At 41.9% G+C, this 115,343-nt stretch carries 116 protein-coding genes and 3 riboswitches (1 of these 119 running past the window's edge); of the genes, 34 read left to right on the plus strand and 82 right to left on the minus strand.

Annotated elements, in window-relative coordinates; all coding sequences use genetic code 11:
• Positions 1-207 precede the first annotated feature (207 nt).
• Positions 208-1,077, minus strand: a complete 870-nt coding sequence (locus tag A8F95_RS16905; protein ID WP_065411606.1) for a nucleotidyltransferase-like protein — start codon at positions 1,075-1,077, stop codon at positions 208-210.
• A gap of 156 nt (positions 1,078-1,233) precedes the next feature.
• Here A8F95_RS16905 and A8F95_RS16910 point away from each other — a divergent pair, with 156 nt between their 5' ends.
• Positions 1,234-1,584 (plus strand): YgzB family protein, encoded by a 351-nt coding sequence (locus A8F95_RS16910; protein WP_065411607.1) that lies wholly within the window; start codon positions 1,234-1,236, stop codon positions 1,582-1,584.
• Between the two features lie 33 nt (positions 1,585-1,617).
• Here A8F95_RS16910 and perR read toward each other — a convergent pair whose 3' ends face one another.
• The 4 genes from perR to A8F95_RS16930 all read right to left on the minus strand — a co-directional run bounded on the left by perR (position 1,618) and on the right by A8F95_RS16930 (position 4,297).
• The gene (gene perR / locus A8F95_RS16915; RefSeq protein WP_077247416.1) at positions 1,618-2,070 is read right to left on the minus strand and encodes a peroxide-responsive transcriptional repressor PerR; all 453 of its coding nucleotides are present in this window, start codon (positions 2,068-2,070) and stop codon (positions 1,618-1,620) included.
• A gap of 284 nt (positions 2,071-2,354) precedes the next feature.
• Entirely contained in the window at positions 2,355-3,302 is a 948-nt protein-coding gene (locus tag A8F95_RS16920) for a D-2-hydroxyacid dehydrogenase (RefSeq protein ID WP_065411608.1), read from the minus strand.
• A gap of 19 nt (positions 3,303-3,321) precedes the next feature.
• Positions 3,322-3,792, minus strand: a complete 471-nt coding sequence (gene bcp, locus A8F95_RS16925; protein ID WP_065411609.1) for a thioredoxin-dependent thiol peroxidase — start codon at positions 3,790-3,792, stop codon at positions 3,322-3,324.
• Positions 3,793-3,895: 103 nt separating this feature from the next.
• On the minus strand, positions 3,896-4,297 hold the full coding sequence (locus A8F95_RS16930; RefSeq protein ID WP_065411610.1) for a potassium channel family protein: 402 nt from the start codon (positions 4,295-4,297) through the stop codon (positions 3,896-3,898).
• Positions 4,298-4,434: 137 nt separating this feature from the next.
• On the opposite strand from A8F95_RS16930, the gene A8F95_RS16935 reads away from it, so the two are divergent.
• Together A8F95_RS16935 and A8F95_RS16940 are read left to right on the plus strand one after the other, a co-directional pair.
• A complete protein-coding gene (locus tag A8F95_RS16935; protein WP_065411611.1) occupies positions 4,435-5,724 on the plus strand; it encodes a glutamate-1-semialdehyde 2,1-aminomutase in 1,290 nt (429 codons plus the stop codon).
• 52 nt (positions 5,725-5,776) lie between these two features.
• Positions 5,777-6,856 (plus strand): FUSC family protein, encoded by a 1,080-nt coding sequence (locus tag A8F95_RS16940; RefSeq protein WP_065411612.1) that lies wholly within the window; start codon positions 5,777-5,779, stop codon positions 6,854-6,856.
• Positions 6,857-6,889: 33 nt separating this feature from the next.
• Here A8F95_RS16940 and A8F95_RS16945 read toward each other — a convergent pair whose 3' ends face one another.
• The 10 genes from A8F95_RS16945 to mutY all read right to left on the minus strand — a co-directional run bounded on the left by A8F95_RS16945 (position 6,890) and on the right by mutY (position 17,487).
• On the minus strand, positions 6,890-7,804 hold the full coding sequence (locus tag A8F95_RS16945) for an ABC transporter permease (protein ID WP_065411613.1): 915 nt from the start codon (positions 7,802-7,804) through the stop codon (positions 6,890-6,892).
• A 14-nt stretch (positions 7,805-7,818) separates the two neighbouring features.
• Positions 7,819-8,823: an ABC transporter permease gene (locus A8F95_RS16950; RefSeq protein ID WP_065411820.1), complete on the minus strand. Its 1,005-nt coding sequence runs from the start codon at positions 8,821-8,823 to the stop codon at positions 7,819-7,821.
• Between the two features lie 86 nt (positions 8,824-8,909).
• Positions 8,910-10,523: an ABC transporter substrate-binding protein gene (locus A8F95_RS16955; RefSeq protein WP_065411614.1), complete on the minus strand. Its 1,614-nt coding sequence runs from the start codon at positions 10,521-10,523 to the stop codon at positions 8,910-8,912.
• Between the two features lie 32 nt (positions 10,524-10,555).
• A complete protein-coding gene (locus A8F95_RS16960; protein WP_065411615.1) occupies positions 10,556-11,533 on the minus strand; it encodes an ABC transporter ATP-binding protein in 978 nt (325 codons plus the stop codon).
• Entirely contained in the window at positions 11,530-12,519 is a 990-nt protein-coding gene (locus A8F95_RS16965; RefSeq protein WP_049660478.1) for an ABC transporter ATP-binding protein, read from the minus strand. Before A8F95_RS16965 ends, A8F95_RS16960 begins: the two co-directional genes overlap by 4 nt.
• Before the next feature lie 157 nt (positions 12,520-12,676).
• Positions 12,677-14,425 (minus strand): ABC transporter ATP-binding protein, encoded by a 1,749-nt coding sequence (locus tag A8F95_RS16970; RefSeq protein ID WP_065411616.1) that lies wholly within the window; start codon positions 14,423-14,425, stop codon positions 12,677-12,679.
• Between the two features lie 75 nt (positions 14,426-14,500).
• Positions 14,501-15,031 carry a nucleoside tri-diphosphate phosphatase gene (ntdP, locus tag A8F95_RS16975; RefSeq protein ID WP_049660473.1) on the minus strand — a complete coding sequence of 177 codons (531 nt, stop codon included), beginning with the start codon at positions 15,029-15,031 and terminating at the stop codon, positions 14,501-14,503.
• A 269-nt stretch (positions 15,032-15,300) separates the two neighbouring features.
• A complete protein-coding gene (locus tag A8F95_RS16980; protein ID WP_049660472.1) occupies positions 15,301-15,504 on the minus strand; it encodes a gamma-type small acid-soluble spore protein in 204 nt (67 codons plus the stop codon).
• A gap of 68 nt (positions 15,505-15,572) precedes the next feature.
• Positions 15,573-16,322 carry an enoyl-[acyl-carrier-protein] reductase FabL gene (gene fabL / locus A8F95_RS16985; protein WP_065411617.1) on the minus strand — a complete coding sequence of 250 codons (750 nt, stop codon included), beginning with the start codon at positions 16,320-16,322 and terminating at the stop codon, positions 15,573-15,575.
• 70 nt (positions 16,323-16,392) lie between these two features.
• Positions 16,393-17,487 (minus strand): A/G-specific adenine glycosylase, encoded by a 1,095-nt coding sequence (gene mutY / locus A8F95_RS16990; protein ID WP_065411618.1) that lies wholly within the window; start codon positions 17,485-17,487, stop codon positions 16,393-16,395.
• Positions 17,488-17,585: 98 nt separating this feature from the next.
• Here mutY and A8F95_RS16995 point away from each other — a divergent pair, with 98 nt between their 5' ends.
• Positions 17,586-18,572, plus strand: a complete 987-nt coding sequence (locus A8F95_RS16995) for a metal-dependent hydrolase (RefSeq protein ID WP_065411619.1) — start codon at positions 17,586-17,588, stop codon at positions 18,570-18,572.
• A gap of 190 nt (positions 18,573-18,762) precedes the next feature.
• Here A8F95_RS16995 and A8F95_RS17000 read toward each other — a convergent pair whose 3' ends face one another.
• Positions 18,763-19,032: a YfhJ family protein gene (locus A8F95_RS17000; RefSeq protein WP_065411620.1), complete on the minus strand. Its 270-nt coding sequence runs from the start codon at positions 19,030-19,032 to the stop codon at positions 18,763-18,765.
• A 32-nt stretch (positions 19,033-19,064) separates the two neighbouring features.
• Positions 19,065-19,382 (minus strand): YfhH family protein, encoded by a 318-nt coding sequence (locus tag A8F95_RS17005; RefSeq protein WP_231603351.1) that lies wholly within the window; start codon positions 19,380-19,382, stop codon positions 19,065-19,067.
• A 71-nt stretch (positions 19,383-19,453) separates the two neighbouring features.
• On the opposite strand from A8F95_RS17005, the gene A8F95_RS17010 reads away from it, so the two are divergent.
• Positions 19,454-20,122 (plus strand): SDR family NAD(P)-dependent oxidoreductase, encoded by a 669-nt coding sequence (locus tag A8F95_RS17010; protein ID WP_065411821.1) that lies wholly within the window; start codon positions 19,454-19,456, stop codon positions 20,120-20,122.
• Positions 20,123-20,125: 3 nt separating this feature from the next.
• Here the strand turns inward: A8F95_RS17010 and recX are convergent, their stop codons facing one another.
• A complete protein-coding gene (gene recX / locus A8F95_RS17015; RefSeq protein WP_065411621.1) occupies positions 20,126-20,923 on the minus strand; it encodes a recombination regulator RecX in 798 nt (265 codons plus the stop codon).
• A 111-nt stretch (positions 20,924-21,034) separates the two neighbouring features.
• Between recX and A8F95_RS17020 the strand changes: the two genes are divergently transcribed.
• Positions 21,035-21,940, plus strand: coding sequence for a TIGR01777 family oxidoreductase (locus A8F95_RS17020; protein WP_065411622.1), 906 nt, complete (start codon positions 21,035-21,037; stop codon positions 21,938-21,940).
• Between the two features lie 129 nt (positions 21,941-22,069).
• Here A8F95_RS17020 and A8F95_RS17025 read toward each other — a convergent pair whose 3' ends face one another.
• The 7 genes from A8F95_RS17025 to A8F95_RS17055 form a co-directional block, all read right to left on the minus strand.
• Complete coding sequence (locus tag A8F95_RS17025; RefSeq protein ID WP_065411822.1) at positions 22,070-23,371, minus strand: uracil/xanthine transporter; 1,302 nt, start codon at positions 23,369-23,371, stop codon at positions 22,070-22,072.
• A gap of 186 nt (positions 23,372-23,557) precedes the next feature.
• The gene (locus tag A8F95_RS17030) at positions 23,558-24,049 is read right to left on the minus strand and encodes an STAS domain-containing protein (RefSeq protein WP_065411623.1); all 492 of its coding nucleotides are present in this window, start codon (positions 24,047-24,049) and stop codon (positions 23,558-23,560) included.
• Positions 24,050-24,186: 137 nt separating this feature from the next.
• Positions 24,187-26,061, minus strand: coding sequence for a PTS fructose transporter subunit IIABC (locus tag A8F95_RS17035; protein WP_065411624.1), 1,875 nt, complete (start codon positions 26,059-26,061; stop codon positions 24,187-24,189).
• Positions 26,062-26,073: 12 nt separating this feature from the next.
• Positions 26,074-26,988, minus strand: a complete 915-nt coding sequence (gene pfkB / locus A8F95_RS17040; protein ID WP_065411625.1) for a 1-phosphofructokinase — start codon at positions 26,986-26,988, stop codon at positions 26,074-26,076.
• The gene (locus A8F95_RS17045) at positions 26,985-27,737 is read right to left on the minus strand and encodes a DeoR/GlpR family DNA-binding transcription regulator (RefSeq protein ID WP_065411626.1); all 753 of its coding nucleotides are present in this window, start codon (positions 27,735-27,737) and stop codon (positions 26,985-26,987) included. The genes pfkB and A8F95_RS17045 overlap by 4 nt, the downstream gene beginning before the upstream one ends.
• Before the next feature lie 167 nt (positions 27,738-27,904).
• Positions 27,905-28,312 (minus strand): DUF5367 family protein, encoded by a 408-nt coding sequence (locus A8F95_RS17050; RefSeq protein ID WP_065411627.1) that lies wholly within the window; start codon positions 28,310-28,312, stop codon positions 27,905-27,907.
• Positions 28,309-28,896 carry a TetR/AcrR family transcriptional regulator gene (locus tag A8F95_RS17055; protein WP_065411628.1) on the minus strand — a complete coding sequence of 196 codons (588 nt, stop codon included), beginning with the start codon at positions 28,894-28,896 and terminating at the stop codon, positions 28,309-28,311. Before A8F95_RS17055 ends, A8F95_RS17050 begins: the two co-directional genes overlap by 4 nt.
• A gap of 190 nt (positions 28,897-29,086) precedes the next feature.
• On the opposite strand from A8F95_RS17055, the gene A8F95_RS17060 reads away from it, so the two are divergent.
• From A8F95_RS17060 to A8F95_RS17070, 3 genes are all read left to right on the plus strand, one after another.
• Positions 29,087-30,370, plus strand: a complete 1,284-nt coding sequence (locus tag A8F95_RS17060) for an ATP-binding protein (RefSeq protein WP_065411629.1) — start codon at positions 29,087-29,089, stop codon at positions 30,368-30,370.
• Positions 30,371-30,372: 2 nt separating this feature from the next.
• On the plus strand, positions 30,373-31,263 hold the full coding sequence (locus A8F95_RS17065) for a response regulator (RefSeq protein ID WP_065411823.1): 891 nt from the start codon (positions 30,373-30,375) through the stop codon (positions 31,261-31,263).
• Between the two features lie 239 nt (positions 31,264-31,502).
• Positions 31,503-32,774, plus strand: coding sequence for a cation:dicarboxylate symporter family transporter (locus tag A8F95_RS17070; protein ID WP_065411630.1), 1,272 nt, complete (start codon positions 31,503-31,505; stop codon positions 32,772-32,774).
• 119 nt (positions 32,775-32,893) lie between these two features.
• Here the strand turns inward: A8F95_RS17070 and A8F95_RS17075 are convergent, their stop codons facing one another.
• From A8F95_RS17075 to A8F95_RS17135, 14 genes are all read right to left on the minus strand, one after another.
• Positions 32,894-33,538 (minus strand): TVP38/TMEM64 family protein, encoded by a 645-nt coding sequence (locus A8F95_RS17075; RefSeq protein ID WP_065411631.1) that lies wholly within the window; start codon positions 33,536-33,538, stop codon positions 32,894-32,896.
• Between the two features lie 129 nt (positions 33,539-33,667).
• Positions 33,668-34,750, minus strand: coding sequence for a sensor histidine kinase (locus tag A8F95_RS17080; protein WP_065411632.1), 1,083 nt, complete (start codon positions 34,748-34,750; stop codon positions 33,668-33,670).
• The gene (locus tag A8F95_RS17085; RefSeq protein WP_065411633.1) at positions 34,747-35,433 is read right to left on the minus strand and encodes a response regulator transcription factor; all 687 of its coding nucleotides are present in this window, start codon (positions 35,431-35,433) and stop codon (positions 34,747-34,749) included. Before A8F95_RS17085 ends, A8F95_RS17080 begins: the two co-directional genes overlap by 4 nt.
• A gap of 7 nt (positions 35,434-35,440) precedes the next feature.
• Positions 35,441-36,031 carry a class I SAM-dependent methyltransferase gene (locus A8F95_RS17090; RefSeq protein ID WP_065411634.1) on the minus strand — a complete coding sequence of 197 codons (591 nt, stop codon included), beginning with the start codon at positions 36,029-36,031 and terminating at the stop codon, positions 35,441-35,443.
• Between the two features lie 201 nt (positions 36,032-36,232).
• On the minus strand, positions 36,233-37,063 hold the full coding sequence (locus tag A8F95_RS17095; protein ID WP_065411635.1) for a helix-turn-helix domain-containing protein: 831 nt from the start codon (positions 37,061-37,063) through the stop codon (positions 36,233-36,235).
• 603 nt (positions 37,064-37,666) lie between these two features.
• Entirely contained in the window at positions 37,667-38,650 is a 984-nt protein-coding gene (locus A8F95_RS17100; RefSeq protein ID WP_065411636.1) for a tRNA dihydrouridine synthase, read from the minus strand.
• Between the two features lie 398 nt (positions 38,651-39,048).
• Positions 39,049-40,431 (minus strand): 23S rRNA (uracil(1939)-C(5))-methyltransferase RlmD, encoded by a 1,383-nt coding sequence (gene rlmD, locus A8F95_RS17105; protein WP_065411637.1) that lies wholly within the window; start codon positions 40,429-40,431, stop codon positions 39,049-39,051.
• Positions 40,432-40,506: 75 nt separating this feature from the next.
• Positions 40,507-41,292, minus strand: coding sequence for a delta-lactam-biosynthetic de-N-acetylase (gene pdaA, locus A8F95_RS17110; protein ID WP_231603348.1), 786 nt, complete (start codon positions 41,290-41,292; stop codon positions 40,507-40,509).
• A gap of 75 nt (positions 41,293-41,367) precedes the next feature.
• On the minus strand, positions 41,368-42,303 hold the full coding sequence (locus tag A8F95_RS17115) for a 1,4-dihydroxy-2-naphthoate polyprenyltransferase (RefSeq protein ID WP_065411638.1): 936 nt from the start codon (positions 42,301-42,303) through the stop codon (positions 41,368-41,370).
• Between the two features lie 188 nt (positions 42,304-42,491).
• Positions 42,492-44,027 (minus strand): fumarate hydratase, encoded by a 1,536-nt coding sequence (locus A8F95_RS17120; RefSeq protein WP_065411639.1) that lies wholly within the window; start codon positions 44,025-44,027, stop codon positions 42,492-42,494.
• A gap of 155 nt (positions 44,028-44,182) precedes the next feature.
• Positions 44,183-44,359 (minus strand): SE1561 family protein, encoded by a 177-nt coding sequence (locus A8F95_RS22640; protein WP_095407486.1) that lies wholly within the window; start codon positions 44,357-44,359, stop codon positions 44,183-44,185.
• A gap of 123 nt (positions 44,360-44,482) precedes the next feature.
• On the minus strand, positions 44,483-45,286 hold the full coding sequence (locus A8F95_RS17125) for a YfkD family protein (RefSeq protein ID WP_065411640.1): 804 nt from the start codon (positions 45,284-45,286) through the stop codon (positions 44,483-44,485).
• Positions 45,287-45,395: 109 nt separating this feature from the next.
• Positions 45,396-46,448, minus strand: a complete 1,053-nt coding sequence (cax, locus tag A8F95_RS17130; protein ID WP_065411641.1) for a calcium/proton exchanger — start codon at positions 46,446-46,448, stop codon at positions 45,396-45,398.
• A gap of 90 nt (positions 46,449-46,538) precedes the next feature.
• Complete coding sequence (locus A8F95_RS17135) at positions 46,539-46,925, minus strand: OsmC family protein (protein WP_065411642.1); 387 nt, start codon at positions 46,923-46,925, stop codon at positions 46,539-46,541.
• Between the two features lie 296 nt (positions 46,926-47,221).
• Here A8F95_RS17135 and A8F95_RS17140 point away from each other — a divergent pair, with 296 nt between their 5' ends.
• Positions 47,222-49,135 (plus strand): heavy metal translocating P-type ATPase, encoded by a 1,914-nt coding sequence (locus A8F95_RS17140; protein ID WP_065411643.1) that lies wholly within the window; start codon positions 47,222-47,224, stop codon positions 49,133-49,135.
• Between the two features lie 149 nt (positions 49,136-49,284).
• Here the strand turns inward: A8F95_RS17140 and A8F95_RS17145 are convergent, their stop codons facing one another.
• A complete protein-coding gene (locus A8F95_RS17145) occupies positions 49,285-50,103 on the minus strand; it encodes a YihY/virulence factor BrkB family protein (RefSeq protein ID WP_065411824.1) in 819 nt (272 codons plus the stop codon).
• 26 nt (positions 50,104-50,129) lie between these two features.
• Positions 50,130-50,471 carry a hypothetical protein gene (locus A8F95_RS17150; RefSeq protein ID WP_049660412.1) on the minus strand — a complete coding sequence of 114 codons (342 nt, stop codon included), beginning with the start codon at positions 50,469-50,471 and terminating at the stop codon, positions 50,130-50,132.
• 591 nt (positions 50,472-51,062) lie between these two features.
• Here A8F95_RS17150 and A8F95_RS17155 point away from each other — a divergent pair.
• Positions 51,063-51,293 carry a DUF1128 domain-containing protein gene (locus tag A8F95_RS17155; RefSeq protein WP_425415018.1) on the plus strand — a complete coding sequence of 77 codons (231 nt, stop codon included), beginning with the start codon at positions 51,063-51,065 and terminating at the stop codon, positions 51,291-51,293.
• A 32-nt stretch (positions 51,294-51,325) separates the two neighbouring features.
• Here A8F95_RS17155 and A8F95_RS17160 read toward each other — a convergent pair whose 3' ends face one another.
• The 4 genes from A8F95_RS17160 to motA all read right to left on the minus strand — a co-directional run bounded on the left by A8F95_RS17160 (position 51,326) and on the right by motA (position 54,999).
• Positions 51,326-51,844, minus strand: coding sequence for a type 1 glutamine amidotransferase domain-containing protein (locus A8F95_RS17160; protein WP_065411645.1), 519 nt, complete (start codon positions 51,842-51,844; stop codon positions 51,326-51,328).
• A gap of 107 nt (positions 51,845-51,951) precedes the next feature.
• Positions 51,952-53,337: an alanine/glycine:cation symporter family protein gene (locus A8F95_RS17165; RefSeq protein ID WP_065411646.1), complete on the minus strand. Its 1,386-nt coding sequence runs from the start codon at positions 53,335-53,337 to the stop codon at positions 51,952-51,954.
• Positions 53,338-53,441: 104 nt separating this feature from the next.
• On the minus strand, positions 53,442-54,215 hold the full coding sequence (gene motB / locus A8F95_RS17170; RefSeq protein ID WP_049660400.1) for a flagellar motor protein MotB: 774 nt from the start codon (positions 54,213-54,215) through the stop codon (positions 53,442-53,444).
• Complete coding sequence (gene motA, locus A8F95_RS17175; protein ID WP_065411647.1) at positions 54,208-54,999, minus strand: flagellar motor stator protein MotA; 792 nt, start codon at positions 54,997-54,999, stop codon at positions 54,208-54,210. The genes motB and motA overlap by 8 nt, the downstream gene beginning before the upstream one ends.
• A gap of 237 nt (positions 55,000-55,236) precedes the next feature.
• On the opposite strand from motA, the gene A8F95_RS17180 reads away from it, so the two are divergent.
• Positions 55,237-57,252 (plus strand): bifunctional diguanylate cyclase/phosphodiesterase, encoded by a 2,016-nt coding sequence (locus A8F95_RS17180; protein WP_065411648.1) that lies wholly within the window; start codon positions 55,237-55,239, stop codon positions 57,250-57,252.
• 140 nt (positions 57,253-57,392) lie between these two features.
• On the opposite strand, the gene hmpA is transcribed toward A8F95_RS17180, so the two are convergent.
• Complete coding sequence (gene hmpA, locus A8F95_RS17185) at positions 57,393-58,592, minus strand: NO-inducible flavohemoprotein (RefSeq protein ID WP_065411649.1); 1,200 nt, start codon at positions 58,590-58,592, stop codon at positions 57,393-57,395.
• Between the two features lie 176 nt (positions 58,593-58,768).
• Here hmpA and A8F95_RS17190 point away from each other — a divergent pair, with 176 nt between their 5' ends.
• Positions 58,769-59,215 carry an RrF2 family transcriptional regulator gene (locus tag A8F95_RS17190; RefSeq protein WP_065411650.1) on the plus strand — a complete coding sequence of 149 codons (447 nt, stop codon included), beginning with the start codon at positions 58,769-58,771 and terminating at the stop codon, positions 59,213-59,215.
• 189 nt (positions 59,216-59,404) lie between these two features.
• On the plus strand, positions 59,405-60,643 hold the full coding sequence (locus tag A8F95_RS17195; protein ID WP_065411651.1) for an aminopeptidase: 1,239 nt from the start codon (positions 59,405-59,407) through the stop codon (positions 60,641-60,643).
• Between the two features lie 145 nt (positions 60,644-60,788).
• On the opposite strand, the gene gltC is transcribed toward A8F95_RS17195, so the two are convergent.
• Both gltC and argF read right to left on the minus strand, forming a co-directional pair.
• A complete protein-coding gene (gene gltC, locus A8F95_RS17200) occupies positions 60,789-61,694 on the minus strand; it encodes a glutamate biosynthesis transcriptional regulator GltC (protein ID WP_065411652.1) in 906 nt (301 codons plus the stop codon).
• 275 nt (positions 61,695-61,969) lie between these two features.
• Positions 61,970-62,923, minus strand: coding sequence for an ornithine carbamoyltransferase (gene argF, locus A8F95_RS17205; RefSeq protein WP_245671417.1), 954 nt, complete (start codon positions 62,921-62,923; stop codon positions 61,970-61,972).
• Between the two features lie 186 nt (positions 62,924-63,109).
• On the opposite strand from argF, the gene A8F95_RS17210 reads away from it, so the two are divergent.
• Together A8F95_RS17210 and mreBH are read left to right on the plus strand one after the other, a co-directional pair.
• Positions 63,110-63,619 carry an acyl-CoA thioesterase gene (locus A8F95_RS17210; RefSeq protein ID WP_065411653.1) on the plus strand — a complete coding sequence of 170 codons (510 nt, stop codon included), beginning with the start codon at positions 63,110-63,112 and terminating at the stop codon, positions 63,617-63,619.
• 264 nt (positions 63,620-63,883) lie between these two features.
• On the plus strand, positions 63,884-64,891 hold the full coding sequence (gene mreBH / locus A8F95_RS17215) for a rod-share determining protein MreBH (RefSeq protein ID WP_065411654.1): 1,008 nt from the start codon (positions 63,884-63,886) through the stop codon (positions 64,889-64,891).
• A 51-nt stretch (positions 64,892-64,942) separates the two neighbouring features.
• Here the strand turns inward: mreBH and A8F95_RS17220 are convergent, their stop codons facing one another.
• Positions 64,943-66,025: a nitric oxide synthase oxygenase gene (locus A8F95_RS17220; protein WP_065411655.1), complete on the minus strand. Its 1,083-nt coding sequence runs from the start codon at positions 66,023-66,025 to the stop codon at positions 64,943-64,945.
• Positions 66,026-66,103: 78 nt separating this feature from the next.
• Positions 66,104-67,006 carry an EamA family transporter gene (locus A8F95_RS17225; protein WP_065411656.1) on the minus strand — a complete coding sequence of 301 codons (903 nt, stop codon included), beginning with the start codon at positions 67,004-67,006 and terminating at the stop codon, positions 66,104-66,106.
• A 145-nt stretch (positions 67,007-67,151) separates the two neighbouring features.
• A riboswitch (SAM riboswitch) is annotated at positions 67,152-67,263 on the plus strand.
• Between the two features lie 88 nt (positions 67,264-67,351).
• On the opposite strand from A8F95_RS17225, the gene A8F95_RS17230 reads away from it, so the two are divergent.
• Positions 67,352-69,217 carry a bifunctional homocysteine S-methyltransferase/methylenetetrahydrofolate reductase gene (locus A8F95_RS17230; RefSeq protein WP_065411657.1) on the plus strand — a complete coding sequence of 622 codons (1,866 nt, stop codon included), beginning with the start codon at positions 67,352-67,354 and terminating at the stop codon, positions 69,215-69,217.
• Complete coding sequence (gene metH, locus A8F95_RS17235) at positions 69,195-72,644, plus strand: methionine synthase (RefSeq protein WP_065411658.1); 3,450 nt, start codon at positions 69,195-69,197, stop codon at positions 72,642-72,644. Before A8F95_RS17230 ends, metH begins: the two co-directional genes overlap by 23 nt.
• Here the strand turns inward: metH and A8F95_RS22645 are convergent.
• On the minus strand, positions 72,641-72,814 hold the full coding sequence (locus A8F95_RS22645; protein WP_176713737.1) for a hypothetical protein: 174 nt from the start codon (positions 72,812-72,814) through the stop codon (positions 72,641-72,643). The genes metH and A8F95_RS22645 overlap by 4 nt on opposite strands.
• A 39-nt stretch (positions 72,815-72,853) precedes the next feature.
• Between A8F95_RS22645 and A8F95_RS22650 the strand changes: the two genes are divergently transcribed.
• On the plus strand, positions 72,854-73,030 hold the full coding sequence (locus tag A8F95_RS22650; RefSeq protein ID WP_176713738.1) for a hypothetical protein: 177 nt from the start codon (positions 72,854-72,856) through the stop codon (positions 73,028-73,030).
• Positions 73,031-73,414: 384 nt separating this feature from the next.
• Positions 73,415-73,615 carry a cold-shock protein gene (locus tag A8F95_RS17240; RefSeq protein ID WP_049660375.1) on the plus strand — a complete coding sequence of 67 codons (201 nt, stop codon included), beginning with the start codon at positions 73,415-73,417 and terminating at the stop codon, positions 73,613-73,615.
• Positions 73,616-73,864: 249 nt separating this feature from the next.
• On the opposite strand, the gene queF is transcribed toward A8F95_RS17240, so the two are convergent.
• Positions 73,865-74,365 carry a preQ(1) synthase gene (gene queF, locus A8F95_RS17245; protein ID WP_065411659.1) on the minus strand — a complete coding sequence of 167 codons (501 nt, stop codon included), beginning with the start codon at positions 74,363-74,365 and terminating at the stop codon, positions 73,865-73,867.
• A 95-nt stretch (positions 74,366-74,460) separates the two neighbouring features.
• Here queF and A8F95_RS17250 point away from each other — a divergent pair, with 95 nt between their 5' ends.
• Positions 74,461-74,781: a thioredoxin family protein gene (locus A8F95_RS17250; RefSeq protein ID WP_065411660.1), complete on the plus strand. Its 321-nt coding sequence runs from the start codon at positions 74,461-74,463 to the stop codon at positions 74,779-74,781.
• Between the two features lie 146 nt (positions 74,782-74,927).
• Here the strand turns inward: A8F95_RS17250 and A8F95_RS17255 are convergent, their stop codons facing one another.
• The 5 genes from A8F95_RS17255 to A8F95_RS17275 all read right to left on the minus strand — a co-directional run bounded on the left by A8F95_RS17255 (position 74,928) and on the right by A8F95_RS17275 (position 79,664).
• The gene (locus A8F95_RS17255) at positions 74,928-75,662 is read right to left on the minus strand and encodes an ABC transporter ATP-binding protein (RefSeq protein ID WP_065411661.1); all 735 of its coding nucleotides are present in this window, start codon (positions 75,660-75,662) and stop codon (positions 74,928-74,930) included.
• Positions 75,662-76,444: an ABC transporter ATP-binding protein gene (locus tag A8F95_RS17260; RefSeq protein ID WP_065411662.1), complete on the minus strand. Its 783-nt coding sequence runs from the start codon at positions 76,442-76,444 to the stop codon at positions 75,662-75,664. The genes A8F95_RS17255 and A8F95_RS17260 overlap by 1 nt, the downstream gene beginning before the upstream one ends.
• The gene (locus tag A8F95_RS17265; protein WP_077247418.1) at positions 76,444-77,496 is read right to left on the minus strand and encodes a branched-chain amino acid ABC transporter permease; all 1,053 of its coding nucleotides are present in this window, start codon (positions 77,494-77,496) and stop codon (positions 76,444-76,446) included. The genes A8F95_RS17260 and A8F95_RS17265 overlap by 1 nt, the downstream gene beginning before the upstream one ends.
• Before the next feature lie 5 nt (positions 77,497-77,501).
• Positions 77,502-78,383, minus strand: coding sequence for a branched-chain amino acid ABC transporter permease (locus tag A8F95_RS17270; RefSeq protein ID WP_049660366.1), 882 nt, complete (start codon positions 78,381-78,383; stop codon positions 77,502-77,504).
• 84 nt (positions 78,384-78,467) lie between these two features.
• On the minus strand, positions 78,468-79,664 hold the full coding sequence (locus A8F95_RS17275) for an ABC transporter substrate-binding protein (protein ID WP_065411827.1): 1,197 nt from the start codon (positions 79,662-79,664) through the stop codon (positions 78,468-78,470).
• 667 nt (positions 79,665-80,331) lie between these two features.
• On the opposite strand from A8F95_RS17275, the gene A8F95_RS17280 reads away from it, so the two are divergent.
• The 3 genes from A8F95_RS17280 to A8F95_RS17290 all read left to right on the plus strand — a co-directional run bounded on the left by A8F95_RS17280 (position 80,332) and on the right by A8F95_RS17290 (position 82,331).
• Positions 80,332-80,907, plus strand: coding sequence for a beta-class carbonic anhydrase (locus A8F95_RS17280; RefSeq protein ID WP_065411663.1), 576 nt, complete (start codon positions 80,332-80,334; stop codon positions 80,905-80,907).
• Between the two features lie 93 nt (positions 80,908-81,000).
• The gene (locus tag A8F95_RS17285) at positions 81,001-81,717 is read left to right on the plus strand and encodes an MBL fold metallo-hydrolase (protein ID WP_065411664.1); all 717 of its coding nucleotides are present in this window, start codon (positions 81,001-81,003) and stop codon (positions 81,715-81,717) included.
• 14 nt (positions 81,718-81,731) lie between these two features.
• Positions 81,732-82,331 carry a TetR/AcrR family transcriptional regulator gene (locus A8F95_RS17290; RefSeq protein ID WP_065411665.1) on the plus strand — a complete coding sequence of 200 codons (600 nt, stop codon included), beginning with the start codon at positions 81,732-81,734 and terminating at the stop codon, positions 82,329-82,331.
• A 126-nt stretch (positions 82,332-82,457) separates the two neighbouring features.
• Here the strand turns inward: A8F95_RS17290 and A8F95_RS17295 are convergent, their stop codons facing one another.
• The 13 genes from A8F95_RS17295 to A8F95_RS17355 are packed head-to-tail and all read right to left on the minus strand — an operon-like array spanning position 82,458 to position 92,906.
• Positions 82,458-83,159 carry a hypothetical protein gene (locus A8F95_RS17295; RefSeq protein WP_065411666.1) on the minus strand — a complete coding sequence of 234 codons (702 nt, stop codon included), beginning with the start codon at positions 83,157-83,159 and terminating at the stop codon, positions 82,458-82,460.
• Entirely contained in the window at positions 83,156-83,644 is a 489-nt protein-coding gene (locus A8F95_RS17300) for an ECF transporter S component (protein ID WP_065411667.1), read from the minus strand. Before A8F95_RS17300 ends, A8F95_RS17295 begins: the two co-directional genes overlap by 4 nt.
• Positions 83,634-84,233, minus strand: a complete 600-nt coding sequence (locus tag A8F95_RS17305; RefSeq protein WP_065411668.1) for a cob(I)yrinic acid a,c-diamide adenosyltransferase — start codon at positions 84,231-84,233, stop codon at positions 83,634-83,636. The genes A8F95_RS17300 and A8F95_RS17305 overlap by 11 nt, the downstream gene beginning before the upstream one ends.
• A complete protein-coding gene (locus tag A8F95_RS17310) occupies positions 84,230-84,676 on the minus strand; it encodes a bifunctional adenosylcobinamide kinase/adenosylcobinamide-phosphate guanylyltransferase (protein ID WP_065411669.1) in 447 nt (148 codons plus the stop codon). The genes A8F95_RS17305 and A8F95_RS17310 overlap by 4 nt, the downstream gene beginning before the upstream one ends.
• A complete protein-coding gene (locus tag A8F95_RS17315; RefSeq protein WP_065411670.1) occupies positions 84,628-85,254 on the minus strand; it encodes a histidine phosphatase family protein in 627 nt (208 codons plus the stop codon). The genes A8F95_RS17310 and A8F95_RS17315 overlap by 49 nt, the downstream gene beginning before the upstream one ends.
• A complete protein-coding gene (cobS, locus tag A8F95_RS17320) occupies positions 85,212-86,009 on the minus strand; it encodes an adenosylcobinamide-GDP ribazoletransferase (protein WP_065411671.1) in 798 nt (265 codons plus the stop codon). The genes A8F95_RS17315 and cobS overlap by 43 nt, the downstream gene beginning before the upstream one ends.
• Positions 86,000-86,872, minus strand: a complete 873-nt coding sequence (locus A8F95_RS17325; RefSeq protein WP_065411672.1) for a cobyric acid synthase — start codon at positions 86,870-86,872, stop codon at positions 86,000-86,002. The genes cobS and A8F95_RS17325 overlap by 10 nt, the downstream gene beginning before the upstream one ends.
• Positions 86,869-87,453, minus strand: a complete 585-nt coding sequence (locus tag A8F95_RS17330) for a bifunctional adenosylcobinamide kinase/adenosylcobinamide-phosphate guanylyltransferase (RefSeq protein ID WP_065411673.1) — start codon at positions 87,451-87,453, stop codon at positions 86,869-86,871. Before A8F95_RS17330 ends, A8F95_RS17325 begins: the two co-directional genes overlap by 4 nt.
• Positions 87,435-88,505: a threonine-phosphate decarboxylase CobD gene (gene cobD, locus A8F95_RS17335; protein WP_065411674.1), complete on the minus strand. Its 1,071-nt coding sequence runs from the start codon at positions 88,503-88,505 to the stop codon at positions 87,435-87,437. Before cobD ends, A8F95_RS17330 begins: the two co-directional genes overlap by 19 nt.
• On the minus strand, positions 88,480-89,445 hold the full coding sequence (gene cbiB, locus A8F95_RS17340; RefSeq protein WP_065411675.1) for an adenosylcobinamide-phosphate synthase CbiB: 966 nt from the start codon (positions 89,443-89,445) through the stop codon (positions 88,480-88,482). The genes cobD and cbiB overlap by 26 nt, the downstream gene beginning before the upstream one ends.
• The gene (locus tag A8F95_RS17345) at positions 89,442-90,911 is read right to left on the minus strand and encodes an adenosylcobinamide amidohydrolase (RefSeq protein ID WP_065411676.1); all 1,470 of its coding nucleotides are present in this window, start codon (positions 90,909-90,911) and stop codon (positions 89,442-89,444) included. The genes cbiB and A8F95_RS17345 overlap by 4 nt, the downstream gene beginning before the upstream one ends.
• The gene (locus A8F95_RS17350; protein WP_065411677.1) at positions 90,908-91,969 is read right to left on the minus strand and encodes a FecCD family ABC transporter permease; all 1,062 of its coding nucleotides are present in this window, start codon (positions 91,967-91,969) and stop codon (positions 90,908-90,910) included. The genes A8F95_RS17345 and A8F95_RS17350 overlap by 4 nt, the downstream gene beginning before the upstream one ends.
• Complete coding sequence (locus tag A8F95_RS17355) at positions 91,932-92,906, minus strand: ABC transporter substrate-binding protein (RefSeq protein ID WP_065411678.1); 975 nt, start codon at positions 92,904-92,906, stop codon at positions 91,932-91,934. The genes A8F95_RS17350 and A8F95_RS17355 overlap by 38 nt, the downstream gene beginning before the upstream one ends.
• 135 nt (positions 92,907-93,041) lie before the next feature.
• Positions 93,042-93,183, minus strand: a riboswitch (cobalamin riboswitch).
• 191 nt (positions 93,184-93,374) lie between these two features.
• On the opposite strand from A8F95_RS17355, the gene A8F95_RS22655 reads away from it, so the two are divergent.
• Positions 93,375-93,548 (plus strand): hypothetical protein, encoded by a 174-nt coding sequence (locus tag A8F95_RS22655; RefSeq protein WP_156186988.1) that lies wholly within the window; start codon positions 93,375-93,377, stop codon positions 93,546-93,548.
• A 102-nt stretch (positions 93,549-93,650) separates the two neighbouring features.
• Here the strand turns inward: A8F95_RS22655 and bioA are convergent, their stop codons facing one another.
• Complete coding sequence (bioA, locus tag A8F95_RS17360) at positions 93,651-95,012, minus strand: adenosylmethionine--8-amino-7-oxononanoate transaminase (protein WP_065411679.1); 1,362 nt, start codon at positions 95,010-95,012, stop codon at positions 93,651-93,653.
• A complete protein-coding gene (gene bioD, locus A8F95_RS17365) occupies positions 94,990-95,721 on the minus strand; it encodes a dethiobiotin synthase (protein ID WP_065411680.1) in 732 nt (243 codons plus the stop codon). Before bioD ends, bioA begins: the two co-directional genes overlap by 23 nt.
• Before the next feature lie 100 nt (positions 95,722-95,821).
• On the opposite strand from bioD, the gene A8F95_RS17370 reads away from it, so the two are divergent.
• Together A8F95_RS17370 and A8F95_RS17375 are read left to right on the plus strand one after the other, a co-directional pair.
• Entirely contained in the window at positions 95,822-96,388 is a 567-nt protein-coding gene (locus A8F95_RS17370) for a biotin transporter BioY (protein ID WP_065411681.1), read from the plus strand.
• A gap of 94 nt (positions 96,389-96,482) precedes the next feature.
• Positions 96,483-97,757 (plus strand): MDR family MFS transporter, encoded by a 1,275-nt coding sequence (locus tag A8F95_RS17375; RefSeq protein ID WP_065411682.1) that lies wholly within the window; start codon positions 96,483-96,485, stop codon positions 97,755-97,757.
• Between the two features lie 202 nt (positions 97,758-97,959).
• On the opposite strand, the gene rraA is transcribed toward A8F95_RS17375, so the two are convergent.
• Complete coding sequence (gene rraA / locus A8F95_RS17380; protein WP_065411683.1) at positions 97,960-98,454, minus strand: ribonuclease E activity regulator RraA; 495 nt, start codon at positions 98,452-98,454, stop codon at positions 97,960-97,962.
• Between the two features lie 150 nt (positions 98,455-98,604).
• Here rraA and A8F95_RS17385 point away from each other — a divergent pair, with 150 nt between their 5' ends.
• Positions 98,605-99,123 carry a general stress protein gene (locus tag A8F95_RS17385; RefSeq protein WP_065411684.1) on the plus strand — a complete coding sequence of 173 codons (519 nt, stop codon included), beginning with the start codon at positions 98,605-98,607 and terminating at the stop codon, positions 99,121-99,123.
• Positions 99,124-99,207: 84 nt separating this feature from the next.
• Entirely contained in the window at positions 99,208-100,179 is a 972-nt protein-coding gene (locus A8F95_RS17390; RefSeq protein ID WP_065411685.1) for a YsnF/AvaK domain-containing protein, read from the plus strand.
• Between the two features lie 114 nt (positions 100,180-100,293).
• Here the strand turns inward: A8F95_RS17390 and pabC are convergent, their stop codons facing one another.
• From pabC to pabB, 3 genes are read right to left on the minus strand one after another with little or no spacing between them, the layout of a single operon-like run.
• Entirely contained in the window at positions 100,294-101,151 is an 858-nt protein-coding gene (gene pabC, locus A8F95_RS17395) for an aminodeoxychorismate lyase (RefSeq protein WP_065411686.1), read from the minus strand.
• Between the two features lies 1 nt (position 101,152).
• A complete protein-coding gene (gene pabA / locus A8F95_RS17400) occupies positions 101,153-101,740 on the minus strand; it encodes an aminodeoxychorismate/anthranilate synthase component II (protein WP_065411687.1) in 588 nt (195 codons plus the stop codon).
• Positions 101,737-103,161, minus strand: coding sequence for an aminodeoxychorismate synthase, component I (gene pabB / locus A8F95_RS17405; RefSeq protein WP_065411688.1), 1,425 nt, complete (start codon positions 103,159-103,161; stop codon positions 101,737-101,739). The genes pabA and pabB overlap by 4 nt, the downstream gene beginning before the upstream one ends.
• 156 nt (positions 103,162-103,317) lie before the next feature.
• Between pabB and A8F95_RS17410 the strand changes: the two genes are divergently transcribed.
• A complete protein-coding gene (locus tag A8F95_RS17410) occupies positions 103,318-104,130 on the plus strand; it encodes an AAC(3) family N-acetyltransferase (protein WP_065411689.1) in 813 nt (270 codons plus the stop codon).
• On the opposite strand, the gene A8F95_RS17415 is transcribed toward A8F95_RS17410, so the two are convergent.
• On the minus strand, positions 104,111-104,653 hold the full coding sequence (locus tag A8F95_RS17415) for a class I SAM-dependent methyltransferase (RefSeq protein ID WP_065411690.1): 543 nt from the start codon (positions 104,651-104,653) through the stop codon (positions 104,111-104,113). The genes A8F95_RS17410 and A8F95_RS17415 overlap by 20 nt on opposite strands.
• A gap of 80 nt (positions 104,654-104,733) precedes the next feature.
• A riboswitch (SAM riboswitch) is annotated at positions 104,734-104,843 on the minus strand.
• A 103-nt stretch (positions 104,844-104,946) separates the two neighbouring features.
• Entirely contained in the window at positions 104,947-106,143 is a 1,197-nt protein-coding gene (locus tag A8F95_RS17420) for a pyridoxal phosphate-dependent aminotransferase (protein ID WP_065411691.1), read from the minus strand.
• A gap of 97 nt (positions 106,144-106,240) precedes the next feature.
• On the opposite strand from A8F95_RS17420, the gene A8F95_RS17425 reads away from it, so the two are divergent.
• Complete coding sequence (locus A8F95_RS17425; RefSeq protein WP_065411692.1) at positions 106,241-107,026, plus strand: carbon-nitrogen family hydrolase; 786 nt, start codon at positions 106,241-106,243, stop codon at positions 107,024-107,026.
• Between the two features lie 98 nt (positions 107,027-107,124).
• On the opposite strand, the gene metA is transcribed toward A8F95_RS17425, so the two are convergent.
• Together metA and A8F95_RS17435 are read right to left on the minus strand one after the other, a co-directional pair.
• Positions 107,125-108,033, minus strand: coding sequence for a homoserine O-acetyltransferase MetA (gene metA, locus A8F95_RS17430; protein WP_065411693.1), 909 nt, complete (start codon positions 108,031-108,033; stop codon positions 107,125-107,127).
• A 140-nt stretch (positions 108,034-108,173) separates the two neighbouring features.
• Positions 108,174-110,336: a DNA topoisomerase III gene (locus tag A8F95_RS17435; RefSeq protein ID WP_065411694.1), complete on the minus strand. Its 2,163-nt coding sequence runs from the start codon at positions 110,334-110,336 to the stop codon at positions 108,174-108,176.
• Between the two features lie 182 nt (positions 110,337-110,518).
• Here A8F95_RS17435 and A8F95_RS17440 point away from each other — a divergent pair, with 182 nt between their 5' ends.
• Positions 110,519-112,729, plus strand: coding sequence for a GDYXXLXY domain-containing protein (locus A8F95_RS17440; RefSeq protein ID WP_065411695.1), 2,211 nt, complete (start codon positions 110,519-110,521; stop codon positions 112,727-112,729).
• 258 nt (positions 112,730-112,987) lie between these two features.
• Positions 112,988-113,437: a C40 family peptidase gene (locus A8F95_RS17445; RefSeq protein ID WP_065411696.1), complete on the plus strand. Its 450-nt coding sequence runs from the start codon at positions 112,988-112,990 to the stop codon at positions 113,435-113,437.
• 65 nt (positions 113,438-113,502) lie between these two features.
• On the opposite strand, the gene A8F95_RS17450 is transcribed toward A8F95_RS17445, so the two are convergent.
• Together A8F95_RS17450 and A8F95_RS22660 are read right to left on the minus strand one after the other, a co-directional pair.
• Positions 113,503-114,816, minus strand: coding sequence for a hemolysin family protein (locus A8F95_RS17450; protein WP_065411828.1), 1,314 nt, complete (start codon positions 114,814-114,816; stop codon positions 113,503-113,505).
• On the minus strand, positions 114,813-114,977 hold the full coding sequence (locus A8F95_RS22660) for a hypothetical protein (protein ID WP_176713739.1): 165 nt from the start codon (positions 114,975-114,977) through the stop codon (positions 114,813-114,815). Before A8F95_RS22660 ends, A8F95_RS17450 begins: the two co-directional genes overlap by 4 nt.
• A 147-nt stretch (positions 114,978-115,124) precedes the next feature.
• Here A8F95_RS22660 and A8F95_RS17455 point away from each other — a divergent pair, with 147 nt between their 5' ends.
• Positions 115,125-115,343, plus strand: partial view of an ABC-F family ATP-binding cassette domain-containing protein gene (locus A8F95_RS17455; RefSeq protein WP_065411697.1) — the start only. It continues 1,338 nt past the right edge of the window; only the first 219 of its 1,557 coding nucleotides appear in the window; it begins with the start codon at positions 115,125-115,127; the stop codon falls past the right edge of the window.

The raw sequence follows: 115,343 nt of genomic DNA on the forward strand, positions 1-115,343 counted from the left end.
GTATTTTGTTCAGTTTTCAAAGATCAATTTCATCAACCGCCGTTTCAACAGCGACCTTTTTAATATATCATCTTTTCTCTTTCTTGTCAAAGCTTTTTTAAAAACTTTTTCAAGTGATTGTGCGCCGCTGTTGTTTTGTTTTCATCAGCGACGCTTACTAATATACCAAGATTATTAAAAGCCGTCAATACTTTTTAAAAAAAACTTTTATTCTTTTATTAAACGATAGTGTCTATGGTAAATTCCATATCCCTTCGTCTCTATCTTTTGTTCTTCAACAAATGACTTACCAACCAAATATTCCAATAAGCCACTCAAATCTACTGCATAGTAGTTAACCTCCGGATGATTTAAGAGATCTTGGAATGCCCATGATTCTTTTTCTTTTAGTATGGAAAGTAAATGAGCTGCTCCATTTTCTGTTTTTGAATGAATTAAAAAATCAATAGCAATGAAAAGAAGCTCCAGACGCTTTTCTAACTCTTCATCGCTCGTTAATAACTCTTCATATAATTTATAAATCTCTGGCTCCATCTGCTTCACCTGCAGCCAAACGGTTACCTCAGGATAAAACCCATTTTCAATAACAGCAAGGCGGGCAAGATGATGCAGCGAATGCATGACATGATTATAGGCATCTAAATACTGGCCATTCCTAAAAAAGTCTCTTCCGTATGTCCATCTTCTAATTAACTTCGAAAACTCTATGGCCATTTTAATTTTCCGGCCAAAAAAAGGAAACTCCCTCATTTCTTGCTTCACTTTATACACATATTCATTTCGATCAAACAAGACCTTGCCGTGATAAAGCCATTCAATAAACTTTCTATTGTTACCAAGCAGCATCCATTCTTCTAATTGCGACTCTGTTACTATATAGAGCGCCGCTTTCTTATTATCATATATATAATGTTTTATGAAAACGGGCGTTTCAGCTTCTTTTACCATAATCAGCAAAATCACATCAAAGTTCTCTGTAAAGGATGGTTCGTTTTCTTTTTTTTCTACTACAATAACGCCGATTGTATTCTGTTGGCTTGTCCGTTCTTGGTAAAGCGGACGAAGGATGTCCTCCATAGTAATTCCTCCAAACGCAGGTTTGTTCTATCTCTGTACTATCCCCATTATTTCGACAAATAAGGATGAATCCCTTTAAAACTTTTAAATTTACGATATTCTACTGCTTCCTTATTTGTAAATATGATATAGTTTATTTTTAGGAGGTTAAAGAAAATGGCTAAAAATTACTCAAGTAAAATTAATCGGATACGTACATTCGCTCTTAGTTTAATTTTTATTGGCTTTATTATTATGTATGCAGGGATCTTCTTTAGACAATCTCCTTTTTGGATGACGCTATTTATGCTGCTTGGTTTATTGTCTATTATCGCTAGTACAGTCGTTTATTTTTGGATTGGCATGTTATCAACGAAAGCGGTTCAAGTTGTTTGTCCTAGTTGTGGCAAGCCGACAAAAATGCTTGGCCGAGTAGATATGTGTATGCATTGCAAAGAACCTCTTACACTAGACCAAAGTTTAGAAGGCAAGGAATTTGACGAAGGTTACAATCGAAAGAATAAATAAAAAAGAATTGTTCGTTTGACGAACAATTCTTTTTTAATGAACTTCCTTGCTTGTCGTACAATCCGGACACGTGCCGTATACCTCCATCCGATGATGGCTAACTTTAAACCCTGTCACATGCGATGCAAGTTGTTCTACTTCATCCAGGCCCGGGTAGTGAAAATCAACAATCTTCCCGCACTCTTCACAAATCACATGATAATGATCCGTCGTCACGAAGTCGAAGCGGCTTGACGCATCTCCGTACGTAAGCTCTTTTACTAAACCGACTTCACGGAATACGCGTAGATTATTGTAGACTGTTGCTACGCTCATATTAGGAAATTTCCCTTCAAGCGCTTTGTATATATCGTCTGCTGTTGGGTGGGTCATAGATTGAATTAAAAATTCAAGTATCGCATGACGCTGAGGGGTAATACGGACTCCGGTCGCTTTCAATGTATCCAATGCTTCCTGTAGATGATTATGCTCATGAGACACCGTCATGCACCTCTTTTCTTTCTAAAAGGTATTATTATATTATAATCTTTATAAATAGTGTACTAACTCTTTCTATGCTTTGTCAATAAAAAAGAGGACTTTATAGGACATTTGACTCTAAACGTTCCAGGCTGCTGTCAAGCGCCCGCTTTCTTTACTGCTCTCCTGTTTTCGGTACTCGCTCTTTAAGGTGACTCCTACTTTTCATCAGGTCTCGCATACTAAAAGACAAACGTTCCAATCAGCCTGGAAGCATGAAAATAAACATAGGAAAACAAAGTTTTATCTTATTAATATCCCTTTTGTGGATCGACTTTATTCTCATAATCCGTGCCGTTTTCTTTATATATTTCCAGATTGTTCATAAATATTCTCAGAGCACGCGGCACGTATTCACTCGTCACACTTGAAATATGAGGCGTAATCGTTACGTTCTCTTGACTCCACAGCGGATGATTGTCAGGAAGCGGCTCTTCCACAAAAACGTCTAGGTAAGCATGAGCGATTTCGTTGTTTTTCAACGCCTCCATCAAGACCTCTTCCTCGAGCAAGTCCCCTCGGCCAATATTAATAAAGGCAGCGGTTTCTTTCATTGCTTCAAAATCCTCTTTCTTTAGCAAATGTCTAGTTTCTTCTGTACTCGGCAGAATAGACACGATAAAATCTGCCTGCGGGAGAAGCGTAGACAACTTGTCCATCGTGTAGATGCGATCAAAATAGGCATTTTCATGGCCGCTGCGATTGACACCGGTCGTCTTCATTCGGAAAGCTTTAGCAAGCCGGGCAATCTCTGTACCGATTGCTCCTGTTCCCAGCATGAGCAAATGCTTGCCCGCTAACTCTCCGATCGACAGACGCTTGTTCCATGTTCTTTGCTCTTGAAGATCAAGAAATTCAGGGAACCGTTTTACATGATTTAACATGTATCCTACCGTAAACTCAGCCATCGGGATTTTATGTATGCCTCTTGCGTTTGTGACTAAGATGCCTCTTTGTTGAATGGATTGAAAAGGCATTTTCTCCATACCTGCAGAGGCAACCATAATCCATTTCAATTTTGGGCAGTGATCAATATGCTCTTTCGTCAAATCCTCTCCGAACGTCACAATGACTTCCGCTTCCGCTAAATCTTCCGCTTCCTCGATAGACTTGTAATAACTAAACGTTTCTTCAGGAAAAGCTGTACTCAATTGATCTTGCCATGTCCGCGGAGGACGAAAAGTAAATAAAATCTTCAACTTTCTCCCTCCCTGCTTCTTAGGATAAATTTTCTTTAATAAATTGGAGTGCTTCTTCCACATGGCCTGCTACTTTTACTTTTCTCCACTCTTGAGCAAGCTTCCCTTCTGTATCAATCACAAAAGTGGAGCGTTCAATCCCCATATATTCCTTGCCAAAGTTCTTTTTCAGCTTCCAAACGTCATATAGCTCACACACTTCATGATCTTCATCAGCAAGTAACAAAAACGGCAAATCATATTTATCGATAAACTTTTCATGACGGGCAACTGGATCAGTGCTCACACCTAAAATTACTGTGTTCAAATCGCTAAATTGATCGTGCTTGTCACGAAAATCGCACGCTTGTGTCGTACAGCCTGGCGTCATATCTTTCGGATAAAAATAAAGCACCACATTTTTGCCTTTGTAATCAGACAATCCTACTTTTTCTCCCTTGTTTGCTGTTAGTTGAAAATCTGGAGCTGCTTCTCCTATCTTTACAGTCATTTTCCTCTCTCCTTTACTTTAAATAAGATAATAACGAGATGCATTCGTCTGAATTATCTTATTACTAGCGTAGCGGATGAGAAAAAATATGGCAAATAAATAATTACGTTGACTCTTTCTCTAACATCGTCCGCACAACGAAAGCAGTCGGAATGGTGTAGCCAATCCATGCTTCTACGAGAGCTACCCACCTTCCTGCTCCCTCGGGCACGATATCACCGTAGCCAACAGAAAAAAGCGTAATGCCGCTAAAATATAAGGAAGTAAAGAACCTGTCCAAAAAAGAAAACGGACTATGCACTTCCTCGGCCCAAACGGCATGTCCTTTGATCTCCAGCAAAGTATAAATCAGCGCAAAGCCTATCATAACAGTTAAATACAGGCATCCAAAATACAAAAAATAGTGCAAGGACAAGTAGCGGTGACGAGGTTGTCCAGGAATAAACATGCCTTTTATGCTCATCGTTAAGCAAATAACAACTGCACTAAACACAACACCAGTCATTTTCCCGCCTCCCCCTGTCCGCGCTTTTCTTCATATATACGTGGGAAATAATCTATTTATGATTAGCGGACTTTCATTGCCTAAATACCAGGGCAGGTCTAAAATGGATATGTATCTATCATCAAGGAGGGCTATTCATGCAACACACGAATTCTGAACAACTTCACGAGGAAGCACTGAAACATATTGTCGGAGGGGTTAACAGTCCCTCGCGCTCTTATAAAGCAGTTGGCGGCGGTTCTCCTGTCGCTATGGAAAGAGGTAAAGGAGCTTATTTCTGGGATGTTGATGGTAATCAATATATCGATTACTTGGCGGCTTACGGTCCAATTATTACCGGTCACGCTCATCCTCACATTACGGAAGCCATCAAGAAAGCAGCCGAAAATGGAGTGTTGTATGGCACCCCAACACCTTATGAAGTCACATTTGCCAAAATGCTAAAAGAAGCCATTCCAAGCATGGATAAGGTTCGCTTTGTCAACAGCGGAACAGAAGCCGTCATGACAACTATTCGTGTGGCTCGTGCTTATACTGGACGCGACAAAATTATTAAATTCGCTGGCTGCTATCACGGGCATTCTGATTTAGTATTAGTAGCTGCAGGTTCTGGTCCTTCCACATTGGGTACTCCTGATTCTGCCGGTGTACCAAAAAGTATTGCTCAAGAAGTCATTACTGTACCGTTTAACGAAACAGAACCATTAAAAGAAGCATTGGAAAAATGGGGAGAAGAAATTGCGGCCGTCTTAATCGAACCGATTGTCGGCAACTTTGGTATCGTTGAACCGCAGCCAGGCTTCTTAGAGGAAGTAAAACAGCTCACACACGAAGCTGGTGCTTTGCTTATCTTTGACGAGGTCATCACTGGATTCCGCTTTATGTACGGAGGCGCTCAAAATTTATTGAACATCACGCCTGATTTAACAGCTATGGGAAAAATTATCGGCGGCGGCTTACCGATCGGCGCTTATGGCGGCCGTAAAGAAATCATGGAAGAAGTAGCTCCGCTCGGACCTGCCTACCAAGCAGGCACAATGGCTGGTAATCCTGCCTCCATGCTTGCAGGGATTGCTTGCCTGGAAGTACTACAAAAAGAAGGAGTATACGAGGAATTAGACCGTCTTGGCGCTATCCTTGAGGAAGGAATTTTAGCATCGGCTAAAAAGTATGGTACTCCGATTACGATCAACCGTTTAAAAGGCGCTTTAACCATTTATTTTACGACTGAAAAGGTCGTTAATTATGAGCAAGCAGAAGCAACAGATGGAGAAATGTTTGGCCGTTTCTTTAAATTAATGCTTTCTCAAGGCATTCATCTCGCCCCTTCTAAATATGAAGCATGGTTTTTAACAACGGAGCATACAGATGAAGATGTCGAGAAAACGTTACAAGCAGTAGATTTTGCTTTTTCTCAATTGCGTTAAGTGATATAATCTTCACCTAATACACTTATCTGAGAAAGGAATCATTTTATTTATGAAGCTGGGTGCACGAATTTTTAAAACGGGCATTGCGATTGTTCTAGCGCTATTTGTATCGACGCTATTAGGCCTGCCTTCCCCGGTTTTCGCAGGCATTTCGGCAGTGTTTGCCATTCAGCCTACTATTTATCGCTCTTATTTAACTTTAATTCAACAAGTACAGGCAAATATTATAGGAGCTGCGATCGGCATTTCGTTTGTTCTTTTATTCGGCAATCACATTGTATTTGTGGGGCTGGCGGCTATTGTTGCCTTAATCATAATGGTAAAGCTGCATCTAGAAAAATCCATTGGCCTGGCACTCGTTACGTTAATGGTGATTATGGAGCTGCAGAATGAGCACTTTGTTCAATTTTCTTTGATCCGCTTTGTAACAATTATGATTGGGGTATTAGCGGCTTCTGCTGTTAACTTAATTTTTCTTCCACCCCAATACGAAACGAAGCTCTTTAGCCAGATTAACCATGTAACCGAGGATACGTTAAAATGGATTCGTCTAAGCTTGCGGACCGGAACAGATTACCACGTTCTGAAAAAAGATATTAGTAAAATCCGCGAACGGCTCATCACCATTGATAATTTCTATTTAATGTATAAAGAGGATCGCGGAACGCTAAAACGCAATCTCACTTCTAAAAAACGAAAAATGGTTCTATATCGCAAAATGATTTTAGCTACTCGCAGAAGCTACGATATCCTGAGAAGAATGAATCAGTTTGAAAATGACATCTCTCTTTTAACGCCGGATTTACAAAAGACGCTCGTCGATTATCTTGATTCGTTAATGAGCTACCATGAGCATTTGCTTTTGCGGTTCGTTGGCAAAGTAAAGACAACGGTCGAGATGGAGGACGTCTTTGAATTAGGAGTAGACCGGGAACAATTCATGTCTTTGTTTACCGCTGAAATAAAATCAAGCACCTCCGAGGAAGATAATTTTTCTGTCCATCTGCTCCATCTCCTTTCCTCTGTTTTAGAATATGGAGAAAATCTGGAGCACTTGGACCAGCTTATTACAAGCTTTTCAAAGTTTCATCCAGATGATAAGCTTCCTGAATTCGAAGAAGACGAATAAAACCCAGCTGTTTTTGGCAGCTGGGTTTTTCATTTAATTTCTCATACGTGGATCAAGCGCATCACGAAGCCCGTCGCCCATTAAGTTAAAGCCTAAGACTGTTAGCATAATTGCAATACCCGGGAAAAACACGGTCCATGGTGCCTGCATAATAAAGTCTTTTGAATCCGCCAACATTTTTCCCCACTCCGGTGTCGGCGGCTGGGCTCCCATACCGAGAAACCCGAGAGCCGCTGCTTCAATAATCGCTGTTGCAATAGCCAGCGTTCCTTGAACAATGATAGGAGCAAGGCTGTTCGGTAAAACATGATGAAGCAAAATCCGGCTGTCTTTCATTCCAATCGCTTTCGCTGCTGTAATATATTCCTCTTCTTTAACGGTCAGCACTTTAGAGCGGACAAGCCGGCCGAATGTCGGCACGTTAATGATAGCAATCGCAATTAAAGCGTTTTGTAAAGATGGGCCAAGCATCGCCACAACCGCGATAGCAAGCAAAATACTTGGAAAAGCAAGCAAAATATCAAACAGCCGAGAAATAATGGTGTCTACCCATCTGCCATAATAACCAGCAATAATCCCAAGGCTTGATCCAACAATAACAGAACCAGCCACGGAAATAAATCCTACCCATAAAGAGATACGGGCCCCGTACACGACACGGCTAAAAATATCCCGGCCGAATTCATCTGTCCCAAACCAGTGGTCTGAAGAAGGCGGCAAATGCTTGTTCTCCAGTGCTGTTTCTTTAAACCCATAAGGAGCAATTAAATCAGCTAGAATCGCCAACAAAATGAAAAAGGAAACAAGGACTGCACCGAATAAAGCTGCCTTATTTTTTCGAAATCTCCGCCAGACATCAACCCACGGTGAAACCGTTTTTTCTTCCTGGTTTACGTTCACTTCAGGTCCGGACGGAGGCAGCTGAGTCTGTTCTACAATTTCTGACATATACACGTCCTCCTTTAACGGTATTTAATCCGCGGATCAATTGCGGCATATAACAAATCAACAATAAGGTTAATGCAAACAAAGATAGCAGCAACGACTAAGATCCCTGACTGAATAACGGGGTAATCACGAAACTGAATCGCGGAATAAATGTAGTTGCCAATTCCCGGCCACCCAAAAATCGTTTCCGTTAATATGGCACCGCCTAATAGCAGTCCTGTCTGTAAACCAATAATCGTTAAGATAGGAATAAATGCATTTCGCAAAGAGTGCTTGTATACGACCTTCAACATACTCATTCCTTTTGCTCTTGCTGTCCGAATGTAGTCGGAACGCATAACCTCCAGCATACTAGAACGAGTAATCCTCGCAATAATCGCCATTGGAATGGTGGCTAAGGCGACACCAGGTAAAATTAAATGCCTAATTACCTCGAAGAACTGATCAACACGCCCCTGCAAAAGTGTATCCAGCAAATATAAGTGAGTAATGGCTGTAACGGGATCACGAATATTATCTCGCCCTGTCGTTGGCAATAAATCAAGCTTTATGGAAAAGACGTACTGCTCCATTAACCCAAGCCAAAAGATTGGCATGGATACACCAACCAAAGCCAACACCATTAATAAATAGTCAAACCATGAGTTTTGAAACCACGCAGAGATAATACCAGCATTAACTCCGACGATAACCGCAATGATCATAGCGAACAAAGCGAGCTCGATCGTAGCAGCTAGATAAGGCCAAATTTCTTCACTGATGGGGCTTCTCGTTCTAAACGATTCTCCGAGATCACCCGTAATAAGATTTTTTAAATAATCGACAAACTGAATATATAATGGCCGATCCAGCCCCATTTCTTTCGTTAGAGCGGCTACCGCTTCCGGTGATGCTTGCTGCCCTAGCAGAATTTGCGCCGGGCTGCCGGGAATAGCGTGTATAAGAGAAAAAACAATCAACGTCATTCCTAATAAAACCGGAACCAGCATGGACAAACGCCGGATTGTATAAGCAAACATGATGCACTCACCTGCTTTCAATAATAAATTCTCGTTTCCTTGCGTCGAAAAATAGAGGAGGAGCTTGATCGCTCCCCCTCCTTTTCTCATTTAATCGATACATCCCCCATTGGTTGCGAACCTGTCGGATGTGGGAAAAAGCCTTCAATTGTACTTTTTCCTGCCAACAATGGAGTGGAGTGAGCTAGTGGCACCCAAGGAGCATCTTCATGGATGATTTCTTGTGCTTTTTTATACAATTCTGCACGCTTTGCTTCATCTGTTTCCGCTTGTGCATCTAATAGAAGCTTATGAACTTCTTCATTGGCATAGCGGGAATAGTTATTAGAACCAATCGCATCTTTATCAAGGAGTGTGTAAAGGAAGTTGTCTGCATCCCCGTTATCCCCTGTCCAGCCAAGCATGAACAGTGAAGATTCACCAGCCTGTACTTTTTCAAGATAAGTTGCCCATTCCATTGTGACGATGTTTGCTTTCACACCAATTTTCTCAAAGTCAGCTTGCAGAGCTTCCGCCACTTTTTGTCCATTCGGCATGTACGGACGCGGCACTGGCATTGCCCATAGATCTACTTTGAAGCCATCTTTATAACCAGCTTCTGCTAGCAATTTCTTTGCTTTTTCTAGATCAAATTCATAGTCTTTCACTTCATCGTTATAGCCGTTAAGAGTTGGCGGCATTGGGTTTTTAGCTGGTTCAGCTGTGCCTTCATAGAAGTTTTTGATTAAAGCTTCTTTATTGACAGCATGGCTGATAGCTTGACGTACTTTCGGATTGTTGAAAGGTTCTTTCTCTACATTAAAGCCCAGATAACCTACGTTTAGAGATGGTCTTTCGAATAACTGCAGGTTTTTATCACTCTTTACTTTTTCGGCATCACTTGGATTTAAACCGTCAATTAGATCTACTTCACCCTTGATAAGAGCATTCAAGCGGGAAGAGTTATCTTCAATAACTTTGAAAATCATCTTATCGACTTTTGGCTCGCCGTCTTTGCGGTAATCTTCATTTTTCACGAGAGTAATAGTATCGTTGCGCTTCCAGCTTTCGAATTTAAACGGACCTGTACCAACTGGGTTTTCTCCGTATTTGTCGCCATATTTCTCAATAGCAGCTGGGCTGGAGATAGCAAATGGTGACATCGCTAAGTTTTTCAAGAATGGTGCTTGCGGCTTGTTAAGTGTAAAGATGACTTTGTTGTCACCATCAGCTTTTACTTCTTTAATAATCGCTGTTTCACTGCCTTTGAAACCACCGAATTGAGAAGCAAAATAAGCAAACTTCGCTTCGTCATTGCTCGTTAGCCATCTTTCTACGTTTTTCACAACCGCTTCTGCGTTAAAGTCTGTGCCATCATGAAACTTGATGCCTTCTTCAAGCTCAAACGTATACGTTAAGCCGTCCTCAGATATATCCCATTTCTTCGCAAGTCCCGGAACAATATCCGTCGTTTCTTTATCGAAGTTTACTAGTGTTTCATAGACTTGCTCAGCAATAATTAAAGACTCTCCATCTGTTACAACGGCAGGATCAAGAGAAACAGAATCTCCTCCGCGGCCATAAATTAATGTTCCGCCTCCGTCTGCACTTTCTCCTCCTCCTTTGCTTCCGCCGCCATCAGATGAGTTTGATGAACAGCCAATTAGTGCCATAGAGAGCACTAACAGGAATGATAGCATCCCCAAAAGCCTCTTTTTCATTTTCCTTCCCCCTCATATCTCTAGATTTATAATTACATCTGTTCGTCATATAAATGACAAGCAGCGTAATGACCTGGTTCTACTTCTTTAAAGACAGGCCGGACCGAGGCACAATTTCCCATCACTTTTGGACAGCGCAAGTGAAATGGACAGCCAGTTGGCGGATTCGCCGGACTCGGTACATCCCCTTTAAGAACAATTCTCTCCTTTTTAACATGAACATCCGGGATGGGTACCGCTGATAATAGCGCTTCTGTATAGGGATGCTTCGGTGAATCGTATAAAGCCTCACTGTCTGCAAGCTCCATCATTTGCCCTAAATACATGACACCGACACGGTCGCTTATATGACGGACAACGCCTAAATCATGTGCGATAAATAAATATGTAAGCCCAAACTCCTTCTGTAAATCCTGCAATAGATTTAATACTTGTGCTTGAATAGAAACATCAAGAGCAGACACTGGTTCATCTGCCACGATGAGTTTAGGATGAACAGCAAGAGCTCTCGCGATGCCGATACGCTGGCGCTGCCCACCAGAAAATTGGTGAGGATAGCGCTTGGCATGCCAGTTGCTTAGCCCAACTGTTTCCAGCAGCTCCCGAACCCGCTTCTTTCGTTCCTCTTTGCTCTTTACGCCGTGAACGATCAGCGGCTCTTCCAGAATTTTCTCTACTGTATGACGCGGATTCAGCGACGCAAACGGGTCCTGAAACACCATTTGGATTTCTTTGCGCATCTTTCTCATTTCTTCTTTTGACAGCTTCGTCAAATCCTGTCCGTCAAATTCAATGGTTCCTTGCGTCGGTTCAAGCAGACGAAGAAGCATCCGGCCAGTCGTGGACTTACCGCAACCGCTTTCACCGACAAGTCCAAGCGTCTCGCCCTTTTTAATATAAAAAGAAATGTCATCCACAGCTTTCACTTCTCCGACTTGACGTCCAAACAAGCCTCCGTGGATGGGAAAAAACTTTTTCAAGTTTTCCACTTTTAATAGCGTTTCCGTCATACGATATACTCCTTTTCCTCTTCATACAGCCAGCAGCGGACTTTTTGTCCGTTTGGTAACGCTTTCAATTCTGGTTTTTCTTTCAAGCATTTTTCATGAGCTTGGCTGCAGCGCGGAGCAAATTGACAGCCGATCTTTAAACTGCCCGGCTTAGGCACGTTTCCTGGTATAGAGAACAATCGATCTTTTTTTCTGCGCATGTCAGGAACTGATCGAAGCAGGCCTATGGTGTATGGATGGGACGGATGATTAAAAATAGACTCAACTGTGCCTTCCTCTACAATTTTTCCGGCGTACATAACGATCACCCGCTGACAAAGTTCAGCGACAACTCCTAAGTCGTGCGTAATCATCATAATCGCTGTATTCGTTTCTTCATTTAGCTTTTTCATTAGTTCTAAGATTTGGGCTTGAATCGTCACATCAAGCGCTGTCGTAGGTTCATCTGCGATTAGTATTTGCGGGTTGCAGATCATTGCCATCGCGATCATGACACGTTGTCTCATTCCTCCAGACAATTGATGAGGATATTCATTGATCAACTCATCTGCTCGAGCCAGTCCTACTTTTTTGAGGGCAGCAATCGCTTGCTGTGCAGCCTCTTTCTTAGATAGTTTCTTATTATGCAGCCTTAGCGCTTCAGTCAATTGGCTGCCGATTGTAAATAATGGATTCAAACTCGTCATCGGTTCTTGAAAGATCATAGCGATATCATTGCCGCGTATTTGGCGCATTCGCTTGTCAGAAGCTTGTGTTAGATTTTCCCCTTTGTATAAAATCTCTCCTTCTACTTTGCTTGTCAAAGCCGGAACGAGACCCATAATAGATAAAGAAGTGACGCTTTTTCCACATCCTGATTCCCCTACTATGCCAAGCACTTCCCCTGCATGTACATGGAAATCCACTTCGTTTACTACAGTTACTGGACCATCATCTGTTAAAAAAGAAGTTTTCAATCTTTTTACATCTAGTACAGGAGTAGCCATAACTTCTCCCCCCTTTTTATCTATGAAGCTAATTTACAAAATTATTACTCTTTTACTAAATTTAAAAATATTGTAACAATTTTCTTTTTGAATGTCTATTCAATTTTTAAAACAGCAATTTAAAAAAGCCTGGAGAATAGCTCTCCAGGCTTTCCATTTAAGCATCTAGCTGCTGTACTTGGAAAAGACGATAATATCCGCCTTTTTTCTTCATTAACTCATCATGAGTACCGCTTTCGACAATCCGGCCATGCTCAATTAATACAATTCGGTCGGCATGGGTAATCGTGGAAAGACGGTGAGCGACGATAAAGGTAGTCCGGTCTTTGGCCAACTTCTCCATCGCTCCTTGAATTAAGTGCTCGCTTTCTAAATCTAAAGCGGAAGTCGCTTCGTCCAATATGAGGATCGGCGGATTTTTCAAAAACACCCTGGCAATGGCAACCCGCTGCTTTTGGCCACCCGATAGCTTCACGCCTCTTTCCCCTACTTTTGTATCGTATCCTTGCGGAAGACCCATAATGAAATCATGAGCATTTGCCGCTTTAGCAGCTGCTATGACTTCTTCTTCTGTAGCATGAGGCTTACCCAATAAAATATTGCTTTTCACCGATTCACTAAAGAGGATATTATCTTGCAAAACCATACCGATATGATCTCTTAAACTACGGACTTTAACGTCACGTACATCGGTGCCATCCAATAAAATTCGGCCTGACGTTACATCATAAAAACGTGGAATTAAACTAACAAGCGAAGATTTCCCACCGCCGCTCATCCCAACTAAGGCAACGGTTTCCCCTGCTTTGACGTCTAACTGAATGCCGTGCAGAACCTCTTCCTCGTTTTCATCATAAGCAAAATCAACGTGATCGAACACAATATGCCCTTTTACCTTGCTTACCTCTTTAGCCCCTTCTCTATCGGTTATATCATACTTTTCATCAAGTAATTCAAACACACGATCCATTGAAGCAATCGACTGTGTCATCGTAGTTGAGGAGTTAACAAGCCTACGCAGCGGATTGTATAAGCGATCCACATAAGCGATAAATGCAGCCATCGTTCCAACTGTTAATTCTCCATGAATCACCTGATACCCCGCATAACCAACGACAAGCAGCGGCGCAATATCCGTTATCGTGTTGACGACGGCAAAGGCCTTTGCATTCCACCTTGTATGATCAAGCGCCCTTCTTAAGAAGTTCTTATTCTGTGCTTCAAATTGGGTCTGTTCGTAGTCTTCAATCGCAAAGCTTTTAATGACAGACATCCCTTGCACCCGCTCATGAAGATAGCTCTGAACCTCTGCAAGGGCTTGAGAGCGAACCCTAGTTAATTTTCGTAAGTTACCAAAGAAATACCGGACCGACAGACCGTAAAATGGGAAGACGATCAAGGAGACGATCGTTAATTTTACATCCATTGTGAGCATAATAATAATAGCTATTAAAATAGTGGCTCCATCCAGCCAGACATTCATCAGACCAGTAATAACAAAATTCTTTGTTTGCTCTACGTCGTTAATCACCCGAGAAATAATTTCTCCAGCGCGCGTATTAGCATAGTATTTAAAGCTCAGCTTTTGAATATGTGAAAATAAGCCGTCACGAATATCGTAAAGAATTTTACTGCCTGTCCACTGGGCAAAATACTGCCGGTAATACTCAATAGGCGGACGCAATACGATAAATAAAACAAACATGCCGCCGAGAATCATCAGCAATTGATGCTGTTTTTCTGCGGTGGTCATACTGCCATTGCCGACAATGTCATCAATCACATATTTAATTAATATTGGAATTAATAATGGAATTCCAAACTTGATAATACCAATCAGCAGCGTACCAATAATTTGCCATCCATATGGCTTTACAAACTGCATATAGCGTTTGATTACATCCACTCTTTTCCCCCCTCTATACAAAATAAGAAAAAACCTGTTGAAAACTCAACAGGCGCCGTTTCTTCTATCGAGATATCAGCCTCGGTGCGTCAAATATTTTCCGTACCATTTATCGATAAAATTCGGTGAAAACGGACCTTGACGCTGGCGGATTAACTGAATTAAGTGATCCACATTACGCCTTAAAATTTTATCAATAACTTCCGGATAGTTCATCTTTTTGCTGTGCTGTTCATACTCATCTTCATCTAACAAAATGTATGACATATCCGGAAATACTTTCACATCGAGATCATAGTCAATATATTTAAGCGCTTCCTGATCATATACGAATGGAGAGCTAATATTGCAATAATAATAGATACCATCCGTTCTTAACATGCCAATAACGTTAAACCATTGCCTGGCATGGAAATAACAGATAGCCGGTTCCCTCGTAATCCACGTTCGTCCGTCTGACTCCGTAACAACCGTATGGTCGTTGCCGCCAATCACAAGATTATTCGTTGCTTTTAAGACTATGGTCTCTTCCCAAATACGATGAATGTGCCCGTCATGTTTATAACTATGGATTTGGATGGATTCACCCGCTGTGGGAATCGCCATGATTTTCCCCTACCTTCATTCCAAGCTATTTGCCTTTACTTTTTCCTTTATGTGAATAAATAAACGTTTATATTCCACTATTATAACGATTTAAAAAGGAAATTGAAACAAAAGAGGCAGAAGAATAAGAAAAGGGTAAAGAAATTTCCTCTATTTTAAGACTCTGTTATATTTAGAAATTAATTTTCACTGCCACCCTATTTCGAAAAGAGAAAAGGACTGTTAGCCGCTATAGCGGTAGACAGTCCTTTTCTTTGTGTTGGTGACTCTTATTGGTTTCTAGGAGCTTGTTGGTTTTTACGAGCTTGAGATTGAGCGTTTTGTTGTCTCACTTGCTGAGCATCTGTTTCAGCTCCAAACTCAGTACCAAAGTTTGCAGGTTGACCTGCAGCAGAAGCCGCGTTGCGTTGTCTTACTTCGTTTACATCTGTACCAGCTTGTGTACGTTGTCTGTTGTTTGGTTGGTTTGCCATCATTATCACCTCCACAAGAACTAATTTGCCCTGAGAGGTGATAATTTATCCTTTATTTATTAAAAATTTTAAACCAAAAGTGAGCGTCCTCCGTCCACAATAATTGTTTGTCCTCGGATCATATAAGCGCCCTCTGAAATCAAGAACATGACGGTATGTACAATATCTTCGATGTGGACAATCCGGCCTGCCGGTGTGTTCACTCTTGCATCTTCTAGTATCTCTTCACGATTTGGGAAGTGCTTCAACGCCTCTGTGTCGATTGCTCCGCCCGATACAGCATTGACTACAATGTTCTTTTCAGCAAGCTCGACAGATAAATATCTCGTCAATGCTTCTACTGCCGCTTTCGATACGCCAACCGCCGTATAGTTTTTCAAGTAACGAATGGCCCCGAGCGAGCTAATGCTGACAATGCTGCCGCCTCCTGTTTCTTCCATTAAGTGGGCCGCTTCCTGCGAACAAAATAGCAGAGCCTTGCTATTAATATCCATTGTCCAATCCCAGTGCTTTTCTTCTAGCTCCATAATGGGCCGCTGGACACCTGAAGCCGCGTTGTTAATTAATACATCAAGCCGGCCAAACTCTTTCTTGATCTCGGCAAACATCGCTCTTACTTTGTCCACATCACCTACATTAGCTTTAATCACGAGCGCTTTTTGCCCTAATTCTTCAATTTCTTGTGCTGTTTCAAGAGCTGCTGTTTTGCTGCGTGCATAATTGACGACGATATCATAACCGTTTCTAGCAAGCTCCAGGGCAATCTGCTTCCCTACCCCACGGCTGCTGCCGGTTACTAGCGCTACTTTTTGTTCCATTATTCTTTCTCCCTTCTGTCTGCTCCATTAAATTGTACGTTCTTAACGGAAAATAGACAATGGCGGCTTCTCACCGGCCCTTTGCCTTTTTCCAAATCTTTTGATGAGAAACTGAAAAAGCATATTCCTCTACTTCTTCTGTTTTTACGACCCGGCTGTTTTCTTTTTTAGGAATAGCAGAGGAAACCGTCCCTTCATACACATCAATATCCCATGTTAAATGAGAAAATACGTGTTGAATTTTAGCAAAAGGTTCTGCTTCTAGCTGAACATCGAGACCGTACTCTCGTTTTAAAAAGAGTTCCAGCTCTACTCTTGGGTTTCCCATTCCGCTAAGCTCTGTATTTGGAAACTCCCACAAGTTAGCAAGCAATCCTTCTGGCGGGCGCTTTTGGATGATGACTTCTTCCTTCTCTGTTTTGACAACCGCTGCCGCTAGGTGAACATGGCGCATCGTTTTCTTTTTTGTTTTAACAGGCAGTTCATTGATGGTCCCCTCGTGGAAGGCACTACAATGCTCCCGCACCGGGCACAATAAGCATGACGGTGAAGAAGGCGTACAAATTAAAGCCCCTAATTCCATTAATGCCTGATTAAAAGAGGAGGGGTCTTCTGTTGAAATCAATTGTCGAACCGCTTCCTCAAATACTTTTCGCGAAGACGGTTTTGCGATATCCTCCCAGATAGATAAAATTCTGGATAGCACCCGCATCACATTGCCATCAACAGCGGGCTCTGGCACACCATAAGCGATACTTAAAATGGCACCGCTCGTATAAGGGCCTACTCCTTTTAAAGAGGAGATTTCTTTTAATGTATTAGGCACTTTTCCTCCGTACCGTTCATGCACTTCTCGAGCCGCGGCCTGCAAATTACGGACGCGCGAATAGTAGCCGAGTCCCTCCCACGCTTTTAATACTTTATCTTCTTCTGCAGCTGCGAGTGCTTCAATCGTTGGGAACTGATCAATAAAGCGCTCAAAATACGGAATCACCGTATCTACTCTTGTTTGTTGCAGCATAATTTCCGATACCCAAATTTTATAGGGATCACGTTCTTTTCTCCATGGCAGGTCTCGCTTCTCTGCTTTATACCACTGAAGCAAATCTTGCTGAAATTGCTGGACGTTTACTTTTTCTACACTATTAAGAGATGGAAAATTCACAACTGACCTCCATAGATGTTAAAATTAGATCAATAAAGGGAATAGTAGAATTTAGAACCAAACGGGCACCATCCGTATTTCGTAAAGGAGGGACGCATTTGGATACTGGAACTCACCTTGTAATGGGGTTTGCACTAGGCGGTCTGGCAACACTGGATCCTGCCGTAGCTTCTGAACCGATGACAAAATATGCTGTCATGACGGCTGTAGTAATCGGTTCGCAAGCACCTGATATAGATACAATTTTAAAGCTTCGAAACAACGCTGTCTATATACGCAATCATCGGGGAGCCACTCATTCCATACCTGCGGTTATTTTGTGGCCTTTGTTGATTACCGCAGTCATTTACTTTTTGTTCCCAGGAAGCAGCCTGCTTCATTTATGGCTATGGACACAGTTTGCAGTGTTTCTGCACATTTTTGTAGATATATTTAACGCTTACGGAACACAGGCGCTTCGTCCCTTTTCTTGCAAATGGCTGGCCCTTGGCGTCATTAACACCTTTGACCCGTTTATTTTCGCTATCCATGTAGCCGGGCTTATTCTCTGGGTCATGGGCGCTCATCCTGGTTATACGTTTTTGGTCATTTACTTAATTTTAATTGGGTATTACATTCTGCGCTTTCAAATGCAAGGGGCGATCCGCAACTCTGTTAAAAAGTTAATTCCAGATGCCGAAGAAATTATTATCGCGCCAACCATTCGCTTTAATCAATGGCGCATTGCCGTAAAAGCCCCGGCCCATTTCTACGTTGCCCGCGGGTACCGGCGTTCCGTCACCATTCTTGATAAATATAAACGCGTGAAAATTCCTGACTCGGAGCTGTTCCGGGCGGCCAAGAAAAATGAAAATCTTTCAGCCTTTCTTCACTTTTCACCTGTCTACCGGTGGGAAGTAGCCGAATACAACGATTGCTTTGAAGTAAAATTTATCGACCTTCGTTACCGCAACAATGGCTATTATCCATTTGTTGCCGTCGTTCAGCTCGACCTTGATTATAATGTGATCGGCTCTTACACCGGCTGGATTTTCAGCGAGGAAAAGCTGCGGAAAAAGCTGACGTTTATACCCGAATCTCATTAAAATAAGAAAAACGGATGCTTTTAGGCGTCCGTTTTCCTTGTTTTTCAGGAGATATTATAACATATCATGAGCTAGGTTGATTTTATTATGAATCGGGCTAGGTTTATTCCAAACCAAACTAGCTTTATCACAATTCACACTGTTTTCATCAAAATTAAGACATTAATAAACCCGCCTGATGGCGGGTTTATTAATGAGTCAGATCACTTTCATCTTCAAGCAAATGACTGTATTTAGGATTGCGGCCAGCGAACTCGTGAAGGCGGCTTCCGTAGTTCTCCAACCATTGCCGGACGACTTTTTCGGTCATTTCTTTCCCTTGATAATCATGGCCGGCCTTTGCATAAGTCGTTTCAAAATCCTCCCACAAAAGCTCGATCCATGTACGGGCGCGAGCATGGGATAAACTCTCGTTTTTACTCAGTAAAAGATTCGTTAAACGTTCGAAAATATCTTCCATCTTATCCGCCCTTTCTTTTATATATTATATACTTAAAGCTTTAACGTAGAAATCGGCAAGCCTTCTTCTTTGCCGTCACCGCCAACGCGGTATCCCCAAGCAAACACGCCGTTCATATAGTCAATTTTAAAATAAGTACCAGGAGCTCCTTTGATCTCATACATCTTTCCGGGAGTAAAATCATCCGGATTCATTAAATAGGCTTCTGCCATTAAAGCTTTTCTCTCTAGAACGGCAAATTCATTGACGATCCCGAGCTGCTCAGCTTTACGAGCTTTCTCCTTCAGCCGGGCAATTTCTTGCTTCAGTTCAAATTCTTCCATTTCGCTATAACGTTTCTGCGGTTCCAATAGTTGCACACCCTTTTTTCCTTCAGTATAGTGAAATAACAGCAAATAAGAAAGCAGAAAGGATGGTTTCCTTGAAAAATTGTTTTATTACTGGCGGCGGTTCCGGTCTTGGAAAAGAACTAGCCCTTTTATATAGTCAAAAAGGATTTCATATTCACTTAGCGAGCCGTAACATGGACAAGCTGACCTCCGCCAAAAAAGAAATTGAAGCATCTGGAGGCCAAGCAACGATTTATTCGATTGATGTACAGAAGCCTCAAGCAATTGAAGAACTGGCAGCCGCCTTTCAAAAAGACAATCAACAAATAGACCTTTTCATTAATAATGCCGGTGTCGGGATTTTCGGTCCTTTTTCTTCTATCACTATGGAAGATATCGAAACAACGTTTGCCGTTAATGTGTATGCCCCTATTTTGCTAACGAAAGCTTTTCTACCGCTCTTAAGCAGCAATAGCACAGTTATCAATATTATCTCTACAGCGGGACTGCGCGGCAAAAAACACGAATCGCTTTATTGCGCAAGTAAGTTTGCCCTGCGAGGATTTACGGAAAGCCTGCAAAAGGAATATGAAAACGACGGCCCACGCTTCGTAGCAGCCTATATGGGTGGCATGAATACGCCATTTTGGGACCATTCCGATCATGTGAAAAATCCGGCTGCCCTCCCACACCCAAAACAAATCGCTGAACGAATCGCTCAAGAAGCGGAGGAACAGTTGGAAATCATTATTGAAAGGTAGCCCCTATTCTTCCTGCAGCTTTTCGATCGCCTTATCAATTTCACTAATAGGGAAGCCTTTCCGATAAAGTGTTTGCTTCATCTTTTGTCTATATTCACCGCCGGAGAATTTGCTATAACGGCGGTGAGCTTTTTCTGCCTGATACATAAGCGCTTGCCATTGTTCTTCTTCCTGTTCTTCCGTCTCTGATCCTGCTATTGCTTCTTGAATGATCCCCCAATCGTAGCCCTTCCTCATCAAAGATTGTTCCATTTTTTGCTTCTGGATAACAGGCGATTCTTTGCGATATTTTTGTCTGTATTTCTCAGCGAGCTTACCGGCCTTTTCAATCTGAAGATCTGCTTCAAATGTAGTTAAAGCTTCCTCTATTAAAAAATCATTAATTCCTTTTTCTTTTAACTCCCGCTCAATCAACTTAGGCCCTTTATCCGATGTGTTCACTTGCGTATTAGTATAGGCCTTAGCAAACTCCCTATCATCCAAGTAACTCATCCTGTATAGCTGATGGACAATTTCTTCGATAGCTTCCTGTTCTATCTCTTTTTTGGCAAGAAACTCCCGTACTTCTTTCTCAGACCTCATTCTTACCGATAAAAAGTGAATCGCCATATTCAATCCTTTACGCATGGCATCCTGACGAGTGATGGCAGCTATCTGCTCATCGGTTAGCTCCATTCCCTTTTTCAAACCAAATTGAATAAGTACAGACTCATCCACACTGAAGGCATATTGTTCATTTATAAATATGTTGTAACGATCTGTAAGCTTTTGTTGAAGAGAAATTTTCGTAATAACCTTCATATTCAACACCTCTCTCTTCTAATGTACCACGAAAATGTTTCCATACTGATTGAATATGATTACTATAATAAATAAAAAGGATGTTTCAAAGGGCAACCGGGAGGGGTAAAGATGAAAGTAGCCATTGCTGGCGGCACAGGTTTTGTTGGAAGGGCATTTATAAACGAATTATTAAAAAATGATCATCAAGTCATTATTTTGACAAGAAGCTTGGAGAATAAAAAAGAAACGAAGAATATCCGATACGTCAAATGGCTCAGCTCTCACTCTGAACCTGAAAAGGAACTTCAAGACGTTGATGCTTTCGTTAACCTGGCAGGTGAATCGCTTAATAGCGGCCGCTGGACAGACGAACGCAAACGACAAATCATTGAGAGCCGGGTTTCCTCTACTAGAGAAACCATTAGGATTATGGGTGAACTTTTAAGAAAGCCCTCTGTCTTTATGAATGCGAGTGCGATTGGCTGCTATCCTGTTTCATACGAGGAAACTTTTACAGAATCATCCAATACGACAAGCGAAAGCTTCCTTTCCAAAACAGTAGATGTTTGGGAAGCTGAAGCCCATCAGGCTGAACGTCTAGGTATCCGTACAGTCATGACACGTTTTGGCGTAATTCTCGGAAAAGAAGAAGGGGCACTTCCGCGGATGGCTTTACCATACAAGCTATTTGCAGGTGGAAGAATCGGTTCGGGAAAGCAGTGGATGTCTTGGATACATGTTCACGATGTAGCACGAGCTCTCCTGTTTATTATGGAGTACCCTCAGATGAAAGGACCCGTTAATTTGACGTCTCCTTCTCCAGAACGGCTAGACACACTAGGAAAAACTTTAGCTGACGTTCTTCATCGCCCTCATTGGCTGCCTGTTCCAGCCTTTGCGATTAAACTTACTCTAGGAGAAATGAGTACCCTAGTCTTAGATGGCCAGCGTGTACTTCCTGAAAAATTAACAGCGCATTCCTTTACTTTTCAATTCCCTCGCCTAAAAGAAGCGCTGGAAGACATTTATAAATAGTTGTGCACAAAAATATCCACACCTTGTGAATAGTGTGGATATTTTTTGTGATCTTTTATTTTATCAATCTATTTTTTTATAAGTATGTGGAAAAAGTTATCCACAATATGTGGGTAACATGTGGAAAGATTACTTTTCATATGCACTGGAAGCCGCGTATCGCTCCCAGTTAACTGATAGCTCTAAAGCAACCGATAAAAGAACTCCCATAATTAATCCGTTAGAAAAAAGCGGCTGTACATAAACCGGTAATTGGCTAAAAATAACGGGGTCCACCGCCATCAAACTAATCCCAGTCAAAACAGGCATCGCAATCCGGAAAATAGTGTTCGAATTAAAAATCGTTCCTTGAAGCGACTGCAGTGCTGTACCAAACAGCTGCAAATAGGCAACGAATAATACAGCATTTCCAATAGTAATGGGCATTGTAGCAAAGAAAGAGCCGACAACCGGTATAAGACCGAGTAAACTAAACAAACCGCCTCCAATCAAGAAAGGAACCCTATCAAGAATACGGGTACTCTCCAAAAAACCGATCGTTGAGGTAAAGGGGGCGTAAGGTACTAGCCCTAAAAAAGAGCCAGCTGCTGTATATAGGCCGGTTAATGTAAATGAACGATTGTAACGAGTTTCCTCCGGCTTGTCATTATATAACCGAGCGGCTGCCTGAATGGAGGCGATGGTATTACTGAGATTGAGCACTCCAGCTATGAATGTCGTCAAAATAATGCCCCACTCTAAATTAGGGGTACCTAGCGGAAACATAGAAAAGGACTGACCGCTCGCCGATAAGGCGGTATCGTCAGGAAATAGTAAATCATATACGATCCAGCCAACTATAATGCCGATCAAAATGGAAAAGTTACTGACAGACCCCTTTCCTTTCACTTTTAATATCGTCACAAGGAGAACAATGCCGACAGACAATAAACTGACCGGTACATCTAATGTTCCGTCGGGCGTCAGTTTCAGCATGCCTGTGAAAAAGATAAAAATAAGTTGGGCAGAAAGCAAAAATAAATACACGCTCATCACCATGGGGGTAAAAACCTTTTGGATGAGCGATGACAGGCCCAATAATCCAGCAGCCACCATAAAAACAGCTGACGCCATCATCCCAGTGGCAATGCCTCCTCCAATCGTTTGTAGATCCATGCCAAGTGCAGCAGCAGAAGCACTCAGATTCAGTAACAGTCCCCACATAAGTCCCGAATGTCCTTCCATCAGCGGATAACGATGGCCCCATAACCCTTGTAACACACAAGCGGCCCCTGTAAAGATAAGCGAACTACGGAGCGTCATGGCTACTTCTTCCGCTGATAAATCAAATGCGGCTCCTATGGAAACAGGAACAACAATGGTATTCGCAAAAATGAAAAATACCCATTGAATCGCTGCCATGCCAGTTGGAAATGCTCTTAATGCTTTCATTCTATCCTTCCCTTCCTTATTTGTTGTCAGTTGGCTTAACTTCATTACGATAAAAAAGAAACCACCCCACAGCCCACTCCCCGATGTCGTATATTCACTGTTACTATACGATCGGGAAAGCCCGGTGCTTATGGGATGGTTTTATGTAATAAATTTGCGGTCTTTCCCCGCGAACGGACTGCTGTTTCATTTAATTTTTTGAAGGGCAAAACCCCTTTTCTTCATTAAATAACTAAGAGCTGCTCGGAAAGATAAAAATGTATTTAAATCATCTACGATCGATAAACCCGATTGAATAAGGTCTTGAGTAACCGAAGGCGTAAACCCGACAAAAACAGTTTCAACCCCCATTAAATTCAAAGCTTTCCGAAAGTTTTCAATGTACATTCCGAATGCACTTATCTCTCCTATCTCCTTTTTAGAGATAGCGGTAAAGTCAAGAATGACAGTATGTAATCCTTCTGTATAAGATAAACGGTAAGCGACTTCATTAATTTTTGTAAAAATTAATTCTAATCGATCTGGGGATAATTTCCCTGTCACAGGCACTAAAATAGTTTCTGGAACGATGGATGGAATAACAGGCACAGAGATTTCATTAATTAACTCTTCACGCTCTTTTAATTGTTGCTCTAAGTCTTTTACTTCTTGTCGCAGTCGATCTATTTCTTTTTCCATAATTCGCATAAACCCCCGTTGTTATTTTGAAAGGCCTGAAACTATCCTTCATTATAACAAAAAGCATACATAAAAAGAATCCTCTCACCTGGATTTTTGTGGAAGGATTCTTTCTCAGTATACCTTTATTCTTTTCGCTATCGAATTTCTTTCTTTAACAAACCGACTGCAAAGGTTGTAACGAGCGAGCCAATGGCAACAGCCAGCAAATATAGAAACGGATTACCTTGAACGATCGGGAACACGAAGATTCCTCCGTGCGGAGCCGGCAAGCCGATGCCAAACATCATCGTGAGCGCCCCTGCAACCGCTGAACCGGCAACGGCAGCTGGAATAACCCGTGCCGGATCGGCCGCCGCGAATGGGATCGCTCCTTCAGTGATGAAGGAAAGTCCCATTACATAGCACGTCTTTCCTGCTTCCTGTTCTTGTTTCGTGAATTTTTTTCTAAAGATGGTTGTTGCAAGAGCTAAGCCAAGCGGCGGAACCATCCCACCAGCCATAATCGCTGCGTGTGGCGCAAAGTTACCAGCATCTATCATCGCAATACCGAAAGTAAACGCTGCTTTGTTAATCGGCCCACCCATATCAATCGCCATCATACCACCAAGCAGCAAGCCAAGAAGAACGAGATTTCCGGTTCCAAGACCGGATAGAAAACTAGTAATCCCTGTGTTTAACGCTTTCACCGGCCCGATAATCACAAACATCATGATCAATCCTGTAATAAGAATACCTAGTAACGGATAAAGGAGAACTGGCTTTAATCCTTCTAGTGACGTCGGAAGCCCGCTAAGAGCTTTTTTCACTCCAAGCACAACATATCCGGCCAAAAATCCAGCAATCAAGCCGCCGAGAAAACCAGCCTCTCCGCTAGCTGCCATTAAGCCGCCAACCATCCCTGGAGCAAATCCCGGACGATCCGCAATGCTCATCGCAATAAAACCAGCCAATACTGGAATCATTAGTTTAAATGCATTGCCGCCGCCAATATCCATCAAGGCTTTAGCAATGGGGTTATACGTCGGATCATTAGGATCAGAAGCGTGAATGCCAAAAATAAAGGAAATAGCGATCAGAATTCCTCCGCCAACAACGAATGGCAGCATATTCGAAACGCCGTTCATCAAGTGTTTATAAAAACCGCCTGTCCGCTCTTTCTTTTCTGTGCTGACCGGTTCGCTTCCAACAGAATGATCCCCTTTAAATATAGGAGCATCCTGCTGAACAGCTTTTGTAATCAACTGTTCTGGATTACGTATTCCTTGAGCAACAGGCACTTGAATGACATGCTTCCCTTTAAAGCGATTCATTTCCACCTGTTTGTCTGCCGCAACGATAATAGCGGCTGCTTCCTCGATATCCTGAGCAGTTAGCCCATTTTTAATGCCGCTTGATCCGTTTGTTTCTACTTTAATATCCACACCCATTTCTTTTGCCTTTGCTTTTAAAGCATCGGCTGCCATGTACGTATGGGCAATTCCTGTTGGACAAGCTGTGACCGCCAGTATTTTTCCTTTAGAAGAAGCGGTTTCCGGTTCTTCCTCCTCTTCTCCTCCCCGCTCCATTTCATTAATGGCTGCTAACACGTCCTCTTCTGTCTGGGCCACATCAAGCTTTTGCCGGAAACCGGGGTCCATTAGAAAAGAGGATAAACGCGACAGCGTTTCTAAATGAGTGTCATTCGCTCCCTCTGGTGCTGCAATCATAAAGAAGAGATGACTTGGCTGCCCATCCAGTGCTTCATAATCAATTCCTTCTGTTGAGCGGCCAAAGGCAATGGCTGGTGTTTTTACGGCACTCGTTTTTGCATGAGGAATCGCAATCCCTTCCCCAATTCCCGTTGTACTTTGAGCTTCACGCGCCAAAATGGCCTCTTTATATTGCTGTCGATCATTTAATCGGCCCGCTTGAGCAAGTTTTTCAACGAGTTCATCAATAACGGAGGCTTTATCGGTAGATTGAAGATGAAGGATCATCGTCTCTTTTGTCAATAAGTCAGTAATGTTCATATTCATACCCTCCTACTCTATTTCCGAAATCTGTACTTCGGAATATAATTGCTCTGCCTTTTCTTTTGTACATAAGTCTTCTGAGAAAGCAGTCGCACTTCCAGCGGCAACACTAAAACGAAAGGCTTCTTGCATCGGTTTTCCCTTAACGTATCCAGCTAAGAACCCAGCAACCATTGAATCTCCCGCTCCTACCGAGTTCTTCACTTGACCTTGCGGCGGCTTTGCAGAAAGAACAATATCTTTATTGACAAATAAGGCTCCTTCTCCAGCCATGGAGATAATGACATTTTCAATCCCTTTTTCCATCAGCTTTTTCGCAAGATGAATCGCTTGTTCTTTCGACTGGATACTCGTTTGAAATAACTCTCCCAGCTCATGATGATTAGGTTTGATGAAAAAAGGCTTGTGCTGAAGCAGCTCCTTTAGTACAGGTCCGCTCGTATCCACAGCTACCTTGATCCCACGTTCCTTCGCTAGTTCCATCAGCTGTGTATAATAATTTTTCGGCAAACAAGAGAGAACACTTCCTGCTAAAAGCAAAATATCTCCTTCATTGAGTCGTTCAACGAGTGCCTTGAACTGTTCACTCTCCTTAAGAGTAACAGTTGGCCCCTGGCCGTTTATTTCTGTTTCTTTTCCTGCCTTTACCTTTACATTAATACGGGTATCTTCTGCCACCCGGATAAACCGATGGCGAATCCCCTCTTTGTCTAGTTCATTGATAATAAAATCTCCTGTAAAACCGCCTAAAAAACCGAGTGCTGTATTTTCTGCTCCAAAGCGGGTAAGAACTCGAGAAACATTAATTCCTTTCCCGCCCGCAAACTTCGACGTGGAGAGAGCCCGATTTAACTCGCCCGGTTCAAAACGATCAAGATGGACAACATAATCAATTGCCGGATTTAACGTACATGTATAAATCATGCTTCCACTTCCTTTATGCTCGTTTTTTCCTTATATGAATGAAGGAGCTCTTGTTCTAGTTTGTCTGTAATGATCACTGCCTGATTTAAATGAGCAATATGAGCAAATGCTGTTTCATTAAACTTTGATCGATCGGCCAGCACATAGGTCTCTAGCGACTGTTTCATGGCTGTCCGCTTAATGAGTGCTTCTTCCGGATCAGGAGTAGTGAAGCCAACATTTAGCTGTATGCCGTTTACCCCAATAAAGCACTTATCAAAACTGTATTGGTTTAATCCATGAAGAGCTCCTTGTCCAATAAGTGCTCTTGTATTCGCTTTCAAAAAGCCGCCTGTCACAAATGTTTGAATTCCCTTTTCAGTAAGTGCTGCTGCATGAGTGATGCTATTCGTGACAACTGTGATATCTTTTTCTTCGATGTGAGGGATCATAGCAAGCGTCGTTGTGCCAGCATCTAAATAAATACAGTCGCCTTTTCTAAGAAACTTTGCTGCATACATAGCGATTCGCTTTTTCTCTTCCGCATGCTGATTCGATTTCTCCATCATGCTCGGCTCTGAACGTTTTTGCTTAATAAGTGCTGCTCCACCATGGACCCTAATCAACTTTTTTTCTTCTTCCAACTGACTTAAGTCCCTCCGAATGGTAGACTCAGACGAACCGGTTGCTTCTACAAACTCCTGTAGCTTGCGCACTTCTTTCTCTTTCAGCAGCTGTAAAATAAGATGATGCCTTTCTTCCGTTAACAATCCACTCACCTCTCTAAACAACAATTCTGTTTGTACCTTTATATTAAAACAAAAAAACACCAAATTCAATCAAAATCATTCAAAAACATTCAATTTCATTCAAACAAAAAAACACCGCTATGCTGGCGGTGTAAAGGTAAACAGTATAGTTTAATAACATTGCAACCTTATATGAGAGCGGCTTTCTTCTTCCACTCATTTAGAACAGCCGGAATAATGAGATACAAAGCATAAGCAAATGACATCCAAACAGTAAAAGCAATGATTTTTGAGTCACTAAGATGGGGGAAAACATAGTGATGATTGGCTAAAGAGAACGCATCGAATGTCAGGCCCACAATGGTCCCAATTAACCCAAAGGTTAGAGCTGCATTTTTTGATTGATCGAACAGTGAATACAAAAAGGTTATCATCCATAGTAATAGCGCTGTTCCGCTTATTAATAGCGATAGGCTTATGAAGAAGGAGGCAGAGCCTGGGCTGAAAAGAACCCGCTCTCCGAAAAAGACAAAAAACAACGTAGCAAAGAGCCAAACCAACGCACCTAGGCATGAAATCAATACGTATCTTTTCATACGCTATCCTTCTCCATTGTCAGGTTACTTAACGAAGTCAGCACTTGTTCAAGTGCTTCATACACTTGCTCAACAGGAAAGTCCTTATTCATAAGCGCCTGTACCGCTAACCCATCTACTATGGCATTCAATAATATAGCCCAAGTTTCCAAAGAAATTCCCTTTATAGGTGATTGAGTCCATACTTTTGCTAGACTTTGAAATAAAGCTTTGTTTTCCCTTTCCAATAGATCTCCAAGCTGCTCTCTCATTTTTTCATTTGTCATGCTTGCAGCCATCAAGATAAAAAATAGTTTATGATAAAATGAGTCGTGGCTACAACGGCTTTTGGCAGATGCTAGCGCCTGTTTTATCATATTTCCATCGCTTTCTGACAACTCATCCCAAGAACGATCACAAACATCCTTTACAGTATCTATTAATAACTGCTCCTTCGTTCTAAAATGATAGTATACCGTTCCTTGTGTAACGCCTGCTCTCTCTGCAACTGCCCTCAAGGTAAACTTTTCAATCCCTCGATCCACCAAACACTCTTTCGCAAAGTTGAGTAAATCTGACTTTTCAATGACATTTGGCTTTGCCATTTTCCCACCTCACTCAAGTTAGTCGTTTGACTAACAATATTTATGAAAAGGTTATCATTTATTATGATTTACCGCAAGACTTTCTCACATCCGCTAAAACAAATTTCTTTTATCGTGCCGTTCCATTATAATAAAAGTGTTTTTTACATGAAGTCACTTCATGCCTCTATGTCTAGAACAGGAGAAGGAGATGCTCGCTATACTACACGAATTTATTCAGAGAAAGCTTACGAGTACAAACGGTTTACCCTTGATCCTAACCGCCACACTAACAGCGATTGCTAGTGAAGTTAAAGTGGTGCCCTTTTATGGAGAGGATTTTCGCTTCGGATTAGGCAGTATTGTTTTTTTTCTATTTATTCTTATTTTTCCTCCCGCTTCTTTTTGGAGAACGGGAATCACTACCGGAATAACGGTCGTTTGCTTCCGTCTGTTTGGAGATCTGGTCATGACCGATCTTTCTCCTTGGACAAGCTTACTAAAGCATCTGCCGGCCTTTTTATTTTATTTATTATTTTCTCTAGGATTTGGCCTGGTCAAAATTGAAAGATATAAATCCTCGCCCCTTTTACTCGGCGTTTTAGCTGCCGGCTTAGAATTCACAGCGAATTCTTTGGAACATTTTTGGCGCTATTACCTGCCGGAGCATGCTGATTTAGGGTTTAAAGACTGGGCATTGCTAGTCGGGATTGCTCTATTTCGCAGCTATTTCGTTGTAGGGCTGTATAGCTCCATTACCGTGTCCGAACAGAGAAGACAAATGCAGGAAATGCTCGGAGTCGGATCAGAATTGTATGTTGAAACTCTTTATTTGCAAAAATCAATGAATAACATTGAGCAAATTACGGCATCAAGCCATGAATTATACCGAAAACTAAAAAAAGAAAACCTTCAGGAACTCAGTGTACAAGCCTTGCACATTTCTCAGGAGATTCATGAAGTAAAAAAAGATGCCCAACGAATTCTTTCCGGTCTATCTAAAATCTATGTCCACCAACGGAGTGACGGGATTTTCCTTTCTGATGTACTCGGCTTCGTGATGACAGCTAACCAAAACTACAGTGAATTATTAAAGAAAAAAGTTATTTTTGATGTATCGGTAACTGTTGATTTTGAAACAGGTGAACAAATTCCTCTTCTAGCCCTTTTAAATAACCTCGTAGCGAATGCCGTTGAAGCAATCGAGAAAGAGGGACAGATTCATTTGCGCGCATTCGAGGATTCGGAATACACCTGCTTTGTTGTTCAAGATTCCGGTAAAGGAATTCTAACCGAAGATGTACCGTTCATATTTGAACTGGGCTATACAACAAAATATAGCGATCAAGGAGTCGCTGCAACAGGAATTGGGCTTTCTCACGTCCAACAGATTGTCTATAATTTCCACGGCCAAATCCAAGTAGAATCGTCAGCCGAAGGAACTGTTTTCACCATTCAAATTCCTACTCGAGAGATTAGAAAGAGAGTTGAATGACATTGCGTTATTTTATCGTAGACGATGATACAGCCAGCCGAAGAATGTTAGCAAAAATCATAGAGGAGGACCATCTTGGTTTAGTAATAGGCGAGGCAAAGAACGGCAAAGAATCGCTCCCGCTTATTCTGGCTATTCATCCCGACATTGTGTTAATTGATTTACTCATGCCCGAGCTAGACGGCATTGAAACAATGGAACAATTAAAAACACAAGGATTTAACGGACAGTTTATTATGATTTCTCAAATCGTTAACAAAGAAATGGTCGGTGAAGCCTATGAAAAAGGAGTCGAGTTCTTTATTCATAAACCGATTAACCGCTTTGAAGTGCGGAGTATTTTAAAGAAAACAGCCGAGCAGTTCCAATTAAAGCATTCGTTAATCGCCATTCGAGAATCTTTAGCTCATATTGAATCCTCTACACCGCTAAAAAAACAGCGCAGCATAAAAGAAATTGTATTATCTCTTTTAAATGATATGGGAATTGCTGGAGAATCAGGCAGTAAAGATATTGTAGCGATGATGGAATTTTTAATTCATCAAAATAACACCTCCACTATGCTTCCTCCTTTGAAGGAACTGTATGAGGCAGCTGCCAATGCCAATACATCCGGCCCTGTTAATATCAAAAAAGAAAGCAAGTCTATTGAACAGCGTATCCGCAGAGCGATTATAGCGGCGCTTAACAATTTAGCTTCATTAGGGACGATCGATTATACAAATCCTAAATTCGAATATTACGCTCCCCGCTTCTTTGAGTTTCAGGAAGTAAGGCTGCGGATGAGGGAATTAGAAGCAGATGTCGACGAGCCCATGAAAGTGAAAATTAATATTAAAAAGTTTTTGCAAGCCTTATATCTTGAAACGACAGAAAAATTTTTTCATGGTTAAAAAGGCTTTTAAAAGGCTAGACCCTATCTATACTTATGCGATTAGCCTGATTAAAAACGTGAAATCCTTAATTGTTTTTTTAAGACTCTGCAGTGAAAAAATGGCAGAGTCTTATTTTTTTCAAAAAAGAAAATGTCGGATTTTGTAGGATTCGATAATTACTCCATATAATTGACTTATGTGTTCCTAACCAAACAAGAAAGCGTTTGCACTATATAAAAATAAGAAGAGGTGACTAGATGAAAAAGCGTAAATTTGGTTTAGCTTATCAGATTCTTGTCGGATTAGTTTTAGGGATTACCGTCGGGGCGATTTTTTATGGAAATCCTGCTGTCGAAACTTTTTTAAAGCCAATTGGTGATATCTTTATTCGCTTAATTAAAATGATCGTCGTGCCAATTGTTATTTCCACCATCATTCTCGGTGTTGCCGGAACAGGAGACATGAAAAAGCTCGGAAAACTTGGTGGAAAAACTATTCTCTATTTTGAGATTGTAACAACGATTGCTATTATAGTAGGCTTACTTGCGGCAAATATCGTGAAACCGGGCGAAGGCATAGACATGGAGAACCTGGCTAAGGGAAATATTGACCAATATGTACAGACAACAGAGGAAGTAGCAAGCCATAGCTTCGCTGATACGTTTGTCAATATCGTTCCAAGTAATATTATCGACGCTTTAGCTAAAGGCGATATGCTCGCTATTATCTTCTTCGCCGTTTTATTCGGTTTAGGGGTTGCAGCGATCGGCGAAAAAGGAAAGCCAGTACTTGCCTTCTTCCAAGGAACAGCTGATGCGATGTTCTACGTAACGAATCAAATTATGAAGTTTGCTCCATTTGGCGTATTCGCGTTAATTGGGGTAACCGTATCAAAATTTGGGGTAGAGTCACTTATTCCACTTGGAAAATTGCTCATTTGTGTATATGCTACGATGCTTTTCTTTATCGTCGTTGTTTTAGGAGCTATTGCCAAGATGGCTGGCACAAGCGTCTTCCATGTTATTAAAATCTTAAAAGATGAACTTCTCTTAGCCTACTCTACTGCTAGCTCGGAGACTGTTCTGCCAAAAATAATGGAGAAAATGGAGAAGTTCGGCTGTCCAAAAGACGTAGTGTCCTTCGTTATTCCAACTGGTTATTCCTTTAACCTCGACGGCTCTACTCTCTATCAAGCATTAGCCGCTATCTTTATTGCTCAAATGTACGGAATTGATTTAAGCATTATGCAGCAAATCACTTTAATGTTAGTCTTAATGGTTACATCTAAAGGGATTGCTGGTGTACCAGGCGTTTCCTTCGTTGTCCTGCTTGCTACTTTAGGATCTGTCGGTATTCCGCTTGAAGGTCTTGCGTTTATTGCAGGTATTGACCGTATCCTTGATATGGCACGTACAGTGGTTAACGTAATTGGTAACTCTTTAGCAGTAGTGGTTATGTCTAAATGGGAAGGCCGTTTTGACTCTGCTAAAGGGGAGAAATATCTTCAATCTGTAAAAGAAGCATCTTAATAAACAATTAAATATCCTTACCCACTTCTAGCATTCAGCTTCAAAAACCTAAAAAGGTTAATGAAGCTGGATGCTTTTTTCTTCTCTGCTTTTATTATTTGAGCTTGTCTTATAATGCTTCATTCTTTTACTGCAAAGTCATCACATTTGTTCAATTTATTCCAAGCATTGACCGACATGATCGTTACGATTATGAAGATCATCACAACTGCCGTAATGCCAAGCAAGGACCCGTTAAGACTCGGTCCGATAAAACCGTATAAAAGTGTCATCGGGATATTGGCAACAATAATCGTTAACATATACGTCGTATATTTTAACCCTAGCGAAGCGGATAAAAAACAAATAGCATCCGTTGAAGCGATCGGACAAACAATTCCCAATGCTAGAAACTTATAATTATAAGTTTTCAACAGCGCTCTTAATTTCGGACTCTTGTTCTTCAAAAATTTGTTTAGCTTCATCCCGATGAATGTTTTAGAAAAGATATAAACGAGCGTTTCACTTAAAATGATGCCTGCCATCGAAAGCAAAAAACCTAAGAGTGGTTCAAAGCATATTCCGCCCAAAACCATTAAAGTGATGCCAGGGATAAAAATAAGAAGCCGCACTCCCCACAGAGCAACAAATAATAGCATGGCATAATTTGAGTTTTCGGAGATCAATTCCTTTAACCTGTCTAGATCGGGTGACAGCAAATGGTTTTGCTTCAATACATAGATTAATAGGATCCATATCGCAACAACAAGAACCTTCTTTTTCAATTTCTTTACTCTCCCTTCGCTATCGATGCCTACATCATAAGCAATGAGAATTAAGAAAAAGCCCGCAATATTCTTAAGAATTCTTAAAGATTAATAAAAAATTCTACGAACTAGGGAAACTTTCCTCCTTTATGTTTGCAATGGGTGTTCGACAATAAACGTTATCCAGCCTTCTTCATATTCTGCAGCAACCATCCCGTGATGCAGTTCAACAATTCTTTTTGAAATAGCAAGGCCAAGCCCCGTCCCCTGCTTGTCCGTTCTTGCCTTTTCCCCTGTAAAGAACCGTTCAAATAGCTTGCTCACGTCATCCGCTGGAGGGTGCTCCACTTTGTTGGAAACTTTTATAACCGCCTTTGCTCCATCTGCTTCACAGCTTATCCGTAATTCCGATGGTTTCGCGCTATAGTTAATAGCATTCATTAACAGGTTTTCATACACACGAACCATTTTTTCAATATCAAATAGGATCGGTATTTTCGCTTCAGTTATCGTTTTATGAATCTGAAGCTGTTCTTTTTCTGCTATAGGAATATATTCTCCAATCAGTTGCTCTAGTAAACCTGTCAGGTCCACTTCAACAAGGTTTAACGTAACATCTGGGCTTGATAGCTTGGTATATTCAAAAAGTTCATTGATGAGGTATTCCAGTCTTTTCGATTTGGAATAAGTGGTGCCGAGGTAGCCTTTCAATTGCTGCTCACTTGTATACTGTCCCTTTCTGAGCAAGTCTAAATAACCGATAATGGAAGTCAATGGTGTACGCAAGTCATGGGAAACATTTGTAATCAGTTCATTTTTGGCGCTCTCCAAACGTCTCTCATGCTCAAATTTGCCTGCCAGCTCCTTTGACATATCATTAATATTAATCGCGAGTTGAGCCAGCTCATCTTTTCCGCGGGCTTCAATCATTAAACCGAGTTTTCCATTTGCGATCTGCTGGACACTTTCCGTAATTAGCTTTAAGTATTTTATTTTTTTGTGTACGAGCAATAAAAAACAGATTACAAATGAAGTAATCGCTATAGAATAGATAAAAAACATAATGAAATTATATTTTGCCACACTAAATTCAGTGAGAAATTTCATATAAAAATGCAAAATGAACTGCTGCGACAAAAAGACCAAAACGCTGACAGAAACAAAAAAGCTAATGGCCACTGCAACAAGAAGTTTAACGATCAGGTTATTTCTCATCTTTATAACCTTCATATTTTGTACCCTACTCCCCATACTGTCTTAATATAAATAGGTCGTTTAGGCTCTTCTTCGATCTTTTCTCTAATTTTCGTAATGTGAACCATAACCGTGTTATCCGATTTAAAGAAATCTTCCTTCCAAACCGCTTCATAAATCTTACTAACACTCAGCACAATGCCTTTATTGCGGGCAAGAAGCTCCAGAATATCAAATTCCTTTGGTGTGAGCCGTACTTCTTTATTCCCTGCATGTACCTGCCGCGTGTCCGTGTTAATACTTAAATCCCCAATTTCAATGAGGTTTTTATTTTGGTCACTCCCTGTATTGTATTTCTTATATCTTCTAAGCTGAGATTTTACCCTTGCTATTAATTCCAGTGGGTTAAATGGCTTTGTGATATAATCGTCAGCGCCAGAGGCAAGACCCTGGATTTTATCCATATCTTCTGACCGGGCAGAAAGCATAATAATCGGTAAATGACGCTCTTCTCTAATCTTTATACAAGCTTGAATGCCATCCATGTTTGGCATCATAATATCTAAAATGATAAGGTCACATTCACTTTTCTCTAACAGCTTCAATGCTTCCAAAGCATCCTCTGCTTTTTGAGTTTTCAATCCCTCGTTTTCCAAATAAATAGAAATGAGATTTCTAATTTCTTGATCATCATCTACAATTAAAATGTTCCCCATCATGACCTTGTCACATCCGTTCCTGGTTTCTTATCAATAATTGTTGGTTATTGCAGTTGAATATAAAAGCAGGCGGTACATTTCTATATTCCAGTTTAACATCGATATGGCTGAAAAATTGACTGATGAATTCTTTCCTGCATAAGCTGTATTGAAAAGTGATAAACTCGCCATCAGAACTTAATAGCTTTTTTGTTTTATCTAAAATATTATGGGAAACATGTTTAGGCAAACTGGCAAAAGGCAAGCCAGAAATCACATAGTCGATTGCTGGAATTCCATATCTTTTCGTATACCAATCAATTTGTTCTGCCGTGTCATTAACAATAATGAGATTTTTCTCTGCCTTGTACTTTTCTTTTAACTGTTTATAAAACTCTTTATTATGCTCTATCAATAAAACAAGCGTATCCGGCTTTCTATAGGTAAGGATTTTATCAGTAAATACACCCGTTCCCGGTCCGTATTCCACTACATACTTGGCCTGTTGAAACTGAACGGCACTCATCATCTTTTCAGCAAGATAAACAGAACTCGGGAAAACCGCTCCCACTTTTCTTGGATTTAAAATAGACTGTAATAAGAACGTACCTATTTTCAACTCTCCATCACTCCCTTAGTTTGAAAGTTATACGTTTAGAATAAAATTCAAATCTGAAGAAATAGTGATGGAAATTCTTAAGAATCCTTAAGATGAAGAAGCTCCCTTTTCCATTAGAAATTTTTCTAAAAAAAGAAAAACCACCTTGTGGGCGGTTTTTGATAAGCTCACTTTATCCTTTTCCGAGTGATTCCCTAACCATTATGTACGGGGCTCTAACTGCTTTCCTTTTCTTCCTATGAAGAAGGTGATCATCGCGGCGATGACTAACGTTCCGTATGACAACAGATCCCAAACATCCATAATAGGCTGATTGACAAACTTTGAAATAACGGAATCAATTGTGATTCCTAGAGGAATGCCAGTTACGATTGAAATAGAAGCCAACGTCCACCTCGTCATCTTTTCAGTTGTAAACAAAAGATATATCACCCATATATAGCAAACAACGATCAGTGAGAGCGGAATGCCCAGAGGCAACAGAAGCTTCGTACCACCCATAATTTGATTTAATGCAAATAAAAACGGGATGATAAAAATACTTAAAGAAAAAAGGGCCTTGCGCACTTTATTTCTCTTAAAGTGAAATAATGGAGTGATAATAAGCCATACAAAGATCATACTTGCAACGGGGTATGGAGACCACGCAAGATGACCGGAAACGGCAACATCACAAATCATGCAAACCAATATGCTTATTAAACAAATTACCGTAATGGTCATTTTGGCGATTAAGTCCACCGATTTTCTTTTATTGGATGTTACTTTATTGGCATACCGCAAAGTCGTTTCAACTATTTCTAGCTCTGGAGATGACTCAGCACTTCTTTCGCCATTTAGCAATTCGGATACACTAACTCCTAAAATATCAGCAAGTGAAGATAAGATAGATATATCAGGATAACTTAATCCTCGTTCCCATTTGGAAACCGCCTTATCGGTAATATTCAATCTTTCTGCTAATTCTCTCTGTGTCATGTTTTTTGATTTTCGCCGCTCTCGAATAAAAGCAGCCATGTTTTCACTATTCATGCAAGCACCATCCTCTCACTCACCACTATATAGAACTTTTTCTATAAAAGCTCTCCACTATTGGTTGAATAAAGCCAAGTAAACTATTAGTAGAGTCAGCAAAGATCAAATCAGAAACAATTTATTCCATTTTTATTATAGCAATCATTACTTAAGGAGTATACATTTAGTATTAGAATCTATTAAATGTACATCTGTTAGCCGTACCTGTTATGTAAATTTTTTAAACATGCGTTGAACGGCGAGGTTTCTAATAAAACATATCAAACTATCCAGTTAAACTTTCAGATTTTAAATAAAATTACGTTTTAAAATTATTCCAAGAAAACAAACAGAAGTAAAATCAAGAAAACCAAATGTGCCTATGGAGAAGAGAAAGACCCCGAATTCGCAAAAGTTTTTAAGCGAATCGAGGTCTAATAAGCAAAACTTTAGTTTAATTATCAACGATTTATTTTAAAGTTACTCTTTCAACGTCAGCAAAGTCATAGGCTCTACGCGGATGGACTGTAAAGTAAAAATTGGCGCGAATGAATCCAATTCGATACCGCCTTCACACCAGTTTAACGTCCTACTTCCCTTTTACTTCGAATTGGGACACTTCTACTGTTCCCCTATTCCATCAAGATTCTTTGACTCAAAGTTATCGAGCAATGCACGCACTTCATCTGTTGACTCTGTGCTCATTAATTGATTTCTTAATTCACTTGCCCCTCGAAATCCTTTGACGTATATCTTAAAAAAGCGATGAAGAGCCTTGAACGGACGCAGCTCCAACCCTGAATATTTATCATGAAGATCGAGATGCAACCTTAAGAGATCAAGCAATTCCTGACTGCTATGCTCTTTCGGCTCCTTTTCAAAGGCAAATGGATTTTTAAAAATACCACGCCCAATCATAACCCCGTCCACACCGTATTGATGAGCAAGCTTTAAGCCCGTTTGACGGTCAGGGATATCCCCATTGATCGTCAAAAGCGTATTTGGTGCCACACGATCACGAAGTTTCTTGATCTCCGGAATCAGCTCCCAATGAGCATCTACCTGGCTCATTTCCTTTCTTGTACGCAGATGAATGGAAAGATTGACAATGTCTTGTTTCAATATGTGTGTCAACCAGTCATGCCATTCGTCTATCTCAGTGTAACCAAGCCTTGTCTTCACACTTACGGGCAATCCTCCTGCTTTTGCTGCTTGTATTAACTCTGCTGCAACTTCTGGACGACGGATAAGACCGCTTCCCTTTCCATGCTGTGCCACATTAGGCACAGGACAGCCCATATTGATATCCACACCTCGAAACCCAAGTTCCGCCATACCAATACTCATTTGCCGAAAGTATTCAGGCTTATCCCCCCATATATGTGCTACCATTGGCTGTTCATCCTCCGTAAAAGTCAAACGCCCGCGCACACTGCGTTTCCCCTCTGGGTGACAATAGCTCTCACTGTTTGTAAACTCTGTAAAAAACACATCAGGTCTGGCTGCTTCACTCACTACATGGCGAAAAACAACATCCGTCACATCCTCCATTGGTGCTAGTATAAAAAAAGGTCGTGGTAAATCACGCCAAAAATTTTCTGTCATATTCAAACTCCAATCCTCTCATGATGGGATACCAGGCCAAACCATTATCCCAAAATTCAAAAGCAACGTGTCCCTGCTTCCTTTACACTTATACCATGCTTAAGTACTTTTTATCAAACTGATCAGAAATGTTTATTTTAACTTCAGACTTTCTATACACCAAAATGATTTCCTGCTAAAGCTCACTCCATCAACCTCCATTCCACTGTTCGATTTAAAATGAAGCTTTACTAAAAAGATTGGAAGAAGACTGGATTAACAAGAGGTCAACAGGAAAAAGAATCTGAAATCGCAAAAGCCTTTTAATCCTTAATGAATAAAGACAAACCTTTTCTGGGATCAGATAAAAACAAGAGCCTCTCTCAAAAGGAAAGGCTCTGTACTCATTGTGACACCTCTTATTGATCTTTCCTTACAAGGAGTGCACAGCTCTCAACATGCGCCGTTTGCGGGAACATGTCAACAGGCTGAATATAGTCGATATTATAAAAATGGCTCAATTGATTAATATCTTTAGCAAGCGTGGAGGGGTTACAGGATACATAGACGAAACGTTCAGGCTTTACCTTTTTGATCGTATCGAGCAGTTTTTGATCGCAGCCTGTCCGTGGAGGATCGACGATAACGACGTCCGGTTTCCAGCCTTCTTTTAACCATTTGGGAAGCCACTGCTCTGCCGTTCCGACTTCATATACCGCTTTAATTTTTAGCGCTTTAGCATTTTCTCTCGCATCTTTAATCGACTCTTCAATGACATCCATTCCCCGGATTTCTGCGGCCCCTTCACCGATCCAAAGGCCAATCGTACCGGAACCGCAATAGGCGTCGACTACCTTTTCTTTGCCGGTCAGCTGAGCCGCTTTTTTCACTTCATTATAAAGCTTCACAGTCTGCTCGGGGTTGAGTTGAAAAAATGCTCGCGCAGAAAGAGAATATTTATGCTCTCCAAGCCGCTCCTCAATCGTTTCAGAACCAGCAAGCGGCAAGCTTTTATCACCGAAAATTAACGATGTCTTTTTCGGATTAATATTGTGAATAATCGATTTTACGTTAGGCAGCCGCTTTTGAATTTCTTCTGCGATCAGTTCTTTTTTCGGCAGCTCGTGCGTCGCTGTGACAATCACAACTTGAATGTCACCCGTTGCGATGCCGACGCGGGTGACAATCGTTTTTACGACACCTTTGTTTTTCTTTTCATCATAAATTGGAATATGAAAGTCCTGTAAGATTAGCTTTACTTTATTGAGCACTTCATTTAATGCCGGCTGCTGCACGATACAATCCGGAATATCGATTAGCTTGTGCGAATTTAAGCTGTACAATCCAGCGATCACCATTCCATCTTGCTGCCCGACCTGAAACTGACTTTTATTACGGTAATGCCATGGATCGTCCATGCCAATGGTCTCTCGGATATCAAGCGTCTCCACTGGAATCTTCGTATACCGTTCTAACGATTGAATTAAAATATCACGTTTAGCCGCTAATTGCTGGCTGTAGGTCACATGCTGAAGCTGGCAGCCGCCGCATTGATCATATACCGGGCATGGCGGCGCAATGCGATGCTCAGATTTTTTGCGGATTTTTTTAATTCGTCCTTCTGTAAACTTCGGGTGTACTTTCACTGCCTCTACGACCACTTCTTCCCCCGGAAGAGCGCCGGGAACAAAGACAACCTGCCGTTTAAAATAGCCGACACCTTCACCATTAATGCCCATTCGTTTAATCGTCAGCGGAAACGTTTGCTTCACTTTGATCTTTGCTTTATTTTCTTGTTTCACGTTGTCACGTCCTCACTGTTTTTGCCCACTCGTATCTCCCCATTATAACGAAAAAACAGGACTGCCGCAGCAGCCCTATAAAGAAACTCTTTTTTGTTTTTTGCGATACTCATCCAGGCTTGCGAAACGGTACCCCTTCTTTTTCAAATCTTTAAGCACCTTTGGCAGTGCTTCTGCATTATCCTTTGAGACAGTATGAAGCAAGAGGACGGCTCCCGGATGGATCTGTTTCATAATGTTATCGTAAGAATACTGCCAGCCCTTTTGATTATTTGTCTGCCAATCAACAAAAGCAAGCGACCACATGACATGTGTATACCCTTCTTCCCGGGCCACCTTTAATGTTCGTTCACTGAAAATGCCGCGCGGCGGCCGAAGATACTTCATGTCTTTTTGCTTTGTAATCCGTGCTGTTTCTTTTTTTACAAGCTCCAGCTCTTCTCTTAGTTTTGCGTCACTGACTTGCGTTAAATCAGGATGGTGCCAAGAATGGTTGCCAATGATATGGCCTTCCTTGTTCATTCTCTTGACAAGATCAGGAGCACTCTTTAAGTAATGCCCTGTAATAAAAAAAGCTGCCGGTACTTTTTCCTTCTTTAATGTATCGAGAACACTTGCCGTATAGCCGTTTTCATAGCCATTATCAAACGTTAAGTACAATACTTTTTCTTTGGCGCTGTCCTTGTAAAAGGCCCCGTTTTCAGCCAGCAGCTGATCAAGCTGCGCTCCGGCTTCTGCGGGTTGTTCATTCGCCGCTTTTTTAAATCCCCAGTGGATCGGCTGATTGGATGCTGACATAGCTGGAGTTGTGAAACTAAAGAAAAATAGAGCGGCAAGCAAGCCGTATATGATCCGTTTCATCATCATCTTCCTTTGCTCTTTTTCTTTAGTTTCAGTTTTAAAAAAGAAAATATCCGCCTTTTACCGATTTAATTTTCACCAAAAATAGCTAATAAATAGCCCGATTGACAACAGGAATCCAAAGAATGTATTCGTTTGGGCAGTAGCTTTCATCGCTAAGCCTGTTCGCTTAGGAACGGCTTGTCCAATAAATCCCTTAATTGCCTGAATAGGCTTCGGCACACTTAAAAAGATAAGGAACAGCCAAGGGCTAACGTCATCTAGAATCACTAATCCCACTACCCATGCATAAGCAAAAGCAAACAAGAATCCTAAGAAATAAACAGCCTTTTCGTGCCCCATTAAAATGGCTAATGTTTTTCTTCCGCCCTTTTTATCCTCTTCAATGTCGCGAATATTATTGGAAAGGTTAATGGCTCCTACGAGAATCGCAATAGGAATCGAAATCATCATACTTTGCGTATTCACGACACCTGTCTGGATGAAAAACGAAATCAATATGAAGAAAGAACCCATGCATAAGCCCGAGAAAAGCTCTCCAAATGGTGTATAAGCAATAGGAAGCGGGCCGCCTGTATATAAATAGCCAACTGCCATTCCGCCGAGACCAACGAGTGCCAGCCACCAGCTGCTGCTTTCACATATATAGATGCCTAATAAAAGTGCTAGTATATAAAATCCAATCGCTAATTGCAGGACTGTTTTCGGCTGCATCCCATGACGAACGATGGCTCCGCCGATGCCGACAGACTCCTCTGTGTCTAAACCGCGCTTAAAATCGTAATACTCATTAAATAAATTCGTCGCGATTTGAATAAAGAGACAGGCAAAGAGCATCGCTAAAAACAGCCACACGTCCACCTTTGTATAAAACATGGCTAACACCGTTCCAATTAAAACAGGCACAAATGAAGCAGTTAACGTATGCGGGCGGGTTAATTGCCATAATATTTTACCCGTACTTTGGTTTCCAGAAGCACTAGGTTGTTTGGTTGTATGTTCTTGATTCATTCCTCTCTTCCTCTCAACTTCGGATAATAAATTAAGTAAACAACTTACATTATAACCGAAAAAACGAGCTAAATGGCGAGCTTTTTCACGATTCAGCCGGAAAGTTATCCTGCTAAGACCAAAATCAGGGAGCCAGCATAAAAAGCCCCCTGTTTATGAGAAACAAGGAGGCTTAATTAATTAAATGATTAGCTAAATACTGGTTCCTTAAATTGAGAAAGCTTTTCTAGAGAAGACTTATCGACATGCTCATGCAGGCTGTTGCCATGTGAATCCATTGTTACAACAGCTGTAAAATCTTCTACTTGCAGGTGCCACATTGCTTCCGGAATACCAAAATTCATTAAATCAACACCATCAACAGACTTAATGCAATCTGCATAATATTGAGCGGCTCCACCGATGGCATTTAAGTAAACGCCGCCGTGTTCTTTCAACGCAGCAAGAGTTTTCGGTCCCATGCCGCCTTTTCCGATAACCGCACGGATGCCAAACTTCTTCATGATATCTCCTTGATAAGGCTCCTCACGGATAGAAGTTGTTGGTCCTGCTGCTTTCACGTGCCATTCACCCTGCTCATCTTTAAGCATGACAGGTCCACAGTGGTAAATAACTTGGCCGTTTAAGTCAACTGGTGCGTCGTGATCCATTAAATATTTATGAATGGCATCACGGCCTGTGTACATTCTGCCGCTGATTTTAACAACGTCCCCTACTTTAAGCTCACGGATTTGTTCTTCTGTAATTGGTGCTGTTAATGTAAAGGTACGGCTTTCTGATTTTGTTTCTTCTTGTTGAGGAGCATCAAATACAATTTCCTCACCGTCTTGATAGAACCACTCTTGGATTTCTCCTGTTGTTGGATCAATTTGGACACCTAAGCGGCGGAAAGCCCAACAGTTGTAGGCAACGGAGACGAAAAAACTTGCTGGCAAACGATTGATGACCCCAATTTTACAGCCTAGCAAAGTTGTTTCGCCGCCGAATCCCATTGTCCCGATTCCAAGCTCGTTCGCATGCTTCATGACATACTCTTCCAACTGGCGAAGACTTTCATTAGGATTCACATCGTCAACACGGCGGAAAAGCTGTTCTTTTGCTAGCTCATAGCCTGTTGTGCGGTCACCGCCGATGCCGACGCCGATAAATCCGGCACTGCATCCTTGTCCTTGAGCCTGATAAACAGAATGCATAATACACTTACGGATACCATCAAGGTCACGTCCAGCTTTTCCAAGGCCTTCAAGCTCGCAAGGAAGACTGTATTGAATATTTTTATTCTCACAGCCGCCGCCTTTTAAAATGAGACGAGCGTCAATATAATCTTTTTCCCATTGCTCAAATTTGATGACTGGTGTGCCAGCTCCCAAGTTATTGCCGCTGTTCTCACCTGTTAATGAATCAACAGAGTTAGGACGCAGCTTCCCATTTTTTGTTGCTTCTATCATTGCTTCATAAATGGCTTCTTTAATCTGCAATTGATTAACGCCAACGGGTGTCTTTACCTTAAACGTCGGCATTCCTGTATCTTGACAAATAGGAGAAATATTTTCATCCGCCATTTGGATATTATTTGTAATAGTAGCAAGGCTCATCGCTGCACTTGTTCCTGCATTTTCACGAACAGCCGCTGCTTTGACTGCCCGGCGGACATCCTTCGGTAAATTAGTTGATGTTTCGACAATCAACTCATACATACTTTGTTGGAACTTTTCCAAATTCATGATCTTTCCCCTCTCCACTCACTCTTTATGTATCTCTTGGCATGACAATACGCTTCTTATTATACTGCTGAACTTTATTGTTTTAAAGGAGAACTTCATTACAATAAAAAGAACCAGCTGCATAGCTGGTTCTTAATGTCTGTTCCCTCTCGTCCTTATCGACCTTTAAACTGTTCGCATTTTTCTTCAATATCATCAATCATTTCCAGAAGGCGGTCAATGTCCTCAATTTCTGTTTCTGCCGGCTCAATGGCATCCAACACTTCCATAAACATATTTAAACGCTGCTTTAAATAATTAATCTGTGATTCTTTATCGGTAATGGGCTTCATATCCGTTTAGCACTCCTGTATGATTTACTTTTTCGTCTGCCTTTCATCGTAAAGGATTTAGCAGCTTAATTCAATGATTTCTGCTAAAAAAGATAGTGTACTCCGAAAGACGAATTGGCTTATCTATGGCTGCCGAACGGATTTATAACTGAATGAAACATGGTTTTTAACAGGGATCCAAGCGCTGATCGGTTTGGAGCTTACATTTTTAACAACAATAGCCCGTTTCCATCCGGACACGACGAGGTAGACTTCTCCGTACGTAATAACCCCTCTTTCATGCACTGCCGGCGCAAAGCCATATAAATAACCAGCTGTTTTGGGCGGTACATTGTATACTTCATTCTGCTTTGTTCCAGCCCCGACAGCCGTTGTATAAGCTAATGGCCAGCCAGTCTTGGTGATGGCTTCTTTTAAAATCATTTGCTGGACTTCTTCAGTTTTCGGCAGTTTGGCTGATAAACCGCCCTTTATTACTTTATGAGTTTCTTGAACATAGTGGATTTGGTAATTAATCTTTCCTGCTCTATTATCGTAAAAATTTGTGTTGATTTTTTGATATTCCCAGTTGGCGTTCGTTTCTTTGGAGTGGTAAGCAAGCGGCCATTCACCAAGAAATACGGACATTCTTGTTCCGAAAGCAAACGGCGATTTTTTAATAGCCGATTCATTGAGCATACGGACTAATGAAGGGTTCGTAATTTTCGTTTGGGAAGTGCTTAACAGCTCTTTCGTTAACTCACTCGGCTGCAATTCAGATAGATCATCTTCTTCATTAAGATAAGTGTTTTCCCGTGCAATATTTTTAACGGAAGCAGGCATTTTTTCCTCTGTCGCTTTTCCTTTCTTTTCAGCAAAAACAGACTGTGGGCTTCCTGTATATATAAAGGCGATAAATATGCACAACAATAAACGGATCCAGTTCATTCGGTTCTATCCTCCCTATCTCTTTTGCTTAGTTTGCTCCCCCCTTTTCAACTTATCCGCATGACAGCAAAAAAGCTGTGCAAGCGAATCACTTGCACAGCTTTTTTAACTATAATAGATAAAAGCCAATTCCCATAATAAAATAAGCAGCCAGAAGCGTTAAGCCTTCAAACCAGTTTGTTTCACCATCGTTTGAGATAATAACAGCCAAAAAGACGGCCGTCACCATCGCTACAAGCTCTGGTATCGTAAAAACGAGCGGCATGGATTGATCAAACGCTAATGAAAGCAGAACGAGCACCGGAGCAACGAACATAGCAATTTGAAGCGTTGAACCGACAGCAATTTCTACCGCTACATCCATTTTATTTTTCATCGCCATCAATACAGCAGAAGCATGCTCTGCCGCATTTCCGACAATCGCCACGATTATGATCCCGATAAACAATTCTGTCCAGCCAAAGCTTTTTCCCACTGCTTCAAACGTATGGACCAAATTTTCCGATACGTATGCAACAGCAAGTGTCGCTAAAAGCAAGACAATAACAGCTTTTCCCTTTGACCATTCCGGCTCCTCATGCTGTTCTTCTTCTACAGGCTTGTTAGCGTACACCCCACGATGCGTAACTAGTTTAAAAAACAGCGCCGCTAAATAAAGAATGATCATGATAATGGAAATCCCAACGCTTAAAGATAAGGTTTCGGACTTGTTCATTCCCCACGAAAAAATCTCAGGAATAACGAAAGCCACAATGACCGCAAACATTAAAAGACCTGAGTTATGGCGAGCATCATACTCATTAAATTTTTGCCGCTTGTACTTCAAACCGCCTAAAAAAAACGAAATCCCCGAGACAAGCAATAAGTTTCCTAGTACAGAACCAGTTAGAGAAGCCAGAACAACGCCAATGAGGCCCGCCTGCAAAGCAAATATGGAAATGATTAATTCTACGGCATTTCCAAATGTAGCATTTAACAAACCGCCAATTCTCGGCCCTGCTATAATCGCGAGACTTTCAGTGGCTCTGCCCATATAGCTTGATAAGGCAATAATCGTTAAGCAATAAATGCCAAACATCATCAATGTCGGCCAGTGCATAAGTGATCCAGCTACAGACAGCGGAACACCGATCAGCACCATAACCCCAAATATCTTGTCCATAAGCTGACCTCTTTTCCCGTTAAGAAATAAATAAGTGTTTTTATCAACATACCCCTTTTTCTTATTTCTTAACGGTGATGGAGGCGCTTATTAAACTGGAACAATTTCAAAAGTTTCGACTACTTCAATCACAGGAATAACAGACTGTACCATTGAACAGTTTTTTCTCGTCAATTCCATCGCTTTCTTTATTTGTACGTCAGATAACTCTTTCCCTTTGATAATAAAGTGGACTTCCACTTTTTCGATGCGGTCAGCCTCTTGAGCGTTACGATAAACGTTTGTGTTAATTTCGATATCTTCTACGTTCATGCGTTTCTTCTCAAGAATCTTTCGAAGCACCCCGCCGCTGCACACAGCGATCGATGCGGTTAAAAGTTGATATGGACGAAAACCATACTGTTCATCACCAGAGACATCAAGCTGTCCATAAGGAAGCTGCGCTGTAAATCCGCCCTCTTTCATACTAAATTTCATAGCACTTTCACCTCTTCTATATGATCTATTTTATTTTAGATTATTTAGGGTGAAACATCTATATCTAGGCAAATGTTTGATTCAACACATACCGCTAGATTATCCTTTATTTTTCTCCCCATCTATGTTAATATATCCTTAATTATAATAATTTTAAATTGATAATTGAACTTTATTCTCAAGAAAAAGCTGATTTTAAGCCAAATGATAATTGTTTTCATTCATCAAAAGGAAAAAGATTATGATTACCATTCTCAATTAGGTTTCACTAATTATCATTTAAGGAGGAACGATAAATGAATGCACAAGCAAAGGTTTTACAAGCTAGACAAGAAGAAGCTCATTGGATCGCTTCCCTGAAACCCCATGCAGAGCTCATAGCAGCTCTTTTAAGCGGTGTATTGATTTTGACGGGATGGCTTTTAGATAAAAACGGCCTTCATTCAGCGGCGGTTACAGGTTATGTGTTGGCCTTTATGATCGGCGGCTTTGCCAAAGCGAAAGAAGGAATCGAAGAAACGATTGCCGATAAGGAACTAAATGTAGAAATGCTGATGATCTTTGCTGCTATTGGATCAGCTTTAATAGGTTATTGGACCGAGGGAGCGATCTTAATTTTCATTTTCGCTCTCAGTGGCGCCCTAGAAACCTATACGATGAATAAAAGCCAAAAAGAAATTTCTTCATTAATGGACATTCAGCCTGAAGAAGCTTGGCTGATTCGAAATGGCGAGGAAGAAAAAGTTCACGTTTCTTCCCTTGCAGTCGGAGATTTAATTCTTGTGAAACCAGGCGAGCGTATCCCGGCTGATGGGGTTATCTCAAGAGGACAGACAACGATTGATGAAGCTGCCATAACAGGTGAATCCATCCCTGTGTCTAAGCAAAAAAACGGAGAAGTGTTCGCAGGTACAGTGAACATTACCGGATCTGTTTATGTTGAAGTAACGAAGCCAGCGAGTGAGACGCTTTTCCAAAAAATTATTCAGCTCGTTCAGTCTGCCCAGAGCGAAAAGTCTCCTTCTCAATTATTCATTGAAAAGTTTGAAGGCCGTTATGTAAAAGTTGTGTTGGCGGCCGTAGCCGTCATGATGTTCCTCCCTCACTTTGCCCTTGGCTGGAGTTGGACAGAAACTTTTTACCGCGCTATGGTGCTGCTCGTTGTCGCGTCTCCTTGTGCACTCGTTGCCTCCATCATGCCAGCGACGCTTTCAGCTATTTCTAACGGAGCCCGTCATGGCATTTTATTTAAAGGCGGCGTTCATCTGGAGAACTTAAGTAACATAAAAGCGATTGCCTTTGATAAAACAGGTACGCTCACGAAAGGAAAACCCGAAGTAACAGATATCATTGTTCGCGAAGGATTGGCAGAAACTGAATTACTAAGTGTTGTTGCATCCATTGAAAGTCAATCTAACCATCCGCTTGCTCAGTCCATTGTCCGTTTCTCTCAGGAGAAAAATATCGCTTATTCTGCACCTGACCAATTGGAAGATGCCGCGGGTTGGGGAGTAAAAGGAATAGTAAATGGGAAGCAGTGGAAAGTGGGTAAAGCTGATTTTGTTGGCAAAGAAGCGGCGCTCTCTTTCTCTGAAGGCATCGCTAATGAGCTCGCTGCTTCCGGAAAAACAACTGTTTTTGCAGCAGATGATCAAGGGATTGCAGCCGTTATCGCGTTAAAGGATTTAATCCGCGAAGAGACAAAGCATGCATTAGAACTGCTTCACCAAGAAGGGATTCATACCATTATGTTAACCGGCGACAATGCTATAACAGCACAAGCGATCGCTAAAGAAGCTCATTTAGACACTTTTATCGCTGAATGCCTTCCGGAGCATAAAGTGGACCACCTAAAAACACTGATTGATGACTATCAAACGGTCGCTATGGTAGGAGACGGCATTAATGATGCACCTGCCTTAGCCACAGCCAATATCGGCATCGCTATGGGAGAAGGCTCAGATGTCGCCCTCGAAACAGCCGATATCGTTTTAATGAAAAACGACTTGCCAAAGATTGCAGAAGCGATTCGTTTATCAAAAAAGATGAAGCGGATCATAAAGCAAAATGTCGTCTTTTCTATAGCCGTCATTATGCTGTTAATTATCTCTAACTTCTTCCAAGTACTTGACCTGCCATTTGGCGTAATTGGGCATGAAGGCAGTACGATCCTTGTTATTCTGAACGGACTGCGTCTGTTAAGATTGTAAAGCTATTCAGCCTTGCTGAATAGCTTTTTTCTGTTTGTGCGCTTGATTTTGTTGATCGTGAGCGCACAAATACACCGTCAAGGATGAGCACTACAGGCAGACGAGCTTGTCAACCGCCGAAAACCCGCCTGTCAAACAGGCGGGTTTCTTTAGCAGCTGCCTTTTAAGTCATTTTTCAAAGCATTGATTTCTCCGCCGACAAGAATAATCATAGCCGACAGATAAAACCAAATCATCATCACAATAATTCCTCCGATGCTGCCGTATGTGGCTGAATAATTCCCAAAATTGTTAACATAGAAAGAAAAACCTAGAGAAACAATAATCCAGCCAATCGCAGCAAAGATGGCGCCTGGCAGAACGGTTACGCATTTTACGCTAAGATTAGGAGCTAAGTAATATAATCCCACAAACACCCCAAAGATTAACAAAGGGGAAACAAGCCAGCGCAGCCAATTCCAAAGCGTTAAAAACTGATCAGACAGCCCTAAATAGTTAAAGGCAAACAAGCCAATTTGTTTACCAAACACTTGTAGGATAAGGGCGGCTGCCATTATAAAGATTAAACCGAATGTTAATAGCACAGACATCCCTCTTGCCTTATAAAAAGGCCGTGTTTCATCGACATTATAGGCATGATTTAATCCTTTAATGATGGCATTCATGCCGTTGGAAGCTGACCAAATTGTGGCGATAATCCCGAAAGAGAGTAAGCCCCCATTGCGGTTTTCTAGTATCTCATTTAATGTATTTTGAATTGTTTCTACTGTATCACCGGGAGCATAGTCACGGATCAAAGAAAACATATCCTGCTGGCTGATCGGCAAGTAAGCCAGCAGGGTTACAGCGAAAATTAATAACGGAAAGAGAGACAGCAAAAAGTAATACGCCATTTGAGCAGCAGTGTCCGGAACATCGGATTTTTGTATTCTTCTCAACAGATGTTTTGAAAAAACTTTTATCCCTATCTTGTTATCGGACAAATAATCTCCTCCTAGTGCGTCACTGAAGCTCCCCCTGCTGTGCTTTCCCCCTCAGGAAGAAACGTACTCTTTGTTTCATCAACAAGGTCTTTTACTTCAGGTGTCAAATCTCTTAGACTATCCACTTTTCCACGAATATAGCTTACATCTTCACTAATTTGTTGAGCGGTTTCTTTTGCACGGTTCATGATCTCTCTGGATGAAGCAGATAAGTTTTCAGGGTCTTTTGCCATTTCAAATAAGTAAACAGCCCATTCCTTCATTTCTGCTCTTGTTTGTCGATCCAATAAAGCAATCGCTCCTCCAATAGCGGCACCGATTGCAACCTTTGTAAAAAATTTACCTTTTCCCATTTTCTATCATCCTTTCTTTTCTGACTAATTGTATCCGCAGAATTCTGCCGATGGATCCTCCGAACTAGTCATCTGCTTATTCAACGTACATTTTTGCTGGCTCACTTTAAGAATAAAGAATCGTCCTTTCCGTTCTATCCTCAGCTGTAGAACCCTCAATATTCTTATGCCTTATCAATTCCCCTTTTGTAAAATAACAAAACATTGTTTAATGAAAGCGGCAGAACCTCTTCTGTACCTGAAAGCAAGATGAATAATTGTTCGTCTCCTTAAGAAGTACCATGAACCTTATTCTTTAATAGATTAATCTTTTCCTTCTTTTTTAATATATAGCCATGCATTAGGTAGAATCAACCGATAATATCTCTTCTATCAGACCGATAACAATTGGAGCAGTGACAAGCCTAGAGCTGGTTTGGACATTTGCCGATAGGATGAATGGACTCAGGATCGTCCCTAACTTAACTGGTATGGCCGGAAGCAAACGTTTGATCATAGCTGAAACAGGTTTTCAAAGGCCTGTTTTTATTGAAAAGGCTGATTGACAAACATATTAAAAAGTGAAATGATGTTATAAAATCGCTGGAGAGGGTGGAAAGTGTGGATCTGTCTGTAAAGTCCCCTGAAAATATTGAGTATATGTTAGAAAAAATCACTACAAAATTACGCATGGTGAATGTCGGCGCTGTTAAGCCTGAGCATTTCAATGACTCTTCTTATGAAGACTTAAAAGAAATTTATGAACTAGTCAATCGCAAGGACAATTTTAGCCCTAGTGAAATGCAAGCTATTGTAGAAGAAATTGGTAATTTAAAAAAATAAAAGCCGGTGTTTACCGGCTTTCCGTTACTTTATTATTTAGCAAGCATCTTTAACGATTCTCGATTGAAGGCTGGAATATCATCAGGTGTACGGCTCGTTACAAGCTGGTCTTGGCAAACGACTACTTCTTCATCCTTATAAGCAGCCCCTGCATATTCCATATCTACTTTAATAGATTTATATCCTGTTGCATGTCTTCCTTCTAATGTTTTGGCAGTGATTAACAGTTGCGGTCCATGACAAATGGCAAACACCGGTTTCTTTTCATCCATAAATGCTTTAGTAAAGTTCACAAAGCGATCATCTGCCCGAAGTTTATCCGGAGAAAATCCGCCTGGTATTAATAGTGCGTCAAATTCATCTGCACTTACTTCATCAATTCCTTTATCAATCGTAATGGTGGCTTCTCCTTGTTTTCCCTTTACGGTTTTTCCAGCTTCTTTTTCAATATTAACTACTTCATGCCCTGCTTCTTTAAAAGCATTTACAGGCTCTGTATATTCTGAATCCTCTACCATATCTGTTACGAGTACAGCAATTTTTTTACTCATTATAAAATCTCCTTTCTTTTTTTTATGTTTTTATGCCATTTGTATACTTCCCTTTTCACAATCCGTTAAACACAGAAAAGCGGCTGCCACTAGGGCAACCGCTTCCCTTAACTAATCTTCTTATCCTTAATATCCTTTAAATAGTACTTTTCTGATTCAAAGAATTCGTCCTTTAAGGCTTTTACTTTCCCACTAAGAAGCAGTACAGCCACGATGTTTGGCAGCAAAATAGCCGCTAATGCCAAGTCAAGAAATGACCAGATCGTTTGAGCAGCACCGACGGCTCCAAGAATAATGGCGGCTAAATACACTACTTTAATTCCTTGTGCTGCTTTTAAATTGAATAAAAACTCGGCTTGTTTAGAACCATAGAAGACCACCACGATAACCGTCGACAAGACAAAGAAAATCAATGAAATCGTAACGAGCAAACCGCCAAAGGCCCCAAAGCTTTCTTTAAAAGCAATGGTTGTCAAAGCGGAAGGGTTATCAAGTGCTCCTTCTTGCTTCCAAACACCTGTTGAAAGAACAACAAAGGCTGTTGCCGAACAAACAACAAGCGTGTCAATCACGATTCCAATAATAGCCCAAAATCCTTGTCGAACCGGATGATCGGTCTGAGCAGCTGCATGAGCAATCGGCGTTGTCCCAAGACCTGCCTCATTTGAATACAGCCCTCTGGCAAATCCCCAACGAATCGTTTCCGCAATGGCCGCTCCTGCAAAGCCGCCGACAGCTGACATCGGCTGGAAGGCGTAAGAAAAAATGAGTGAAATCACAGCTGGTACTTGATCGATATTTATCACCACTATCACAAGTGCTCCGCCGACATAAAGAAGCGCCATAAAAGGAACAAAGATTTCTGTCACACGCCCGATCCTTTTAATCCCTCCAAATACGACAAGCCCGGTAATAGCAGCCATGACAATACCTGTATAAAGGCCGTCTATATGAAACGTTTGCGAGATCGTGGAAGCGACTGAATTTCCTTGTACCATAATGCTAGGGATCAACTCAATCATTAAAGCAAAGGAAAACCAAACCCCCAGCCATTTCATCTTAAGCCCTTTTGTCATATAGTACATGGGGCCGCCAACAAATTCACCCTCTTCATTTTTCTCTCGGTAGTGGACAGAGAGTACACTTTCCGCGAAGTTAATCGCCATGCCAATCACAGCAATGACCCACATCCAAAAAACAGCACCTGGGCCGCCAAACATAATCGCTGCTGGTACACCAACAATGTTTGCTGCTCCAATTGTGGAGGACAGAGCAGAAGTTAAAGCTTGCAAAGGAGTGACCGTGCCCTCTCCTTTTGGTTTCTCAAAAATGCTGCCCAATGTTTGTTTAAAAATATAAAGCGGGTATCTAAATTGAAAGAATCCTAATTTTATTGTCATAAAAATACCCGAAATGGCTAAGAGAGTGATCAAAGGAACTCCCCATAGCCATCCTGAAAACCTCTCAACCCCTGAAATAAAATTCTCCAACATTCTCCTCCTTCATTTCGTTATCATTATGTATGTAAACCGAATTATTCCCTTATACCCTTCTCCTTTTTTTGTAAACACAAAAAAACTGAACCATACATACTGGTTCAGTTTGCAGAAGCCGGAGCCTGTTGACCGTTTTCTCTTTCTCCCTGCGGCAACACTAATATTTCTACCCGGCGATTCTTTGCCCGGCCTGCTTCTGTTGCATTCGAAGCAATTGGTTGATATTCCCCATACCCTTTCGCACTAAACAGACGAGGGTCGAGTTTGTTATTTTCTAATATGACTTTCATGAAGTTGACCGCTCTCATGGCGCTCAACTCCCAGTTCGATTCATATTCGGCCGTTTTAATAGGAATGTTGTCTGTATGACCGCTAATGATGACCATACGAGGCAAATCCATTTCTAGTAAACGTGAAATCTCTTGTGCTGCTTTCTTATCTTCTTCTCGGATTTCAGCCACTCCCGAATTAAATAAAACATTGTCCCGAATACGCAGCAGCAATCCCTCTCCGCTTAATACGGTCTCTACTTTGTTCTGCAAATTGTTCTGCGAAATATATTGATCAATTTTCACTTTCATTTGCGACAATTCTTTTTTGTCCTGTTCTTTTAAGCCTGATATCGCTTTGTTACGGGCATTATTTTCAGAAGTTGTTTCAGGCGGGGATATTTCAGGATAATCCATCACACCCGTCCCGCCTTGAAAAGCGCTATTGAATGCTTGAGACACAAGCTGGAATTTCTTTGCATCAACCGAACTCATCGCAAACAGTACAATAAATAAAGCAAGCAGCAGAGTCAACAAGTCAGCGTAAGGAAGAAGCCATGATTCATCCATGTGCTCATGCTCTTCATGCTTCTTCCGCTTACTCATTTTTCTCCCCGCTTTCCTCCATTAATTTCTTCTTCTCCTCTGCCGGTAAATAAGAAGACAACTTTTGCTCCAGCACCCGTGGAGCTTCCCCCTCTAAAATAGAAAGGACCCCTTCAATCATCATTTCCTTTACTTTTACTTCTTGTTTGGATTTCCGCTTTAACTTATTTGCAAATGGATGCCAAAGCACGTAGCCTGTGAAAATCCCTAATAATGTTGCCACGAACGCCGCTGAGATGGCGTGGCCAAGTGTTTCTGTGTCATTCATGTTGCCAAGAGCTGCAATCAAGCCGATAACCGCTCCAAGTACTCCAAGCGTCGGCGCATAGGTGCCCGCTTGAAGAAAAATGCTTGCTCCAGCATTATGACGTTCTTCCATAGCTGAAAGCTCCTCATTCATCACATCACGAATGTAATCGGCGTTCTGTCCGTCCACGGCAAGGCTTAGTCCATTTTTTAAAAAAGGCTCATTTACATCATTAATTTTTGCTTCAAGCGCAAGCAATCCTTCTTTTCTAGCAAGCTCAGCCCAGCTTGTAAACTGACTAATTACTTCTTGTGGCGACATCATTTGTCTCTCTTTGAAAATAATGCCGAAAAGCTTAGGTACTCTTTTTAGCTCACTTGATGGGAAGGCAATAACGATAGTAGCCACAGTTCCAAGCAAGATAATTAAAAGAGCTGCCGGGTTAATTATCACCGTAGGATTTACCCCTTTAAATACCATCCCGACTCCAACAGCCACAATACCTAGAATAATCCCTATGATTGTACTCTTATCCATTCTCATTCACCCTATATTTTTATTTTTGTATATCTAATATCGGTTAAAAAAAAGTTTTTTGCATTCGTTTTTATAAGTATTTTGCAGTCAAAAAGACTTCATAAAAGAAAAAGAGAGTCGATACTATAAATATATCGTGTTTTCTTGTCGAATATTTAAATGATTTCTCCCATTTTTTCGACAAGAAAGGTACTTTTTTATATAACACGCCAAAAATAAAGAAAGACGGTCTATATAATGAAAACTTTATCAGAGTTTTATCAAGGAGACATCGTTCTTCTCTCTCTCATCATTGGCATTTTCGGATCGTTCGTTACGTTAAACTTGCACGATCGGATCACCTCCTCAAAAAGCTCAAAGAGAAAAACATGGATACTTCTCGCTTCCTTTTCTATGGGCTTGACGATCTGGTCTGTTCATTTCATTGGCATGCTTGCTTTTTCTCTGCCAATTGCGGTCGATTATAAAGTAGGAATCGTTCTATTATCGATTGTTCCGGCAATAGCAGCTTCAGCTATCGGCTTCTATACTCTTCATAAAAGACAAATGAAGCCCTTGACGATTGGCGTTTCTGGAATTCTTATCGGTCTAGCTATTGTAGCAATGCATTATTTAGGGATGAAAGCGATGGAAGTGACAGCGAGCATTTCCTACAGCCCCTCTCTAGTACTGTCATCTATTGTGATAGCAGCAGTTGTTTCATACGTAGCTCTTTATATTTTTTATGAGTTTAATAAAAAGAAGAAGCTCTCCTACAAATTGGTGTCCAGCATCATTATGGGACTTGGCATCGCCAGCATGCATTACACCGGTATGAAAGCAGCCAACTTTTGTGTTCCGAACAGCTTTGCTTATAATAACGAACAATTTGATCAGCCGCTATCGCTTATTCTTTTGATTTTCTTTATGGTCGGTCTGCTATTTATCTTTTTTCTCACTGTTTCTGTTTTTGATCAACAAACCGCCATGCGGCTTGCTTATTATGATGACCTGACAGATTTGCCAAACCGCCGAAAGCTTCAAGTGACGGCTGATTCTTATTTAGCTGAGGAACAAAAAACAATCGTACTCATCATGCTGGATATTGATAACTTTATGTGGATTAATGAAACATTTGGGTTTATGAACGGCAATTTATTGATGAAAGCTTTCTCGCATCGACTTGAATTACTCGTTCCTACAGATGGACTGCTGAGCCGGGTGGAAGGCAATAAATTTACGATCCTCTTTGTTGAAAGATACACGGAGCAGGAAGCGATCGAAAAAGCAATGAATTTGCTGAAGAGGCTATCTGATCCATTTACTATTCAGAAGCATCCCGTCACAGTAACCGTTTCCGCTGGCATCTCTTTCGCTCCAGCTCACGGCGGTACATTTGAACAACTAAATGCTGCCGCGGAGAAGGCTTTATATTTTGCAAAATCAAATGGTAAAAATCAAATTGTTATATACAACCCTGCCATCCACGATAATGAAAAAGAGCGCCAGATCGCGATGAGTTTTAGGGAAGCTCTACAAAACAATGAATTTTACCTGTGCTATCAGCCTAAATACAATGTGAAAGAAAAAAGGATCATCAGTGCTGAAGTACTTGTTCGCTGGAACAGTCCATTATTTGGCTTTGTGTCTCCTGCCGTTTTTATTCCAATTGCTGAGAAAAACGGCTTTATCACCGAATTAACGGAATGGATTTTGAATGAGGCCTGTCGGCAGATGAAAGAGTGGAGAAATTGTAACCATCCACTTGAAAAGATAGCTGTTAATATTTCTGCTCCAATGTTTCTGTCTAACGTCCTCCATCAGACTGTAACGGACACACTGAAGAAATACGATTTAGACAGCAAGCACTTGGAATTGGAGATCACCGAAACGTCTATTATGGAAAACCTTGATGCTGCCGTAAGTGTCATTGAACGTCTTAAAGAAGACCGTATTTCGATTGCTCTTGACGATTTCGGAACGGGCGTATCCTCGCTGACTTATTTGAAAAAGCTGCCGATTCATGCCTTGAAAATTGATAAATCGTTCATTGACGATATCAACACATCGCCTGAAGGCCGTGCACTTGTTCAGATGATTATAAATTTAGGAAAGTTATTTAGACTGCATATTGTAGCAGAGGGTGTGGAAACAGAGGAACAGCTGCATACTCTCGTTTCGTTGAATTGTGATGAAATTCAGGGTTATTTTATTAGCAAGCCGCTGCAAGCTCATGAGTTAAACGAATTTCTTCAAGCATTTCGTGTTGGATAAAGATAAACAGCAGAAATAAAAAAGACACAGCACCTGGAGCCTAACCTGGATGCTGTGTCTTTTCTATTTAGATCATAGGTTTAGCTGCTTTGCGCTAATAAACTAAAAAACCGGACGTTGTCCGGTTTTTTAGTTTATTTTTATGAAAGTTGAACAGCTGGCCCGAAGAATTCGAACTTGATTTGCTCTTCTGGAATGCCATTTTCTTTTAAATGTCCGATCACAGCGCCCATGAATGGAATTGGACCACAGATATAGCAGACACTGTTTGCAGGAACAACTTCTTTTAAAAACTCTGCACTGATGTGCCCTTCAACGTCACAAATAGTCTCTTGATTCTTTTTCTCGCCGTAAGCCACGAAGGAACGGGCATTTTCTAATTCGCTTACTAATTGTTTAGTGTGTTCTTTGAAAGCATGTGCTTCTTCATTGCGAGCAGCATGGATAAAGACAACTTCCCGTTTGCTGTTTTTGACTGCAAGTGTTTCAAGCATGCTCATCGTTGGTGTAATACCTACGCCACCGCTGATCAAAGTAACCGGTGCATCACTGTCCACATCAAGGTAGAAATCTCCAGCAGGTGCACTCACTTCAATAACGTCACCTTTGTTCACGTGGTCATGCAAGTAATTGGAGGCTTTCCCTTCCGGCTGGTTATCTGCTTCCCGCTTAACAGAGATACGATAATACTCGCTGTTAGGAGCAGCAGACAGGCTGTATTGGCGGTTGACGATATTTTTTTCACCAGGAATATCAAATTTCACAGTAATGTATTGTCCCGGTTGAAAATCAGGCAGCTGCACGCCATCTTTTGGCTTCAAGTAGAAGGAAGTAATAAGCGAGCTTTCCTCTACTTTATCAGCAACTTCAAACTCTTTAAAGTCTAGCCACCCACCTGGCTGTTCGCTTGCTTCTTTGTACATGTTTGCCTCTGTATCAATAAACACTTGGGCAATCGCTCCATATGCTTCTGCCCATGCATTAATAATATCATCTGTTGCCGCATCACCTAGTACTTCTTTGATTGCTTTTAATAAATATTCTCCGACTATTGGATAATGTTCCGGCTTAATCGCCAAGCTGCGGTGTTTATGAGCAATTTGTGTCACCGCTGGAATTAATACTTCTAACTGATCAATATATTTCGCTGCCGCATACACTGTGTTCGCTAGGGCTGTTTGCTGGCGGCCTTTTTCCTGATTAGCATGGTTAAAGATATCCAAAAGTTCTGGATGAGCTTCAAACATACTTTTATAAAAATGTGTGGTAATGTCTTTTCCTCTTTGTTCAAGTACAGGTGCAGTTGATTTTACAATATCAATGGTTTTTTGGGATAGCATCATAAGCCCTCCAATTAGTGGTTTGTTTAAAGATGTATTTTAAATACATCTTATTTATAATCCTTTTTTCTTCCCGAAGCAATACTTTTTAATGAGTGTAATAAAACGTTCACATTCTTTGATTCCTTGAATTGACACATATATAATAGATGTATCAAATAATAGTGGTGAAAAATATGAAATTAACTCTCTACACTGATTATTCGCTGCGTGTATTGCTCTATTTAGCCTCTAAACCACAGGATGAGCTTTCCAATATAAAAGAAATTGCTGATTCTTATCAAATTTCAAAGAACCACTTAATGAAAGTGATTCATGAGCTCGGCAAACTAGGACTTATTGAAACGATTCGCGGACGGGGCGGCGGTATCCGCCTTGCCCTTTCACCAGAGGATATTAACATCGGCCAAGTCGTCCGGCAAACAGAGGAAGACTTTCATTTAGTCGAATGTTTTGATCCAAGCGCGAACCGTTGTGCTATTACATCGATCTGCGGTTTAAAGCACGTTCTCTTTCAGGCCTTGCAAGCGTATCTTGCTGTATTAGATCAATACACATTAAAGGATTTGGCCGTAAACCCCGATGCGATGAGACAGTTGTTATTTAAAAAACCCGAAGATTGATACCCATCTTCGGGTTTTTTATATCTTTTCCGCATTTACATGGCACAAACGTGAAATGCTGTTTCTTAACAGAAAATTTGTACAGTTCCCCATAAAATGACCCTTTTGCCCGTATAAAATTTTGTCTCTTCCTCTATTCTTGTTACAATAGAATATATTCACTATTCTGTTTAAAAAAGGAGAGTACATATGTCAAACTTTCAGCAAACATTGGAAAAGTACGCCGAGTTAGCAGTAAAGGTGGGTGTCAACATTCAAAAAGGCCAAACCCTTGTTATTAATACCTCTATTGACTCTGCTGAGCTTGTGCGATTAATTGTAAAAAAAGCGTACGAAGCCGGCGCAAAGCATGTACAAGTGAATTGGGATGATGATACGGTGTCACGCCTAAAGTATGACTTGGCTCCTGATGAAGCATTCAAGGAGTTTCCAAAATGGCGTGTTCAAATGCTTGAACAATTGGCAGAAGAAGGCGCCGCTTTTATGTCGATCGTTTCATCTAGTCCTGACTTGCTAAAAGGGGTCAATCCTGAACGTATTGCCGACTTCCAAAAAGCAGCTGGTCAAGCAATGAGAAAATACCGCCAATATATCCAGTCAGATAAGGTTAGCTGGACCGTCATTGCTGCTCCATCACAAGCTTGGGCCGCAAAAGTGTTTTCTGATCTCCCAGCAGAAGAACAAATTCCTGCCTTATGGGAAGCAATCTTTAAAGCTGTACGGGCCGATACAGAGAACCCTGTCCAAGAGTGGAAAAATCATGACGCAGAATTGCATAAGAAAGTCGATTACTTAAACAATAAACGGTACAAAAAGTTACACTACAAAGCTCCAGGAACGGATTTAACGATTGAGCTTCCTGAAGGCCACCTGTGGGTCGGGGCAGGCAGTATTAACGAGAAAGGCCATGAATTTATGGCCAATATGCCAACAGAAGAAGTCTTCACCGTTCCACACAAAACCGGCGTGAACGGCTATGTATCCAGTACAAAGCCATTAAGCTACGGGGGAAATATTATCAATAATTTTAAAGTTACCTTTGAAAATGGCCGGATTACAAATGTCGAGGCAAAAGAAGGCGAAGATGTGTTAAAGAAATTGGTTGAGACAGATGAAGGCTCTCATTACCTCGGTGAAATTGCTCTCGTGCCTCACCATTCACCTATTTCAGAATCAAACATCTTGTTTTACAACACACTATTCGATGAAAACGCTTCTAACCATTTAGCTATCGGCAGCGCTTATGCATTCTGTATTGAAGGCGGTAAGTCGATGTCTCAGGAAGAGCTTGAACAGCATGGGCTGAACACGAGCATTACCCATGTTGACTTCATGATCGGATCTGCAGAAATGGAAATCGACGGCATTAAAGAAAATGGAGAAAATGAACCTATTTTCCGTAACGGAAATTGGGCAGAAGGCATTTAACGATAGAAAAAGCTGTTTCCGCGTTAAGCCGGAAACAGCTTTTAACGTTATTCAATCGATTAGATCACCCGGGGACAATTCGCAGGCTTTGTGCACGCTCCAACGCTGCCGCATTCAAAGCTAAAACTAGAAACCCGCCTAAAATTTAAAGGCTAAATTGATTTAAACGATTATAGTAATCAATGAGAAAATCATAAAATAATTTTTCTGAAGGCGGTAAAGTGCGTACTTTGGTTACGATGACGCCAACAGTTCTCGTTACTTGTGGTATACCAACGGGCAAGCTCACTGTTCCAGGCGGTGTTTGTTCAATTAACAACGTTTCTGGAAGGAGACTAACTCCGAGTCCAGCCTCTATTAGTCCCTTAATCGTGTAGACATCTTCGCTTTCAAAACCGACTTGAGGTTCAAAATTCGCCTGACGGCATGCTTCGATGACCAGCTTTCTCATATCGTAACCTGTTCGAAATAAAACAAATTGATCATGCATCAATTCTCGTAAATTAATGCTCTCTTTTTTAGCTAACCTATGATGGCTAGGAAGAAGCACTCTCATGCTTTCCGAGAAAAAGACTTGAGTTGAAATATCCGGCGTACTTTCTGGTACAGGGGAAACAAAAGCAAAATCAATTTCTCCCCTCTCTACTAGTTCGCGCAATTCCTTATTCGATCCTTGATGAAAATCAAAACCGATATCCGAATATTGACTGCGAAAAGCGGAAATAACACGCGGCAATGTTTTCGTAGCTAAAGAGGTCGGAAAACCGAGTCGGATTTTTCCAGTTTCAGGGTTCAAATAGCTATTGATTGCTGCAACAGCCCGATCGATTTCATTCATGGCTGATTCCATATGCTGCAAAAATATTTTCCCAGCAAAAGTGAGTTTGACATTCCGGCCTTCGCGCACAAATAATTCAACGCCGAGCTCGTCTTCTAACTTGGCAATTTGCCGGCTGACCGCTGATTGGGCCACGTGCAGACGATAAGCTGCTTCCGTAACATGTTCCTCTTTTGCCACTTCCATAAAATATTTAATTTGCCGAAGCTCCATTCTGTCCCCACCTTTTCAGCCATTTTGTATACTTCTTATTTTACCACGATATCTTTTTACAAACAGAAAAAAACGGACTAATCAAAGTCCGTTTCAGGATGTTGGCAAACGTTCGCTTTCTTGATTTCGCGTCCGACTGCGGTGCTCATGACCCTTATGATTGTTCCGCTCCTTACCAGGCTTCGTGCCTCGAAAGACAAGCGATTCCAATCAAACTGGATATTAAAAATATACTTCAACCACACTATTAAACGAACTAATAAAAGATCGTTTCTTTATTTTTTCATTGCGCCATAAAGAACGGCCTTCTGTGCGTGCATGCGGTTTTCAGCCTGCTGGAAGACAACAGATGCTTCTCCGTCCATAACTCCAGCTGAGACCTCTTCTCCGCGATGCGCCGGCAGACAATGCATAAACTTGCAATCAGGGTTAGCTATAGACAGAAGCTGTTCATTTACTTGATAAGGAGCAAATGCTTTCAAACGCGCTTCTGCCTCTTCCTCCTGTCCCATACTCGTCCATACGTCTGTATAAATAAAGTCTGCTCCTTTTACCGCTTCCTGTGGATCTTCAACAAACTCCAATTTGGCTCCTGTTTGTTCACTGATTCCCTTGGCAATCTCCACTATTTGCGGTGCCGCCTCATAGCCTGCTGGCGCGGCCAATGTAAAGTCCATTCCTACCATTAATGAACCGATCATCAATGAATGAGCAACATTGTTCCCATCCCCAACATAAACCATTTTTACCCCTTTAAATTGCCCTTTTACTTCGTAAACCGTTAAAAGGTCAGCCAGCGCCTGGCATGGATGGTATAAATCCGTTAAGCCATTAATAACTGGAATATTGGCCGCTTCTGCCAGCGCTTCAATTCTTGAATGGCTATGTGTACGAATCATGATTCCATCTAAGTAACCGGATAACACTTTTCCTGTATCCTCAATTGTTTCCCCACGCCCAATTTGCATGTCATTCGAGCTTAAGAACATGCCATGGCCTCCAAGTTGAATCATAGCTGCTTCAAAAGAAACGCGTGTCCGTGTGGAATGTTTTTCAAAAATCATTCCGAGCAGCTGTCCTTTCAGAGCTTCAGAATAATTTTCTTTATTTTTTTTCATATCGTCCGCTAAGTAAATAAGTGTTTCGATTAATTCTGGAGTATAATCTGCAAGCTTTAGTAAATCTTTTCCCTTTAACGCTTCAATGTTTTGCATATCCGTTGCTATCATTCTGTTCACCCCGTACACCAATTTTAGAATTTCATTCCCTGTTAATGATCTTATTAATATTTATACATCAAAACTAATTAAAATACAACATTAATTTCTGAATTCTTCTATTTTTTAAGAAAACAACAGAATCTTGCTTACATAGGGTATACTACGTATACTGAAGTAATTAGTGAGGTGCTGTATATGAGAGAAAAAAGATCAATGAAAGACACTTTGTCTATTAAAACAAGTTATGTCCTCCCTCCTGACACAAATCATCACGGCACTTTGTTCGGTGGTAAACTAATGGCTTATATAGATGATATAGCTTCCATTTCAGCAACCAAACTAGCTAGAAAGCCAGTGGTTACTGCTTCTACCGACTCCGTTGATTTCTTGAAGCCGATCGGTGTTGGGGATGCAGTTACGCTTGAGGCGATGGTCACTTATACTGGGACAACGAGTATGGAAGTATTTGTAAAGGTTTTATCAGAAAATTTAATGACAGGCGAAAAAGAAGTCGCCGCTATTTCTTTTCTAACCTTCGTCGCTTTAGACGAGTCGGGACGACCAACTGCTATTCCAGAAGTAGTCCCCGAAACAGAGGACGAAAAATGGTTAAATGAAACGGCTGTCAATCGAGCTAATCATCGGAAAGCCCGTAAAAAATATAGCAAAGAACTCGTTGAGTTTTTCTCTAGACCAGGAAAATAGACGGATAGGATGGAATAAACTGTGAAAACCGCTGAATTTTAGCGGTTTTTTAGTTTACAAAGATTAAGATTTGTTAACAATCCGATCCGCTTCCTTCCTTTCAAATCTAATTATTAGTTATCGGAAGAACGGATAGACACTGTAATAATAGAAGCTAGTTTGTAACATTCATCTTTCCATATTTTGTCCCATATACAGTATGATTTGTTCATCTTTATACTTATGAAAGAAACCTAAGAGGATTGCCATTTGGAGGAATGAATCATGTTTGGACAAACTGAAATTGGAATAGATTTAGGTACAGCCAACTTGCTTGTTTACAGTAAGGATAAAGGTATTATCGTCAATGAACCATCTGTAGTAGCGATCGACACAGAAACAAGAAAAGTGCTTGCTATTGGCACAGATGCTAAAAATATGATTGGAAAAACCCCTGGGCGGATTATTGCTACACGTCCAATGAAGGACGGTGTCATCGCCGACTTTGATATTACCTCTGAAATGCTTAAAGGGTTAATGAAAAAAGCCGGAAAAGTATTAGGTTTTAATATTCGCAAGCCAAATGTAGTCGTGTGTACTCCTTCCGGTGCCACTTCTGTCGAAAAAAGAGCGATCCAGGATGCAGTAAAGAGCAGCGGCGCTAAGACTGTTCATCTCATTGAAGAGCCTGTTGCCGCTGCTATCGGAGCTGATTTGCCTGTGGAAGAGCCTATTGCCAACTTAATCGTTGATATTGGAGGCGGCACAACGGAAGTTGCGATTATCTCTTATGGAGGAGTCGTTTCTTGTAACTCTATTCGCATTGGCGGCGATAAACTAGATGAAGACATTATTCAATATATCCGCAAGCAATATAACCTCCTTATCGGAGAGCGGACAGCAGAAAAAGTAAAAATGGAGATTGGCTATGCTTTAGTTGATCATCAAGAACGTTTAATGGATGTACGCGGACGCGATCTTGTGACCGGCTTACCGAAAACCATTGAAGTAAGCTCTTATGAAATCCAAAAGGCCATTAAAGAATCTTTGCTTGCGATCTTAGAAACGATTCGCGTGACTCTTGAAAACTCCCCTCCTGAATTAAGCGGTGATATCGTGGATAGAGGTGTTGTGATCAGCGGCGGCGGCTCCTTGTTGAATGGCATGCAAGAATGGCTCAGCCAGGAAATTATCGTTCCTGTTCACCTGGCACCAAATCCATTAGAGTCTGTGGCTATCGGTACCGGCCGTTCATTACACGTGATGAAAAGCTTACAAAAAGTAACGAGCTGAAAATAATCAATACAAAAAATAGAAAAAGCAGCCTTTTCGGCTGCTTTTTTGTTAGTAAATCGCTTCCTGATAAAAATAGTTAGGTGTTTTGATAGAATTATTATATTCTTTATGAAAAACATGGACGGCCGCTGGAGATACCGGCGGAATTAACCACGTCCAATCCCCTGTTACGGCTCTTCCTTCCCGCTCTTCGTTTTGCTCGAATGTTCTAAACTGCTGAGCGGCTGTATGATGATCGACGATGCTCACTCCTTCACTCTTAAATGAATGAAGAACAGCTATGTTCAATTCAACGAGTGCCCGGTCTTTCCACATAGATGAAGCCCTGCTCGTATCTAGTTCCATTCGCTCCGCAATAATAGGAAGCTGGTTGTAACGAAAATCATCCGCCAAGTTACGGGCCCCAACTTCTGTTCCCATATACCAACCGTTGAATGGAGCTGCTTTATACTCAATCCCCCCTATTTCCAGCTTCATATCCGAAATAATAGGAACGGCATACCATTTTAATTGCAGCTCGGCAAACCAATCGTATGCTGGATGAACAATGGAAACTTCCTTTACTAGCTCTTTATTCAATTCTTGCAGCTCAGGTGGACGATTGCCTATCTGCACAACCCAGGGTAATAGATCAAAATCCGTTCCTTCCCCTCTCCAGCCAAGCTTTTGACACCTAGCCGTTAAGTCAACGGAAGCCGGGTCCCCCTTTATTCCTTCTTCTATTTTATAGCCGGCATACCGAATCAATTGATGATTCCAAATACGAATTTCCTCTTGACCCTCTTTGGATGGCCGAAGGACGGTAATAGTTGGACGGATTTTCCCTTCATTCGTCGCAAACTCAACGTGACGGCTTAAAGCTTCAAATACCTCTTTTTCGGTTTCGGCTTTTCTTTCATCAAATACATGAAGCGTTTGCCAAAATAATCGTCCAATACAACGGTTACTGTTGCGCCATGCCATTTTTGCCCCATGGCTAAGTTCTTCATATGTTTGCGTGTATGTGCCCGTTGTTTCAATTTCCTCTCTTATTTCGTGAAGACGGGATTTTATTTCTTCGCTCGGTTTACTCAATTCCTGATAACAAACTGTAATAAATTCCTTCGCTTGCTTCCACAATTGTGTATTCATTTATTTACCGTCCTGTAAGTAGTATTTACCCACAGTATAGCATTTTTCTACTTTGCGCTTTGTGACGACTTCTAGAACTTAACTGCTGTACAAATGCTTCGGTTTTATCCTGCCACCTCGCGGCCACTGCGGTATGGCAATGCCAATTAAGATAATCATAATTCCAGAAACTTGTTCAGCGGTCAAGTGCTCGCCGGCGATCAGCATAGCGCCAAGCATAGCGGCTGGCAGTTCTGCTGCCCCGAGAATAGTAGCCACCCCCGAATCAACGTGCGGTGTACCGAGAGCGAAAAGAATAACGGGCACGAGGACACCCAGCAGTCCGACAAGCAGGCCGTATTTCCATAAACCGCCTGTCATCGTACCATCTACAATAAAAGCCGGTGATACGAACAATAAAGCGGTCAGCAAGCCGCCAAGAGAAATGATAAAGCTTTTTTGAATAGCCGGTACTTCTGTTCCTGTTTTTCCGCTGAAGAAAATAAACAAAGCAAACATCAAAGCAGCTAGAAGTCCAGAAATAAGCCCTTTTAGATCGCTTAACAAGTTAAGCCCCTCTGAAGATATCCCAGCAGCTAGAAGCGTCCCAGCCCATAAAACAACAGCCGAAACAATCTTTACAGCTGACGGAAACGCTCTTAAATAAAGCGATTCAATGAAAATTCCCATCCAAGTAAATTGAAAGAGCAGGACAATGGCAATAGAAGCTGACAGCTCCTGGATGCTTGTCGCATAAAAAACACCCGTTAAGCTAAGCAGCACACCAAGCCCAAGCAGTGAGGCGATTTGCTTAAACTGCAGCTTAATGCGTTTTGTTATAATGAAAGGGATCAGCATTAGCAGAAGTCCAAAGACATACTGTGAACCCGTCATCTGGCCGGCCTGATAACCTGCATTTGTTGCCAGCTTGACGACTGAAGCTTGAAAACCATAGCTGCATGCCCCTGCTAAAATAAATAACGAATAACGAAGCTGATTCAACCTGATTCCTCCTTTATCTGTTAAAAGTATAGCTCGCTGTCTTCTGTTCGACAATCCCTCTTAAATATTCTAAATTTTCTATTGACTAATCCCACTTAAAGAGATATGATATGTTCAATTATCTTACTAAATCTATATACATTTATTCTTATCAAGAGAAGCTGAGGGGACTGGCCCTGTGAAGCTTCAGCAACCAGCCGCTAGCGGGCCTAGGTGCTAAATCCAGCAAACTGCTTTGTCAGTTTGAGAGATAAGAAGGATTAAACATTCACAATGTAAAGCCTTCTTAATTGTAAGAAGGCTTTTTCTTATGATAAGAATAGCAATTCGGAAAGGACGGAAAATATGTCGTTATTAGAAAGGCTGCAAAACGAAGTACTACTAGCTGACGGGGCAATGGGTACTCTCCTCTATTCTTACGGAATTGACTTTTGCTATGAGGAGCTCAATATAGAAAAACCTGAGATTATTGAGAAAATTCATCGTGAATATATAAAAGCAGGCGCAGACGTTATTCAAACGAACACCTACAGTGCCAATGCTTTGAAACTGACAAGGTATGGAATGGAAGATCGTGTAGAAGAATTGAACAAAGCAGCCGTGCGTATTGCCAGAAAAGCCGCAGCGCCTAGTCAGCGGTTTGTACTCGGAACGATCGGCGGCATGCGCGGCATCCGCAAAAGCAGCGTCTCCCTCGCGGATATTAAAGCGTCCTTTCAGCAGCAGGCTGAAGCCATCTTATTAGAAGACCCTGATGGTTTCCTCCTTGAAACCTATTATGACTTTGAAGAACTAACGACCGTTTTACAGCTGCTCCGCCAAATGACAGACTTGCCCGTCATTTCCCAAGTATCGATGCACGAGCCGGGTATTCTGCAAAATGGCCTTTCACTAAATCATGCTTTCAAACAGCTTGAAGCACTCGGTGCCAATGTTGTCGGTGTGAATTGCCGCCTCGGCCCCTACCATACTATTCAAGCCTTTGAAGAAGTGACATTGCCTGAAAAGGCCTTTTTGTCAGCCTACCCGAATGCCAGCCTTCTTGATGTTGAAGACGGACGTATTGTCTACGAATCGGAAGCTGATTATTTTGGCCAGGCAGCGGTGCATTTGCGCAACGAAGGTGTCCGTCTTATCGGCGGCTGCTGCGGCACAACGCCTAAGCACATTGAGGCAGCAAAAAAAGCACTCGCTGGCCTTGCACCGGTTACAGAGAAAAAAGTAGTTGCTAAAAAACCTATTATTATTAAAGAGCCGGCACCGCTAGTTGTACCGCCGCTCCAGGAGCAGGTAAAGAAAGAACGGACGATTATCGTTGAACTTGATACGCCGAAACATTTAGATACGGCTACTTATATTAAGGGGGCTAAGGCTCTGCAACAAACAGGCATGGCGGCTATTACAATGGCCGATAACTCCCTTGCCTCTCCGCGTGTCAGCAATTTGGCAATGGGCTCTCTACTCAAAATGCAGCATCAGATCCGCCCGCTTGTCCATATTACATGCCGAGATCGGAACTTGATTGGCTTACAATCTCATCTAATGGGGTTACATGCTCTTGGACTTCATGATGTGCTTGCCATTACAGGAGACCCGACGAAAGTTGGCGACTTCCCAGGGGCCACTTCTGTATATGATGTTTCGAGCATGGAGCTTATCCAATTAATTAAGCAGTTAAACGAGGGAATTTCTTTTTCAGGCAAGCCGTTAAAACAAAAAGCAAACTTCTCCGTTGCAGCCGCCTTTAATCCAAATGTGCGTGTACTCGATCGGGCTGTGAAGCGCCTGGAGAAGAAAATTGAATATGGGGCTGATTACTTTATTACGCAGCCAATTTTTACAAAAGAAAAAATCGTCGAAGTATACGAAGCGACGAAGCATTTACCGACTCCAATTTTCCTTGGCATTATGCCACTAACAAGCTCGCGTAATGCTGAATTCCTTCATCATGAGGTCCCTGGCATTAAGCTGTCGGACGAAACACTTGCCAGAATGAAGGCACATGAGAATGATAAAGAAGCGGCAGCACTTGAAGGGCTCGCCATTGCAAAAGAATTAATCGATACAGCAGCCGAGCTGTTTAACGGTATCTATATTATTACGCCATTTATGCGCTATGAAATGTCCATTGAATTGATCCATTACATCGAAGAATTAGATAGAAAAATGAATGAAAGAGGGATCACTCATGTCCAAACAATATTCAATTGAACAAGAACTCGAAAAACGTATTCTTTTCTTAGATGGTGCAATGGGCACGATGCTCCAGCAAGCCAACTTAACAGAGGAAGATTTCGGCGGTGAAGAATACGACGGTTGTAATGAATACTTAAATCTTACCGCTCCCCATGTGATTGAAAAAGTTCACCGCGACTACTTGGCAGCGGGTACCGATATTATTGAAACGAATTCATTTGGCGGCACCCCTCTCGTATTAAATGAATATAACCTCGGTGACCAGGCATACGAGATTAACAAACGGGCAGCCGAAATTGCCCGTAAGTGTGCCGATGAATTTTCTACACCTGAGCACCCTCGCTTTGTAGCGGGCGCCATTGGCCCAACAACTAAAACATTATCCGTAACAGGCGGCATTGATTTTGATACATTAAGCCAAAACTTTGAACTTCAGGCGACAGCGCTAATTGACGGGGGCTGTGATGTTATTTTAATGGAAACAAGCCAGGACATGTTGAATGTCAAAGCAGGCATCCTGGGTATTGAGCGTGCTTTTGAAGCTACCGGAAAAAAGCTCCCTGTTATGATTTCTGGAACGATTGAGCCGATGGGTACAACACTCGCCGGGCAAAATATTGAGGCGTTTTATATCTCGATTGAACACATCAATCCATTATCAGTCGGCTTAAACTGTGCAACGGGACCTGAATTCATGACGGATCATATTCGTTCGCTTTCTGCCTTATCCAAAAGCTTTGTCAGCTGCTATCCTAACGCAGGTCTTCCAGATGAAAACGGCTGTTATCATGAATCACCGGATTCTTTAGCAGCAAAAATTAAAGGCTTTGCTGAAAAAGGCTGGCTGAATATTGTCGGCGGCTGCTGTGGAACGACACCGGATCATATTCGTGCGATGAGAGCGGCTATTGAAAATATCCCGCCACGCAAACGCCCGGAGCATCCTCATGATCACGTCGTTTCTGGAATCGAACCACTCCATTACGATGATTCCATGAGACCGTTATTTATTGGAGAACGGACAAATGTAATCGGCTCGCGTAAATTCAAGCGTCTCATCGTCGAAGGCAAATACGAAGAGGCAGCGGAGATCGCTCGTGCCCAAGTAAAAGGCGGCGCTCATGTTATTGATATTTGTCTTGCCAACCCCGATCGTGATGAGCTTGAGGACATGGAAGCGTTTATGCAGGAAGTTGTAAAAAAAGTGAAAGTGCCGCTCGTTATTGACTCGACTGATGAAAAAGTTATTGAAAAAGCACTGAAGTACTCCCAAGGAAAAGCGATTATTAACTCCATTAACTTAGAAGATGGTGAAGAACGCTTTGATGCTGTGCTTCCACTCGTCAAAAAATACGGCGCAGCCGTTGTCGTTGGTACGATTGATGAAACGGGCATGGCGGTTACCCGCGAGCGCAAGCTAGAAGTAGCAGAACGTTCCTACGACTTGCTCGTCAACAAATGGGGCCTTCCGCCTGAAGATATCATTTTTGACCCACTCGTTTTCCCTGTCGGCACTGGAGATGAGCAGTATATTGGCTCAGCCGAAGAAACAGTGGAAGGCATCCGGTTGATTAAAGAAAAAATGCCAAGATCATTAACCGTCCTTGGTGTAAGTAATGTATCATTCGGCCTCCCTCCTGTCGGTCGTGAAGTGCTGAATGCCGTTTATTTATATCACTGTACGCAGGCCGGGCTTGACTATGCGATCGTTAACACGGAAAAACTAGAACGCTTTGCTTCTATTCCAAAAGAAGAAATCACGATGGCGGAGAAGCTTTTATTTGACACGAACGATGAAACACTAGCCGTGTTTACTGATTTTTACCGCGACAAAAAGAAAGAAAAGAAAGAAGAAGATATTCCAAAAACAGTGGAAGGCCGGCTTAGCTACTATGTCGTGGAAGGAACGAAAGAAGGCTTAATTCCGGATTTGGAACAAGCCCTAACAATGTTCGATACGCCGCTTGATATTATTAACGGTCCGTTAATGGAAGGCATGGCGGAAGTCGGCCGGCTATTCAATGACAATCAGCTGATCGTTGCCGAAGTGCTGCAGAGCGCCGAAGTCATGAAAGCTGCTGTTGCCTTTTTAGAGCCTTACATGGAGAAAAAAGAAAATGACAATGGGAAAGGAAAAGTTGTCCTTGCGACAGTAAAAGGCGACGTTCACGATATCGGTAAAAACCTTGTCGACATTATTTTAAGCAACAACGGTTTCAAAGTAGTCGATTTAGGCATTAAGGTAACACCGGCTGAATTAATTGAAGCTATTAAAAGAGAAAATCCTGACATGGTCGGGCTTTCAGGGTTACTCGTTAAATCAGCTCAGCAAATGGTAATCACAGCCCAAGACATGAAGGCTGCAAACATTGATTTGCCAATTTTAGTCGGCGGTGCTGCTCTTTCCCGCCGCTTTACGGAAACTAAAATTTCGCCGGAATATGAAGGTCCGGTTTTATATGCAAAAGACGCTATGGACGGGTTGGCTATTGCCGGCCGCCTGCAAGATGCCGAAGAAAAAACGGAGCTCTTAAATGAATTAAAAGAGAAACAGGAAAAACGTAAAGAAGTAGAAGCTTATCGGGAGACGATGAAATCGACAACTTCTGTCGCCGTGCTCGAAAGACCGAAGAAAACGGTTCGTCAGGATGTTCCGGTCCTCGTACCACGCGACTTGCAGAAACGCATTCAGCGTGATTACCCTGTTGCTCACTTAGAGCCTTATGTCAATATGCAAACACTAATTGGCCATCACCTCGGGTTAAAAGGGAAAGTGGAAAAGCTACTCGCTGAACGAGACGAGCGAGCCGTTGCTTTAAAAGAAACGGTTGACGGCTTCCTGCAATCCGGCCGCTTAAGAACCGCAAGCGTCTATCAGTTCTTCCCTGCCCAGTCTGATGGGAACGATGTTATTATTTACGACCCGGCTGACAGCAAAACGGAAATTGAACGTTTTACATTCCCACGTCAGCAAAAAGAACCATTCCTCTGTCTTGCTGATTATCTAAAATCCGTGGACAGCGGCGAAATGGATTATGTTGGATTCTTCGTGGTCAGTGCTGGATTTGGCGTTCGTGAACAGTCTGTAGAATTAAAGGAAAAAGGCGAGTTTCTCCAAAGCCATGCTCTTCAAGCAGCCGCTTTAGAGCTGGCAGAAGGATTTGCTGAGCGGATTCACCAAGAAATGCGCGACCAATGGGGCTTCCCGGATTCAGTCGACTTTACGATGAAAGAACGCTTCGCTGCCAAATATCAAGGTCAGCGTTTCTCATTCGGCTATCCGGCTTGTCCAAATTTGGATGACCAGACAAAACTCTTTAAACTTCTTCAACCTGAAGAGATCGGCGTCCGCTTAACAGAAGGATGCATGATGGAACCAGAAGCGTCCGTTTCTGCTATCGTCTTTGCTCATCCTGATGCCAGATACTTTAACGTCGATTAATATAAAAGACAAGACAGCTCTCCGAATGGAAAGCTGTCTTTTTTGTAAGCTGCTTTCTCCACTTTTGCGGCGCTTTCTTTATCACTTAAGCTGCTTTGTTCACCACCTTGCCCGTTGTATCGTCCTTTTTCCCTTTGGCTTATGGCTGCTAATTTATTTTGTATAACCAACTTCCTCTAAGCCACATTAAGAGTAAAGGAGATGATCATATGAAGAAAAAAGAATCGAAGAGCCCATCGCTTGTTCCAGCTAAACCTGAAATGACTCTTCATACAGACGCAAGCGAATACTTGCCTGGCGAATCTGTTGATGCACATGCAAATCTTGAAGTCGCCAATGAACTGATCGGCCGCAAGGAAATTGGCCAGCAGCATAATAACTTGTAGCTGCCTACAGACTCGCATTTATTGATCGGGCCACTTCTTTAAAAACACTAGTCGTTTATCTATTGGATAAACGACTGGCTTTCATCTCCTTCTTACCATGATTCTGATATCGATTTTTAGGGCGCGCCAACACACTGTTTCACTCTAAACATTCACCAGCTGTCTGACCTGTGCTTTTTAATATTCAATCATTAAATTAGATGTTCTTTTATATTTATATACACTATATTTTAATTCCGCTTGCATATTAAAATTTTTAATGTTATATTTAAAAAGAATTATTTTTGTTCGGTAAGGATTGATAAGTGATATAACTTTCGTCTGGAAGATTTAGAGCAAGGATAGTACCACAATGTATGCACGGCATACGAGGAGGAAACACACATGGAACAAGGTAAAGTAAAATGGTTTAATTCAGAAAAAGGTTTTGGATTCATCGAACGCGAAGGTGGAGACGATGTATTCGTTCACTTCTCTGCTATCCAAGGCGAAGGCTATAAATCTTTAGACGAAGGTCAAGCAGTAACTTTTGACATTGAACAAGGTCAGCGCGGATTACAAGCAACTAACGTTCAAAAAGCATAATTTTAAACCTAACGTATATGAACAGACTCTAAAATTAGAGTCTGTTTTTTATTTAAGCTCTATTAAAGTTAAAGGTTGTTTTTCAAGAGTTGATTGCAGGGGAAACCCGTTGCCAAGTACAGAGTCTTACTCGACACAATATAAAAATTCCCTGCCCATAAATGAGCAGGGAATAACGAAACAAGTAATAGTAAATGGTAGACTCAGTATAGCATAGTATTCCTCTAACCACTAATCATTTTTTTGTTTTTAACGATTATCTACCTTTTCCGGATACAAATCATGATTCATCAAGCGGTAGTTCGCCATTTCTTCAAACTTTGTTCCCGGACGTCCCCAGTTGCAGTACGGGTCAATGGAAATGCCGCCACGCGGTGTAAATTTGCCCCATACCTCAATGTAGCGTGGGTTCATTAATTTAATCAAGTCATTCATAATGATGTTGACGCAATCCTCATGGAAGTCGCCATGGTTGCGGAAACTAAACAAATACAGCTTTAGTGATTTGCTTTCTACCATTTTAATATCCGGAATGTAACTAATATAAATGGTCGCAAAATCCGGCTGGCCGGTTACAGGACAAAGACTTGTAAATTCCGGGCAATTGAATTTTACAAAGTAGTCACGATTTGGGTGCTTGTTATCAAATGACTCTAAAATGGATGGGTCATATTCGAATGTATATTTTGTTCCTTGATTGCCTAAAAGTGAAATATCTTTTTTCAATTCTTCTTCGTTTCTTCCTGCCATTAGAAGATTCCTCCTTCTTCAAACTATCTTCCATTATAAGCGTGCTTGCCGTGATAATCAAAAAAGATTTACAATAAAAGAAAGGGGTGATTATTTTGCATACGATTTCGTCGCTTGCAGAGCTGCATACTGCCGTTGACCAGCATGATGCCGCACTCGCATTTATTTCAGGACCCAACTGCTCTGTGTGCCATGCGATTCAACCGCGTGTAGAGGAATTATTAAAGCAGTTCCCTGCTGTCTATGCAGTTCATGCCGACATAGCGGAAACCCCGGAAATTTCCGGTCAGTACACTGTTTTTTCCGTGCCAGCTGTGCTATTTTTCATTCATGGAAAAGAAATATTCCGGCAAGCGCGCTTTATTCTGATAGACGATCTTGAAGAAGACATAAAGCAGGCATTAAACTTAATTTGAAAACGAAAAAAAGATACCACTTATTCCGTGGTATCCCTAAGAAGTTGCCAAATGGCCGCTTTATTCGTTGCTCGCTTACAATTAGCCTGATGACAGATAGAGTATGCTTTGTTTACCATCTCAGGATTCCAGTGCCCTTACTTTAATTAAACAGGAATGGACTGGCTCTTGCCGCCGAGATAAGCATCGCGTACTCGCGGATCTTTCATCAGCGCTTTCGACTCTCCCTCAATTGCAATTTCACCGCGCTCCATAACACATGCACGGTCGGCTACTTTTAAGGCAGCTTTTACGTTTTGCTCTACTAAAATAATGGTCGTGCCAAACTCTTCACGCAGCTGATCAAGAATATTCATAATATCCTTTACGATAAGCGGCGCCAGACCTAGTGACGGTTCATCCAACATCATTAGCTTTGGATTGGACATTAACCCACGCGCGATCGCGAGCATTTGCTGTTCTCCTCCACTTAATAAACCGCCGGGGCGATCTTCCATCGTTTTCAATTTCGGAAACAATTCATAACAACGATCGATATCCTTTTGAAGCGTTCTTTTACTGTGTCTATAGCGGTGATAAGCGCCTAGCATCATGTTGTCTTTTACCGACAAAGCATCAAAAATCTGCCGGCGTTCCGGTACAAGGCAGATGCCCTTTTTGACAATCGCTTCTACTTTTTGTTTACCGATATCTTCCCCTTCGTACGTAATGCTTCCTTCGCGCTGCTGATAAATCCCTGCAATAGTGCCAAGCAGCGTACTTTTCCCGGCCCCATTTGATCCGACGATCGCAAAGATTTCCCCTTTATTCAGCTCGAAAGAAATCCCTTTTAATACGTGGAGGAAACCATGATACGTATGAACATCTTTAACCTGTAACATCAAATCGCCTCCTCCTCGTCTTCCGTTCCAAGATAAGCGGCTATTACCTTCTCATTTTCATAGATCTCAGCCGGGGTTCCCTCTGCAATCTTCTTGCCGTAATCAATAACGACAATTCGATCCGAAATGCCCATTACCGTTTCCATGTCATGTTCAACGAAAAGAAAGGACATGCCTTCCTCCCGTTTTTTCTTAATAATATCAACGAGCTGTCTTGACTCCTGCGGGTTTAGCCCCGCCATTGGCTCATCAAGAAGAATCAATTGCGGTGAAGAAGCAGAGGCTCTAGCAATTTCAAGCAAACGCTGGTTTCCATAAGGAAGCACTTCTGCCGGCTCGAAAGCAAGGTCCGCAATGCCGACTTTTTCCAGACAGCTCATCGCAATGTCAAACGCCTGCTGTTCTTCTTTCTTCACTCCCATAAGCCGTAATCCAGCTTGCAGGAAACCTGTTTTCAAACGGCAGTGTACACCTGTCATAACATTCTCAATGACGCTCATATTTTCGAACACCTGCAAGTTTTGGAAGGTCCGGGTGATGCCTGCCTCGGCTATTTGATAAGGCTGTTTGCCTGTTAATTCTTTTCCATCGAAAAATACCTGACCAGACGTGGGGGGTAAAACGCCGGTGATCATATTAAAAAGCGTTGTTTTCCCAGCACCATTTGGTCCGATGACAGCGACAATTTCGCCTTGATTCAAATGAAAATCAACTTCACTTACCGCCACCACTCCTCCAAAAGCTTTTGTTAATCCTTTTACCTCAAGCAGCCGTTTACTCATTATTTACTACCTCCCACTGTTGCATCAGCATTAGGTGGTCCAGTAACAGCCTGCTTCTTACTTTTACGGCCCACTAGGCGTCCCCACAGCTTTCCAAGTGTCGGCGCAAGCCCTTGCGGCATGTAAATTAAGATTGCAACAAGAAGAACACCAAAGAAGACAATTTGGAACTCTCCTCCTACATTCGGAAAGAATACAGGAACAATATCTTTTAACAACTCATTTAAAAGGACGTAAACGATCGCACCAATCATGCCACCCCAGATATTGGCCGATCCGCCGATGACGACCATGATTAGAAAGTTAATCGACTCCATCGCGGTAAATAAATTAGGATTGATAAAAGTGACATAATGCGCATAAAGACTGCCAGCAACGGAAGCGTATACAGCACTTAATACAAACACCTTTAATTTATATTGTTGGATATTCACTCCAATCGAATTGGCGGCTATATCGCTGCCATGAATGGAACGAAGAGCCCGGCCGACACGTGAATCAATGACATTTTTAGAGAATAGAATGCCGATAATGAGCAAGACCCAAATTAAGAAGTAAAATTTTAAATCGGTATCAAAAGAAAAACCGAACAGGCTGAAAGATGGAATTCCGAAGAAACCATTTAATCCACCCGTAATTTCTTTCAATTCTTTGAAGAAGGTAAATATAATGATGCCAAATCCGAGTGTAGCAAGAGCGAGGTAGTTCTCTTTTAGCTTCAATGTTGGAATACCAATTAAAACGGCAATAACAATGGAAAGAATGACACCGACGAGCACTCCGACAATTCCCGGCATTCCATGGGTTCCAGTCATTACGGCTGAAGCGTAGGCTCCTACACCATAAAAAGCCGCATGGCCTAGTGATATTTGTCCTGCGTATCCCATAAGCATCGTTAAACCAGTTGTGACGATGGCATAAAGGCCCACTAAGATCAAGACACTTAAGAAAAAGGAGTTAACAAAAAAAGGAACGATAGCAAGAACGACGATAAATAAGAAAAGGCCGCCATAATGTCTGTTGTATAAATCATTTACTCTTGAATGATTCATCTACTCTACACCCGCTTTCCGGTCGCTTTGGCAAACAGTCCGTTCGGCATGAAGAATAGGACGAGGAGAAGCAATGCAAAGCTAATTGCATCTTTATAACCCGATGTCCATAAACCTTCTGTAAACGATTCCAATATTCCGATCATAAAAGCACCAATAATAGCCGCTGGAGCATTCGTTAATCCGCCAATGACGGCTGCAACGAAAGCTTTCATCCCAATCATTAAGCCCATTTCGTATGTCGCTCCCGAAATCGGCGCAATGATAATACCGGCAATGGCCCCAAGCCCTGCACTAACGGCGATTGAAATAAATGACATCCACTCAGGTTTGATTCCCATTAATCTCGCAGCAGAACGATTGACTACACAGGCTGTAACAGCTTTTCCGATAAATGTTTTGTTAAAAAAGTAATGCATCGCAATTAAGCTGACTACTGATATCCCGACTGCCCAAATGCTTTGAGGCAGCAATACCGCATTTAAAACATTAATCGGATTGTTTTCCGTAAATGGCGGCAAGGATCTTGGTTGTGTTCCCCAAATTAAAATAGCAAGCCCGCGTATGGCAATCGCTACACCGAGCGTGATGATAATGAGGGTCGGCAGCGATGCATTACGTGCTGGATAAATCGCTGTCCGCTCGAAAATCCCACCGACCAATACAACAATTCCAATACTTAAAATAATGCCTAAACCCATTGGTATATCCATTGAAACGAATGTAATGGCAAGCATCGCCCCAAGCATCGCAAAATCTCCTTGGGCAAAGTTCAAAACACCTGTAATGTTATAAGTAATAACAAATCCAATGGCAACTAATGCATAAATACTGCCGATCGTTAAACCGGAAAAAATCAGCTGGATAAATTGACTAGTTAGCTCCACTCTTAATCCCACCTCTTATTAGGAAAGCAGGGAATTCGCCTACTCCCTGCTTTCCCTTTGATCACTCATTCAGTTTGCCGATAATTACTCTCCTAATGTCCATTCGCCCTTTTCATCGATTTTCACCATGACAAGACTGTCAGATTTCAAACCGTTATGGTCCTCTGGAGACATTTTGAACGTACCAGAAATTCCAATAAATCCATCTGTTTGTTCAAGAGCTTCCCGGATCTTTTCTTTATCTGTGCCTCCTTTTTCAATGGCTTCCGCTAAAATATGAATCGCATCATAGGCATGCCCGCCAAATGTACTTGCTGCATTGCTGTACTTGCTTTCATAAGCTTCTTTAAAAGCAGTAAGCTTTTCTTTTTGTGGATCGTTATTATCCAGTTCATTTAGCACAAGTAGTTTACCTGCTGGGAAAACAACTCCATTTGCTGCCTTGCCTGCTAATTCAACAAATTGCTTTGTTCCAATTCCATGACTCTCGATTACAGGAACGTCCATACCAATTTCACGAATGTTCTTTGTTACAACCGCTGACTCTTGTGCCGTCCCCCAAACGATAATCGCTTCAGGCTTTGCCTTTTTCACTCGAGTTAAAGTAGATTTCGCATCGTTTACAGTCGCTTCGAATTCTTCTTCAATAACTGCTTTCACGCCATGATCACCCGCAAGTTTAGCAAATTCCTCATGACCACTCGTACCATAAGAGTTAGCTACATTCAGCCAAGCCACTTTTTTAAGACCTTGTTTTTCTAAATATTCAAGCAATTTCGGGATGACTACGTCGTCTCCTTGAGCTGTTTTAAATGTCCACTTACGCGGCGATTTGTCATCTGGATTATTAACTTGTTTACTGGCTGCTAGTGAAACATATGGAATGCCTGCCTTTTCAATAAGCGGAATCATAGCAAGACTGTTACCACTAATTGTACCACCGATAATAGCTGTTACTTTTTCCTGCTCAATCAGCTTTTTTGTAGCGAGAACAGCTTCATTTTGATCTGACTTTGAATCAATAGAAATAAGTTTAATTTTCTTGCCGCCGATACCGCCCTTTTCATTTAGCTCATCGACGATCATTTTTATTGTTTCCTCTTCCCCTTTACCAAGTGGTGAAGCACTTCCAGAAGCGTCAATTACACTGCCAATTTTAATTTCTCCCCCAGAGTCTTTCCCGCTGTCGCTGCCTGATGCAGAATCAGCATCTCCGCCGCCGCATGCAGCGAGCAACAACATCATCATTACTGTTAAAAGTGCTAGAATCCTTTTCTTCATTTCCTTCTCTCCCTTCAAACTTACAGCACTCCTTCTAGGTCTAAGGTAGTTAAATTGCGATTGTAAAGCATAGGAAGGAAAGCCGTTCTTTCTTTATAAAGTAAAGCTGATTTAATCCATGTAATATCATAAGTTAAATCAGCTTTCTTTTTCTGTTATACTTTTTAATATCAATTCTAAAGAGGGAAATTAGTAGTATTTTTATTGAAAACCCTTCCATATATCCCTTTAAACGTAATAATATATTAAAAAATGGACGATGACAAGACAATTTTCACGAAAATATCAAATTTTCAGACTTGTATTTTTATAACATTTAAACAGTATATCGTTGTCTATTTTGTTATATGACAGAACGAGTTTTCCCCCTTGTCCTTTCATCTCTTCCAGCTACTTTATAAACCAATAGCAATGAACTAAAAAAATGAATACATCCCATCTTTCTAATCTCTTTGGCCCATAAATTCGGTGATGATGAATCTATTCACTCTCTTGCTTTTTTATTTTATTGCCATGCTGCTCTGTTCAATTCAATAAAAAAGACTTAATTTGCGACAAAAAACTCAATTAAATAGGCAGGGGTTACGGTATAATTTACTACATAGATAGGTCTGCCATTTTGCAGAAACCATGTAAATAAGTAAAATACAAAGAAGGGGTTGATTAGATGAATCTATTACATGATGTGTTAACGTACAATGAAAAATTTGTATCTGATAAAATGTATGAGGAATTTACAACAGATAAATTCCCTGATAAGCGTGTAGTCATTTTAACTTGTATGGATACACGCCTTGTAGAGCTAGTTACGAAAGCCATGAATTTTAGAAATGGTGATGTCAAAATCGTTCGCAACGCTGGAGCAATCGTGAATCATCCGTTCGGGAGTATTATGAGAAGTTTACTCGTAGCCGTTTATCAGCTGCAAGCAGATGAAGTACTAATAGTGGGTCACCATGACTGTGGGATGAGTACTTTATCTAGTGAAGCGATTCTGGGAGCTATGAAGAAACGCGGCGTTAAAGAAGACACAATTGATACACTTCGCCATGCAGGCGTTGAGGTAGACCAATGGCTTGAGGGCTTCAGCAGTGTAGAAGAAAGTGTAAAGCATAGTGTCGGTATGGTGAAATACCATCCACTTATGGTAAAGGATATCCCAGTACACGGGCTTGTCATTGACCCTGAAACTGGAAAACTGGATCTTATTGTGAATGGATATGAAACGGAAGCAGCTCTTTAAGAGCTGCTTCTTTTTTATGAATACCTCTATTGCAAAAACTAATTATATTAGTTAAAATGTTAACAACGTTAACAGAATGGGAGTATGATAAAAATGAAAATAACAAAGAACGGCACCGTATTTCAATTAACGTTTATGCCTCGTCTATTTCCTGTAAATTGTTATTTAGTTGAAGAAGAACAGGAACTCACCCTTATCGATGCAGCTCTTTCTTATAGCGGGAAAGGAATTCTACATGCTGCCAAGCTCATTGGAAAGCCAATAACAAGAATCGTTATAACACACGCTCACGATGACCACGTTGGGGCTCTCGATACGTTAAAACAAGCATTGCCGGATGTACCTGTCAGCATTTCGACAAGGGATTCTTTATTATTTTCCGGTGATGTACGTTTGCTGGAAAATGAAGCAACTTCCCCCATACGCGGAGGAGTTCCAAAAAGGATTAAAACCCGGCCAGACTCTTTCCTTCAAGAAGGCGATCGGATTGGCTCGCTGGAAGTGATCGCTTCGCCAGGACATACCCCAGGCTCTATTGCACTTCTTGATACTCGCAACCGGAGTTTAGTTGCCGGAGATGCTTTTCAGACGAGAGGCGGAGCGGCAGTGGCCGGAGTCATGAAACCTTTCTTTCCTTTTCCTGCATTCGGCACATGGGATAAAGCGACTTCACTTCAAAGTGCTAAAAAACTGCAAAGCCTTAACCCAAGCTTACTTGCGATCGGACACGGAAAAATGATGGAACAGCCTAATCATTTAATGAAAAAGGCCATTATAGAAGCAGAGCAAAAATTATATCAAGGATCTTAAGAGGTGAAAATACAATGTCTCCCCGTATGAAGTTAGATGTGTCTGTTATTCTGCAAAAAGCGATAGAACTCATTGATCAACACGGAATGGAATACCTTTCAATCGGCTCATTAGCCAAAGAACTGCAAGTGCGCCCTCCTTCACTCTACAACCATATTAGCGGACTGGATGAGTTAAAACAGAAATTAGCCATTCACGGCATCAAAGCCTTGTATGAACGTATGCTTCAAGAGGCAGCAGGGCGTTCTGGTGATGAAGCGATCCGCGCACTCAGCAAAACTTATCTTCAATTTGTCAGAACACATCCCGGTCTTTACGAGGCAGCTACTCGCTTTCCGGATCCTGAAGACAAGGAGCTGCAGCAGGCACAGCAGGCTGTAGTCAACCTTGCGGTTAAAGTACTAGAGGTATATCATTTGAAGAAAGAGACAGCTGTTCATTTAGTGAGAGGGCTGCGGAGTATTCTGCACGGCTTTTCTTCGCTGGAGCAAATGGGGGGATTCGCGATGTCACTAAACGTCGATGAGAGCTTTTCCCTTCTCATTAACACGTTTATTGAAGGCATTCATTTAATGGCTATGAGGGAAAAAGATGAGATACAATCAGAAGAATGAAATGGCTATAAAGGCTCTATTATTTTAGTTGTTGATTTTGCTGCGGTCAGTTAATAAAACAACAGATGCCTTTAGCAAAGCGTTATAAAAAGGAGAACGCTTTAAACGTTCTCCTTCTTCATTAGTCTATCCAAATTGAATGTCCAAAGGGGTATACAAGCCATTAGACATTTCTCGCAGCTTTGGCACACTGCTATGATTAGCTGCCACTAAAAAACAAGTGGCCGGCCCAGCAGATTTGTTTAGGTTAAGAGAGCAATAAAAAGCTCCTATTTGCCGCTTTTCCCTGCCGACTAAGGTTTTTATCTCATGAACAATTCCTTTTGAACCAACAGGTAAAACACTATAAACCCCTTCTACTTCAAGCACTTGACGAAATAATGAAAGCGAAGCAACCGACTCTGCTTCAGAAATCACTTCCGGACCAACGAGCGGTTTCCCCATTACACCATAACAGACCGTTTTCTCGTCGAGCTGGTCTACCTCTCGTACGTGACGGCCGATCACCGTAATGCTTACGGCTGATTCACTCATCGTAAAGTTTGTTTCGGTGCTGCCTGTTAGTTCAGCCGTACATTCCGCTTCATGGACAGCACGCTTTACACCTGTGGCTAACTTTTCCCAGGCTGCTTCACTCGCGAAGTTCTGGAGTACGACAGCAAAAGGCTCTCCCCCTGCAGCCAAACATTCCATAAGCGCAACACGCGCGGAAAAATAGCCGACTGTCTCATAATCTGCCTTTACATGATCACCCGGCTTTTCCCCGATGGAGCCACTATTGTCAGCTGCAATCACAAGTCCATTCGTATAAATAACATCCCGCTTCACACGTGCACACCACCGAAGTGTTTTTCAAATAGTGTTTGCAAGCGAGGCAAGGCTACCCAAGCAAGCACACTATTTAGAACAGAAGCCACAACGAGTGAAGGAACAATGGCCACATAAAATTCCCAGCCCATAGCGAAAATAAACGGAACAGGCAGAACAAACCCATTCAACACAATGAACGTTATAATAGCAGCTATTCGTTTATGAGAATGATAGATTTTAGCGAATAGCCAAACAGCCCCTGCCATTTCAGCAGCTATTAAGAAATGGAAAGGCCCCATCGGCATTCCTCCAGTCAGTGCTGAAAGCAAATGGCCAAAGGCGGCAACGAGTGCACCTGGCCCGGCTCCTAGAAGTCCGGCTGCCAGTAAAGCTGGAAAAGAATCTAGCGCGACACTCGCTAGGATGGCTGGCACTTTAATCATCCCGCCGACAACCGATAAAGCGGTAAATAAAGCGAGCCAGGAGATCCTTTTAACCTTCACTTTTATCTTCCTTTCTTTTGCCATCACGAAAGACCTTCGCACTCCGAATGTATTCCACATCCTTTACCCCTAGCCGGAAGTTAATCACGCGGGCAATCGCAAAGAAATAATCAGAAAGACGATTTAAATATTGAAGCGTAACTGGATGAATTCCCTCTTCTTCGCGCATAAGAGCGACAACGAGACGCTCTGCGCGGCGTGTTACCGTACGGGCAATGTGAATAGAAGCCGATGCTTTCGATCCGCCAGGTAAAATAAAGCGCTCTAATTCTGGTGCTTCTTTTATATAGTCGTCAATTTTCTTTTCAAGCTCGCTGACCGATTCAGGCTGCAGCTTCCACTCCCGCTTTCCTGAAACAGTTGCCAAGTCTCCCCCGCAGTCAAATAATTCATGCTGGATCGTCTCCAAATCTGCAAGAATATCAGTAAACTTCTCCTTATCCGCCTCGAGCTCCGCCATTGCCTGGCCGACAAAACAATTCGTCTCATCTACTGTACCGTACGCTTCTACACGCAAATGATCTTTTCCAACACGGCCTCCAATAATACTCGTTTCTCCTTTATCTCCTGTTCGCGTATAAAGTCTCATTTTTCTTCCTCCTTCTGTTTAATAAATTGCGGTATGCCGTACCACACTTGAATAACTTGGCATGCCTGCTTGGCAGCATCTTGAAAGCACCAGCCAGCCGCATCCCGCCACATTCGGTCAAATGCATTTATCGGTACTACACCTTTTGTGATATCCGTACCAATAAGAATGACTTGTCGAGCCTCTTTTTCCTTTTCCCATCTCAGCCAGTCCCCCAGCTCTCTATTCCATGCTTGCCGGGCCATCTCTAAGTCTTCTTCTTTCTCAATAAGCCGGCGAACATGCCGCTCGATCCCTTCAAATACTAAGATGGATTCTGTCCATCTTTCTATTTCTTCTGTTTCATAAAATGAGTGCCAATGATAAGGATTTACCGAAAGTTCGTATGCTTCTTTCACCCATTTCTTTTTTCCATTGAAGGCACCGCCTGTAATGAGATGCATCTCTCGCCCCTCCTTAATGCAGAAAGTGAACCAGTCAGCTCATAACCGCAGCCATTTTCTATTTGCCAGTTCCAAAATTCTTTTTTCTCAGGCGCGAGCTCCACCAGCAAATGACGAATCACACCTCCATGAGTCACGATAGCCGTTCGTTTCAGATGATTTTGAGCGAGAATATCCAGCCACTTTTTCCACGCTGCGCTAATACGGCTGCCAAACTGCTGATAATTCTCTCCCTCTGGCAGCGGATTAGAAAATGGGTCCTGCAGCCAAGTAGTGTATTCTTCTAAATGTTCCAGTTCCTGATGAGTTTTTCCTTCCCAGCGGCCAAAATTCAGCTCGCGTAATTCCGGCCATACATCAATTTGGTTGTCCGGGAAAAAGATAGCGGCCGTGTCTATACAACGTTTTAGATCACTTGCAATCACTTTTTCATAAAAAGGGATGTGTGCTTTATATTGCTGTAAGGCTGCTCTTCCCGCTTCACTTAATAGTGAATTTGTCCAGCCGCTAAACGCTCGTCTTTCATTATCGACTGTTACGCCATGCCGATAGAGACCAACAACCACAAGGTCATCCATAAGAGTAGTTCCGCTCCTTCCAGACTGGCACCAAGTATATCTCCTGTAATGCCGCCAAAATGTTTCAGTGCACCCCAACGGGCAAACCAAAAGAACCATACTGCGATCATAGTGAGGATTAGAAACAGAAACAGGCTGCCGCTTATAAAGAAAAAAAGCAGTCCACTCCCCATTAACCAAAAGCCGTAGTAAACGACAAGACGGGCATCTTTCCCTTGTTGAAAAAAATAAGCAATTCCCTCTTGTTTCGCCGGCTTTACACTATTTAATGAAAGGCCGGTCATCAATTGGCTGTAAAAAGGAAGCAGGACAATCAAAAGAGCAAGTGCACTATCTCCAAATAAGAAAATTTCATATATAAAGAGAAAGCGAGAAGCGAGAAGCACAATAAGCGAGAGAACACCGAATGCCCCAACACGCGGATCTTTTAAGATTTCTAGGCGTCTATTTATATCCCGGTAAGAAAAAAAAGCATCGCTCGTGTCAATCCAGCCGTCTAAATGAAGCCCTCCTGTCCAAATAATCAACAATAGCCAAAAAAGAAAAGCATTGCCGAGAGACGACAGCGGGGACCATTCAAGCAACATCCAAAATACACTGCCATAGATCAGCCCTTTTACTAAACCAAACAGCGGAAATACCCGTAATGCGGCCCGCAAATGATGAGGATCTACCGGCAGCTCCTTATGAATCGGGACAGCAGAAAAAAATTGCACATTCAGCAAGAAGCCGTTCACATACATTTTCAATTGCATGAATCGTGTTCCTCTTGTTCCAAAATGGCTATAAACTTTTCCCAGTCCAAGTATGTTTGTAAATGGCTCGCCAATTGATTATATGTAGCGTCTTTATCCTTCATCTGTGTTTTTTCTTCTAATGGCGGCAACTTTCTGTTTGAAAGCGACAACACGTCTTCTTCTTCAAGCTGGTGATCAGCCAAATAAGGAAGAACAGCCAAGACAGGAATACCCGTCCGCTCTTCCAGCCAGCTTTTTCCTGCTTCAAATAAAAGCGGATCACCATGAAATTTATTAATGATAACTCCTTTAACACGGCTGCGTTCATGCGGTTCAAGCAATTCCAGCGTGCCGACGACACTGGCAAACAAGCCGCCGCGTTGCACATCTGCCACTAGTATGACTGGCACGTCGGCTAGTTCAGCTACCTTCATATTAACAACTTCCCGGTCCTTTAAGTTCATCTCCACCGGACTGCCTGCCCCCTCGATAACGAGAAAATCAGCTAACTCACTCAGCTTTTCTAATGAATGCCTAATCGTTTCAATCGCCTTGTCATAATACTGCTCCCGATATTTCATCCCGGCAATCACATCTATTCGTTCACCGAGCCACACGACTTCTGAGCGGCCAGGTTCCGCTGGCTTTAACAAAATAGGATTTATTTCAGGAAGCGGATCAAGCGCACACGCCTCCGCCTGCAGTACTTGCGCTTTGCCAATTTCTTTGCCATCTTCGGTAATATAAGAATAGTTCGTGACGTTTTGTGACTTAAAAGGCGCCGGCCGGAAGCCCTTTTGGAGAAGCAGTCGGCATAGTGCCGTTACGATCAGACTTTTCCCTACATCGGAAGCCGTTCCCTGAATCATAATCCCTTTCATGTTGTCGCCCCCTTTTTCTTTATAAGCGGGCACCCGTGCTCCACTAGCACAGCAAGCGTCGCTTCTTCTATCAGATATTGATGAAGTTCCCCTAATGTTTTAGCATAATAAAATACAAGAGAACCGTTTAGAGGCTCATAGGCCAATTCGTTGGAGACAACAACAACGGCTCCTGCTGACTTTCTGATCTCCTCAATTCCTGTACAAATAGTCTGCTTCACCTTTGCCTGAAAAGAGGGATGCCCCCATTCCTCATCCGTTAAGTCACTGGCAAACCACTCATTCGTTAATAATGTCGTCAAGCAATCAACTAATATGACATCCTTCTTTGTAAAGCGGCTTGATAAAGCCCCTACTTGAACGGGCTGCTCCCACGTTGTCCATACTTTCCCAGACCCTTCTCTTTCTTTTTGATGCGCGCGAACACGGGCGGCCATTTCTTCATCGGTTACTTTTCCACAAGCTATATAATGAAGGCTGCCTTCTAGTCTTTCCGCTTCTAAGACAGCCTGCTTTTCTGCTTCTCCGCTCTTCCCGCTGCGCACACCACCAAGGATGACTGTTAGCTCTGCTTTTTCCATTGCTGTAAAGCCTCTTTCAATTGGTTATTCTCTGCTTCTGTTTTCACTGCTGCCCTGAGCCATTTGCCGGCAAGCCCAGGATAATTATATGTATGGCGCAGAACTATTCCTTTTTCTAGTAAAAAGAGAAAGAGCGGCTTTTGATCTGCTAATCTCGGATCACGCAACAGATAAAAATTAACGACCGACCGGCTAAATTGAAATCCTTCCTTCTCTAAGAAAGAAAACATATTCTCTCGCTCTTCCGTAATTTTCTCTCGTGACCAATCGACAAATTCCCGGTCCGCCAAGATGGTTTCAGCTGCCTTCAGGGCGAGAGCGTTCACATTCCAATGCGGACGAAAGCGAGCAATCTGTAAAGCGAGCGATTCATTTGCCAGTAGATAACCGAGACGCAAGCCGGCAATAGCATACATTTTCGTTAAGGATCTTAACACAATTAAATTTGAATATTTCTGAATGAGCCCCGCAACGGTAAAGGAGCCGGCAAAATCATAAAAGGCCTCGTCCACTACAACGCAGCAGCTAGTTGATGAGAGACGATCTAACAGTTCAATCATTTCCCCTTCAGAAAAAGCCATCCCGCTCGGATTGTTCGGCGTGCAAATAAAAACAGCAGCAGCCCCCTCGGCTTTCACGGCTAATTCCTTCATTGGAATAGTGTAATCTTCATTGATAAGCACATACTCGATTTCGCAACCATATGCCCGGCAGGCCGTTTCATATTCAGAGAATGCCGGCTGAACAATGATCACTTTACATCCACGCCACAGCTGACCGAGAAATTGAATGACTTCTGCCGCTCCATTCCCTAACACTACTTGTTGTTCATCTACCTGGCTTAACTGAGCAATTTGCCTTGTTATCGATTTCCCATAAGGATCAGGGTAATCAGAAATAACAGAAAACCAGCTGTTCCATTGATCCCGGATGCTTTGCGGTGGTCCGTAGGGATTAATATTGACGCTAAAGTCTACGATAGAATCTGGCTGTTTTATTCCTGCACCTTCATATAAGTGTGCCGGATTAGAACCATGTGCGGGCCATTTCATAGCAAATGCCTCCTATCCACATAACAAGCAAGAATAAAAAAGAAGAACGCTCCATAATCTGATTCGTAAGCAGGATATCCTCTGCCGTTTTTTGTTTTAACGGATCACCCATTTCCGCACGATGGGAGACACGGCCTTTATATACGTTCACGCCGCCTAGCTGAATGCCGAGCAAACCAGCAACAGCCGCCTCACACCAGCCGCTATTTGGGCTTGGGTGCTTTTTCGCATCACGGCGGATAATGTGCCATACTTGTTTTTTGGAATACCTAGTCTCCGGAAAAGATATAACCATGAGCCAGCTCGTCAGACGGGCAGGCAGCCAATTCACTACATCATCCAGACGGGCAGAAGCCCAGCCAAACTGTTCATACCGATCATTTTTATACCCAACCATTGAGTCACACGTATTAATCGCCCGGTACATGATAGCTCCAGGCGCGCCGGCTAGAAAAGCCCAGAAAAGCGGAGCGGTCACACCGTCACTCGTATTCTCAGCAACGGTCTCGATGGTCCCTCTCGTAATCTCTCCTTCATCTAGTTGATCTGTATCGCGGCCAACAATATAAGAAAGCTTTATACGTGCTTCTGGCAAATCTCCGCTTCGTAACGGTTCATACACACTCACCCCTGCTTCTTTTAAGCTGCGGCAGGCAATGGCAGAAGCGATCATCAGGGTCTCTGCTGCTACTCCGGCCGCTGGATGGATACGATAGAAGAGAAAAACGAACAAAAAACTAACTCCGCCGGTAATTAGAAGAGTGATAGCAAGCATCCACACCCCTTTATTCCGCCGGCCTGTTCCTTTATTCAGCCGTTGCTCTAGAAAATGAATAAGCGAGCCGATCCAACGAACCGGATGCGGCAGATGCGGGGGATCACCAACTAGACGATCAATAAAAAAAGCGATGGTTGCGGCCAAGAGATGGTAGATCATCATATCCTCTCTCCCGTTCCGCTTTTTTCTAACGATTCTATTGTGCATTCATAGACTGCCTTTCCAATCGACTGGCCCAGCGGCGAAATAGTGCCCGCAAATGCCTGATGTGCGCCGCGCTGGGTCGCCGCGATGAGAACACTATCAGTGGAAGTACCTGTCGCCCATGAATGTGTTAATGGATCTTTGACTTTTTTATCGAATAAAGCTTTTACTTTCGCCTCTGTAGCTGTCATCACCGATTGAACGAATGCTTCCTCTGACAAATAACCATTCGCGAATACCCATGTATTGATTGTACCTGGCAAAAAGGCACGGCTATGCTCTACAGCCCGCGATACATCAACCGCATTCCCCACACCAGCGGTAACGACGACAAACACAGACACATCTTCTATTTCTACAAAGCGATAAGCAGCTTTACGAAGGTGAACGGCTGTCATCATTCCGACTGTCTCATTTATATCAAAATGATGCTGCTTCAAAAACCCCTTCATATCTTCCTTGTAAGAGTCGTGCCAATAATTTTTATCGACATGCCGGTTCACGAAGCTGCGGTGCCATCCCCATCCCGCTCCAATGACGCCTGCTGATAATGTTTTTAATAATACAGGAGCCTCTAGAGCAATAAATTCATCTTTATGTGTAATACACGTCCCATCGATGATGATCTCTGTTTCTTCCTTAGCTGCTTTCTCAGGAAGAATGCTCATTTGCGGTTTAGGGACTTCCGGATGCGGCCGCTGATGGATCGCCGTTTTGTAGACTTGCTGAATCGGCTCTTCCTTTAACACTTCGCTCGGAATGCCCAAGCCGTTCATTGTTCCATCTTCCATCAGTAATAACCTATCACAATACAGAGATGCGAGATTCAAGTCATGAAAGATCGATACAACGGTTAACCCTGCTTCGCTCGCCATTTTCTTGAGCAGATCCAGCAGCTCTTTTTGAAAGGATAAATCCAAATGATTCGTTGGTTCATCTAAAAGTAAAATCTCGGGCTCTTGGGCAAGAGCTTGAGCGAGAAACACCCGCTGCCGCTCACCACCTGACAGTTCTTCAAGAGAAGTATTAGCAAACTGTATAGTGCCTGTTCGTTCCATTGCCTTGTTTACAGCCTGTTCATCCTCTTCTGTCCATATCGGGAAAAGACCACTTTGGTGAGCATAGCGGCCGAGAGAAACTGTTTCTTTCACCGTGTAGGAAAAAGCCTGGGGGGTCATCTGGGGAAGAACAGCTAGCCGCTTCGCCAGCTCTTTTGGCTTATAATCTTTTATTTCCTTTCCTTCGATCTGCATCGAGCCGCTGCTTACAGGGACAATGCCGCTCATCATTTTTAGCAGCGTTGTTTTGCCGCTGCCATTAGGACCTAATATGCCAAAAAGCTCTCCTTTTTGAACAGAAAAAGATAAATCACGGACAATCAGCTTGCCATCATAACCACCGCTGAGTTTTGTTAATTGAATCATGCTGTTCTTCTTCCTTTCCTGTGCTTACGAAGCAAAATGATGGCAAAGACGGGAGCGCCAATAATAGAAGTAATTACGCCAATTGGCAATTCGGTTGGGGAAATAATGGTGCGGGCTACAAGATCAGCTAAAATTAGAAAACCAGCACCGGCGAACATAGACAATGGCAACAAATGACGATGATCTGGTCCCCATATCAACCGAATAAAGTGAGGAATGACCAATCCGACGAATCCGATCGTGCCCGAAACAGCAACAGCCGCTCCTGTTAAAATAGAGCCAGCGATTAGTACAATGAGCTTTTTCCGGCGGACGTTCACCCCTAAGTGCTGGGCTTTTTCCTCGCCGAACGACATGGCATTCAATTCAGCGGCATGAATGATTAACAAGATCGTACCAATGAGGAAAAACGGCAGGATCAGCTGAATATAATCCCACCCCCTCATCGACACGCTGCCAAGCAGCCAGCCGATAATTTGCCTTAGCTCCTCACCTGTCAGCGCAATCATTAAAGAAATAACGGCGCCCAAGAAAGAGCTAAAAATAATGCCTGTTAAAATGATCGTTTCTACTTTTAGCGAACGTTCAATCGCCTGAGCAAATAAAACAACAATGAAGATGGTGACAATCGAAGCCATAATACTAATGACAGGCAGCGTAAAGCCGGATAGCCATGAAAACTGCACATTAAAAAACAGCACCATCACAGCGCCTGCTGAAGCGCCCGATGAAACACCGAGTGTATATGGATCGGCTAACGGATTGCGCAGCAGCCCTTGAAATGCAGCACCTGCCACCGCTAAGGAAGCGCCTACGAGAGCTGCCAGCAAGACGCGCGGAAACCTAATTTTCCATACGATGTTATCAAAAGACGGGTCTACTCCATGAAGGGAAGTGCCGAAAAAATGATGAGATAATAAGAAAGCGATATCCCGAAATGGAACTTGTATCGTTCCAATCGAGATACCCCCAAATAAAGCGATCATAAAAAAAGCGAATACGATCAAATAGGCCGAAATCTTATTTCTTAAAAACATCTGGATAGATCGCTTCGGCAAGTTCTTCTACTCCTTCAACAAGACGTGGGCCTGTCCGGTTAACTAGGTCAGCTTGCACGTCATGAACGTCTTTGTTTTTAACGGCAGTGATGTTTTCCCAGCCTTTACGCTTCAACACTTCCTCAACCGGCTGTTTCGTATAGTAGCCGTGTGTTGTAATAATGACATCTGGATTTTTCTTAATAATTGCTTCCTCTGTCATTTGGATCCATCCTTCTTGATCAGCAGCAGCATTTTTCGCATGAATCAGATCAAGCATTTCTTGCATAAAGGTATTCTTGCCAGATGTATAGATTTCAGGTGCTGGTGACACTTCGATAAAGACGCTTTTTTCATCTTCTTTTTTAATCGTTTCTGCCTTTTCCTCTACCTCTGCTAAATCTTCTTTCATGTCTTTTACTACATCATGAGCTTTTTCACTCGTCCCAGTAGCCTTCCCAATCATTTCAATTGAATCGTATACCTGATCAAAATTCTGGGCATTATTAACGACAAGTACATCAATTCCTGCTTCTTCCAGCTGTTTAAAGCCATCTTTTGCATTATGAGCACTGGAGGCGTGGGCTAACACTAGATCAGTGTCGAGTCCGATAATTTTTTCAATGTTATATTCCATACCGCCGACTTTTTCTTTAGAGTTTACTTCTTTCGGGTAGTTATCATTATCGGAAACGCCAACAATTTCCTTTCCTAACCCGAGCTCATAAGCGATTTCGGTATTGCTCGGAATGAGGGAAACGATTTTCTTTGGCTTTTCCTCAATAACGACATTCTTTCCTTCTGCGTCTCTGATCGTTACTGGAAAGGCCGCTTCTTGACTTTCTTTTGGCTGATCTGCTTTTTCTTCCTTTTCTGGCGCTGCTTTATCTGTTCCGCAGCCAGCCAACAATCCGGCAGCCAACACGAAAGATAATGTGTACTTAGATACTTTGTTCATGTCTTTCTCTCCCTTTACTTCTTAGAAATATCAATAAAAAAACACCTCTACGCTTTGGAGAGATGCAGTGAAAAAGAGCCATGCGGGCATAATGAGCCAACCAGCCGCTTTTACACCACCCTATCCGCGTAGGTTACCGGTGCTCTAAATCAGGCAGGTTTTCTGGCTTGTGAAATAGATTTACTTCACTTACAGTGGCGGGACCGCGCTGGACTTGCACCAGCTTGCCCTTTTAAAAAGCTTTTTATTGAGCTTTACCTGATTCAACGTATGTAGTTTTCCGCCTAGCTTCATTATACACAAAAAAAACGTTCCTTTCATACAATTTTAAAATGAAAACTATTCTTTCTAATTTCCATCGTTCCTATAAATGGAATAAATTAAATTTTTTGCACAATCCAACGATCTTTACGTTTTAGATAGAGCAAAAGTGGAATAGGATAAAGAAAAGGAAAGGAGCGGCTAACGATGAACCTTGCTGCTTTAATTGGATTGGTTGTTCTGCTGCTTTGTATTGGTCTTATTTTAGTGTACTTCCTTCGTCAGGCATTCGATGCGAATGATTCACATCGAATAGATGCCATTCCCGAAGACGATTCTTATTTAAACGATCGGGACTCTGCACATGATCGCAATCTGTAACTTGTTTTTGAATGACAAAGTATCATAAGAAAAAAGCATTTATTTACCATAAAATCCGCCTGGACTCCAGGCGGATTTTATGGTTTTCCTTAGTAAAGCAGCTTAGTTCTCTGCATATACTTTTTCATTCGAAATCTCATGAATAGCTTGTTTCATGATAACAGCCATTTCGTCTAAATCTTCATAGCTTGAAGCAAGGGGCGGCATAAAAACAATCACATTCCCAAGCGGCCTTGTCAGCATGCCAAGCTCTCTCATGCGCAATGTTGCTCGATAAGCTGTTCTTTCTTCAGCTGGAAAAGGCTCGTTCGTCGCTTTATCTTTAACAATCTCGATGCCGCACATTAAACCAAGCTGACGGATTTCACCGACGTGTGGCAATGTATTGATTTCAGTTAAAAGCTTCTTCACGTATTCTGCTTTACGTGCTGCTTGTTCAACAAGGTTTTCTTTCTCGAAAATAGCCAAATTCGCTAAAGCGGCCGCACAGCCTAGCTGATTTCCTGTATACGAATGGCCATGGAAAAAGGTTTTCATCTCTTTATAGTCTCCATAAAAAGCTTCGTACACTTCTTCCGTCGTTACAGTAGCCGCAATCGGTAAATATCCCCCGGTAATTCCTTTAGCAATGGTCATAATATCTGGGGAAACACCTTCGTGTTCTACCGCGAACATTTTTCCGGTCCTGCCAAACCCGGTTGCCACTTCATCTACGATAAAAAGAATCTGAAACTCCCCGCAAAGACGTTCAAGCTCTTTTAAATAGCCGGCCGGCATCATATGCATACCACCTGCACCTTGTACCATCGACTCAACGATAAGTCCAGCAATCTGTTCATGATGTTCCTCAAATAATGTACGCATGGCGGCAAGTGATTCTTCTTTCGCTGTTTGTTCATCCCCTGACGGATGCCAGCTTGCTGACGGAAATGGGACGGCAAATGAATTAAACATAAGGGCACTATATACACGGTGATAAATATCAATAGAACCTACACTGATGGCACCGACTGTATCGCCATGATAGCCATTTGCCAGCGTGACGAATTTTGTTTTTTCCGTGATGCCTTTGTTTTGCCAATATTGATAAGCCATCTTGATCGCTATTTCGACTGATTCTGCTCCACTATCCGAATAAAATACACGCGTCAATCCTTCAGGGGTCAGCTGAATAAGCTTTTCAGCTAATTGAATAGAGGGCACATTCGCTGCTCCAAGCAACGTTGAATGGGCAATTCGATCAAGCTGCTCTTTAATAGCATCATCAATTTCTAGACGGCGATGGCCATGCACATTCAGCCACAGGGAAGAATAGCCGTCAAGGTACTCATTGCCATGAATATCTTTCAAGCGGACACCTTCACCGCTCTCAATAATAAGCGGAGCCTCTTCATAATCCTTCATTTGTGTAAATGGAAGCCACATATGCTTTTGGCTGATCTCATACAAATGCTTTGTATCCATTCTTTATCCCCTCCATTAATCTATTGAAATGCCACTCTTTCACTATTCCAGAACGATAACGATCATGTTTAAGAGAGTTCGGAAGACCTTCGATAAAGGGAATATGCCCAATAATAGGTACCCTGGACAGTTCATGAATGACCTTCATGTTATCTTCCTCCATGTCTTTCTCTCCAGGTGAAGTACTCGAGAAAACAAGTCCAGCGATCGGCAGCTTTCTTTGCTTTATCGCTTCAATTGTCAGCATCGTATGATTGATCGTTCCGAGCCCCGTTCTGGCAGCGATGACCACCGGCAAGGACACTTCTTCCATTACATCAATCAAGCATCTTCCCTTTCGATTCAGCGGTACGTATAGCCCGCCAGCGCCTTCTGTCAGTAACAGTTTTGGTCCTGATGACCGCTCTTTTATTTCTTCTATAATAGCCTCTTCATCAATCGCTGCTCCTTCCTCCTCGGCAGCCAAATGAGGAGAGCTCGCTTTTTTAAATAAGTATGTATAGAGCTTTTCCTCTTGAATATCTGGGAGCAGATGATACATCTCCACATCCGGCGCCCTCCATTCTCCATCCTTCCATTCTGCACCGCTTTGTACTGGCTTATACGGAATGACATCTACTCCTCTTTCCTTTAGTCCATGGGCAAGTAAAAGTGTCGTAATTGTTTTTCCTGCATCCGTGTCTGTACCTGTGATAAAGATTCCGGGCATAAACATCCTCCTTTTTAATTTTAGTAAACCTTATTTACAAAAATGTTAACATACGAAAAAATGATAAACAATTATATTTTATAAAAGAGGAGGAAAATCATTGAAAGCTTACGAGATTGTTCTTTGCGCCTTCTTTGCAGCCCTTATGGCTGTTGGGGCAAACGTATCACCTTTTTTAACGATCGGCGGTGTTCCTGTTACTTTGCAATTAATGTTTGCCATCCTAGCCGGTGGATTGCTTGGCAGCCGCCTTGGTTCCTTGTCCATGGCTGCTTATCTCTTTATCGGTCTTGCCGGTGCACCCGTGTTCGCCCAATTTAAAGGGGGACCCGCAAGTATTTTCAGTCCCACTTTTGGATTCATCCTTTCTTTTATTCTCGTTGCTTATGCTACAGGCAAGATTCTTGGACATTCACGCAAAAAAACAGCTTACCTCTATGCCGGTGCAGCTGCTATTCTCTTAAATTATGTCATCGGCACAAATTACATGTACGCAGCGTTCAAATGGTGGGCTGAAGCACCAAGTGACTTTAGTTATGCAATGGCCTGGTCTTGGATGGCTATCTATTTTCCACTTGATCTCGGAATAACCGTTGTATCTCTTGCTGTTATTCCTAAAATTCGTTCAGCGCTAAACCAACGAAAGGTTTATCCAGTAAGAGACTAATCAAAACTTTTTATCCTTATCTAATCGTTTCTCTTCATCCTTTTCCATATTTTGTGTATAGTAAATGTATTGTCACAATTGAGGAGAGAGACTGATGAAAATAAGAGAATGGGATCACAGCTTAAAGGTCCGCCTCATTGGGGAAAGCATTATGAATATTACCTTCTGGATGTTTTTCCCCTTTCTTGCTATTTACTTTGCTGAAGAGTTTGGAAAAGGAAAAGCCGGGCTGCTTTTAATTCTTTCGCAAGTGTTTTCCGTCATTGCTAACTTAATCGGCGGCTATTGTGCAGATCGCTTTGGCAGAAAACGAATGATGGTGTTGTCTTCCTTTGGACAAGGGCTTTCCTTCCTGCTTTTTGCTTTTGCTAATTCACCTTGGTATGAGTCGGCATTAATTGGATTTTTCGCTTTTACAGTCGCAAGTGTGTTTGGGGCCCTTTATTGGCCAGCTAGCCAGGCGATGGTGGCTGATGTTGTAGAGGAGAAAGATCGCAGCGATGTCTTTGCTGTTTTTTACACGTCCATTAATATTGCTGTTGTCATAGGACCGATTCTAGGAGGCATTTTCTTCTTTACCTATCGATTTGAACTCATGTTGTTTGCCGCGTTTACTTGCTTCTTACTATCTTTTATTCTTTTTAAATGGACAGATGAAACAGTTCCTGAGAATGCTTCGTTAACAAACTTAGCCAGCAAAAATTGGATTGGTGTGATTGTAGAGCAAATAAAGGACTACCATATTATTGTGAAAGATAAAATTTTCATGATATTTATCATTGCAGGAATCTTAAGCTCACAAACCTTTATGCAGCTCGATCTGCTTATTCCTGTCTATACAAAGGAAGCCATCGATGTTCAAACGATTTTTTCGCTTGGTGATTGGATCGTATCGATTAATGGGGAGAAAGCCTTTGGAATTCTCGTTTCTGAAAATGGATTTCTCGTAGCCCTTTTCACTGTTCTGGTTTCTAAATGGGTCACTCGCTTTCACGAAAAAAATGTATTTGCTATTTCTTCTATTTTGTATGCGGTTTCAATGTGGATGTTTGGATTAACGGATTGGTTTTGGGGCTTCGTTCTAGCCATGATCGTCTTTACTCTTGGGGAGCTATTAATTGTCGGTTTGCAGCAAAGCTTTATTTCTGTGCTTGCTCCGGAGCACATGCGGGGACAATACTTTGCAGCTGCTAGCCTCCGTTATACGGTCGGACGCATGATTGCTCCTGTGGCAATACCTCTGACGATTTGGATCGGTTATTTCTGGACGTTTTCTGTTATTGCCATTCTTTCCTTGGCAAGTGCCGCTTTCTACTATTATATGTTCATCTTATATCGCCAGCAAAAAGACAATACGCCCGCACAGTAAAAAAGCGGGCGCTTATCAACAGCCCGGTGATTAAAAATAGATTTTATATACCATCAGGCTGATTGAAAACTCTTGTCTTTCGAGGCGCTAAACCTGACGAGAAGCGGAGTGACCATCAGGTCATGATCAACGAAGAAAGCGAACATTTGGCAACGGGCTAAAAGGACTGTCTTTTTATTACATTAGACAGTCCTTTGTATTATCATTGTTTCACTAAAGGTTTTTCAGCTACCACAACTCCATCTTCATCCGCGTAGACATAATGTCCAGGTATCCACTTCACTTCGCCAAATGTGATTGCGATATTTTCTTCTCCTGCTCCCCTTTTTATGCTCTTCAACGGATTGCTGCCTAGAGCGAGAATCCCAACGTTCAGTTTGGCTAGTTCAGCCGTATCACGTACACAGCCATTAATGATGACCCCAGCCAACTTTCGCTCTTCAGCAATCTCTCCTAAGCGGTCGCCAAGAAGTGCGCAACGTTTTGATCCGCCCCCGTCTACTACTAATACATGTCCCTCTGGAATGGTTTGCAGCGCTCTTTTAACAAGCACATTATCTTCAAATACTTTCACCGTAGAAATCGGGCCTGAAAAACCTCTTTTTCCGCCGTAAGACTTTAGCTCCAAATAACATACTTGCAATTCTTCCGAGAAGTCATCACATAAATCTGCCGTCTTCACACTTGTGTCAATCATCTTTTTCTCCCCTTTCCAGCCTATTCCCTATTTCCATTCGACATTCTCCCTATCATTTCCTGTTGTTCCTCTTTTTTTGCATGTTTTTATCTATAGTCAACGGGTATTGATTAAAGTGATGACCCTGCATGATCATTAGGAGGATTAAATATGTCCAATAAAAAAGTCATTGGTTTATGTAGCAGCGAAATTGATGCCATCCGACGAATTGAAGAGCTAAAAGTAGAGGGGTATACAACGGATCAACTGTACGCAGTGACGAAAGATGCTGATCTTTATTTGATGCTTCAAAACCGTTCAGGAGCAGAGGTCACTTCTGCTGGGCCATCGCTAACTGAAAAAGTGAAAGCAATATTTACGAAAGAAAAACCCGTTAAAGAGTCCTTACTTGAATTTGGATTATCCGAAGAGGATGCAGAAGCTTACTACAAAAGCCTGGAGGAAGAATTAATTTTACTCGTAGCGGATGAAGCAGACGATGAAGCAACAGGCCATTCGGTTACTGAAACAGCCGCAAGTTTAGAGGAGGCCCCCCTTCCTGATAAAGAAGAAACCGAAAGAAGACAGCGGATCCAAGAACAAAACGAGCTGAATAGGAAGACGGAGAGGGTCACAGACGGTTCACTGTTTCCACCTAATCAGCAGCCGCTCCACAGGGATTATTTGTAAATGAATTTAAAGTTTTAATTATATCACAAAGGGTATTACAAAACTATGAGTCATTAGAACTTTATTTTACTAGGAGGTTATACTATGAATAACGATAAAAAATTTATTGGTGTTTTTAATAATCAAGCAGAAGTTATTGATAAAATCGAGCAACTAAAATTAGAAGGTTATGCAGAAGCAGATATTTATGCGGTAGCGAAAGATGCAGACAACATTTCAATGGTAAGAGGCCGGACAGGAGTTGAAGTAGAATCTGCAGACACAGGCGCTTCTTGGATGGATAAATTCATGGCATTCTTGTCTGGAGAAGACGAGGTACGAGGCGGATTACGCAATATGGGATTAAACGACATGGATGTTGATCGTTATTGTAACGATATCAACAATGGAAAAATCCTTCTATATGTAGATAGAGAATATGATCAATTGTATCGTAACCATACCTTAACGAATGAAGCAGATCCTAATCTTGGAGCTAATACAATTGGCATGAATGACACGACCGTAGACGGCTACGTAGAAGGTGTAAAAGCGGACAGATTATCAAACCTTGATACAACTGGCCTGGATACAAATGCAGACCTTACTGAAGAACAACGCCTTCGTCTACGCGAGGAACGTCTAGAAGTAGACAAAGAGCGAGTTCAAAAAGGAGAAGTATATGTAGAAAAAGATGTTGTAGAAGAACCACGGACAATTAACGTCAACGTAGAGCGGGACGAGGTCTATGTGGAACGCCGTCCTGTAGATGATGCCGTTTCAGCACAAGATTCATCTCCGATCGTTGGCGATGACGATACAATTCGCATTCCAATTACCGAGGAACGTGTTGAAGTCACAAAAAGACCGATCGTGTCAGAGGAACTTGTTATCGGCAAACGTAAAGTGCAGGATACAGAAACAGTTAGTGACACAGTTAAACGCGAAGAGGCTCACATTGCCAAAGAAGGCGATATTGAAGTAGAAGATTACGACTTGAACGATCGTGATCCTCTTTTAAACAAATATCACGATGACAACTCAACAGACCACTTAGACCAACACGACCGTTATTAATAGAAGAAAACAGGAATGCCCTGCCCCAATGGCACTCCTGAACTCAAAAATAGCCCTTTCGAAGAAAGGGCTATTTTATTTGATAAATGATTATTCAACTGGCATACTGCTGGGTTATCTTTCTTGCCTGCTCCACAGAATTTCTCGATCGGCTGTATAACGAGAAAAGAGTTTATTCGTCCAGGCTCCGTGCTTGCCCGGGAATGTCTGATGATCGATTTGATGAACCGCGGTAATTTCCTGGATTGAGTTCGTAAAGAATACCTCGTCAGCTGTTTCGACCGTTTCCGGATAGAAGGAACCCTCTTTCACTTGTAGTCCTTCTTTTTTTGCGATATGGATCACATATTGCCGAGTGACCCCATTTAAAATTCCTGTCTCTACAGCAGGAGTATAAAGTGTATTTTCTTTAATCCAAAACAGATTAGAAACGACTCCTTCAGCCACTTCTCCCGCTTCATTAAGAAAAATCCCTTCAATCGCCCCATCGCTTCCTGCTTCTCTTTTACCTACTATATTATTTAAATAATGGTGGGATTTCAGCCTCTCCTTCAGTTCAGGAGAATTACGTCTCGTAACAAGCCATTTCCCCCGCTTTTCTAGCAATTCTCCAGGAGGCGGAAGCGTTTTTTGAAATACAATGACATTCGGCTTTTCATAAGCACCTGTCTGCAGGCCAATCTCCCCTTCTCCAGCCGAAACATTAAAACGGATATAAGAATGCTCCCAGCCGTTAGCCTCTGACAGTTTTTGCAGCAGCTCTGCTGTTTCTGTACGGTTAAATTCTTTTTCAATCATGAGTACTCGTAAACTGTGATTCAAGCGTTCTAAATGGTCATCCAGCAAAAATGGATGGCCATTGTAGATCCGGAATGTCTCAAATACACCAAGCCCATATAAAAACCCATGATCAAAAGGAGAGATTTTCGCTTGCTCTTTCTGTATCATTTTGCCATTTACATAAATAAACATGTTATGCCTCCACGTGCACCTTCCGATAACGTCGGATAAAGCTTCGGAGCATGTCTTTTCCGCCGTACGTCATGATCGATTCCGGGTGGAATTGAACTCCTTCAATCGGCAACTCTTTATGACGGATCGCCATAATCTCTCCTTCCGCTGTCCAAGCAGAAATTTGAAAGCAGCTTGGTAAATTTTCTTTTTGAACAATTAAGGAATGATAGCGTGTAGCCGGAAATGGATTAGGAAGCCCCTCAAAGATCGTTTGGCCATCATGAAACATCGGAGAAGTCTTTCCATGCATAAGCCGCTCTGCTCTAACCACGTCTCCCCCGAATACTTGAGCGATCGACTGTTGGCCTAAGCACACGCCAAAGATCGGGATTTTGCCAGCGAATACACGAATAGCCTCTAAGCTGATTCCCGCTTCATTTGGTGTACAAGGCCCCGGCGAAATCATTAGGAAATCGGGGTTCATTTTTTCTATTTCTTTTATTGTAATCTCGTCGTTTCTTTTGACGATCAACTCTTCGCCTAGCTCCCCTAAATATTGCACAAGATTATAAGTAAAAGAATCATAGTTATCAATCATTAAAATCATGAACGTTCCCCTCCTGTTCCAACAGGTGCGAATCTTGCTTCCGCCAACTCTTTTGCTTTCCAAACGGCTCTTGCCTTTTTCAGAGATTCTTTATATTCGCTCTGCGGATCTGAATCAATGACGATCCCCGCTCCTGCTTGAATGTGGCACATTCCGTTTTCTACAATCATCGTTCGGATCACAATATTTAGCTCCATATCTTTATTGAAATTGATCCAACCAATGGAGCCAGTATATAAACCGCGTCTAACTGGTTCCAATTCCTCGATAATTTCCATCGTTCTTACTTTTGGAGCTCCCGTAATCGTCCCACCCGGGAACACGGCATGAATCACATCTGTATTGCTTTTCCCTGCAGCAAGCTTTCCACGGACATTGGAAACAATATGCTGAACGTGTGAGTACTTTTCAATGACCATAAATTCGTCTACTTCAACCGATCCGTACTCACTCACCCGGCCTAAATCATTTCGCTCTAAATCAACGAGCATCACATGTTCCGCCCGCTCTTTTTCATTTTCAATCAGCTCAGAGGCCAGCCTTAAATCATCGGCATCATCTTTCCCGCGTGAGCGGGTACCGGCAATCGGCCGCGTACTCAATTCTTCTCCAGCCTTTTTAATTAATAGTTCAGGCGATCCTGACACAACTTGAAAATCAGGTGTATGGATATAGGCCATATAAGGAGATGGGTTTAACTGTCTTAATTCCTCATAAACAGCTATCGCTGGAATAGAAAGCGGCTTAGATTGACGAACAGATAGATTCACTTGAAATACATCTCCAGCGGCAATGTATTGCTTCGTTTTTTCTACTGCTTTCTGGAAAGCTTCCTCTGAAAAAGATACTTTCAATTCACCTGTAACGACCTTCCCAGCTGCCTGTTCCTCTTCCTTAATAACAGCCACCCATTTATCTTCTGCTTCCTTGAGCTTTCTTTCTGCTTCTGCTTGATCTTTCTCAATAGCCAGCAGCCAAAGCGTTGTTGTTTGATGATCAAATACAGCCCATTCATCAAACACTTGAAAATAAAGAAGTGGAAGATCAAGATCATCTTTAGCACATTCGGGTAACCTTTCAATATAACGAGCATAATCGTAGCTAATATACCCAATAGCCCCGCCTTGAAAGTCGGGCAGCCCCTTTTGTTCAGGGATCTCAAACGTCTTCAGCCAATTCTCCAATTCTAATAGCGGCAATCCTGTTCTTTCTTCTGTTTTTTCGGCGGTCTGTATTTCAATACCATTTCTATTAGAAAAAACAACCGCGAAAGGTGACAGTCCGGCTATGCTATAACGGCCACCCCTCCCACTTTCAAGCAATACATGATGAGTCTCGTCCTTGGTTAACCATTTATATTGATCAAAAAATTTTTCGTTATCATAAGGAATGGTTCGAGAAAATACACGGCGTTCATTCACTAGCTTTCACCCTTCTTCGTCGTAGTCTTTCTCATCATACTAAACAGAGAAGAAAGAAAAAAGTAGAGAAAGATCATTTTTTGTTACAGCTCTATGCAGGCAAATTTTGATCTTTTATAATAGAAGGAAAATAAATGAAAATGAAGGAGAAAAGCGATGACAGGCAGCCATTTAGTTCGTCAAACAACATCCCTTATTACAACCGAAACATTAAAAAAGGATTTGCATTCTCTTGGAGTTATGCCAGATACAGTCCTAATGGTCCACTCCTCCCTACGATCACTTGGGTGGATAGCAGGGGGAGAAATCACTGTCATTCAAGCCTTGATGGCAGCCGTTACGGATAGTGGCACCATCGTTATGCCGACACAAACGACTCATAATTCTGACCCTAAGTATTGGCAGAATCCTCCTGTTCCAGAGGAATGGTGGCCCGGTATCCGCTATTTCATGCCTGCTTATTTACCGGATATTACCCCAACTATTGGGATGGGCCGGATCGCAGAAGCATTTCGTACGTTTCCAGATGTAAAACGCAGTCTGCACCCTTCCGCTTCTTTTGCTGCCTGGGGGAAACACGCTTCCTTCATCATTGATAACCATTCGATTGATTTTGCTTTTGGGGAACAATCTCCACTTGCGCGGCTGTATGACCTTGATGCCTCTGTTTTGTTCATTGGCACGGACTACAGCACATGTACAGCGATGCACCTTGGCGAATTCCGCGCCAATGATGGGCGCAAAGCTTTTAAACAAGGTTCAGCTATGATGGAAAACGGTGAGCGAGTATGGAAAACATATATGGAACTTGAAGAAAACTCCGAACAATTTAATGATATTGGCCGAGCCTTCGAGAAAGAAGCTACCGTAACAAATGGGATGGTTGCTCAATCACCTTGCAAGCTTATTCAGATCCGTCCGCTCGTCGATTTTACTTCTCGTTATCTTGCTAACCTTTCAAAACAATAAAACGGTTCACCGCAGCAGGAAAAGCAGCTCCGTCAATCAGCTCTGTCCACCCCTGTTCGACAGCTTCAGTAAGAGAGAGGGCGGTTATTTGCTGAACAAAAATTGCTTCAAAACCGATTTCTCTTAAGAGATCCCAATAGTCCGGGAGGTTTCTTACATACCCTGCTCCCTTTGCATGCTGCAACGTAGCCGTTTCAGCCAAATCAATGACGAGGCGGCCTCCCGGTTTCAACAAGTGAAAGCTTTTTCTTAACCACGCTTCCCCTTCATCAAGAAAATGGATGTCAAGCTGGGCGGCAGCGACATCAAACCGCTCTTCGTTAGAAGTGAAAAGAGAAGGAGAAATCGTCGTAATCTCCGCTTTTTCCGTTGTCAGGCTTGTTAAGGCAGGAGACAAAGCTTCTCCTAGCCATAAGATCCTTTCACCTGGCTGAACACTCATTGTTTGTAAAAAGCTTTCTGCTGATACCGTCCATTCTAATACACTTTCTTTTGTGAATTTTCTTTGATTGATTACTGTCATTTCCCATTCCTCCCTTTCTAACGATCAAGACAAAATAAAAAACCTCTTCAGATAAGAAGAGGTTTGCGAACTATTCCACTCTCTTATCTGTCAGCTGACGCTGCAAGAATTAGCACCGTGCTCGCATTCTATATGCGAGTCGGTTGCCGGGCTTCATAGGGCTTGTCCCTCCACCTGCTCTTGATAAGACATCGTTTCTATTCAATTTAAGTAGACTTTGTGTGTCTAAAATAAAGTTAATTATATTCTGAATGAACGAACTAGTTTTTCAATTCATTCGAATTATTGCACGTTTATGATCGGCTGTCAACCTGCTTTTTAAAAATTTCAAGTTGAGCGAGACGATGGACCGCCTCTTTAATTTTTTCTTCAGAGGCTACGAGACCAGCACGTACGTATCCTTCCCCAAGCTCACCAAAGCCAATTCCCGGTGCAACTGCTACGCCTGCCTCTTCTAGCAAAAGATCACTAAATTCTTCCGATGTGTATCCCTCTGGCACTTTTAGCCAAGCAAAAAACGATCCTTCCGGTGCTGTCACTTTCCAGCCAATTTCATTCAAACCGCTAATCAGAAGGTTACGGCGCTTTTCATACATGGCTTCCTGCTTATGTACTTCGTCTTGCGGCCCGAGTAAGGCTGCAGCTGCAGCCTCTTGAATGCCGCCGTACAAACTGCAGTGCAAGTGATCTTGAATCAGCTCCAGAGCAGCAATGACGCTTGGATTGCCAACAGCAAAGCCAACTCTCCATCCCGCCATGTTATACGTTTTTGACATCGTATAAATTTCGATCCCATTCTCTTTGGCTCCTTCAACTTGAAGGTAGCTAACCGGTTTCTTGCCGTCAAAACCAATCGCTCCATAAGCAAAATCATGAACGATGCAAATTTCATGTTCACCGGCAAATTGGATGGTTTTCTCAAAGAACGCGGAATCTGCCATTGCCCCGGTCGGATTATTAGGATAATTAATAAATAAAAGCTTTGCTTTTTCTAATACTTCTTTCGGAATCTCTTCGTATCGAGGAAGAAACCCGTTCTCTTCTTTAAGCGGCAACATATGCATATTAGCACCCGCAAGCGCAATGCCCGACCAATAATCCGGATAGCCTGGGTCTGGAACAAGCGCCACTTCTCCTGGATTTAATAAGCACTGCGGCAGCTCAACAAGTCCTGCTTTCCCGCCAATGATGAGCGCCACTTCTCTTTCTGGATCAAGCTCGACGCCATATTCCCTTTGATAAAATTCAGCACATGCCTTTTTGACATGACTATATCCTCTAAAGGGTGAGTATTTATCATTAACCGGGTTATCAACAGCTGTTTTTAGCGCTGTTTTTATATGACTAAATACCGGTTGATCAGGGCTTCCCTGTGCTAAGTTTATAATTTCACGCCCTCCAGCTGAGGCATTATTTATTCTCTGGCCCAATTTAGCGAAGAATTGCTCCGGCAGAGCCTGAAGCCGATTAGCCGTTTCAAAAGTCTTCATGTATGCAGCCCTCGCTTTCAAATTATAGTTAATAATGGTATAACGAAAGAGAAAGAAAGTAAAGTAAGAATTTTCGGAAAGGAATGTGGGGGCTGACATGAAATTAAAAACGGCTATTATCCAAATGGATATTGCGTACGGTCATCCGGAGGAAAACTATAAACGGGCAGAAGGATGGCTGCAAAAGGCGGCAAATGAAGGCTGTCAACTAGCAGTACTGCCTGAGCTATGGACGACCGGCTATGATCTGACAAGACTCGATGAAATTGCAGATAGAGAAGCAAGCCAAACGATTGCTTTTTTATCAGAGCAAGCCAAAAAGCACCAAATGCACTTAATCGGCGGATCTGTAGCGAACGAAACAGCGAATGGTGTTGAAAACACTCTGCTTGTTATAAATAAACAAGGCGAATTGTTAAAAAAATATAGCAAGCTGCATTTGTTCCGCTTGATGGAGGAAGAAAAGTTTTTGAAGGCTGGTGAAGGTGACGGGCTATTCACACTGGAAAATGCGCAAATGGCCGCCTTTATCTGTTACGATATTCGCTTCCCTGAGTGGTTAAGAAAACATGTGCTTTCAGGAGCAAATGTCTTGTTTATCCCTGCTGAATGGCCGCTTGCCCGCACAGATCATTGGCGGACACTGCTTATTGCCAGAGCCATTGAAAATCAAAGCTACGTTGTCGGCTGCAACCGCAGCGGCGAAGATCCAAAAAATAAGTTTGCTGGCCATTCTATGATTATTGATCCTTGGGGAGAAATTATTGCCGAAGCGGGCGAAGAAGAAGAACTGCTCATTGGCGAAATTGATTTAGCAAAAGTGCCGGAAATAAGAGAACGCATTCCTGTTTTCGAAGATCGCCGCGTAGAGTTTTATCGTTAATCATGAAAGAAGCCTGGGAAATTTCCCAGGCTTCTTTCATAGTGTAGCAAGATTGTAGAAAGCTAGCCAGAATAGACCAGGCGTCGCCCCTTTCGCTTTCAATCCCATTCGTATGGGGTTTCTTGATAGACATAGTAGTTCAGCCAGTTGGAGAACAATAAATGAGCATGTGAACGCCATTTGTTTACAGGTTTTTTTGTCGGATTATTGTCCGGGAAATAATATTTTGGCATGTCAATGTCGAGCCCCTTCGCTAAATCCCGCTCGTATTCTTCAGCCAGTGTTTGCACTTCGTACTCTAAGTGCCCCGTAATCATAATATGCCGCTCATCTTTTGACATGATGATAAACGCTCCTGCTTCTTCGGAAGAGGCAAGCAGCTGTAAATCTTTATGAGCCTTAATTTTTTCCTTGTCTACGTCCGTATAACGAGAGTGCGGAGCATAAAAAATATCATCAAACCCTCGCATTAATTTAACAGTCGGCTCATTGACTGTATGACTAAAAATACCGGAACACTTTTTCGGCAATTCAAATTTCCCAATGCCGAAGTAATGATACAGTGCTGCCTGAGCCCCCCAACAAATGTGGAGCACGGAAGTAACATTTGTTTTCGCCCAATCCATAATTTTTTTGAGCTCTTCCCAATAGTTGACTTCCTCAAATTCCATTAGTTCAATTGGGGCTCCGGTAATAATCATCCCATCCACTCGTCTGTCCTTCACTTCATCAAATGTTGTATAGAATTGTTCCAAGTGAGACTTACTTACATTTTTCGATTCATGTGTCGCCGTATGCAGGAACGATACGTTTACTTGGAGCGGTGTATTGCCGAGCAGCCGCAAAAGCTGTGCTTCTGTTTTCTCTTTTTCTGGCATCAGATTTAGAATTAAAATATTTAAAGGACGGATATCCTGGCTGCGGGCCCGGTCAACATCCATCACGAAAATATTCTCTCTCTCTAGAATTTCCCGTGCTGGTAATTCCTGCGGTATATTAATCGGCATTTGTCTACCCCCTCTTAGTTTTGAATTTTCAATAAACTATTATAGACAGCACTTTTAAAAAAATACAAGAATTGTTTTTGATGGACAAACGAATGAGCACTAAAAACCTGCAAAGAAATCTTTCTTTGCAGGCGGGTGGATTACTTCAATTTTAATTTCGCTAAAGCATCCGCTAAAGCCGTATTCATCGGTTCGTCTTTTGATTGCTTTTTCAAATATTTATTCACATCTTGCTTTGTTGCTTTATTTCCTGATTGTTTCTTTCTTCTCTCTTGGAAGGCTGTCAGTTTTTCTCGATATCCACACTTACAAACAAAGATCTGTCCCTTTCCTTCCCCGCGAAGCTCCAGCTTTTTATGGCAGTTCGGACAGCGGGCATTCGTTAATTTAGCTACGTTCTTGCGATAGCCGCACTCTCTATCCTGACAGACAAGCATCTTTCCTTTTTTTCCATTGACTTCAAGCAACAATTTCCCGCAATCCGGGCACTGGCTGCCTGTTACGTTATCATGCTTGAATTTTTTCTCGCTGTTTTTAATTTCGTTCGTCACCGCTTTTGTGTAATGGCAAATCTCTTTCATAAAATCCTGTGATTTCAGTTTTCCTTTAGCAATCGCTTCTAGTTTCTGCTCCCATTCACCTGTTAAAGCCGGCGACTGTAATTCACTCGGTACTAATTCCAATAACTGTTTGCCTTTAGAAGTGATAAAAATATCTTTTCCCTTTTTTTCAATCAAAAAGGTATTAAAAAGCTTTTCAATAATATCAGCTCTTGTTGCAACTGTTCCAAGCCCGCCGGTTTGGCTCAATGTTTGTTTTAACTGCTTATTCTCTTCTTCCATATATTTTGCCGGATTTTCCATAGCGGATAGAAGTGTCCCTTCATTAAAGCGAGCAGGCGGAGTCGTTTCGCCCTGAGTAGCCGTTAACGTTGTGACTTCCCATTCTTCTCCTTGTTTAACAGGAGGAAGTGAAGCTTCATCGTCTTCTTCTTTTCCGTATACTTCCTTCCAGCCAAGGGAGGCAATGACCTTTCCTTTTGCGGTAAACATTTCTGATCCAATCTTCGCCTCCACCGTTGTCTGCTCATACTCAAACGGCGGCAGTAATACAGCTAAAAAGCGTTTTACAATTAAATCGTAAATCTTTCGTTCTTTATCACTTAGATCACTAAGAATAGCGGTCTGCTCAGTAGGAACAATCGCATGGTGGTCACTTACCTTGGCGTCGTTAATAAATGATTTATTGGGCTTAATGCCATTCTTTTTGACTTTAGCAGCAAATTTCGCATACGGATTAATTTCGACAGCTTCCACTCGTTCTTTTAGCGTGTCAGCCATGTCACTGGACAAATAACGAGAATCAGTCCGCGGGTATGTGACGAGCTTATGTTGTTCGTATAACTTCTGCATAATAGACAGCGTTTCTTTCGCTGAGTAGTTAAAGATTTTATGAGCGTCACGCTGGAGCTCTGTCAAATCATACAATTCTGGTGCGTAAGACTTTTTCGCCGCTTTTTTGACAGAGGTAATGACAGCTTTTTCTCCACGGATTGCCTTTAAAAGTTGATCTCGTTTCTCCTCAGAGAAAGTCTTTGTATCATTTGACTTTTCGTCTTTCCATGTTAACTTCATATCGCCGGCAATCGCTGTTATTCCATAATAGCTTTTTGGCTTAAATTGTTTAATTTCCGCTTCTCTTTTTGCAATCATCGCCAATGTCGGCGTCTGGACACGCCCACAGGAAAGCTGAGCATTAAATTTTGTCGTTAAAGCCCGAGTTGCATTAATCCCGACAAGCCAGTCAGCCTCCGCCCGTGCCACTGCCGAACGGTATAAGTTCTCGTACTCCTGCCCATCTCGTAACTTTTTAAAGCCTTCACGGATCGCTTTATCCGTAACCGAAGAAATCCATAAACGCTTTACTGGCTTTTTCACATGGGCTTTATCGATAATCCAGCGGGCAACAAGCTCTCCCTCACGTCCGGCATCTGTAGCAATCACAATATCTTTCACATCTTTACGGTTCAGCTGTGCTTTCACTGCTTGAAACTGCTTGCCCGTCTTCTTAATCACTACAGTTTTTAATTGGTTTGGCATTAATGGCAAATCTGCTAAGTTCCACGTTTTATATTGATCACCGTACGCCTCTGGGTCAGCATGAGTGACGAGGTGGCCAAGCGCCCACGTCACGATGTATTGATCTCCCTCTAAAAAGCCGTTTCCTTTTTTGCCGCACTTTAACACGCGGGCAATATCACGGGCAACAGACGGCTTCTCAGCTAATACGACTGTTTTACTCATAGTAACATCCTTTCATTTTTACGCTATTCGTATTATACCATTGTTTCGCTAAGTGGCGGTCACGTTACCTGTCATCTAGCCGAACTAGTAAAACTCGTGACTTCTTTCTCTTTTTCCTTTATATTTGGTAAAAATATAATATTTTAGCATATTTATCTATTATCTAGAAAGGAGTGATCTTCATGCTGTTGCAAAAACGCGGTGACATTCCCTATATTCTCGGCCTGATTTTTTTAGTCGCTGGAGTTATTTACTTTTTCGCCTCCAACTGGCCGCTTTTAGATCGTCCTGTAAAAATCGGACTCAGCATGCTCATGATTGCTGCCAGCTTTGGTATGGCACTTATTTATAAAAAAAGTACAACGTTTTCCTATTTGAGTAATTGGTGGTTATTCGTCTCGGCGGTTTCCTTCGGGGTCAGCGTCGCTCTCATCGGGCAAACGTATAACTCTCATGCCGATTCCTATTTACTCTTTCTTATTTGGCTTATTCCCGTTATCCTGCTTGCTGCTCTTACGGCCTATCAGCCATTTTTCTGGCTAGCCTTCCTGCTCTTAGAACTAACCATCTGGATGAAAATGTATCCTGTTGGTGTATGGGTTCAGTACTCAGATACCCAGGAAGCGATCTTGTATGTGTCATTAATTGTTTTCCACCTTTTTTTATTTTATGTATTGTCAAAAGCGAACCTTGAGAAAATTGGATTTCTTGCATTAGTCATGGCGCAATATTGTGCTGTCTTTTTGTTAGTGAAACATTCTCTCTATCATATTTTTGCTGAGTTCTCTACCCTCTCTGTTGTGTATCTTGCTTTTCATGTAATTTATCTCGTGTCTATAATTCTTTTCTGGAGAAAATTTATTCACGAACGGCGAAGCCACCCTGTGATTATGGCCATTCATCTGCTTTTCTTCGGTGTATATGTTATGTATAATGCTTTTCTCATTTATATTATGGTATTTGGGGAATCCAACTTTTACACCGGTTTTCTTTTATTGATTGCTGTATTTGGATTTAGTATTTACTTTTTGCGGAAACTAGCAAAAATAGCAAAGGAATCTGATAAAAAATGGAGCCATTACACGTATAGATTTTTTGTCGGTATTCTTTCTTTTTTAGGTACAATCATTGCCATTACATCTATTAGCTCATTTCTGGCGATTGTATTTGGTGTTGGAGGTGCCTTTAAATATAGTTTCCTCTTTGTCGGAGTCATCGCTATCGCTGCTAGTCTTGCTATCTCTAAAAAAGAATGGATTGTCGTTCGGCTCACTCTGCAAGTGACGGGAATTGCTTTTTTATTTTTCTTTTCTTACACCCATGGAGAAACATGGTTCTTTTGGCTATTAACCGTTCTTTTTGCGGCTATGACCATTTTCTTTTCTCGCCTAAGAGATGCCTTGCTCTATTATGTAGCAGCAAACGGGGCTATTGTAAGTGCGTTTATCGCTCTCTTTTCAGATATTGGCCTCTTTGGAGAAGAAATGAAACTTGTATTTCTGTTGCTGGGTGTACTAAATGCCCTTTTGTTTTTAAAACAACCTGGACAGCGTATCGGCCTGCTTGCTTATCTTTTGTCTCTTTATTACTTTTTTACGATGACCGCCGCGGAAGAACCGTCCATTGCGTTAGCGATTTTTCTTCATCTTGTTTTTGCCGCCTATTTCTACTTTCACTTAGCTCATCCGAAAAGCCATTCAAGGCTTTATCGCTGGGCCACCTGGGCAGCTGTAACGGCTTTTCTCATCTGGAAGTACTATGAGTATGTTTGGAAACTTTTACACAAATCTCTTGCCTTTTTCATTGTGAGTGCTTTATTTTTCCTCCTTTTTTATTTGTGGGGAAAGAAGAACACAGAAGCAGCAGGAAATATTATAAGATGGAGCTGGAAACGTGTCGCTATTGTTTTAATTCTACAACTTTCCTTTGTTGGCTTTACTTCATGGCAAAAAGAACATTTGCTTCAAAATGGAGAGCTCGTTGCCCTTAAACTTGAACCGATTGATCCGCGTTCCTTGCTACAAGGGGATTATGTTCAGCTTAACTATGCTATTCACCGTGCTTATCAGCAAGAACAGAATAAAAATATCAGCAGCCTTCCAAAAGGAAAGCTTCATGTCGAATTAGAGAAAACGAAAGAACATGTTTCTTACCGCGGGAAGGATGTAATCATTTATCAGCCCGTTCATTTTACCGGAACCGATCAGCCTGTGATCGTGAATAATGAAACGGTCACCCTCCTTGGAAAAAGCAGTTATGGAAACCTTGATCTCGGGATTGAACACTTTTTTATCCCTGAAAATACAGGAAGGGATTGGGTAGAGAAAAATATTGCCCTGGTCCGTGTATCTAAAAATGGAGATGCTATCCTAGAAACATTAGTAAAACAGTAAATAAGAACTAGCCAAATATGCATTGCGCTTATACCATGTTTTAAGTAAAAATCAGTCTAAAACGGCTAATAAAAAGACAAAACAGATACGTTAATAGACAAAAGGCCGGGTAAGCACCCGGCCTTTTGTAATGCAATTGTAATATTATGCGATAAAATGTAACAGCACTTATAACAATTTTCTGATATATTAGCCTCAGATAAACATATTCCAACAAAAAATATAATTTCGAAGCGGAAGGGTAACAGGGGGAAACGGATGAAAAAGTGGTTAACTGCAATCGTGAGTTCTTTGATTTTAAGTATTAGTTTGTTAGTGCCAGTACATTCAGCAGATGCAGCCTATTCTGCAGACTCTGTCATTGCTGAAGCAAAAAAATATATTGGTACGCCATATAAATGGGGCGGCACGACGCCGAGAGGCTTTGACTGTTCTGGGTTTATTCAATACGCTCATAAGCAAGTCGGTCTTTCATTGCCGCGAACAGCTGCACAAATGTATCAAAAAGGGTCAGCTGTCACTAAAAGTGAACTGGAACCAGGCGATTTAATTTTCTTTAGTACATATAGCAGTGGTGCTTCACATGTCGGCCTTTACATTGGGGATAACCAATTTATCCACTCTGCTTCTAAAGGGGTTCGCATTGACAAGGTAAGCAACTCTTACTACCAAAAGAGATATTTAGGCTCTAAGCGAATTGTTGACTGAATATGACGATAGAAAACCGGCTCCTCTTGAAGAGGAGCCGGTTTTCTATATAACTGAATCTTGTATCATGATTCTTTCTTTTCTTTTTTAGCTTTTCTAGCTTCGATCATGTGAATATGATGCCCATCCACATCTCTAATGATAAATTGATATCCTTCCTGCTCAAGCGTGTCTCCTAGAGCGACGTCAATTTTTTGTGTCAGGAACCAGCCGCCAAGCGTATCCACATCATCCTCAGATAAATGAATGCCTAATAAATCATTTACCTCTGAAATTAATACCCTGGCACTTAACATAAATTGGCCGTTCGCCATTTTTTGTATTTCTGGTTTTTCATCAGAATCGAATTCATCACGAATCTCTCCAACAATCTCTTCTAAAATGTCTTCTACCGTTACGAGACCTGACGTACCGCCGTATTCATCTAATAAAATCGCCATGTGAATCCGCTCTTTCTGCATTTTCAACAGTAAATCATGAATAGGCACAGTTTCAATGACACTAATGACTGGTTTGACGAACCATTCTAGCGGCTGTTCATCATAGTTGTTCTTATTTAAATAATAAGAAAAAATCTCTTTAATGTTCACCATCCCAATGATGTTATCTTTATCCCCATCATCTACCGGATAGCGGGTATATTTTTCACTCTTTAAGATTTCAGTAATTTCAGCCCACGTTAAATCCTTATTTAATGTGATCATTTCTGTACGCGGCACCATAATTTCCTTGGCGATTCTCTCATCAAATTCAAAGATGTTGTCGACATATTTATATTCAGACTGGTTAATTTCTCCGCTTTTGTAGCTTTCGGTTAAAATAATACGCAATTCCTCTTCAGAATGGGCCACTTCATGTTCAGATACCGGCTCTAATCCGAATAAGCCAGTAAAAAAGCGGGCTGAACTATTTAAAAGCCAAATAAAAGGGTACATCACCCGATAAAACAAGACAAGCGCTGGTGAAAAAGTCAACGTCAACCATTCTGCTTTTTGAATAGCGAGCGTTTTTGGTGCCAGCTCCCCTATTACGACGTGGAGAAAAGTAATAGAAGCGAACGCGATAATAAATGATAATACCCCTGCTAAAGACGGTGTCAATTCCATTCTTTCGAATAGCGGGTGCAGAATCCGTTCAACAGTCGGCTCACCAAGCCACCCCAAGCCGAGTGAAGTAATTGTGATACCAAGCTGACAGGCTGATAAATACTCATCCATGCTGGAGACAACCTTTTTAGCAACAGCCGCTTTTTTATTTCCTTCAGCAATGAGCTGATTAATTCGAGACATTCTAACCTTTACAATGGCAAATTCAGAAGATACGAAAAAGCCCGAGAATGCAATTAAAACACCAATAAGCAAAAAATTCACGATAATCAAAGACGGCAAGGAAAGCGAAGAACAAAAGGCAATAACGTTTTCTTATTCCCTTCTTTACTTTCCTCTTTCACCTCCCGTGCAAGTTTATAACTACCTTTACCCATTTGAAAATCATCCATAACAAAAAGAAAAGAATTTGCTGGTGGCTCAGCTGTTTCCATTTTCTTTATTGTTTTACTGATTCCACTAACCTATGCGTAAAATAGCCTTCCCCTCTTATTTTAACCTAAAAAGGGACAGTTTCTATTTTTAAGCCCTCATAGTAAAATAAATAAAAGCAATTCACTTCATTATGAGAGGGTTTTAAAATGAGTATTTTAACAGTTGAACACTTGAGTCACGGCTTTGGAGACCGGGCTATTTTTGATAATGTATCCTTTCGGCTTCTTAAAGGCGAACATATTGGGCTAATTGGGGCCAATGGTGAAGGAAAATCCACATTTATGAATATTATTACCGGACAGCTTCAGCCAGATGAAGGAAAAATCTCTTGGGCCAAAAATGTCCGTGTCGGGTATTTGGACCAA

The sequence above is a fragment of the Pseudobacillus wudalianchiensis genome (assembly GCF_001685015.1).
GTDB classification, from domain to species: Bacteria; Bacillota; Bacilli; order Bacillales; family Domibacillaceae; genus Pseudobacillus; species Pseudobacillus wudalianchiensis.

What these genes read in the sequence shown, in the direction of transcription:
- cobS (WP_065411671.1), bottom strand. Translation starts at nt 86,009, where the DNA reads ATGCAATTGAAAATGTATGTGAACGGCTTCTTGCTGAATGTGCAATTT.
- motB (WP_049660400.1), bottom strand. Translation starts at nt 54,215, where the DNA reads ATGAGTAAGCGGAAGAAGCATGAAGAGCATGAGCACATGGATGAATCA.
- cax (WP_065411641.1), bottom strand. Translation starts at nt 46,448, where the DNA reads ATGGACAAGATATTTGGGGTTATGGTGCTGATCGGTGTTCCGCTGTCT.
- A8F95_RS17020 (WP_065411622.1), top strand. Translation starts at nt 21,035, where the DNA reads ATGAAAGTAGCCATTGCTGGCGGCACAGGTTTTGTTGGAAGGGCATTT.
- A8F95_RS22650 (WP_176713738.1), top strand. Translation starts at nt 72,854, where the DNA reads ATGAAGAAAAAAGAATCGAAGAGCCCATCGCTTGTTCCAGCTAAACCT.
- bioD (WP_065411680.1), bottom strand. Translation starts at nt 95,721, where the DNA reads ATGCCCGGAATCTTTATCACAGGTACAGACACGGATGCAGGAAAAACA.
- A8F95_RS17035 (WP_065411624.1), bottom strand. Translation starts at nt 26,061, where the DNA reads ATGAACATTACTGACTTATTGACAAAAGAGACGATGATCCTTCATCTT.
- A8F95_RS17390 (WP_065411685.1), top strand. Translation starts at nt 99,208, where the DNA reads ATGAATAACGATAAAAAATTTATTGGTGTTTTTAATAATCAAGCAGAA.
- A8F95_RS17445 (WP_065411696.1), top strand. Translation starts at nt 112,988, where the DNA reads ATGAAAAAGTGGTTAACTGCAATCGTGAGTTCTTTGATTTTAAGTATT.
- A8F95_RS17310 (WP_065411669.1), bottom strand. Translation starts at nt 84,676, where the DNA reads ATGCATCTCATTACAGGCGGTGCCTTCAATGGAAAAAAGAAATGGGTG.
- A8F95_RS17275 (WP_065411827.1), bottom strand. Translation starts at nt 79,664, where the DNA reads ATGAAGAAAAGGATTCTAGCACTTTTAACAGTAATGATGATGTTGTTG.
- A8F95_RS17195 (WP_065411651.1), top strand. Translation starts at nt 59,405, where the DNA reads ATGTCAAACTTTCAGCAAACATTGGAAAAGTACGCCGAGTTAGCAGTA.
- A8F95_RS16960 (WP_065411615.1), bottom strand. Translation starts at nt 11,533, where the DNA reads ATGACGGAAACGCTATTAAAAGTGGAAAACTTGAAAAAGTTTTTTCCC.
- perR (WP_077247416.1), bottom strand. Translation starts at nt 2,070, where the DNA reads ATGACGGTGTCTCATGAGCATAATCATCTACAGGAAGCATTGGATACA.
- pdaA (WP_231603348.1), bottom strand. Translation starts at nt 41,292, where the DNA reads ATGAAACGGATCATATACGGCTTGCTTGCCGCTCTATTTTTCTTTAGT.
- A8F95_RS17330 (WP_065411673.1), bottom strand. Translation starts at nt 87,453, where the DNA reads ATGGAAAAAGCAGAGCTAACAGTCATCCTTGGTGGTGTGCGCAGCGGG.
- A8F95_RS17160 (WP_065411645.1), bottom strand. Translation starts at nt 51,844, where the DNA reads ATGAGTAAAAAAATTGCTGTACTCGTAACAGATATGGTAGAGGATTCA.
- A8F95_RS17055 (WP_065411628.1), bottom strand. Translation starts at nt 28,896, where the DNA reads ATGGCAAAGCCAAATGTCATTGAAAAGTCAGATTTACTCAACTTTGCG.
- A8F95_RS17415 (WP_065411690.1), bottom strand. Translation starts at nt 104,653, where the DNA reads ATGACAGTAATCAATCAAAGAAAATTCACAAAAGAAAGTGTATTAGAA.
- A8F95_RS17190 (WP_065411650.1), top strand. Translation starts at nt 58,769, where the DNA reads ATGAAATTAACTCTCTACACTGATTATTCGCTGCGTGTATTGCTCTAT.
- A8F95_RS17440 (WP_065411695.1), top strand. Translation starts at nt 110,519, where the DNA reads ATGCTGTTGCAAAAACGCGGTGACATTCCCTATATTCTCGGCCTGATT.
- A8F95_RS17315 (WP_065411670.1), bottom strand. Translation starts at nt 85,254, where the DNA reads ATGGATGACCTTGTGGTTGTTGGTCTCTATCGGCATGGCGTAACAGTC.
- A8F95_RS17425 (WP_065411692.1), top strand. Translation starts at nt 106,241, where the DNA reads ATGAAATTAAAAACGGCTATTATCCAAATGGATATTGCGTACGGTCAT.
- A8F95_RS22660 (WP_176713739.1), bottom strand. Translation starts at nt 114,977, where the DNA reads ATGGAAACAGCTGAGCCACCAGCAAATTCTTTTCTTTTTGTTATGGAT.
- A8F95_RS17210 (WP_065411653.1), top strand. Translation starts at nt 63,110, where the DNA reads ATGAGAGAAAAAAGATCAATGAAAGACACTTTGTCTATTAAAACAAGT.
- A8F95_RS16950 (WP_065411820.1), bottom strand. Translation starts at nt 8,823, where the DNA reads ATGTTTGCTTATACAATCCGGCGTTTGTCCATGCTGGTTCCGGTTTTA.
- A8F95_RS17325 (WP_065411672.1), bottom strand. Translation starts at nt 86,872, where the DNA reads ATGAAAGGGATTATGATTCAGGGAACGGCTTCCGATGTAGGGAAAAGT.
- cobD (WP_065411674.1), bottom strand. Translation starts at nt 88,505, where the DNA reads ATGAAATGGCCCGCACATGGTTCTAATCCGGCACACTTATATGAAGGT.
- A8F95_RS17150 (WP_049660412.1), bottom strand. Translation starts at nt 50,471, where the DNA reads ATGGGAAAAGGTAAATTTTTTACAAAGGTTGCAATCGGTGCCGCTATT.
- A8F95_RS17265 (WP_077247418.1), bottom strand. Translation starts at nt 77,496, where the DNA reads ATGAATCATTCAAGAGTAAATGATTTATACAACAGACATTATGGCGGC.
- A8F95_RS16945 (WP_065411613.1), bottom strand. Translation starts at nt 7,804, where the DNA reads ATGTCAGAAATTGTAGAACAGACTCAGCTGCCTCCGTCCGGACCTGAA.
- A8F95_RS16935 (WP_065411611.1), top strand. Translation starts at nt 4,435, where the DNA reads ATGCAACACACGAATTCTGAACAACTTCACGAGGAAGCACTGAAACAT.
- bcp (WP_065411609.1), bottom strand. Translation starts at nt 3,792, where the DNA reads ATGACTGTAAAGATAGGAGAAGCAGCTCCAGATTTTCAACTAACAGCA.
- fabL (WP_065411617.1), bottom strand. Translation starts at nt 16,322, where the DNA reads ATGGAACAAAAAGTAGCGCTAGTAACCGGCAGCAGCCGTGGGGTAGGG.
- A8F95_RS17260 (WP_065411662.1), bottom strand. Translation starts at nt 76,444, where the DNA reads ATGAGTAAACGGCTGCTTGAGGTAAAAGGATTAACAAAAGCTTTTGGA.
- metH (WP_065411658.1), top strand. Translation starts at nt 69,195, where the DNA reads ATGTCCAAACAATATTCAATTGAACAAGAACTCGAAAAACGTATTCTT.
- A8F95_RS17060 (WP_065411629.1), top strand. Translation starts at nt 29,087, where the DNA reads ATGCTCGCTATACTACACGAATTTATTCAGAGAAAGCTTACGAGTACA.
- A8F95_RS17080 (WP_065411632.1), bottom strand. Translation starts at nt 34,750, where the DNA reads ATGAAGGTTATAAAGATGAGAAATAACCTGATCGTTAAACTTCTTGTT.
- A8F95_RS17220 (WP_065411655.1), bottom strand. Translation starts at nt 66,025, where the DNA reads ATGAATACACAATTGTGGAAGCAAGCGAAGGAATTTATTACAGTTTGT.
- bioA (WP_065411679.1), bottom strand. Translation starts at nt 95,012, where the DNA reads ATGGATACAAAGCATTTGTATGAGATCAGCCAAAAGCATATGTGGCTT.
- A8F95_RS17280 (WP_065411663.1), top strand. Translation starts at nt 80,332, where the DNA reads ATGAATCTATTACATGATGTGTTAACGTACAATGAAAAATTTGTATCT.
- A8F95_RS17285 (WP_065411664.1), top strand. Translation starts at nt 81,001, where the DNA reads ATGAAAATAACAAAGAACGGCACCGTATTTCAATTAACGTTTATGCCT.
- A8F95_RS17030 (WP_065411623.1), bottom strand. Translation starts at nt 24,049, where the DNA reads ATGGAAAAAGAAATAGATCGACTGCGACAAGAAGTAAAAGACTTAGAG.
- metA (WP_065411693.1), bottom strand. Translation starts at nt 108,033, where the DNA reads ATGCCGATTAATATACCGCAGGAATTACCAGCACGGGAAATTCTAGAG.
- A8F95_RS17000 (WP_065411620.1), bottom strand. Translation starts at nt 19,032, where the DNA reads ATGGAAGATATTTTCGAACGTTTAACGAATCTTTTACTGAGTAAAAAC.
- cbiB (WP_065411675.1), bottom strand. Translation starts at nt 89,445, where the DNA reads ATGATGATCTACCATCTCTTGGCCGCAACCATCGCTTTTTTTATTGAT.
- argF (WP_245671417.1), bottom strand. Translation starts at nt 62,923, where the DNA reads ATGATAGCAACGGATATGCAAAACATTGAAGCGTTAAAGGGAAAAGAT.
- motA (WP_065411647.1), bottom strand. Translation starts at nt 54,999, where the DNA reads ATGGATAAGAGTACAATCATAGGGATTATTCTAGGTATTGTGGCTGTT.
- A8F95_RS16940 (WP_065411612.1), top strand. Translation starts at nt 5,777, where the DNA reads ATGAAGCTGGGTGCACGAATTTTTAAAACGGGCATTGCGATTGTTCTA.
- ntdP (WP_049660473.1), bottom strand. Translation starts at nt 15,031, where the DNA reads ATGGCGATTCCCACAGCGGGTGAATCCATCCAAATCCATAGTTATAAA.
- hmpA (WP_065411649.1), bottom strand. Translation starts at nt 58,592, where the DNA reads ATGCTATCCCAAAAAACCATTGATATTGTAAAATCAACTGCACCTGTA.
- A8F95_RS16930 (WP_065411610.1), bottom strand. Translation starts at nt 4,297, where the DNA reads ATGACTGGTGTTGTGTTTAGTGCAGTTGTTATTTGCTTAACGATGAGC.
- A8F95_RS16910 (WP_065411607.1), top strand. Translation starts at nt 1,234, where the DNA reads ATGGCTAAAAATTACTCAAGTAAAATTAATCGGATACGTACATTCGCT.
- A8F95_RS17180 (WP_065411648.1), top strand. Translation starts at nt 55,237, where the DNA reads ATGAAAACTTTATCAGAGTTTTATCAAGGAGACATCGTTCTTCTCTCT.
- A8F95_RS17435 (WP_065411694.1), bottom strand. Translation starts at nt 110,336, where the DNA reads ATGAGTAAAACAGTCGTATTAGCTGAGAAGCCGTCTGTTGCCCGTGAT.
- A8F95_RS17290 (WP_065411665.1), top strand. Translation starts at nt 81,732, where the DNA reads ATGTCTCCCCGTATGAAGTTAGATGTGTCTGTTATTCTGCAAAAAGCG.
- A8F95_RS16905 (WP_065411606.1), bottom strand. Translation starts at nt 1,077, where the DNA reads ATGGAGGACATCCTTCGTCCGCTTTACCAAGAACGGACAAGCCAACAG.
- A8F95_RS22640 (WP_095407486.1), bottom strand. Translation starts at nt 44,359, where the DNA reads ATGAAGCCCATTACCGATAAAGAATCACAGATTAATTATTTAAAGCAG.
- A8F95_RS17120 (WP_065411639.1), bottom strand. Translation starts at nt 44,027, where the DNA reads ATGAATTTGGAAAAGTTCCAACAAAGTATGTATGAGTTGATTGTCGAA.
- A8F95_RS17355 (WP_065411678.1), bottom strand. Translation starts at nt 92,906, where the DNA reads ATGAACAAAGTATCTAAGTACACATTATCTTTCGTGTTGGCTGCCGGA.
- pabA (WP_065411687.1), bottom strand. Translation starts at nt 101,740, where the DNA reads ATGATTTTAATGATTGATAACTATGATTCTTTTACTTATAATCTTGTG.
- A8F95_RS17240 (WP_049660375.1), top strand. Translation starts at nt 73,415, where the DNA reads ATGGAACAAGGTAAAGTAAAATGGTTTAATTCAGAAAAAGGTTTTGGA.
- A8F95_RS16965 (WP_049660478.1), bottom strand. Translation starts at nt 12,519, where the DNA reads ATGGCTACTCCTGTACTAGATGTAAAAAGATTGAAAACTTCTTTTTTA.
- mreBH (WP_065411654.1), top strand. Translation starts at nt 63,884, where the DNA reads ATGTTTGGACAAACTGAAATTGGAATAGATTTAGGTACAGCCAACTTG.
- A8F95_RS17115 (WP_065411638.1), bottom strand. Translation starts at nt 42,303, where the DNA reads ATGAATCAAGAACATACAACCAAACAACCTAGTGCTTCTGGAAACCAA.
- A8F95_RS16955 (WP_065411614.1), bottom strand. Translation starts at nt 10,523, where the DNA reads ATGAAAAAGAGGCTTTTGGGGATGCTATCATTCCTGTTAGTGCTCTCT.
- A8F95_RS17255 (WP_065411661.1), bottom strand. Translation starts at nt 75,662, where the DNA reads ATGTTACAGGTTAAAGATGTTCATACGTATCATGGTTTCCTCCACGTA.
- A8F95_RS16980 (WP_049660472.1), bottom strand. Translation starts at nt 15,504, where the DNA reads ATGGCAAACCAACCAAACAACAGACAACGTACACAAGCTGGTACAGAT.
- gltC (WP_065411652.1), bottom strand. Translation starts at nt 61,694, where the DNA reads ATGGAGCTTCGGCAAATTAAATATTTTATGGAAGTGGCAAAAGAGGAA.
- queF (WP_065411659.1), bottom strand. Translation starts at nt 74,365, where the DNA reads ATGGCAGGAAGAAACGAAGAAGAATTGAAAAAAGATATTTCACTTTTA.
- A8F95_RS17230 (WP_065411657.1), top strand. Translation starts at nt 67,352, where the DNA reads ATGTCGTTATTAGAAAGGCTGCAAAACGAAGTACTACTAGCTGACGGG.
- A8F95_RS17165 (WP_065411646.1), bottom strand. Translation starts at nt 53,337, where the DNA reads ATGTTGGAGAATTTTATTTCAGGGGTTGAGAGGTTTTCAGGATGGCTA.
- pabC (WP_065411686.1), bottom strand. Translation starts at nt 101,151, where the DNA reads ATGTTTATTTATGTAAATGGCAAAATGATACAGAAAGAGCAAGCGAAA.
- A8F95_RS17375 (WP_065411682.1), top strand. Translation starts at nt 96,483, where the DNA reads ATGAAAATAAGAGAATGGGATCACAGCTTAAAGGTCCGCCTCATTGGG.
- A8F95_RS17095 (WP_065411635.1), bottom strand. Translation starts at nt 37,063, where the DNA reads ATGAATAGTGAAAACATGGCTGCTTTTATTCGAGAGCGGCGAAAATCA.
- A8F95_RS17140 (WP_065411643.1), top strand. Translation starts at nt 47,222, where the DNA reads ATGAATGCACAAGCAAAGGTTTTACAAGCTAGACAAGAAGAAGCTCAT.
- A8F95_RS17385 (WP_065411684.1), top strand. Translation starts at nt 98,605, where the DNA reads ATGTCCAATAAAAAAGTCATTGGTTTATGTAGCAGCGAAATTGATGCC.
- A8F95_RS17135 (WP_065411642.1), bottom strand. Translation starts at nt 46,925, where the DNA reads ATGAAATTTAGTATGAAAGAGGGCGGATTTACAGCGCAGCTTCCTTAT.
- recX (WP_065411621.1), bottom strand. Translation starts at nt 20,923, where the DNA reads ATGAAGGTTATTACGAAAATTTCTCTTCAACAAAAGCTTACAGATCGT.
- A8F95_RS17025 (WP_065411822.1), bottom strand. Translation starts at nt 23,371, where the DNA reads ATGAAAGCATTAAGAGCATTTCCAACTGGCATGGCAGCGATTCAATGG.
- A8F95_RS17125 (WP_065411640.1), bottom strand. Translation starts at nt 45,286, where the DNA reads ATGAACTGGATCCGTTTATTGTTGTGCATATTTATCGCCTTTATATAT.
- A8F95_RS17085 (WP_065411633.1), bottom strand. Translation starts at nt 35,433, where the DNA reads ATGATGGGGAACATTTTAATTGTAGATGATGATCAAGAAATTAGAAAT.
- A8F95_RS17050 (WP_065411627.1), bottom strand. Translation starts at nt 28,312, where the DNA reads ATGAAAAGATACGTATTGATTTCATGCCTAGGTGCGTTGGTTTGGCTC.
- A8F95_RS17305 (WP_065411668.1), bottom strand. Translation starts at nt 84,233, where the DNA reads ATGAGACTTTATACGCGAACAGGAGATAAAGGAGAAACGAGTATTATT.
- rraA (WP_065411683.1), bottom strand. Translation starts at nt 98,454, where the DNA reads ATGATTGACACAAGTGTGAAGACGGCAGATTTATGTGATGACTTCTCG.
- A8F95_RS17420 (WP_065411691.1), bottom strand. Translation starts at nt 106,143, where the DNA reads ATGAAGACTTTTGAAACGGCTAATCGGCTTCAGGCTCTGCCGGAGCAA.
- A8F95_RS17410 (WP_065411689.1), top strand. Translation starts at nt 103,318, where the DNA reads ATGACAGGCAGCCATTTAGTTCGTCAAACAACATCCCTTATTACAACC.
- A8F95_RS17100 (WP_065411636.1), bottom strand. Translation starts at nt 38,650, where the DNA reads ATGACAGAAAATTTTTGGCGTGATTTACCACGACCTTTTTTTATACTA.
- pfkB (WP_065411625.1), bottom strand. Translation starts at nt 26,988, where the DNA reads ATGATTTATACATGTACGTTAAATCCGGCAATTGATTATGTTGTCCAT.
- A8F95_RS17070 (WP_065411630.1), top strand. Translation starts at nt 31,503, where the DNA reads ATGAAAAAGCGTAAATTTGGTTTAGCTTATCAGATTCTTGTCGGATTA.
- A8F95_RS17345 (WP_065411676.1), bottom strand. Translation starts at nt 90,911, where the DNA reads ATGATTCAATTAACAAAACTCAGCGGTGGTTATGATGGCAAGCTGATT.
- A8F95_RS22655 (WP_156186988.1), top strand. Translation starts at nt 93,375, where the DNA reads ATGAACCTTGCTGCTTTAATTGGATTGGTTGTTCTGCTGCTTTGTATT.